The organism is Enterobacter sp. 04-C-12-SI-ECC, from assembly GCF_047530715.1.
Taxonomy (GTDB): Bacteria; Pseudomonadota; Gammaproteobacteria; order Enterobacterales; family Enterobacteriaceae; genus Enterobacter; species Enterobacter bugandensis.
On the sequence record NZ_JBLKDI010000020.1, the window covers coordinates 1 to 100066 of the forward strand.

General features: G+C 57.9%; 92 protein-coding genes, 1 tRNA gene and 3 pseudogenes. 50 read left to right on the forward strand and 46 right to left on the reverse strand.

The genetic code is table 11. The features are described 5' to 3' along the window. Nucleotides 1-131 precede the first annotated feature (131 nt). The 3 genes from nadS to betT all read right to left on the reverse strand — a co-directional run bounded on the left by nadS (nt 132) and on the right by betT (nt 2977). Nucleotides 132-416, reverse strand: a complete 285-nt coding sequence (gene nadS, locus ACMWL8_RS20420; RefSeq protein ID WP_041910964.1) for a NadS family protein — start codon at nt 414-416, stop codon at nt 132-134. Between the two features lie 2 nt (nt 417-418). Beyond that, on the reverse strand, nt 419-805 hold the full coding sequence (locus ACMWL8_RS20425; RefSeq protein ID WP_041912044.1) for a type II toxin-antitoxin system RelE/ParE family toxin: 387 nt from the start codon (nt 803-805) through the stop codon (nt 419-421). Between the two features lie 138 nt (nt 806-943). After that, entirely contained in the window at nt 944-2977 is a 2034-nt protein-coding gene (gene betT, locus ACMWL8_RS20430; RefSeq protein WP_045260749.1) for a choline BCCT transporter BetT, read from the reverse strand. A 128-nt stretch (nt 2978-3105) separates the two neighbouring features. On the opposite strand from betT, the gene betI reads away from it, so the two are divergent. The 8 genes from betI (at nt 3106) to ACMWL8_RS20470 (ending at nt 11551) form a co-directional block, all read left to right on the forward strand. Further along, nucleotides 3106-3693, forward strand: a complete 588-nt coding sequence (betI, locus tag ACMWL8_RS20435) for a transcriptional regulator BetI (protein ID WP_023334836.1) — start codon at nt 3106-3108, stop codon at nt 3691-3693. 13 nt (nt 3694-3706) lie between these two features. After that, on the forward strand, nt 3707-5179 hold the full coding sequence (gene betB, locus ACMWL8_RS20440; protein ID WP_045260748.1) for a betaine-aldehyde dehydrogenase: 1473 nt from the start codon (nt 3707-3709) through the stop codon (nt 5177-5179). A gap of 13 nt (nt 5180-5192) precedes the next feature. Further along, the gene (betA, locus tag ACMWL8_RS20445) at nt 5193-6857 is read left to right on the forward strand and encodes a choline dehydrogenase (protein WP_028012277.1); all 1665 of its coding nucleotides are present in this window, start codon (nt 5193-5195) and stop codon (nt 6855-6857) included. Nucleotides 6858-7005: 148 nt separating this feature from the next. Beyond that, on the forward strand, nt 7006-7569 hold the full coding sequence (locus tag ACMWL8_RS20450; protein WP_045260747.1) for a fasciclin domain-containing protein: 564 nt from the start codon (nt 7006-7008) through the stop codon (nt 7567-7569). A 43-nt stretch (nt 7570-7612) separates the two neighbouring features. Next, the gene (locus tag ACMWL8_RS20455; RefSeq protein ID WP_045260746.1) at nt 7613-8167 is read left to right on the forward strand and encodes an RNA polymerase sigma factor; all 555 of its coding nucleotides are present in this window, start codon (nt 7613-7615) and stop codon (nt 8165-8167) included. Further along, nucleotides 8164-8811, forward strand: a complete 648-nt coding sequence (locus ACMWL8_RS20460; RefSeq protein ID WP_028012274.1) for an anti-sigma factor domain-containing protein — start codon at nt 8164-8166, stop codon at nt 8809-8811. The genes ACMWL8_RS20455 and ACMWL8_RS20460 overlap by 4 nt, the downstream gene beginning before the upstream one ends. Before the next feature lie 271 nt (nt 8812-9082). Further along, nucleotides 9083-9823: an SDR family oxidoreductase gene (locus ACMWL8_RS20465; protein WP_028012273.1), complete on the forward strand. Its 741-nt coding sequence runs from the start codon at nt 9083-9085 to the stop codon at nt 9821-9823. Nucleotides 9824-9856: 33 nt separating this feature from the next. Continuing rightward, complete coding sequence (locus tag ACMWL8_RS20470; RefSeq protein WP_045260745.1) at nt 9857-11551, forward strand: thiamine pyrophosphate-binding protein; 1695 nt, start codon at nt 9857-9859, stop codon at nt 11549-11551. A 32-nt stretch (nt 11552-11583) separates the two neighbouring features. Here the strand turns inward: ACMWL8_RS20470 and ACMWL8_RS20475 are convergent, their stop codons facing one another. Next, nucleotides 11584-12282 carry a GNAT family N-acetyltransferase gene (locus ACMWL8_RS20475; RefSeq protein WP_045260744.1) on the reverse strand — a complete coding sequence of 233 codons (699 nt, stop codon included), beginning with the start codon at nt 12280-12282 and terminating at the stop codon, nt 11584-11586. A gap of 200 nt (nt 12283-12482) precedes the next feature. On the opposite strand from ACMWL8_RS20475, the gene ACMWL8_RS20480 reads away from it, so the two are divergent. The 5 genes from ACMWL8_RS20480 to ACMWL8_RS20500 all read left to right on the forward strand — a co-directional run bounded on the left by ACMWL8_RS20480 (nt 12483) and on the right by ACMWL8_RS20500 (nt 17515). Next, on the forward strand, nt 12483-14051 hold the full coding sequence (locus ACMWL8_RS20480; RefSeq protein WP_045260743.1) for an ABC transporter substrate-binding protein: 1569 nt from the start codon (nt 12483-12485) through the stop codon (nt 14049-14051). 97 nt (nt 14052-14148) lie between these two features. Beyond that, entirely contained in the window at nt 14149-15162 is a 1014-nt protein-coding gene (locus tag ACMWL8_RS20485) for an ABC transporter permease (protein WP_028012269.1), read from the forward strand. Then, on the forward strand, nt 15162-15995 hold the full coding sequence (locus tag ACMWL8_RS20490) for an ABC transporter permease (RefSeq protein ID WP_045260742.1): 834 nt from the start codon (nt 15162-15164) through the stop codon (nt 15993-15995). Before ACMWL8_RS20485 ends, ACMWL8_RS20490 begins: the two co-directional genes overlap by 1 nt. Next, on the forward strand, nt 15988-16824 hold the full coding sequence (locus ACMWL8_RS20495; protein WP_045260741.1) for an ABC transporter ATP-binding protein: 837 nt from the start codon (nt 15988-15990) through the stop codon (nt 16822-16824). The genes ACMWL8_RS20490 and ACMWL8_RS20495 overlap by 8 nt, the downstream gene beginning before the upstream one ends. After that, nucleotides 16811-17515: an ABC transporter ATP-binding protein gene (locus ACMWL8_RS20500; protein ID WP_045260740.1), complete on the forward strand. Its 705-nt coding sequence runs from the start codon at nt 16811-16813 to the stop codon at nt 17513-17515. Before ACMWL8_RS20495 ends, ACMWL8_RS20500 begins: the two co-directional genes overlap by 14 nt. Nucleotides 17516-17558: 43 nt before the next feature. Here the strand turns inward: ACMWL8_RS20500 and ACMWL8_RS20505 are convergent, their stop codons facing one another. From ACMWL8_RS20505 to budA, 4 genes are all read right to left on the reverse strand, one after another. Continuing rightward, nucleotides 17559-18032, reverse strand: a complete 474-nt coding sequence (locus ACMWL8_RS20505; protein ID WP_045260739.1) for a cold-shock protein — start codon at nt 18030-18032, stop codon at nt 17559-17561. Nucleotides 18033-18163: 131 nt separating this feature from the next. Continuing rightward, on the reverse strand, nt 18164-18934 hold the full coding sequence (locus ACMWL8_RS20510) for a (S)-acetoin forming diacetyl reductase (protein ID WP_045260738.1): 771 nt from the start codon (nt 18932-18934) through the stop codon (nt 18164-18166). 20 nt (nt 18935-18954) lie between these two features. Then, a complete protein-coding gene (alsS, locus tag ACMWL8_RS20515) occupies nt 18955-20634 on the reverse strand; it encodes an acetolactate synthase AlsS (RefSeq protein WP_045260737.1) in 1680 nt (559 codons plus the stop codon). Between the two features lie 13 nt (nt 20635-20647). Continuing rightward, a complete protein-coding gene (gene budA, locus ACMWL8_RS20520) occupies nt 20648-21427 on the reverse strand; it encodes an acetolactate decarboxylase (protein ID WP_028012263.1) in 780 nt (259 codons plus the stop codon). 105 nt (nt 21428-21532) lie between these two features. Between budA and ACMWL8_RS20525 the strand changes: the two genes are divergently transcribed. Together ACMWL8_RS20525 and ACMWL8_RS20530 are read left to right on the forward strand one after the other, a co-directional pair. Then, complete coding sequence (locus ACMWL8_RS20525) at nt 21533-22414, forward strand: LysR family transcriptional regulator (RefSeq protein WP_045260736.1); 882 nt, start codon at nt 21533-21535, stop codon at nt 22412-22414. A 282-nt stretch (nt 22415-22696) separates the two neighbouring features. Then, nucleotides 22697-23152, forward strand: a complete 456-nt coding sequence (locus ACMWL8_RS20530) for a hypothetical protein (RefSeq protein WP_028012261.1) — start codon at nt 22697-22699, stop codon at nt 23150-23152. 179 nt (nt 23153-23331) lie between these two features. On the opposite strand, the gene ACMWL8_RS20535 is transcribed toward ACMWL8_RS20530, so the two are convergent. Continuing rightward, nucleotides 23332-23904, reverse strand: a complete 573-nt coding sequence (locus tag ACMWL8_RS20535) for a flavin reductase family protein (protein WP_045260735.1) — start codon at nt 23902-23904, stop codon at nt 23332-23334. 128 nt (nt 23905-24032) lie between these two features. Here ACMWL8_RS20535 and ACMWL8_RS20540 point away from each other — a divergent pair, with 128 nt between their 5' ends. Next, nucleotides 24033-24932, forward strand: a complete 900-nt coding sequence (locus ACMWL8_RS20540) for a LysR family transcriptional regulator (RefSeq protein WP_045260750.1) — start codon at nt 24033-24035, stop codon at nt 24930-24932. Between the two features lie 170 nt (nt 24933-25102). Here ACMWL8_RS20540 and ACMWL8_RS20545 read toward each other — a convergent pair. Continuing rightward, nucleotides 25103-25255, reverse strand: a pseudogene (locus ACMWL8_RS20545) (ketopantoate reductase C-terminal domain-containing protein); the annotation flags it as partial. A 447-nt stretch (nt 25256-25702) separates the two neighbouring features. On the opposite strand from ACMWL8_RS20545, the gene ACMWL8_RS20550 reads away from it, so the two are divergent. From ACMWL8_RS20550 to ACMWL8_RS20560, 3 genes are read left to right on the forward strand one after another with little or no spacing between them, the layout of a single operon-like run. After that, entirely contained in the window at nt 25703-26194 is a 492-nt protein-coding gene (locus tag ACMWL8_RS20550) for an Hcp family type VI secretion system effector (RefSeq protein ID WP_045260733.1), read from the forward strand. A gap of 10 nt (nt 26195-26204) precedes the next feature. Next, a complete protein-coding gene (locus ACMWL8_RS20555; RefSeq protein ID WP_045260732.1) occupies nt 26205-26561 on the forward strand; it encodes a tlde1 domain-containing protein in 357 nt (118 codons plus the stop codon). Then, nucleotides 26558-26992 (forward strand): hypothetical protein, encoded by a 435-nt coding sequence (locus ACMWL8_RS20560; RefSeq protein ID WP_045260731.1) that lies wholly within the window; start codon nt 26558-26560, stop codon nt 26990-26992. Before ACMWL8_RS20555 ends, ACMWL8_RS20560 begins: the two co-directional genes overlap by 4 nt. A 53-nt stretch (nt 26993-27045) precedes the next feature. Here ACMWL8_RS20560 and ACMWL8_RS20565 read toward each other — a convergent pair whose 3' ends face one another. Next, nucleotides 27046-27936: an oxidoreductase gene (locus ACMWL8_RS20565; protein WP_045260730.1), complete on the reverse strand. Its 891-nt coding sequence runs from the start codon at nt 27934-27936 to the stop codon at nt 27046-27048. 104 nt (nt 27937-28040) lie between these two features. On the opposite strand from ACMWL8_RS20565, the gene ACMWL8_RS20570 reads away from it, so the two are divergent. Further along, nucleotides 28041-29162, forward strand: a complete 1122-nt coding sequence (locus ACMWL8_RS20570; RefSeq protein ID WP_045260729.1) for a YbdK family carboxylate-amine ligase — start codon at nt 28041-28043, stop codon at nt 29160-29162. Here ACMWL8_RS20570 and ACMWL8_RS20575 read toward each other — a convergent pair. The 3 genes from ACMWL8_RS20575 to ACMWL8_RS20585 all read right to left on the reverse strand — a co-directional run bounded on the left by ACMWL8_RS20575 (nt 29113) and on the right by ACMWL8_RS20585 (nt 36116). Beyond that, entirely contained in the window at nt 29113-32250 is a 3138-nt protein-coding gene (locus ACMWL8_RS20575) for an efflux RND transporter permease subunit (protein ID WP_241276707.1), read from the reverse strand. The two genes, ACMWL8_RS20570 and ACMWL8_RS20575, sit on opposite strands and share 50 nt — an antisense overlap. Nucleotides 32251-32259: 9 nt before the next feature. Beyond that, complete coding sequence (locus tag ACMWL8_RS20580) at nt 32260-33324, reverse strand: efflux RND transporter periplasmic adaptor subunit (RefSeq protein WP_045260727.1); 1065 nt, start codon at nt 33322-33324, stop codon at nt 32260-32262. An 83-nt stretch (nt 33325-33407) separates the two neighbouring features. Further along, nucleotides 33408-36116, reverse strand: coding sequence for a cation-transporting P-type ATPase (locus ACMWL8_RS20585; protein ID WP_045260726.1), 2709 nt, complete (start codon nt 36114-36116; stop codon nt 33408-33410). A gap of 488 nt (nt 36117-36604) precedes the next feature. Between ACMWL8_RS20585 and ACMWL8_RS20590 the strand changes: the two genes are divergently transcribed. Beyond that, the gene (locus ACMWL8_RS20590) at nt 36605-36853 is read left to right on the forward strand and encodes a DUF1158 domain-containing protein (protein WP_041910998.1); all 249 of its coding nucleotides are present in this window, start codon (nt 36605-36607) and stop codon (nt 36851-36853) included. Nucleotides 36854-36909: 56 nt separating this feature from the next. Here ACMWL8_RS20590 and ACMWL8_RS20595 read toward each other — a convergent pair whose 3' ends face one another. Both ACMWL8_RS20595 and ACMWL8_RS20600 read right to left on the reverse strand, forming a co-directional pair. Beyond that, nucleotides 36910-37251 (reverse strand): RamA family antibiotic efflux transcriptional regulator, encoded by a 342-nt coding sequence (locus ACMWL8_RS20595; protein ID WP_028012253.1) that lies wholly within the window; start codon nt 37249-37251, stop codon nt 36910-36912. 32 nt (nt 37252-37283) lie between these two features. Next, nucleotides 37284-38387: a RomA family MBL fold metallo-hydrolase gene (locus ACMWL8_RS20600; RefSeq protein WP_045260725.1), complete on the reverse strand. Its 1104-nt coding sequence runs from the start codon at nt 38385-38387 to the stop codon at nt 37284-37286. A gap of 190 nt (nt 38388-38577) precedes the next feature. Between ACMWL8_RS20600 and ACMWL8_RS20605 the strand changes: the two genes are divergently transcribed. The 3 genes from ACMWL8_RS20605 to nfsB all read left to right on the forward strand — a co-directional run bounded on the left by ACMWL8_RS20605 (nt 38578) and on the right by nfsB (nt 40300). After that, the gene (locus ACMWL8_RS20605; RefSeq protein WP_028012251.1) at nt 38578-39168 is read left to right on the forward strand and encodes a TetR/AcrR family transcriptional regulator; all 591 of its coding nucleotides are present in this window, start codon (nt 38578-38580) and stop codon (nt 39166-39168) included. Further along, on the forward strand, nt 39158-39526 hold the full coding sequence (locus ACMWL8_RS20610) for an MmcQ/YjbR family DNA-binding protein (RefSeq protein WP_045260724.1): 369 nt from the start codon (nt 39158-39160) through the stop codon (nt 39524-39526). Before ACMWL8_RS20605 ends, ACMWL8_RS20610 begins: the two co-directional genes overlap by 11 nt. A gap of 120 nt (nt 39527-39646) precedes the next feature. Beyond that, nucleotides 39647-40300, forward strand: a complete 654-nt coding sequence (gene nfsB / locus ACMWL8_RS20615; protein WP_045260723.1) for an oxygen-insensitive NAD(P)H nitroreductase — start codon at nt 39647-39649, stop codon at nt 40298-40300. A 27-nt stretch (nt 40301-40327) separates the two neighbouring features. Here the strand turns inward: nfsB and ACMWL8_RS20620 are convergent, their stop codons facing one another. The 4 genes from ACMWL8_RS20620 to ACMWL8_RS20635 form a co-directional block, all read right to left on the reverse strand. Beyond that, nucleotides 40328-40930 carry a hypothetical protein gene (locus ACMWL8_RS20620; RefSeq protein WP_045260722.1) on the reverse strand — a complete coding sequence of 201 codons (603 nt, stop codon included), beginning with the start codon at nt 40928-40930 and terminating at the stop codon, nt 40328-40330. 78 nt (nt 40931-41008) lie between these two features. Then, nucleotides 41009-41296 (reverse strand): helix-turn-helix domain-containing protein, encoded by a 288-nt coding sequence (locus ACMWL8_RS20625; protein WP_028012247.1) that lies wholly within the window; start codon nt 41294-41296, stop codon nt 41009-41011. Then, a complete protein-coding gene (locus ACMWL8_RS20630) occupies nt 41277-41606 on the reverse strand; it encodes a type II toxin-antitoxin system RelE/ParE family toxin (protein WP_028012246.1) in 330 nt (109 codons plus the stop codon). The genes ACMWL8_RS20625 and ACMWL8_RS20630 overlap by 20 nt, the downstream gene beginning before the upstream one ends. Before the next feature lie 139 nt (nt 41607-41745). Then, complete coding sequence (locus tag ACMWL8_RS20635) at nt 41746-42615, reverse strand: helix-turn-helix transcriptional regulator (protein WP_045260721.1); 870 nt, start codon at nt 42613-42615, stop codon at nt 41746-41748. 107 nt (nt 42616-42722) lie between these two features. Between ACMWL8_RS20635 and ACMWL8_RS20640 the strand changes: the two genes are divergently transcribed. Further along, nucleotides 42723-44159 carry an MFS transporter gene (locus ACMWL8_RS20640; RefSeq protein WP_045260720.1) on the forward strand — a complete coding sequence of 479 codons (1437 nt, stop codon included), beginning with the start codon at nt 42723-42725 and terminating at the stop codon, nt 44157-44159. 65 nt (nt 44160-44224) lie between these two features. Next, nucleotides 44225-45469: pseudogene (locus tag ACMWL8_RS20645) on the forward strand (mechanosensitive ion channel family protein). On the opposite strand, the gene ACMWL8_RS20650 reads toward ACMWL8_RS20645, so the two are convergent. The 8 genes from ACMWL8_RS20650 to ACMWL8_RS20685 all read right to left on the reverse strand — a co-directional run bounded on the left by ACMWL8_RS20650 (nt 45470) and on the right by ACMWL8_RS20685 (nt 56312). Then, complete coding sequence (locus ACMWL8_RS20650; RefSeq protein ID WP_045260719.1) at nt 45470-46441, reverse strand: LacI family DNA-binding transcriptional regulator; 972 nt, start codon at nt 46439-46441, stop codon at nt 45470-45472. A 75-nt stretch (nt 46442-46516) separates the two neighbouring features. Next, on the reverse strand, nt 46517-47659 hold the full coding sequence (locus ACMWL8_RS20655) for a Gfo/Idh/MocA family protein (protein ID WP_045260718.1): 1143 nt from the start codon (nt 47657-47659) through the stop codon (nt 46517-46519). Next, a complete protein-coding gene (locus ACMWL8_RS20660) occupies nt 47652-48677 on the reverse strand; it encodes a sugar phosphate isomerase/epimerase family protein (RefSeq protein WP_045260717.1) in 1026 nt (341 codons plus the stop codon). Before ACMWL8_RS20660 ends, ACMWL8_RS20655 begins: the two co-directional genes overlap by 8 nt. A 15-nt stretch (nt 48678-48692) precedes the next feature. After that, nucleotides 48693-49928, reverse strand: coding sequence for an MFS transporter (locus tag ACMWL8_RS20665; protein ID WP_045260716.1), 1236 nt, complete (start codon nt 49926-49928; stop codon nt 48693-48695). Nucleotides 49929-50171: 243 nt separating this feature from the next. Then, nucleotides 50172-51560, reverse strand: a complete 1389-nt coding sequence (gene pheP / locus ACMWL8_RS20670) for a phenylalanine transporter (RefSeq protein ID WP_045260715.1) — start codon at nt 51558-51560, stop codon at nt 50172-50174. Nucleotides 51561-51662: 102 nt separating this feature from the next. After that, nucleotides 51663-53636 (reverse strand): PhoX family protein, encoded by a 1974-nt coding sequence (locus ACMWL8_RS20675; RefSeq protein ID WP_045260714.1) that lies wholly within the window; start codon nt 53634-53636, stop codon nt 51663-51665. A gap of 127 nt (nt 53637-53763) precedes the next feature. Beyond that, complete coding sequence (locus ACMWL8_RS20680; RefSeq protein ID WP_045260713.1) at nt 53764-55947, reverse strand: TonB-dependent receptor; 2184 nt, start codon at nt 55945-55947, stop codon at nt 53764-53766. Nucleotides 55948-56235: 288 nt separating this feature from the next. Then, nucleotides 56236-56312, reverse strand: a tRNA-Arg gene (locus ACMWL8_RS20685). 278 nt (nt 56313-56590) lie between these two features. Here ACMWL8_RS20685 and ACMWL8_RS20690 point away from each other — a divergent pair. The 3 genes from ACMWL8_RS20690 (at nt 56591) to fimZ (ending at nt 59475) form a co-directional block, all read left to right on the forward strand. Next, nucleotides 56591-57289: an EAL domain-containing protein gene (locus tag ACMWL8_RS20690; protein ID WP_045260712.1), complete on the forward strand. Its 699-nt coding sequence runs from the start codon at nt 56591-56593 to the stop codon at nt 57287-57289. A gap of 24 nt (nt 57290-57313) precedes the next feature. Further along, nucleotides 57314-58030 (forward strand): helix-turn-helix transcriptional regulator, encoded by a 717-nt coding sequence (locus tag ACMWL8_RS20695; protein ID WP_028012233.1) that lies wholly within the window; start codon nt 57314-57316, stop codon nt 58028-58030. An 812-nt stretch (nt 58031-58842) separates the two neighbouring features. After that, a complete protein-coding gene (gene fimZ / locus ACMWL8_RS20700; protein WP_028012232.1) occupies nt 58843-59475 on the forward strand; it encodes a fimbria biosynthesis transcriptional regulator FimZ in 633 nt (210 codons plus the stop codon). Nucleotides 59476-59526: 51 nt separating this feature from the next. Here the strand turns inward: fimZ and sfmF are convergent, their stop codons facing one another. From sfmF to fimA, 6 genes are all read right to left on the reverse strand, one after another. Further along, complete coding sequence (sfmF, locus tag ACMWL8_RS20705) at nt 59527-60048, reverse strand: fimbria assembly protein (RefSeq protein ID WP_028012231.1); 522 nt, start codon at nt 60046-60048, stop codon at nt 59527-59529. 9 nt (nt 60049-60057) lie between these two features. After that, nucleotides 60058-61065, reverse strand: a complete 1008-nt coding sequence (gene fimH / locus ACMWL8_RS20710) for a type 1 fimbria D-mannose specific adhesin FimH (RefSeq protein ID WP_059355415.1) — start codon at nt 61063-61065, stop codon at nt 60058-60060. Then, entirely contained in the window at nt 61058-63619 is a 2562-nt protein-coding gene (locus ACMWL8_RS20715) for a fimbrial biogenesis usher protein (RefSeq protein ID WP_041911034.1), read from the reverse strand. Before ACMWL8_RS20715 ends, fimH begins: the two co-directional genes overlap by 8 nt. 14 nt (nt 63620-63633) lie before the next feature. Then, nucleotides 63634-64326, reverse strand: a complete 693-nt coding sequence (fimC, locus tag ACMWL8_RS20720; RefSeq protein WP_028012228.1) for a type 1 fimbria chaperone FimC — start codon at nt 64324-64326, stop codon at nt 63634-63636. 34 nt (nt 64327-64360) lie between these two features. Further along, a complete protein-coding gene (fimI, locus tag ACMWL8_RS20725; RefSeq protein WP_028012227.1) occupies nt 64361-64906 on the reverse strand; it encodes a type 1 fimbrial protein subunit FimI in 546 nt (181 codons plus the stop codon). 68 nt (nt 64907-64974) lie between these two features. Then, entirely contained in the window at nt 64975-65538 is a 564-nt protein-coding gene (fimA, locus tag ACMWL8_RS20730; protein ID WP_028012226.1) for a type 1 fimbrial major subunit FimA, read from the reverse strand. Between the two features lie 310 nt (nt 65539-65848). On the opposite strand from fimA, the gene folD reads away from it, so the two are divergent. From folD to ACMWL8_RS20755, 5 genes are all read left to right on the forward strand, one after another. Continuing rightward, the gene (gene folD / locus ACMWL8_RS20735; RefSeq protein WP_028012225.1) at nt 65849-66715 is read left to right on the forward strand and encodes a bifunctional methylenetetrahydrofolate dehydrogenase/methenyltetrahydrofolate cyclohydrolase FolD; all 867 of its coding nucleotides are present in this window, start codon (nt 65849-65851) and stop codon (nt 66713-66715) included. A gap of 1 nt (nt 66716) precedes the next feature. After that, a complete protein-coding gene (gene ybcJ, locus ACMWL8_RS20740) occupies nt 66717-66929 on the forward strand; it encodes a ribosome-associated protein YbcJ (protein WP_028012224.1) in 213 nt (70 codons plus the stop codon). Between the two features lie 282 nt (nt 66930-67211). Then, nucleotides 67212-68711, forward strand: coding sequence for a PTS transporter subunit EIIC (locus ACMWL8_RS20745; RefSeq protein WP_028012223.1), 1500 nt, complete (start codon nt 67212-67214; stop codon nt 68709-68711). Nucleotides 68712-68794: 83 nt separating this feature from the next. Further along, nucleotides 68795-69811 (forward strand): Mal regulon transcriptional regulator MalI, encoded by a 1017-nt coding sequence (gene malI, locus ACMWL8_RS20750; protein WP_045260710.1) that lies wholly within the window; start codon nt 68795-68797, stop codon nt 69809-69811. 73 nt (nt 69812-69884) lie between these two features. Further along, a complete protein-coding gene (locus tag ACMWL8_RS20755) occupies nt 69885-70406 on the forward strand; it encodes a metal-dependent hydrolase (protein WP_028012221.1) in 522 nt (173 codons plus the stop codon). A gap of 42 nt (nt 70407-70448) precedes the next feature. On the opposite strand, the gene cysS is transcribed toward ACMWL8_RS20755, so the two are convergent. Then, nucleotides 70449-71834 (reverse strand): cysteine--tRNA ligase, encoded by a 1386-nt coding sequence (gene cysS, locus ACMWL8_RS20760; RefSeq protein WP_045260709.1) that lies wholly within the window; start codon nt 71832-71834, stop codon nt 70449-70451. A gap of 175 nt (nt 71835-72009) precedes the next feature. Here cysS and ppiB point away from each other — a divergent pair, with 175 nt between their 5' ends. From ppiB to mnmH, 5 genes are all read left to right on the forward strand, one after another. Further along, a complete protein-coding gene (ppiB, locus tag ACMWL8_RS20765; protein WP_000256009.1) occupies nt 72010-72504 on the forward strand; it encodes a peptidylprolyl isomerase B in 495 nt (164 codons plus the stop codon). 3 nt (nt 72505-72507) lie between these two features. Continuing rightward, the gene (gene lpxH / locus ACMWL8_RS20770; RefSeq protein ID WP_045260708.1) at nt 72508-73230 is read left to right on the forward strand and encodes a UDP-2,3-diacylglucosamine diphosphatase; all 723 of its coding nucleotides are present in this window, start codon (nt 72508-72510) and stop codon (nt 73228-73230) included. A gap of 119 nt (nt 73231-73349) precedes the next feature. After that, nucleotides 73350-73859, forward strand: coding sequence for a 5-(carboxyamino)imidazole ribonucleotide mutase (purE, locus tag ACMWL8_RS20775; protein ID WP_006809824.1), 510 nt, complete (start codon nt 73350-73352; stop codon nt 73857-73859). Further along, nucleotides 73856-74923 (forward strand): 5-(carboxyamino)imidazole ribonucleotide synthase, encoded by a 1068-nt coding sequence (gene purK, locus ACMWL8_RS20780; RefSeq protein ID WP_028012218.1) that lies wholly within the window; start codon nt 73856-73858, stop codon nt 74921-74923. The genes purE and purK overlap by 4 nt, the downstream gene beginning before the upstream one ends. Before the next feature lie 84 nt (nt 74924-75007). Further along, nucleotides 75008-76078 carry a tRNA 2-selenouridine(34) synthase MnmH gene (mnmH, locus tag ACMWL8_RS20785; RefSeq protein ID WP_045260707.1) on the forward strand — a complete coding sequence of 357 codons (1071 nt, stop codon included), beginning with the start codon at nt 75008-75010 and terminating at the stop codon, nt 76076-76078. 122 nt (nt 76079-76200) lie between these two features. On the opposite strand, the pseudogene ACMWL8_RS20790 reads toward mnmH, so the two are convergent. The 3 genes and pseudogenes from ACMWL8_RS20790 to ybbA form a co-directional block, all read right to left on the reverse strand. Further along, nucleotides 76201-77342 (reverse strand): annotated as a pseudogene (locus ACMWL8_RS20790) (porin). 182 nt (nt 77343-77524) lie between these two features. Next, on the reverse strand, nt 77525-79939 hold the full coding sequence (ybbP, locus tag ACMWL8_RS20795; protein ID WP_045260706.1) for a putative ABC transporter permease subunit YbbP: 2415 nt from the start codon (nt 79937-79939) through the stop codon (nt 77525-77527). Then, nucleotides 79936-80622: a putative ABC transporter ATP-binding protein YbbA gene (gene ybbA / locus ACMWL8_RS20800; protein WP_041912055.1), complete on the reverse strand. Its 687-nt coding sequence runs from the start codon at nt 80620-80622 to the stop codon at nt 79936-79938. Before ybbA ends, ybbP begins: the two co-directional genes overlap by 4 nt. On the opposite strand from ybbA, the gene tesA reads away from it, so the two are divergent. From tesA to ACMWL8_RS20815, 3 genes are read left to right on the forward strand one after another with little or no spacing between them, the layout of a single operon-like run. After that, the gene (gene tesA, locus ACMWL8_RS20805; protein WP_028012213.1) at nt 80593-81216 is read left to right on the forward strand and encodes a multifunctional acyl-CoA thioesterase I/protease I/lysophospholipase L1; all 624 of its coding nucleotides are present in this window, start codon (nt 80593-80595) and stop codon (nt 81214-81216) included. The genes ybbA and tesA overlap by 30 nt on opposite strands. Further along, a complete protein-coding gene (locus tag ACMWL8_RS20810) occupies nt 81206-82015 on the forward strand; it encodes an SDR family oxidoreductase (protein ID WP_102863616.1) in 810 nt (269 codons plus the stop codon). Before tesA ends, ACMWL8_RS20810 begins: the two co-directional genes overlap by 11 nt. Before the next feature lie 58 nt (nt 82016-82073). Continuing rightward, nucleotides 82074-82928, forward strand: coding sequence for a co-chaperone YbbN (locus tag ACMWL8_RS20815; RefSeq protein WP_045260705.1), 855 nt, complete (start codon nt 82074-82076; stop codon nt 82926-82928). A 50-nt stretch (nt 82929-82978) separates the two neighbouring features. Here the strand turns inward: ACMWL8_RS20815 and fetB are convergent, their stop codons facing one another. Together fetB and fetA are read right to left on the reverse strand one after the other, a co-directional pair. Continuing rightward, nucleotides 82979-83761: an iron efflux ABC transporter permease subunit FetB gene (fetB, locus tag ACMWL8_RS20820; RefSeq protein ID WP_045260704.1), complete on the reverse strand. Its 783-nt coding sequence runs from the start codon at nt 83759-83761 to the stop codon at nt 82979-82981. Next, the gene (gene fetA / locus ACMWL8_RS20825) at nt 83754-84425 is read right to left on the reverse strand and encodes an iron efflux ABC transporter ATP-binding subunit FetA (protein ID WP_045260703.1); all 672 of its coding nucleotides are present in this window, start codon (nt 84423-84425) and stop codon (nt 83754-83756) included. Before fetA ends, fetB begins: the two co-directional genes overlap by 8 nt. A 246-nt stretch (nt 84426-84671) precedes the next feature. Here fetA and ACMWL8_RS20830 point away from each other — a divergent pair, with 246 nt between their 5' ends. The 3 genes from ACMWL8_RS20830 to ACMWL8_RS20840 all read left to right on the forward strand — a co-directional run bounded on the left by ACMWL8_RS20830 (nt 84672) and on the right by ACMWL8_RS20840 (nt 87003). After that, nucleotides 84672-85529, forward strand: coding sequence for a hypothetical protein (locus ACMWL8_RS20830; RefSeq protein ID WP_045260702.1), 858 nt, complete (start codon nt 84672-84674; stop codon nt 85527-85529). A gap of 110 nt (nt 85530-85639) precedes the next feature. Then, nucleotides 85640-86554: an SPFH domain-containing protein gene (locus ACMWL8_RS20835; RefSeq protein WP_008499312.1), complete on the forward strand. Its 915-nt coding sequence runs from the start codon at nt 85640-85642 to the stop codon at nt 86552-86554. Beyond that, nucleotides 86551-87003: an NfeD family protein gene (locus tag ACMWL8_RS20840; RefSeq protein ID WP_028012207.1), complete on the forward strand. Its 453-nt coding sequence runs from the start codon at nt 86551-86553 to the stop codon at nt 87001-87003. Before ACMWL8_RS20835 ends, ACMWL8_RS20840 begins: the two co-directional genes overlap by 4 nt. Here ACMWL8_RS20840 and cueR read toward each other — a convergent pair. Further along, on the reverse strand, nt 87000-87410 hold the full coding sequence (gene cueR / locus ACMWL8_RS20845; RefSeq protein WP_028012206.1) for a Cu(I)-responsive transcriptional regulator: 411 nt from the start codon (nt 87408-87410) through the stop codon (nt 87000-87002). The genes ACMWL8_RS20840 and cueR overlap by 4 nt on opposite strands. Before the next feature lie 108 nt (nt 87411-87518). Between cueR and copA the strand changes: the two genes are divergently transcribed. The 3 genes from copA (at nt 87519) to ybaK (ending at nt 91540) form a co-directional block, all read left to right on the forward strand. Continuing rightward, the gene (gene copA, locus ACMWL8_RS20850; RefSeq protein WP_045260701.1) at nt 87519-90017 is read left to right on the forward strand and encodes a copper-exporting P-type ATPase CopA; all 2499 of its coding nucleotides are present in this window, start codon (nt 87519-87521) and stop codon (nt 90015-90017) included. A gap of 50 nt (nt 90018-90067) precedes the next feature. Then, on the forward strand, nt 90068-90862 hold the full coding sequence (locus ACMWL8_RS20855; RefSeq protein ID WP_045260700.1) for a TraB/GumN family protein: 795 nt from the start codon (nt 90068-90070) through the stop codon (nt 90860-90862). Between the two features lie 198 nt (nt 90863-91060). After that, the gene (gene ybaK, locus ACMWL8_RS20860) at nt 91061-91540 is read left to right on the forward strand and encodes a Cys-tRNA(Pro)/Cys-tRNA(Cys) deacylase YbaK (protein WP_045260699.1); all 480 of its coding nucleotides are present in this window, start codon (nt 91061-91063) and stop codon (nt 91538-91540) included. Nucleotides 91541-91659: 119 nt separating this feature from the next. Here ybaK and ushA read toward each other — a convergent pair whose 3' ends face one another. Then, nucleotides 91660-93312 carry a bifunctional UDP-sugar hydrolase/5'-nucleotidase UshA gene (gene ushA, locus ACMWL8_RS20865; protein ID WP_045260698.1) on the reverse strand — a complete coding sequence of 551 codons (1653 nt, stop codon included), beginning with the start codon at nt 93310-93312 and terminating at the stop codon, nt 91660-91662. Nucleotides 93313-93476: 164 nt separating this feature from the next. On the opposite strand from ushA, the gene ACMWL8_RS20870 reads away from it, so the two are divergent. Together ACMWL8_RS20870 and ybaL are read left to right on the forward strand one after the other, a co-directional pair. Beyond that, a complete protein-coding gene (locus tag ACMWL8_RS20870) occupies nt 93477-94685 on the forward strand; it encodes an MFS transporter (RefSeq protein WP_028012201.1) in 1209 nt (402 codons plus the stop codon). 232 nt (nt 94686-94917) lie between these two features. Continuing rightward, nucleotides 94918-96594, forward strand: coding sequence for a YbaL family putative K(+) efflux transporter (ybaL, locus tag ACMWL8_RS20875; protein ID WP_045260697.1), 1677 nt, complete (start codon nt 94918-94920; stop codon nt 96592-96594). A gap of 93 nt (nt 96595-96687) precedes the next feature. Here the strand turns inward: ybaL and ACMWL8_RS20880 are convergent, their stop codons facing one another. From ACMWL8_RS20880 to ACMWL8_RS20895, 4 genes are all read right to left on the reverse strand, one after another. Beyond that, nucleotides 96688-97992 (reverse strand): inosine/guanosine kinase, encoded by a 1305-nt coding sequence (locus ACMWL8_RS20880; protein WP_045260696.1) that lies wholly within the window; start codon nt 97990-97992, stop codon nt 96688-96690. Between the two features lie 62 nt (nt 97993-98054). Further along, nucleotides 98055-99017, reverse strand: coding sequence for a ferrochelatase (gene hemH / locus ACMWL8_RS20885; protein ID WP_045260695.1), 963 nt, complete (start codon nt 99015-99017; stop codon nt 98055-98057). Between the two features lie 124 nt (nt 99018-99141). Continuing rightward, nucleotides 99142-99786: an adenylate kinase gene (adk, locus tag ACMWL8_RS20890; RefSeq protein ID WP_006809841.1), complete on the reverse strand. Its 645-nt coding sequence runs from the start codon at nt 99784-99786 to the stop codon at nt 99142-99144. A 213-nt stretch (nt 99787-99999) separates the two neighbouring features. Next, a partial coding sequence (locus ACMWL8_RS20895; protein WP_240516136.1) for a hypothetical protein occupies nt 100000-100066 on the reverse strand: 67 nt, incomplete at its 5' end.

A 100066-nucleotide genomic window follows, 5' to 3' on the forward strand; every position in this document is an offset into this window, starting at 1 on the left:
CAACACAGGCTCGTGGCCTAAGGCCGGGTACGGCATGTGGACTGCCTGACAGAAAGAACTGGCCGGTTCTTTCTGTACGGGAGGATAATACAAGGCCGGGTAAGCGCAGCGCCACCCGGCATAAGGGCGACTCACAGCCCGGCAAGTGCCTTGTAAAATGCAGGATTCTCCCTAATCACATTAAGTACCTTCGCCGCCAGCCCGGTTGGATTGCGGCGTTTGGACTCCCAGCTCTTTATCGTATCGACGCTCGTGCCAAGCGCCTTCGCCATTTCGCTTTGCGTGATATTGAGCTGCTCTCTGATGGCACGCACATCAGCAACTTCATAGCGGGTTACTCGGGAAGCGGCTTTTCTTCCGTTATGGATCTCAACGGCCTCTTCAAGCGAAGATTTTAATTCATTAAAAATACTCATTATCAGCCTCCACCTGCCTGATTGGGGTACATAGTACACCTCTCATTTACGGCACTGGAAGCAGTATTTTTCAGAATGGAAGTCAGCTTTTTAAGTTCTGCTTTCTCTGCCTCTGTCAGGCTGTCCTTTATGCATTTTGGATAGGCCATAATGAAATAGATCACCTCCTCCGTGGCCAGAAAGTAAATCACTCTGATACCCCCTCTCTTTCCCTTTGAGGCTGCCGCCATCCTTATTTTACGTAAACCACCCGTCTGCTGGATCAGGTCACCTTTATCAGGCCACGCAATAAGTTCCTTTTGCAGATCCTTTAATTCATCATCCGTAGCAATGCTTTTAATCTGTCGGGTAAAGAGTGATGTTTCGATAAACTCTATCGCATGACTCATCCATAGTTCCTTCCCTAAACGCAGCAAAAGCCCGAATGCTTCAACACCAGGCTCATGCTGCATGGTTACTCTTCCTTGAGTAATGCTGCGCCAAATAACTGTATTTATATACAGCCTAAAGGTATTTTAAGAATCCGTTTAGACATCCGGGAACATCACGCTATTCCCCGGCGCTTCCCTGTGCAGATGGATAAAGTTCAGGTGCCGTTCATACTGGTCCAGAATGTCCGTAATCACCTGTTCCTTGCTGTAGTCCATCAGGTCATTCCCCTGGCTACCTTCCAGCAGGAACGTCTCCAGCCGGTAGTAGGTTGATTTCCCGCTACGCGCCCGGTAGGTAAAGCCAGGCACCGAGTACTGCTGCGGCCAGATCTGATAGACAAAGTTCTGCTCGTCGCCCATGTGCACCAGCAGATCCAGGTGCCCCAGGGTTTCGCCCTCCTCCGGCGGCAGGTTTTTCAGCTCCACGTAGGCACCACGCAGCTTCAGCTCCTGCGCCACCTCTTCCATCGCCGGGAAGCAGACCGTCTCCATCATCTGTTTGGTGTAGCGCGTGCCCGGGTAGTTCATCAGGCGCGACAGGCGTTTCTTCCAGCTCAGCCTGTCCTGAGCGCCCATTGGCCGCGGCGCGGTGTCGCGGCTGGCGCTGACGCGGCGGTAGTCTTCCACCTTGAGCGATTTATACAGCCCGGCCATCACGAAGAAGATCACAAAGCTGAACGGCAGGCCCATGATCACCGTGGTGTTCTGCAGCGCCGAAATGCCGTTGGTCATCAGCATGCCGAGCGTCAGCAGGCCGATGGCGACCGACCAGAAGATGCGCAGCCAGTTCGGCGCGTCGCTGTTGATGTCCTTCAGCTTTGAGGTGAAGTTCCCCAGCACCAGCGCGCCGGAATCCGCCGAGGTGACGTAAAACAGCAGGCCGGTGATGGTCGCCACGGAGGCGCTAAAGGTGAACGCCGGATACTGCGCCAGCAGGCTGTAGAAGCCGCGCTCCGGGTGCGCCATCGCTTCCTGGGCAAAGGTTGCGTTGCCGTGGATGATCTCGTGCAGCGCGCTGTTGCCGAAAATCGACAGCCACAGCAGGGTAAAGGTGAACGGGATAATCAGCGTGCCCATCACAAACTGGCGGATGGTACGGCCACGCGAAATGCGCGCCAGGAACAGGCCGACAAACGGCGACCACGCAACCCACCACGCCCAGAAGAAGAGCGTCCAGCTGTTCATCCACTCTACCGGGCGGTCGAAGGCGAAACTGTTCAGCGTCATGCCCATAAAGCGGTTCACGTAGTCGCCCACGTTAAGCACCAGGGCGTTGAGCAGGAACGAGGTGTCGCCCATAAACAGCACGAACAGGATCAGGCCCAGCGCCAGCGCCACGTTCAGCTCGGAGAGCACGCGGATGCCCTTATCCACGCCGGAGGTCACCGAAATGGTGGCGATAATCACCGAGAGCGCAATCAGCGCCGCTTTCGCCGCCATCGAATCCGGAATATCAAACAGCACGCTTAGCCCGTAGTTGAGCTGGACCACGCCAATGCCGAGCGTCGTCGCGATGCCGAAGATGGTGCCAATTACCGCCGCGATATCGACGCTGTGGCCAATCGGGCCATTAATTCTTTTCCCGAAAATCGGGTACAGCGCGGAGCGGATGGTGAGGGGCAAATTATAACGATAGCTAAAGTATCCGAGCGCCATGCCCATCAGGGCATACATCGACCAGCCTGTCAGGCCGTAGTGGAACAGCGTCCAGACCATCGCCTGGCGCGCGGCCTCCATCGTCTGCCCTGCCCCTTCCGGCGGCTGCATATACTGCGTGACCGGTTCGGCTACCGAGAAGAACATCAGGTCGATGCCGATGCCCGCGGCAAACAGCATCGCCGCCCAGCTCAGCAGGCTGAACTCGGGCTTGGACTGCTCTGGCCCGAGCTTCACCGAGCCGAAGCGCGAGCAGGCAATGCAGACCACGAAGACGATATAGAGCGTCGCCGCCAGCAGGTAGTACCAGCCGAATGTCTTCGACACCCAGTTCAGGGTGCGGCCAATCCACTCGGCAGAAAAATCGTTAAAGAAAATGGTCGTCAGGGAAAACAACAAAATCAGCCCGGCGGACGTATAAAAAACGACCGGGTTGATTTTGTCTTTTTCTCTGTCTTGTGAAAGGTCTGTCATCCAGTATCCCCACTGTTTTTGTAACTATTGAAATCCAAAATCGCAACAATTAAGACACATTTTATATTGAACGTCCAATCAAAAACCGCTTTAATAGATTACCAACGCTGATGAATGGAGTGGCAAAAATGCCCAAAGTGGGGATGCAGCCGATCCGGCGCAGGCAGCTTATCGACGCCACGCTGGAAGCAATTAATGAAGTGGGCATGCATGACGCAACCATTGCGCAGATCGCCCGTCGGGCGGGCGTGTCCACGGGGATCATCAGCCACTATTTCAAAGATAAAAACGGCCTGCTGGAAGCGACCATGCGCGACATCACCGGCCAGCTGCGCGATGCGGTATTAAGCCGCTTACGCGCCCTGCCGAACGGCAGCGCGGAGCAGCGTTTGCAGGCGATTGTCGGCGGCAATTTTGATGAAACCCAGGTCAGCGGCGCGGCGATGAAGGCCTGGCTGGCCTTCTGGGCGAGCAGCATGCATCAGCCGATGCTCTACCGTTTGCAGCAGGTCAGCAGCCGCCGGTTGCTCTCAAATCTGGTGTACGAGTTCCGCCGCGAGCTGCCGCGTGAACAGGCTGAAGAGGCGGGCTACGGGCTGGCGGCGCTGATCGACGGGCTGTGGCTGCGCGCCGCACTCAGCGGCAAACCGCTGGACAAAACCCTCGCACAATCGCTCACCAGCCACTTTATCAGCCAGCATTTACCGACCGAATAACCGAGGAGGAAGCATGTCCCGAATGGCAGAACAGCAGCTTTATATCAATGGTGGTTATACATCGGCCACCAGCGGTCGCACCTTCGAGACCATCAACCCGGCCAACGGTGAAGTCCTGGCGACCGTGCAGGCCGCCGGGCGCGAAGACGTCGATCGCGCCGTAGAAAGCGCAACGCGCGGGCAAAAAATCTGGGCGGCGATGACCGCCATGGAGCGCTCCCGCATCCTGCGTCGCGCCGTCGACATCCTGCGCGAGCGCAACGACGAGCTGGCAAAGCTGGAAACCCTCGACACCGGCAAGGCGTTTTCTGAAACCTCGACCGTCGACATCGTCACCGGCGCGGACGTGCTGGAGTACTACGCGGGGCTGATCCCGGCGCTGGAAGGCAGCCAGATCCCGCTGCGCGACACCTCATTCGTCTACACCCGCCGCGAGCCGCTGGGCGTGGTGGCGGGCATCGGCGCGTGGAACTACCCGATCCAGATCGCCCTGTGGAAATCCGCCCCGGCGCTGGCGGCGGGCAACGCGATGATCTTCAAGCCGAGCGAGGTCACCCCGCTCACCGCCCTGAAGCTGGCGGAAATCTACACCGAGGCGGGCCTGCCGGACGGCGTGTTTAACGTCCTGCCGGGCGTGGGCGCGGAAACCGGCCAGTACCTGACCGAGCATCCGGACATTGCCAAAGTCTCCTTTACCGGCGGCGTCGCCAGCGGCAAAAAGGTGATGGCTAACTCCGCAGCCTCGTCCCTGAAAGAGGTGACGATGGAGCTGGGCGGCAAATCCCCGCTGATTGTATTTGACGATGCGGATCTGGATCTCGCCGCGGACATCGCCATGATGGCCAACTTCTTCAGCTCCGGCCAGGTGTGCACCAACGGCACCCGCGTGTTTGTTCCGGCTAAATTCAAGGCCGCGTTTGAGCAGAAAATCGTTGAGCGCGTGGGCCGCATCCGCGCGGGGGATCTGTTCGATGCAACCACCAACTTTGGTCCGATGGTCAGCTTCCCGCACCGCGACAGCGTGCTGCGCTACATCGCCAAAGGCAAAGAAGAAGGCGCGCGCGTGCTGTGCGGCGGCGACGTGCTGAAGGGCGACGGCTTTGACAACGGCGCGTGGGTGGCCCCGACCGTGTTCACCGACTGCACCGACGAGATGACCATCGTGCGCGAAGAGATCTTCGGCCCGGTGATGTCCATCCTCACCTATGAAAGCGATGAAGAAGCCATTCGCCGCGCCAACGACACCGAGTACGGTCTGGCAGCAGGCATCGTCACGGCCGATCTGAACCGCGCCCACGGCGCCATTCATCAGCTCGAAGCGGGCATCTGCTGGATCAACACCTGGGGTGAATCCGCCGCGGAGATGCCGGTTGGCGGCTACAAGCACTCCGGCATTGGCCGCGAGAACGGCGTGATGACGCTTCAGAGCTACACCCAGGTGAAGTCCATCCAGGTTGAGATGGGTAAATTCCAGTCCATATTTTAACCGGGAGGTTTATTTGCAATTTGACTACATCATTATCGGGGCCGGCTCTGCCGGCAACGTACTGGCTACACGACTGACTGAAGATCCGAACACCACCGTCCTGCTGCTTGAGGCGGGCGGGCCGGACTACCGCTTTGACTTCCGCACCCAGATGCCCGCCGCGCTGGCCTTCCCGCTGCAGGGCAAGCGCTACAACTGGGCGTACGAAACCGAGCCAGAGCCTTTCATGAACAACCGCCGCATGGAGTGCGGACGCGGAAAAGGGCTGGGCGGTTCGTCGCTGATCAACGGCATGTGCTACGTGCGCGGCAACGCGATGGATCTGGACAACTGGGCGAAAGAGCCGGGTCTGGAGCACTGGAGCTACCTCAACTGTCTGCCCTACTACCGCAAGGCAGAGACCCGCGACGTGGGGCCGAACGACTACCACGGCGGCGACGGTCCGGTGAGCGTCACCACCTCTAAGCCGGGCGTAAACCCGCTGTTTGAAGCAATGGTGGAAGCAGGCGTGCAGGCGGGCTATCCGCGCACCGACGATCTCAACGGCTACCAGCAGGAAGGCTTCGGCCCGATGGACCGCACGGTCACGCCGCAGGGCCGACGCGCCAGCACCGCGCGCGGCTATCTGGACCAGGCGAAACCACGTCCTAACCTGACCATCCGCACCCACGCCATGACCGATCGCATCCTCTTTGAGGGCAAGCGCGCGGTGGGCGTTGAGTGGCTGGAAGGCGAGAGCACCATTCCGTCAAAAGCGACGGCGAATAAAGAAGTCCTCCTGTGCGCAGGCGCCATTGCGTCACCGCAGATCCTCCAGCGTTCCGGCGTGGGCAATGCTGAATTGCTGAAGCAGTTCGATATCCCGCTGGTGCATGATTTACCCGGCGTGGGAGAAAACCTGCAGGATCACCTGGAGATGTACCTCCAGTACGAATGCAAAGAGCCGGTCTCCCTTTACCCTGCCCTGCAGTGGTGGAACCAGCCGAAGATTGGCGCCGAGTGGCTGTTTGGCGGCACAGGCGTGGGTGCGAGCAACCACTTCGAAGCGGGCGGATTTATCCGCAGCCGCGAGGAGTTTGAGTGGCCAAATATTCAGTACCACTTCCTGCCGGTGGCGATTAACTACAACGGCTCGAACGCGGTGAAAGAGCACGGCTTCCAGTGCCACGTCGGCTCCATGCGCTCCCCGAGCCGTGGACACGTGCGCATCCAGTCGCGCGATCCGCACCAGCATCCGGCGATCCTGTTCAACTATATGTCCCACGAGCAGGACTGGCAGGAGTTTCGCGACGCGATCCGCATCACCCGCGAGATCATGCACCAGCCCGCGCTGGACAAGTACCGCGGCCGCGAAATCAGTCCGGGTATTGACTGCCAGACCGATGAGCAGCTGGACGAATTCGTGCGCAACCACGCCGAAACCGCCTTCCACCCGTGCGGCACCTGCAAGATGGGCTATGACGAGATGGCGGTGGTCGACGGAGAAGGCCGCGTTCACGGGCTGGAAGGGCTGCGCGTGGTGGATGCGTCGATTATGCCGCAGATCATCACCGGCAACCTGAACGCCACCACCATTATGATCGGCGAGAAGATTGCCGACGCGATCCGCGGGCGCGAGCCGCTGGCGAAAAGCACGGCGGCGTATTATGTGGCCAACGGGGCGCCGGTCAGACGCTGAGGATATTTCCCCTCCCCCTGGCCCTCTTCCATACGGGAGGGGGCTTCCCACCCAAAATTTATTTTTATTTTCCTGCATCCAGTTCACCCCCTCCCCTCGTATATGTGTATGTGAGCAATCCCTTTGCTCCCTAAACCGAGGAAAGATGATGAAAAAGCTAACCCGTGTTGCACTCGTCACCAGCGCTTTACTCTTCTGTGCAGGCACATCAGCCGCCATGACGTCAGACTCCGTGATGGTAGGCGGAGCGGAAATGTTCCCGAGCAAAAATATCGTTGAAAACGCCGTGAACTCGAAAGATCACACCACGCTGGTGGCCGCCGTCAAAGCGGCTGGACTGGTGGATACGCTTCAGAGCAAAGGGCCATTCACCGTGTTTGCGCCGACCAATGCGGCGTTTGCGAAATTGCCTGCCGGCACGGTCGAGAACCTGGTCAAACCCGAAAACAAAGCCACGCTCACCAGCATCCTCACCTATCATGTGGTCGCCGGTAATTACGATATGAAGGCGCTGGAGCAGAAAATTAAACAGGGCGGCGGACACGCGGAGCTGAAGACCGTTAACGGTCAGCCGCTGTGGATCATGAGCAACGGCCCGCACAACATTCAGCTTAAGGACGGTAAAGGCAATGTGGCGAACATTAGCACCTATGACGTTCATCAAAAAAACGGCGTGATCGATGTAATTGATACCGTCCTGATGCCTAAGTAGTTGTCTATACTTCGGAAGTGTGACGTTACCTTCCGGGAAAAACATGGATAACGCGCTGGCAGAACAGCAGCAGAAATTAATGCAGGCGGTCGCAAACGGCGATCGCCGCGCATTTGAACAACTCTATCGACTCACTTCGCCACACCTGTTTGCCGTCGCGCTGCGCATGCTGCGCGACCGCGCGTGGGCAGAAGAGATCCTTCACGACTGTTTTATCACCGTCTGGAGTAAAGCCGAAACCTACAACGCTGCACTGAGCTCCCCGATGACCTGGCTTACGCATATTGTTCGCAATCGCTGTATTGACTGGCTGCGCAGCGGGCAAACCCGCGCTGCCGAACGCGAGTCACCGTATAGCGAAGTGCTTTTGCCCGGCGAGAACGATGAGCAGAATAACTGGCACGACGATGCGCAGGCAGAGCGGCTCAGGCATTGCCTCGAACATTTGAGCAGCGAGCAGCGCCAGAGCATTACGCTCGCCTACTATCAGGGAATGTCTCACAGCGACATTGCCGACTGGCTCCAGCAGCCTGTAGGCTCGGTGAAAAGCTGGATACGTCGGGCAATGGACCATCTTCGGGAGTGCGTGGGGCTATGAATGACGCAGAAAAACGCGACGACATGCTGGCAGCAGAGTATGCCCTCGGCACGCTGCGGGGAGGAGCACGGCTTCAGTTCCAGAAAAGGGTCCTCCGTGAACCGGCTCTGGCCGCCCGCGTGGCGTACTGGCAGGACATGTTCAGCACGCTGGATAGTCATCTTGTGCCCGTCCCTCCACCCGAGACGGTGTGGAAAAGAATCGCCCTCGACCTGCCGCCCAAAAAGCCTTTACGCCAAAGTCGGCCTTATCTCGGCTGGATGGTTGCGGCCTCACTCGCCGCCCTGACGGTCGTTGCCTGGTATGCCACCCGAGCCCCGGAACTCGCTCCGCTGATGGTACTCAACGATGCCCAACAGCACGGGCAGTGGGTCGTCAGCGCGGACGCCAGCCGCCAGCACCTGAGCATTGCCCCGCTTCGACCGACAGCTGTCGCCGCGCAACACAGCCTGCAGCTTTGGCTGATCCCAGGCGGGCAGGCGCCGGTATCCATGGGGCTGCTGCATAACGACATCCCCACACGCGTCACCCTCAGGAACGCAACGCTCCCTGCTGACGCCACGATAGCCATAAGCCTTGAACCAGAGGGCGGATCGCCCACCGGCCTCCCCACAGGCCCGGTGCTTTACAGTGGCAAACTGTAATCCTCAGGCCCTGTTTGCAGGGCCGTCATCGTCCCCTTTTTATTTATATAATATTCTCGGTTACCTATAAGAATTAAATATTAGGCCTGCAATTAATTTAATTATTAAAAAACGACATTGACAGACGCTTCCGTACTCCATTAAGTTTTAAACGAACATCATTTTATTCCCGATACAGAATATATCAAAAACCGCATTAATGAATTTGTCATTATTCATTAACGCTTCTCTGCCTTTTATTTTTTGCATCACTCAATAGCGAGATAAGATCATGAATATTAGTGCAAACAAGGTGGTTGTCATCACCGGTGCCAGCAGCGGTATTGGTCAGGCCATTGCCCTCCATTTAGCGAATAACGCGTTTTCGCTGGTGCTGGTGGCGCGCCGTCTGGACAGAATTAATGCCCTGGTGGATCAGATTATTCAACAGGGCGGCAAGGCGATTGCCGTAAAGGCTGACGTGACCCGTCAGGAAGAGGTGCAGCGCGCGATTGACGCTGCCGTTGCCGCATACCAGCGCGTGGATGTGGTGATCAATAACGCGGGCTTTATGGCCATCGCCCCCCTCAGCGAGCTGAAAACCGACGAATGGGACAAGATGATTGATACCAATCTGAAGGGCGTGCTGTACGGCATCGCTGCCGCGCTCCCGGTGTTCCAGCGTCAGGGCAGCGGGCATTTTATTAACGTTGCCTCCGTTGCGGGCATCAAGGTGCTGGCCCCTGGCGGCGTGGTGTATAGCGCCACGAAATTCGCCGTCCGCGCGCTGAGCGAAGGCTTACGTCAGGAGGCAGGTAAAACTATCCGCACGACGCTTATTTCGCCCGGTGCCGTCGAAAGCGAACTGCAATTCGGCAGCTCTGACGAAGAGAGTAAAAAATTTCTCCATGAGTTTTATAAGCAGGCTATTCCGGCTGACGCAATTGCCCGCGCGGTTTTATTTGCCATAGAACAGCCTGGCGACGTTGATATTAATGAAATTGTTGTGCGTCCAACGCAGGAAGAATTTTAGCCTGCGTTAAATAATGCTGAATGAGGTGTCATTATGATTAAATCATTAACGTCCTTATCAGATCTCAATATGCGAACGGGTGCCGATATTCTTCTTGAAGTGCTGGAGAGTGAAGGCGTGGAATATATTTTTGGCAACCCCGGCACCACCGAACTTCCGCTCATTGATGCCCTGCTTCGCCATGAAAATATTCACTATATTCTGGCGCTTCAGGAGAGCACCGTGGTGGCGATTGCCGACGGCTATGCGAAAGCCTCCGGCAAAACGGGCTTTATCAATTTGCATACCGCCAGCGGCCTTGGGCACGGTATGGGGAATCTCATTAATTCGCGGATTATGAAAACCCCGCTGGTGGTGACCGTTGGACAGCAGGATACGCGACACTACGTCCGCGACCCGCTTCTGTATGATGATATTGTTTCCATCGGCTCTCCGGTCATGAAGTGGGCGCAGGAGGTCACCAGCGCCGACCAGCTCCCGGTGCTGGTGCGCCGCGCGTTTCACGCTGCCAGCTATCCTCCTGGCGGCCCGGTGCTGCTCTCCCTGCCGATGAACGTGATGGAAGAGCTGAGCGACGCCGGGATACAGACGGCGTCGAGAGTAAACTACCACACCGTTGCGGGCTCGCTGGACGAGCTGGCGGAGGCGCTCAGCGAGATCGCGCCGGGCAGGATCATGATTGTGGCGGGCGATGAGGTGCACTCCAGCGGCTCGACGCAGGAAATTGTCCAGCTGGCGGAAGCCCTCGGCGCCCACGTCTACGGCTCCTCCTGGCCGCTGAATTTGCCATTTCCCACCCAGCACGCGCTCTGGCGGGGCAATATGCCCACCACCGCCAGCGAAATCGCCAGCGTCATCAATGCCTACGATGCCGTATTTATCATCGGCGGCAGAAGCCTGATCACCATTTTGTACAGCGAGGGCGAGGCCATTCCGGCAACCTGCGCGGTGTATCAGCTCTCGGCGGATATGCACGAGCTTGGCCGCACCTATGCCACTCGCCTTTCGGTGATGGGGGATATTAAACTGTCCCTGCACGAACTGCTGCCGAAGCTTGAGCAGCGCCTGATCGCCAATACGCTGGCCCACCAGCAGCTGCTGGTGGCGGCCCGCGACGAACGTGAGAAGGAGTGGCAGTTGCAGGAAGAACGTCTGGCCGCCGAGCGGCTTCGCCCGGCCCTTTCGCCGATGGTCGCAGCCTGGGAGGTCATCCGCTCCATTCCGGCGGGTACCACCATCGTTGATGAAGCGATAGCGACCGCCAGGCATGTCCGCCGGTTCATCTCTGACCAGCAGCATCAGCGCTACTACTTTATGCGCGGCGGCGGACTGGGCTGGGGGATGCCTGCCTCCGTGGGGCATTCGCTGGGACGCGGACGGGAGCCGGTGGTCTGCCTGATCGGCGACGGGGCCTCCCTGTACTCGCCGCAGGCACTATGGACGGCAGCACACGAAAATCTGCCGGTCACCTTTATCGTCATGAATAACAGGGAGTACAACATCCTGAAAAACTTTATGAAGAGCCAGGCCGACTACAGCTCAACGCGGCTGGGCCGTTTTATCGGGATGGACCTCGTGAACCCGCATATCGATTTTCAGTCGCTGGCCACCGCCATGGGCGTCCACTGCTGCCGGGTGACCGAGGCGGCGGATATCGCCGAAGCGGTAACGCGCGGCCTGCAGTCCGGAAAAACCAACCTGATTGAAATCGCGATTTCCGCGGATTAGCCGCGTGGTTGGGCTGTACCCTACATAAAAACTTATAACCGAAACGCCTCAAGCCGCTTTATTTGCCGTCCTTCCTCGTCAAAATTCGCCGCCGCCAGCCAGGCGCGCAGCTCCGCGTCTCTTTGCGGCCATTCGCCATCAATAATAGAAAGCATATCGCTGTCGCGGTTGCGGCCTTTCCGCACCAGCCGCTGGCGTAAGCGCCCTTCCCAGACGAATCCAAGCCGCTCCGCGGCGCTGCGCGATGCGGTATTCATCGAGTCGCACTTCCACTCCAGCCGTCGGTATTTGTGGTCAAAGGCGTTTTTCAGCAGCAGCCACACCGCCTCGGTGCCGATGCGGGTGCCTTTCATCCTGCGCGACCAGGTGACGTGGCCGATCTCCACCGAGCCCTGAAAGCGCTCGATCGCCATATAGCTCACCAGCCCGACCGCCTTTTCAGTGAGTAAATCCATCACGGCGAAGGGCACCAGATCATCATCCATCACCTTTCCGGACACCCAGTGTGCGGTGGCTTCCACGCTTTCAGGCCGGGTGCTGGCAAGCCACGTCCAGTCGCTGTCGTCGCCCAGCGCGTAGGCCTCAAAGAGATCCGCCGCGTGACGCCCGGCGTCCAGCGGCTCAAGACGGCAATACTGGCCGGTCAGCGCCGTGCGGGTTAATACCTGCGCGCACTTCCAGTCCGGGACGAGATCGTTAACGGTTTGACCATATTGATTGATTTCGGGCACGGGGGTGACTCCCTGAAAGGTAAGGATTTTGTTATAGCAGGTTAAAAGGGCGGCGAAAAGAGAGGCGTTTAATAACCAGGCCGCATGCGATATATCCGCATGGCATAAGCAAAGCAGAATTTCGACTTTGAAGAAATGTGGAGTCGACCTAACGTAGCGGAGCATAAAACAATCACAATATATTCTTCTCAGGGATCGCTATGACAAAAAAACTGTTGCCGTTACTGATGCTGGCTGCGCTCTCAGGCGCTACCCACGCCGCTACGCCGCCGACGACGCTGGTGGTTGCTCAGGGTCTTGATGACATCGTGAGCCTCGACCCGGCCGAAGCCAACGAGCTCTCCAGCATCCAGACCGTGCCGAGCCTGTACCAGCGTCTGGTGCAGCCGGACCGCGATAATCCGGAAAAAATCACGCCGGTTCTGGCAGAAAGCTGGGACGCGGATGCAGCAGCAAAAACCCTGACCATCAAGCTTAAACCCGATGCAAAATTCGCCTCCGGCAACCCGCTGCGTCCGGAAGACGTGATTTTCTCTTATACCCGCGCCGTGACGCTGAACAAATCCCCGGCCTTTATCCTCAACGTGCTGGGCTGGGACGCGAGCAACATCGCCAGCCAGCTGAAAAAGGTGGACGATCATACCCTCCAGCTTCACTGGACGGCGGACGTTAGCCCCTCGGTGGCGCTGAATATTCTCTCCACGCCGATAGCCTCTATCGTCGATGAAAAAGAGGTTGCCGCGAACGTGAAGGATAATGACTTCGGCAACGCGTGGCTGAAAATGCACTCGGCGGGCAGCGGCGCGTTCAAAATGCGCGTCTATCAGCCGCATCAGGCCATCGTGCTGGAAGCCAACGATTCCGCGCCCGGCGGCGCGCCGAAGCTCAAAAGCATCATCATTAAAAACGTCCCCGATCCGGCTTCACGCCGCCTGCTGATCCAGCAGGGGGATGCGGACGTGGCGCGCGATCTGGGTGCAGACCAGATTAGCGCCCTGGACGGCAAGCCGGGCGTGAAGGTGCTGAGCATGCCGTCCGCCGAGCAGAATTACCTGGTGTTTAACACCGGCAACAGCGCCAATCCGCTGCTGAACAACCCGGCCTTCTGGGAAGCCTCACGCTGGCTGGTCGACTATGACGGCATCACGAAGAACCTGCTGAAAGGCCAGTATTTTGTTCACCAGAGCTTCCTGCCGGTCGGCCTGCCGGGCGCGCTGGAAGACAATCCGTTTAAATTTGATCCGGCAAAAGCGAAGGCAATCCTCGCCAAAGCGGGCATTAAGGACGCGCACTTCACGCTGGACGTGGAGAACAAGCCGCCGTTTATCACTATTGCCCAGTCGATGCAGGCGAGCTTTGCTCAGGGTGGCGTGAAGGTGGATCTGCTGCCTGCCGCCGGGAGCCAGGTCTATGCCCGCGTGCGCGCTAAGCAGCATCAGGCGGCGATTCGTCTGTGGATCCCGGACTACTTCGATGCGCACTCAAACGCCAGCTCCTTCGCGTGGAACGACGGGAAGTCCAGCACCGTGGCCGGTCTGAACGGCTGGAAAATCCCGGAGCTGAACAAGGCCACGCTGGCGGCGGTTGCCGAACCGGATCCGGCGAAGCGTCTGGATCTGTACAAGAAGATGCAGGAACAGCTGCAGCAGAGCTCGCCGTACGTGTTCGTCGATCAGGGCAAAACCCAGATCGCGGTGCGCGATAACGTGAAGGGATATCAGCAGGGACTGAACGCGGATATGGTCTGGTACGATCGCGTCACGAAGTAGCCCTTGTTGCCGGGTGGCGCTGCGCTTACCCGGCCTGTGTTCTCGGTTTTTGTAGGCCGGGTAAGGCGAAGCCGCACCCGGCATGAAGAGATTTCCCATGCCACATCTTTCCACCCGCGTGCTTCAGGGTCTGCTGACCCTGCTGCTGACGCTCTTCGGGCTGCTGCTCGTCACGTTTGCGCTTTCGGCGTTTTCCCCGGTCGATCGCGTGCTGCAGATCGTCGGGGATCACGCCAGCCAGTCAACGTACTATCAGGTTCGCCACCAGCTCGGGCTGGATCGTCCCCTGCCCGTGCAGTTCTGGCACTATCTGCAAAATCTCGCCCACGGTGATTTAGGCACCGCCAGCGCCACCGGGCAGCCGGTGCTGCAGGATCTGCTGCACGCCTTCCCCGCTACGCTGGAGCTGGCGACGTTGGCGTTAATCATTGGGTCCGTGCTCGGCGTGACGGCGGGAGTGCTGTGCGCCCGCTACGCCGGTTCGCCGCTCGATGTCGCGATCAGAACGCTCACCCTTCTCGGCAACTCGGTGCCGATTTTCTGGCTTGGCCTGCTGATGCTGGCCCTGTTCTACGCGAAGCTGCAGTGGAGCGTGGGCCCCGGCAGGCTGGACGATATCTGGCAGTTCACCGTCGAGCCGCGCACCGGCTTTGCGCTGATAGACACCTGGCTTTCCGGCGATCGCGAGGCATTCCGCAACGCCATCAGCCACCTGGTGCTGCCGGTGCTGCTGCTGGCCTATTACTCGCTGGCAAGCATTACCCGTCTGACCCGCTCGGCCTGCCTCAGCGAAATGAACAAGGAGTACATCCTGCTTGCCCGCGCCAAGGGTGCCGGGGAGATGGCCATTCTGCTGCGCCACGTGCTGCCGAACATTCGCAGCACCCTACTGACGGTGATCGCCCTGGCCTATACCAGCATGCTGGAAGGGGCGGTATTAACCGAAACCGTGTTCTCGTGGCCGGGCATTGGACGATATCTCACCACCGCCCTGTTCGCCGGAGACACGACCGCGGTTATGGGCGGTACGCTGCTGATTGGCGTCTGCTTTGTGCTGATCAATAACCTTACCGACCTGCTTGTGCGGGCGACCGATCCCAGGGTGCGCTGATGCCGTTTTATCTCTTCTTACGCCGCCTGCGCCGCTCCCCTGCCGCCGTTTGCGGACTGACTGGCCTCGCGCTGCTGGTGTTTATTGCCCTGTTCGCGCCCTGGCTGGCGCCGGTTGATCCGAACTGGCAGGACGCTGCCGCGCGCCTGGAGGCGCCTGGCGCCCGGCACTGGCTGGGCACCGACAGCTACGGGCGCGATCTGCTCTCGCGCCTGATTTACGGCACCCGTCCGGCGCTCGGGCTGGTGGCCCTGGTGACGGTCATTACCCTGCCCGCCGGGCTGCTGGTGGGCATTTTGTCCGGCTACTACGGCGGCTGGGTGGAGCGTATCCTGATGCGCTTTACCGACGTGGTGATGTCGATGCCGCGCCTGATCCTCGCCTTCGCGTTTGTGGCGATGCTTGGCCCGGGGCTGGTCAACGGCGCGCTGGCGCTGGCCTTAACGACCTGGCCCGCCTACGCGCGTCAGGCGCGGAGCGAGATTCAGCGTCTGCGCCACAGCGATTATCTGTCCGCCGCGGAGATGATGGGGATCCGCGGCCTGCGCCTGCTGGTCGGCCATATTCTGCCCCTGTGCCTGCCGTCCGCGATTGTGCGGCTGGCGCTGGATCTGGCGGGGATTATTCTGGCCGCCGCCGGTCTCGGCTTCCTCGGCCTTGGCGCGCGTCCGCCCATGGCCGAATGGGGGGCGATGATTTCCGACGGCATGCAGGTGATTTTCGACCAGTGGTGGATTGCCGCCATTCCTGGCGGCGCCATCCTTTTTGCCAGCCTGGCGTTTAACCTGCTGGGCGATGGCCTGCGCGACGTACTGGAGCCACAGCATGACTGAACACCGCGTTATCGTCGATGCGCTGAATATCGACTACCCGGCCGCGCGCGTGGTCAACAACCTGAGCTTTCGGCTTGGCAACGAACGGCTGGCGCTGGTGGGGGAATCCGGCTCCGGTAAGTCGATGTCCGCCCGCGCCCTGATGGGTCTGGTGCGCAAACCCGGTATCGTGAGCGCGAACCGGCTCAACGTGCTTGGCAACGATCTACTGACCCTGAACGCCCGCCGCTGGCAGGCGCTGCGCGGCAACGGGATTGCGATGGTCCTGCAGGACCCGCGCTACGCCCTTAATCCCGCGAAAAGCGTCGCCGCCCAGCTTGATGAGGCCCTCACGCTGCATCAGCGCCTGACGCGCCCGGAGCGTGCGGCGCGCATTCACGACATCATCAGCGCCGTCGGGCTGAACGAGAACGTGCTGTCACGCTATCCCGGCGAGCTTTCCGGGGGCATGGGCCAGCGGGTGATGATTGCGATTGCGCTGATCAACAACCCGCAGGTGCTGATTGCCGACGAACCGACCTCCGCGCTGGACGCCCGCCTGCGCAACCAGATCCTCGAGCTGCTGGTGCAGCAGTGCGAAGAACGCCAGATGGCGATGCTGTTAATCAGCCACGATCTGCCGCTGGTGGCGGAGCACTGCGACCGCGTGCTGGTGATGTATCAGGGTGAAAAGGTCGATGAGATGGCGGCGAACCGGCTCCCGCAGGCGACGCATCCGTACACGCGCACCCTGTGGACCTGTCGTCCAGACGCCCATACTTATGGACAGATGCTGCCGACGCTCGATCGTTCGCAGCCGTGGAAGGAGGCCAGCGATGGCGCTCGTTGAGGTTAACCAGGTGCAGGTCACCTTCGGGGAAAAAACGGCGGTCTCTGCCGCCAGCTTTAGCATAGAGAGAGGCGAGACGTTCAGCCTGATTGGCGAATCCGGCTGCGGCAAATCGACCCTTCTGCGCGTGCTGGCAGGGCTACAGCGCGACTGGCGCGGCGGTATTGCGCTGCTGGGAGAAACGTTAACGCCAGGGCGCCGCTTTGAAGGCAAGCTTCGCCGCAACGTGCAGATGGTGTTTCAGGATCCGTGGGCGTCGCTGCATCCAAACCACACCATTGCGCGCACCCTGTCGGAGCCGCTAAGCCTCCACGGCGAAACGCAGGTTGTGGAAAAGGTGGCGGATGCGCTGCAGCAGGTGGGGCTTTCCGCCGACGCGGGCAGGCGCTACCCGCACCAGCTTTCCGGCGGCCAGCGCCAGCGCGTTGCCATTGCCCGGGCGCTGCTGCTGCGCCCGCAGCTTCTGCTGCTGGATGAACCGACCTCGGCGCTGGATATGTCGGTGCAGGCGGAAATCCTGAACCTGCTTAACCGCCTGAAGGCCGAGCATGAGATGACCTATCTGCTGGTGAGCCACGACGCGGACGTGATTGCCCATATGTCCGACCGGGCAGCGTTTATGGCGCACGGGGCGATTCAGAAGGTGTTTGACCGTGAGGCGATGTTACGGGGCGAGCACAGAATGGGTTAAGTTTTGCAGGCCGGGTAAGGCATCGCCGCCACCCGGCATAAAATTACTTCAGCAGCTTAACCGTCGCGTCGATGTCGATTTCATCTTCGGTAAAGATCATCGTCGTGTTCTGGAAGGTGGTGATCGCCAGCTTCTTCACCGTGCGCATTTCGCCCGGCTTCTTGTCGGATTTTGGTTTAATGCTGTTCATCAGCAGACCCACCGACAGCACCGCGTTCTCTTTGTCGATTTTGGTCTCAACGGGCTCTTCTTCGCTGAATACCACGAAGGATTTGATCGAGGTGAGCTTCACGCGCTCGCCTGCAATATAGAGGTGCTTACTTTCGGGGATCACCTTCACCGCATACGCGGAAAGGCCTTTGGTGTTGGTGGTTGGCTCGAAGGTCACCGCAGCGTCTTTTTTAATCAGATCGGGGTTCGCGACCTTAATCACATGAAAATAGCGGTTGTCGCCGTTTTCATCTTTGATAAATCCAAAGCCTTTATCTTTAAACCACGTTGTGATTGTACCGTTCATCGCTGTTACCACCTGTCAGATCGTAATGACTAAAGTTTTGCAGCGCGCAGTGTAATGCACAATGGCGGAGGAGACAAAAAAAAGCCCCTGCGCGGAGGCAGGGGAAAACTCATGTCAGAGCTTATTAGAATTTAGTTGAACACCATCCCACCATCGATGAGCAGAGACTGGCCGGTCATATAGTCAGAGTCTGGCCCGGCAAGATATGAAACGCAGGCGGCAACATCTTCCGGTTCGGACAGGCGGCCAAGCGTAATGCGTTTGGCGAAGGTCTCGGTCCCGTAGCCGAGCGGTTTACCCGCTGCCTCGGAAACCTGACGGTCGATCTCCGCCCACATCGGCGTTTTAACGATGCCCGGGCAGTAGGCGTTAACGGTGATCCCCAGCGGAGCAAGATCCCGTGCGGCGGTCTGGGTTAAGCCGCGCACCGCGAATTTACTGGAACTGTAGACGGCCAGCTCCGGGTTGCCGGTATGCCCCGCCTGGGAGCAGGCGTTGATGATTTTGCCGCCGTGTCCCTCTTTGCGGAACGCGTCAATCGCGGCCTGAATGCCCCAGATCACCCCTTTTACGTTGATGTTGTAGACCTTGTCGACAATCTCCGGCGTGATGGATTCGATCGGCGTGGACGGCGCGACCCCGGCGTTGTTGACGATAACGTTGAAGCCGCCCAGCTCGGTGCGGGCTTTCTCCACGGCCGCAAACACTTGGTCGCGGTCAGAGACGTCGACCTTCACGGCGACAGCCTTCCCGCCGCTGCGGGTGATTTCATCGGCAACCGCTTTCGCCGTCTCTTCGTTGTAATCGGCGATAGCGACGGCAAAACCATCCTTAACCAGACGAAGCGCGATCGCTTTGCCAATCCCCTGGCCTGAGCCGGTTACGAGAGCCACTTTTTGCATTTCTCTGTCCTTATGTTGATTCACAAAATCTGGCTGAGATGGAGCTGGCCCATCAGCAGCGGGTTATCGCTGTAGTCGACGGGAATGGCCACCACGGCCGGGCCATCGACATCCATTGCGGCACGCAGCGTCGGTTCGAGCGCGTCGGCACTCTCGACGGCAAAACCTTTTGCGCCGAACGCGTCGGCATAGGCTTTGAAATCGACCGGGCCGAACTCGACGCCGGAAAGACGCTGGTATTTTTTCTCTTCCTGAATGGCAACCATGTTGTAGGCGTTATCTACCCAGATGATGTGCAGCACGTTGGCGTTGAGGCGTACGGCGGTTTCCAGCTCCATGCTCGACTGTAAAAAGCCGCCGTCGCCGGAGACCGACACCACCTTGCGGCCCGGGTTGACCAGCCACGCGCCTATCGCCCACGGCAGCGCCACGCCCATGGTCTGCTGACCGTTGGAGATCATCACCTGACGCGCGCGGAAGCTGTAGAGGTAGCGGGCGATCCAGATGTGGAAGCTGCCCATATCGACGGTAAGCGTCACGTCGTTGTTCACGATGTCCTGCATGGCGCGCACGATGCGCAGCGGATGCAGGGCAAACTGGTTAAGCGATGCGCCGCGGCGGTCGAGGAGGTCCCGCTGATGCTGGCGATCGACCAGAATTTCCGAGGCGCGCTGGCTCAGTTCAATCTTGTGCTCAATGCGGCTGGCGAGCAGGTTCAGCGTGGCGGCGATATCCCCCACCAGCTCCAGATCGGGAACATACTTGCGCTCCTCATAGGCGGGCAGCACGTCAATGTGGACCAGCGTAGCGTCGCCGCTGTTCCACATAGAAGGCTCGTACTCCACCGGGCTGTAGCCGATGCAGATAATCAGATCCGCCAGATGCAGCAGCCGGTCGCCCGCCTGGTTGTTAAACAGGCCGACGCGTCCGGCAAAGCGGGTGAAGTGCTCCTGATTGACCGCCCCGGCGGCCTGGTAGGTGCTGGTGACCGGGATACGGCTTTTCTCCAGCAGCTTGCGCAGCGCGGCGCTGTTGGCGGGCTGGCTGGCCATCAGGCCGAGTAAGATGACCGGGTTTTTGGCCTTTTCAATAAGCTTCGCCACGTCGTTAATGGCGGATTCCGGTGCCGGCCCCATCAGCGCGGGACCGCTGGCGGGCAAAATCGCCCCCGTGGTGGGCTGGTCGACAATATCCTGCGGCAGGCTGACAAACGCCCCGCCCGGCCTGCCGTGCTCGGCGGCGCGAAACGCGTTGGACACCACCTCGGCAATCGCGTCCGGGGAGTTCACTTCTACGGCGTATTTTGTCACCGGGCTGAACATCGCGACGGTGTCCATGCTCTGATGCACCAGCTTCGCTTTATCCGCCCGCTTCACCGCCCCACCCAGCGCTACCACCGGGTCGCCTTCGCTGTTAGCGGTGGCAATACCGGTGATCAGGTTCGAACAGCCTGGTCCGGAGGTGACCAGCGCCACCCCGGCTTTGCCGGTCAGACGCCCCACTGCCGCCGCCATAAACGCCGCGTTGGCCTCGTGGCGTACGGGAATGATCTCAATGGAGGAGTCCAGCAGGGAATCAAAGACCTTGTCGATTTTTGCGCCCGGGATCCCGAACACCTGCTTCACGCCCTGCGCTTCCAGCTGACCGACAACCATATCGGCGCCGTGCGCCCACTGACGTGACTGTTTCTCACTGTTCACGGTAGTTCTCCTGTTAGTTTTCGACAGCGCGGATAGCCGCATCAAGGTTGCTGGGGTGCAGGTTGGCCTGTAAAAACGCGCTGTCGGCGGGCAGGTCGATCATCAGCTTGTGAATTTCACCGAAGGTGAGTACGCCGCTCTCCAGCTGGTAATCGAGCAGATGGCCGCCGCCCTGTCGGTCGTCGGTGATGAAGTGTTCGTGATAGCCCGCCACGTTGATGCCCTGCATATGCTGCGGGGTACGGAACCCCACCAGCACGCCCTCGCGCTGGTTAAAGCGGAACACCGGCTGGTCGTCCAGCACGTCGGTCATCGCCCGGTACGGCGGCGTCTGGCGCGGTACGGTGCGGGTGTGCGCATGGCGGAAATTGCCGTCGATGCGCAGCGCGCAGAACAGGTTGTCGGAGGGGATCTGCTGGTCGATCACGTCGTGGATCTGCTGACGGCTGACCGGCCCGTCGAAGGTTTTGCGGTACTGGGGCTGGAACCAGGTCATCACCGCGAACGGCGTTTTCTGCTCCGGCTTCGCGGCGCGGGCGCTGCCGTCGGCGCGCAGCTGGTACACCTGGCTGCTGAAGGCAATCATTTCGCCGTCCAGCTCGTTAAAGGTGCCGAGGCCAAAATCGCCGTGTGCCAGCAGGTCGGCGATGGTGGTCTCCCCTTCGTAGACGCCGCTTAGCAGGGCGCTCATTAGCGATGTCTGATAGATCACGCTGTCAGGATGTTGAGCCGAGAACCCGCGCAGGGTCTCGCATAAACTCGCCTCACAGTCGCATGCAGATGAATGCATCATCATGCTCGTCCTCTTCAACTTTATTTATAAAGGTTAAATAAATGTTGACCCGATTCAGCAGAGAGTTCCAATATAGAATCCATGCTGGTTTGAGACGTTTTTGATATGGAACTTCGTTATCTGCGCTATTTTGTCGCGGTAGCACGCGAGCGACACTTCACCAGGGCGGCCAACGCGCTGGGTATTTCACAACCTCCTCTGAGCCAGCAGATCAAACGGCTTGAGGAGGAAGTGGGCACGCCGCTGTTCAGGCGCCTGACGCGGGGCGTGGAGCTGACCGAGGCGGGAGAAGCCTTCTATGAGGACGCCTGTAAGATCCTGGCGCTGAGCGACGCCGCGCTGGAGAAAGCCCGGGGCATCGCGCGCGGGCTGAACGGCAGCCTGTCGATTGGCATTACCAGTTCGGATGCTTTTCATCCCAAAATCTTCGCCCTGATCCGCCAGTTTCAGGTGCAGAACATGGCAGTGCAGGTTCACCAGGTGGAAGCCAACATGTCGTCGCTGACCACGATGCTGGCGGAGGGTGAACTGGATATCGCCTTCGTGCGCCTGCCGTGCGAAAGCAGCAAGGTATTCGAATTAAAAATCCTCGACCGGGAGCCAATGGTGGTGGCGCTGCATCGCGATCATCCCCTGGCGACGTGCGGCGATCTGGCGCTGGAGGAACTTCGGGATACGCCGGTGGTGTTGTTCCCGCAGGAGGTCGCGCCGGGGCTGTATGACCGGGTTTACGGCTGCTGCGAGCGAGCCGGAATAAACGTGCAGCGCGCGCTGCAGTCGTCGCAGCTTTCCTCTTCCCTGAGCATGGTCTCCGCCGGCGGCGGGTTCGCGCTGGTGCCGAAATCCATGGCGGCCATTTCACCGCCGAATGTCACCTACCACGCGCTGCGCTCGCCGGAGCTTTATACCGATATCGCGCTCTGCTGGCGGCGCTTCGAACGTTCGCGGACGGTGAAGCGGTTTCTGGCGATGATGAGCGAAGGGTGACGGCAGCGCGGCGGTGCCCGGCGGCGCTTCGCTTGCGCGGGCCTACGGTTCGTGTCGCTGTTGGGGCTTTGGATTTTGTAGGCCGGGTCAGGCGTAGCCGCCGCCCGGCAATGCCGTTCTGGAAGCCGCCTCGCAAACCTGCAAGCAACCTTATGTAATTCAGGTTTATCACTTTTCATCCCTTCTCCGTGGTCGTAAAGTGCCTGCGTTGCGGCACATCCGTAACCGGGCGTAGGAACCCGTTAGCATAACGTGACATTTTTTAGACAAAGAGGATGCTAAATGGCGACTACCCCTGAATTTTCCTACGCGCTTTCTGAGGAAAGCGTTGTTCATCAGCTCATCAACCACCCAATTTCCGATTCTGCGGATCTCTTCGAACTGGCCGATGCCTGCGCCGCTTACGTAAGCGTACTGGTGGAAACTTACGACGCAGTGACATTTGCCACGCTATGCGAGCGACTGCTGGCTGCGCTGAAACGGCTGCGCGAGTGCTGTGACTCAGAACTTCCACCGTATCTGGTGGAACGGCTCATTGCGGGGGAAAAGATAACCTCCTGCGTGCCAGAATGCTGGCAAGAAACGGCGCTACAGGTGGATTATGCCGTGGCGTTAACGCTGGCAGTAATGGGCGGGACATTACCTGCGAGCGTGGCGAAAGAGCTCACCGGGCTGCTGCATGATATGGTCTGGCTGCTGGCGGAGTTTGTGAAAGAGCCTTATATCACGGCGCACTGAGGCGGGTGATGGAAGGCCGGGGTCCTGCTGGGTAAAAAGCAGGACTTTGGCCTTAATAAAAGAATAGCGTTGTTTGTTGAATGTCCGTTAAGAGCGAAAAGCGGACATCTTAATTGTTTTTTTTTGCTACTACCTCTATGTAGACATGTTATATGGCTACATTTATACAGAAGTAAGGATTAGTCTTTTCCCGGACCATAATTAAATTTTGTACCTTTGCCAATGGCATAAAACTGTCCACCAGCTACGTAATGGACAGTACGTAATTCATCAGGCGCATCATCAAAAATCCAGTGCCCATTTCTGAAAACGCGGTCATCACTCCATGCTCCGACAATTTCCCCCAAGAACAAGTTGTGCTGCTTTTCATTTTCTTCATTGGGTATGACCTTACATACTAACCAGCCAGCGCAACCTTCAACTAAAGGCAGATCAAACTCTTTCTGATAAAATAGTGGGATTTTACTATTTTTATCTGGTGTGTCGGAATAACTGTGGCCTCCAGCATATAAAACCATTTCCATCTGATTTACTACTGGGATCTGGACAGCGTAATATCCGCTTTTTTCTACAAGCCCGCGAGTAAATGCCTGTGGACCTATAAAAGCCATCACTTTGTTATTGCCTACTAATCCCACCCAGGCCGCTGCCATGACATTTTCAATGCCATCATTTTTAGCCGATATCATCGTGGTTGGCCCGACCTGTAATAAACGATAGGCTTTGTTTAACTCTATTGGTTGAATTGACATAATTTACTCTTTTGAGTTCTGATAAAAAGTAAGACAGGTTACTTATTTGATTGTTCGATTATATGGCTGGAATAGTTGCAAATTAATTGCTATTATCAAAATACATTATTGCAAATTTCACAATAATCATGAACAAACTTGATGCACTAAAATTTTTCATCATCGCCTCTGAGACCTTGAACTTCCGCGAAGCAGCCATCAAACTGTCGGTTTCACCATCAGTAGTAACCCGAACAGTCGCTGAGTTGGAGAAACAACTTGGTGAACCTTTATTCAAACGCAATACTCGTTCGATCTTTCTCACCAGTTTCGGCGAACTATTTTTACCCCAAGCGAAGCGACTGCTGGAAGATTCTGAAAAATTATTTCAGATGGCGAAAGATGATAATGAAATGAAAGGTATTGTTCGCATCACATTACTTCGATTTCCAAATCATGAACAAATCTTGTATGAACTCTTGACTGCACTACGCCCCTATCCTGAGTTATTTATCGACTGGCGTTTAGATATGATGAAACTTGATACTATTGAGCATCGTATCGATATAGGTATACGCGTAGGGCGAGAACCTAATCCAAACTTTATCATTAAAAACATCGGACAAGTTGAACATATTTTGGTTGCATCCCCTGAACTTATTGAGCGTCTGGGAGCACCTACTGATTTAGAAGATCTTCGACAGCGTTATCCATTCAGTGGTTTAATTAATCCTGAGACGGGAAAATCATTTGAGTTTATGAGTGACGCAGTGAACACTTTTGTCCCTCGTCATATTGAGTTTTATACTACAGACCCATACGCCGAAATTCAGGCTGCATTGGCCGGAAAAACGGTTGTACAATCCAGCGATTTTATCTGTAGGGAGTACTTAGCAAGCGGCCAACTAGTTCCCCCACTGCCAGAACTCCGACAGGAGAAATGGCAATTTTATTTATATCGACCTTACCAGCTGATTACTCCCAAAAGGGTGACGGTCGTTTTCTCGCTATTAGAAAAAATATTACGCAAATATTTCACATCAAAATAATATTCTCCTCAACGTCTGCTGCTGGCACAGAGCGGACATTCATATTCATCTCCCTTCCTCTCTATCGGCCCGCCTCCACTCTCAGGTATGAATGCGTTTATCATTTTGTTTAGAAAAGCGATGGGCAGCACGGCCGCCCATTACTTTGCCGAATGGAAAAACAGCGGCCGTTAGCCCGGCCCCTCGCTCCCCGCCGCCAGCAGCGGCACCACCACGTCGCAGATGGGCACCGCAATGCCGTGTTTGCGGCCGTAGCGCTGGATGACGCCGTTGCGGATATCCCACTCCATCGGGCGATCCGCCTGACGGTCAGCCAGGAATGACAGCATAAAAGATCTGCACTGGCAGCTAACCAGACGGCTATATAAGCATCGGAAGTAGGATTTTCTGCTTAACCTCTTTAACCGTTTCAGGCATGTCGCTAGGGATTTGCGGGTATTCTGACGAACCGTTATGAGCTTTTAACCAATCAATAAATCGTTAAATAGATATAAACCTAATAACAACCCAAATATTTATTAGACTTTCAATCAATATTTACTTAATTAATACTTAAGTAAAACCACGGCATTAAACATTAATAAATTTTCCAGTTTCTAACCGTAAGATCCCACATTTTCTTAATTTATATCAACGAAAATGCAGATCATTTCATATCCAAATCGTACAAAAATTGACGACCCACTTTATAAGCGCTAGCGTCACCATGGTTACCTAACCAACTTAACCAAAAGGCTTTTTCAGGATTTTTTAAATGGAGTTTTATACAAATGGCTATTCCCGCTTATTTATGGCTCAAAGACGACGGTGGTGCCGACATCAAAGGCTCTGTCGATATACATGGTCGTGAAGGAAGTATTGAGTTAATCGCACTGAACCACGGCGTAATGCAACCCACGGACAAGCATAACGGCAAAGCAACAAGTCTTCGCGTCCATTCCCCTTATTCTTTCGATAAAGAGATCGACGCCTCCAGCCCCTATTTGTACAAGGCTGTCAGCACAGGTCAGAAGCTAAAATCCGCAGAGGTAAAGTTTTACCGTATCAACGATGCCGGCCAGGAAGTGGAATATTTTTCCACCCTTATGGAAGGAGTTACGATCGTCAGCGTCTGTCCAATGATGCTTGACGTCAAAGATCCTGACTATGAGAAACATAACCATCTTGAGCTGGTAGAACTGCTGTATGAAAAAATTACCTGGCGCTATGTCGACGGTAACATCATGCATTCTGATAGCTGGAATGATCGCAAAACGGCATAAGGAGAACGTTATGGTATGGAAGTATGAGCAGTCTACCGGCAAGATGTATAAAGACGGCAAATTAATTGAAACTGGATATTCCGGTGCTCTTACGAATAAAAACAACCCGGACCGTCAGCATGTAAAGGGACTGGGGCCACTGCCTCGCGGGACACATAAAATCGCGGGTCATTCGAATTCAAAAGGACCAATTACAATCATCCTTGAGCAAACCTCCGGAGAGAGTTTTGGTCGCTCAGAATTCCGCATTCATGGTGACCACAAGTATGGTCCAGCCGGGTTTGCATCAGAGGGGTGCATCATTCTCTCACTGTCAACGCGACGTAAAATCCTTCGTGACGGCGGTGACCTTGAGGTCGTGCGATGAAATACCCTATCGTACTCCTGCTATGTACGCTCGCCGTCCCAGCCATTGCAGCCAGCACTGACTGGTCATCAGCACTTAATGGAATCGCCTCTGGTGATGCACACTGGATTGAGCAAGCTCCTACCCTGTCTGCTACGGCTGACGTCAAGCAGGCGCAACAGCTGGAGGACGCCTTAGCCGCAGCGCTCATAACAAACACGAACGCAACGCTGAAAGCGCTCCGCGCCATTGACGCCGGAAAGTGGCCGCACATGGTAGGCAGCGATATTGTCTGCACGCCGCCTTTAGAGAAATCCCCCGAAGAAATCGACGCGTTCTATCAGCGTACCCGCCGGGCGCTGCTGGAAACGTTTGAGGGTGCTCAGTGCCTCTGGATCCTGGAGGCAACCATGGAAGAGTTGAAAGCAGAGAAAGCCCGTCAGGCTAAGTAGAGACGCTACCCGGCGCACAACGGCCGGGTCTTTCCTTCACTCCAGACCCAGGCTCACCCCGGCCCCTCGCTCCCCGCCGCCAGCAGCGGCACCACCACATCACTGATGGGCACCGCAATGCCGTGTTTGCGGCCGTAGCGCTGGATGACGCCGTTACGGATATCCCACTCCATCGGGCGATCCGCCTGACGGTCAGCGAGAATCGACGTACCCAAATCCACGGGCGCGCGTTGGAAGTTCGCCAGGATCTCCTGCGCCACGTCATCGTTCAGCTTCGCCCCTTCAGCGCGGGCGACGGTCAGCCCTTCGCGCAGGTAGGCCAGCGCCAGCTCGCTGACATCCTCGCGCCTGAACATCCCGGCGCGGCGGTTGGTCAGCACCATCAGCCCGGCGACCGCGTTTTGCAGCAGCTTGCGCCAGGCGACGGTGGGGAAATCAGCCGAGAGTTGAACTTCACAGCGCGTATCACGAAGCGCTTCGACCACCCGCTGCGCCTGGGGCGCGTCCGGTAGCGTCAGGCGCGGCTTCGCCCGGAGCCAGACGGAGGCATCCGGCTCGCGCTGCGCCGGGAACCAGACCACCGACGGCAGCACCGTTGCGCCACTGACCAATGGCTCAAGCTGCGCCTTCTGCTCTACGCCGTTTTGCAGCGCGCAGACCACGGTATTTTCATCGCACAGCGCGCGCAGCCACCCGGCGCTGTCGGCATTTTGCGTCGTTTTTACCGCCACAAAAACAAGATCTGCGGGGCGAGTAATGACGGACGGATCGGTTAATACCGGACCGGGCACCACCGTTTCCCCCTCATCGTGGCGCAGGCGTAATTCCGGATGCGCGGTGCGTCCGCAGAGCAGCGGCGTGCGGCCAGCGTCATGCAGCACCGCGGCAATGGTGGTCCCAATCGCACCGGGTCCGATCAGCGCAATGGTTGGATGGTCAGACATGAGTCACTCCCCTTTTGCTAAGCCTGCTATCAGTTATACCACCCTGAGACGAGCGCGCCACACCCGTTGTCTATACTCAACATTCACAGACAACGGAGTGCGCCATGCCTTTACCTGATTTCAAATCCTCTGAACCGTTCACCCTCGGCATCGAACTCGAACTGCAGGTGGTTAACCCGCCGGGCTACGATCTGAGCCAGGACTCCTCCGCGCTCATCGCCGCCGTCAAAGACGACATCAAAGGCGGCGAGGTCAAACACGACATCACCGAAAGCATGCTCGAAATCGCCACCGGCGTGTGCCAGAACATTGACCAGGCGGCGGCGCAGTTCTCGGTGATGCAGCAGAGCATCCTGCGCGCAGCGGCGGAGCAGCACATCCAGATCTGCGGCGGCGGAACGCACCCGTTCCAGAAATGGCAGCGCCAGGAGGTGTGCGACGACGAGCGCTATAACGTGACGCTGGAGCGCTTTGGCTATCTGATTTTGCAGGCGACGGTGTTCGGCCAGCACGTGCACGTCGGCTGCCGGACCGGGGATGACGCCATTTACCTCCTGCACGGCCTGTCGCGCTTTGTGCCGCACTTTATCGCCCTGGCGGCCGCCTCGCCGTACATGCAGGGCACCGACACGAAGTTCTCCTCGTCGCGGCTCAACATCTTCTCCGGGTTCCCGGATAACGGCCAGATGCCTTGGGTTAACAGCTGGCAGGAGTTCGAAGGGCTGTTCCGACGCCTGAGCGCTACCAGCATGATCGACAGCATTAAAGATCTGCACTGGGACATTCGCCCCAGCCCACACTTTGGCACCGTGGAGGTACGGGTGATGGATACCCCGCTGACGCTCGGCCACGCGATTAATATCGCAGGGCTGATCCAGGCGACGTCTCACTGGCTGCTGACCACGCGGCCGTATAAACATCAGGAACGAGATTTTCTGCTGTACCGCTTTAACCGTTTTCAGGCGTGTCGCTACGGGCTGGAGGGGGTTCTGACGGACGTGCATACCGGCGAGCACAAAACCGTGGCGGACGATATCGCCTGGCTGCTGGAGCAGGTTGCGCCGTCGGCCGAAAAGCTCGGCGCAACGAGCGCAATTAATGAAATTGCCCTGCTGTTAAAGCAGGGCAAGAGCGAGGCGCAGCGCATGCGGGACTTCATCGCCGACGGCGGCTCGCTTATTTCTCTGGTTCAGAAGCACTGCGAGCTGTGGGCGACGAGTCCGTAGTAAGGCCGTGGCCCCACTCGCGCAGGCGCTGAAACAGCACGAACAGCGCGGGGATAAACACAATCCCTACCACGGTTGCCACCAGCATGCCGCTGAACACCGTGGTGCCAATGATGCGGCGGCTCTGGGCACCCGCCCCGGTCGCCAGCATCATCGGCAGGACGCCGATAATGAACGACACGGCGGTCATCATCACCGCGCGGAAGCGGCGCGATGCCCCTTCCCGCGCGGCATCTACAATCGCCATCCCGTCCATCCGCCGCGCGCGGGCGAACTCCACGATAAGAATCGCGTTTTTCGCCGCTAACGCGATCAGCAAGACCAGACCGATCTGCACGTACACGTCGTTGGCGTAGCCCGCCAGCCACAGCCAGACCAGCGCCCCGCCGATGGCGAACAGCACCGAAAGCATCACGCTCGCCGGGAGCGTCCAGCTCTCGTACTGGGCGACGAGGAACAGCCACGCCATCACCACCGCCGCCAGCACAATCCATACCGCCTGGTTGCCGGTCTGCTGCTCCTGATACGACATGCCGCTCCAGGCGTAGTCGTACCCGGCAGGCAGGCTCTGCGCCAGAATTTCGCCCATCGCCGCCATCGCGGTGCTGCTGCTTACCCCTTCCGCTGCTGAGCCGCTTACCGATACCGACGGGAACTGGTTGTACTGCTGGATAAATGGCGCGCCGACGGTCGGCGTGATGGTGACGAGGTTGCTCAGACGCACCCGCTCGCCGCTGTTGCTACGCACGAACAGCTCGCTGATTTGCTCCGCGCGCTCGCGCCACTGCATCTCGTTCTGCATCACCACGTGGTAAACGCGGTTGTTGACGCTGAAATCCCCGGCGCGGGTGCCGCCGAAGGCGGTTTGCAGGCTGCTGAAGATGCGCGACACCGGCACGTCGAGCCGGGCCGCACGCTCGCGGTCAACGGTCAGCGTCAGCTGCGGCACGTTGCTGCTCCAGGTGGTGAACACGCGGCTCAGCTGCGGGTGCTGGTTGGCTTTCGCCAGCACCTCACGCGTGACGCGCTCCAGCTCCGCCGGGCTCTGCCCCGCCTGCGCCTGAATGCGCAGGTCGAAGCCAGAGGCGTTGCCCAGCCCCGGCAGCGTCGGCGGCGCGAAGGTCATGATGGTAGCTTCCGGCAGGGCCAGCAGCTGGCGCTGAAGGGTGCCCATCACCTCGTCCAGCGGCGGGCGCTCGCTCCAGTCTTTCAGCATGATGGAGATAAACCCGCCGTTCGACGCGCTGGTACCATTGAGGATGTTAAACCCGGAGACCTGAATGACGTCTTCCACCGCCGGGTTTTTAGCGATCAGCTCGCGCGCGGTAGCCATCACCGCTTCGGTGCGCTCCAGCGAGGCCGCCTCCGGCAGCTGGACGCTGGCGAAGAAGTAGCCCTGATCTTCCTGGGGCAGGAAGCCCTTTGGCATCGACATAAAGCTGAACGCCACTACTGCCGCCGCGCCTGCGGTGGCCAGCAGCGCTAGCCAAGGACGGAGGTTGAACACGCTCACGATCCGGGTGTAAAGCGTGCGCGTGGCTTCCAGCCCACGGTTGAACCCACGGAAAATGGCGGCAGGCTTCGCTGGACGCGGGCGCAGTAGCATCGCGCAGAGCGCGGGCGTCAGGGTCAGCGCCACCAGGCTTGAGAGCGTGACGGCAGTGGAGAGCGTCACCGCGAACTGGCGGTACAGCTCGCCCACAATTCCCGGCAGGAGCGCCACCGGCACAAACACCGCCAGCAGCACCAGCGTGGTAGCAATCACCGGTCCGGCAATCTGGCGCAGCGCCAGCGCGGTCGCCGCCGTGCGGCTCTGCCCTTCCGCCATCAGGGTTTCGACGCTCTCAACCACCACGATGGCATCATCCACCACCATGGTCAGCGCCAGAATAATGGCGAACAGGCTCAGCGTGTTGGCGGAGTAGCCGAGCGCGTAGAGCACCGCAAAGGTGCCCACCAGCGACACCGGAATGGCGAGGGCGACAATCAGCGTCGCGCGCCAGCTTTGCAGGAACAGGGAAACGACCACCACAACCGCCAGCATGGTCAGCGCCAGCGAGACGCCAATCTCTTTAATGGTGGCGGCAACGAAGGTGGTGGTGTCGAATTTTACCTCGTAGACCAGGTCGTCCGGGAAGCGCGTCGAGAGACGCTCCAGCTCCGCGCGCACCGCGTCGGCCACGCGCAGGGCGTTGGCGGACGGCGTTGGGTAGATGCCGAGATAGGCGGAGTCATGCCCGTTCAGCTGGGCGCCCGAGCTGTAGCTGCGCGAGCCGAGCTCGATGGTGGCGACGTCCTTCATGCGCACCAGCTGGCCCATCTCCCCTGCGCGAATAATGATGTCGGCAAAGTCTTCGGCCTGGCTTAAGCGCCCCAGCCCGTTGATGGTCAGCGTCTGCTGCTGGCCGTTGAATACTGGTGGCGTACCGATCTGGCCCGCCGCCCCCTGCACGTTCTGCTCGCGCAGCGCCTGCGCCACGTCATCGGTGGTCACGTTCAGGGCGTTCATGCGGTCCGGACGCAGCCAGATGCGCATGCTGTAGTCCCGCGCGCCAAACATCTGCACCTGTCCCACGCCCGGCAGACGCGACAGCGCCTCGCGCACCTGCGTGCTGGCGTAGTTGCTGACAAACAGCGGCGTGTGGGTGTTGTTCGGTGAGTAAAGGCTTACACCCATCATCAGGTTGGTGGCGCGCTTGCGCACCTGCACGCCGTTTTGCTGTGCCTCGGTCGGCAGCTGCGCCACGGCCTGCGCCACGCGGTTTTGCACGTCGATGGCAGCAAGGTCCGGATCGGTCCCCGCCGCAAAGGTGATGTTCAGGCTGTAGGTGCCTTCATCCGAGCTGGTGGACTCCATATAGAGCATGTGATCCACCCCGTTAAGCTGCGTCTCCAGCGGCGTGGCGATGGCCTCCGCCACGTCAGCCGAGCTGGCGCCCGGCCAGCTGGCAGAAACATTCACCACCGGCGGGGTGATCTGCGGATACTGCTCTACCGGAATAATCTTCAGCGCGATGGCCCCCAGCAGGGTGATGACCAGCGCAATCACCATCGCGAAGCGCGGGCGTTTGATAAAAAACGTCAGCATGATGGCTCCTTAATTGAGTATCTGGACGGCAGCGCCGGGCTGCACGCGCTGCGCGCCGTCGGTAATCGCTCGCTCACCGGGCTTCACGCCGGAGGCAATCTGAAACTGCTGGCCGATCTGGCCGGCCACGTTCAGCGGGCGCCTTTCGGCGTTGCCGTCGGCGTTAACCACCCAGGCGAAGAACCCGTCGCCGTTCTGCTGAACCGCAGCGGCAGGCAGCGTCAGCACCGGCTGCTCGCTCGCCGGACGCAGATAAACATTCACGTTGCCGCCGGGCAGCAGCTGATGGCGCGGGTTAGCAAACTCGGCGCGTAGCATCACGCTGGCGGTGCGCGGATCGATGCGGTTGTCCACGGAGGTGAGTTCCCCGCCGACGCGCTGGCCGTTGCTGTCGATCAGCGCCTGCCAGGCCTGCTTCATGGCGCTGATATCCGCGTGCTGTCCGGCTTTGGTGGCAAACGCCCCCTCCTCCAGCGCAAAGGCGATGCGGACGGGATCGAGCTGCACCACCTCCACCAGCACGCCGCTGGCAGGATTCACCAGGCTGCCCACGTGGAACTGGCTGTGGCCCACGCGACCGTCAATCGGCGAGGTGATGCGGGTGTAGTTCAGGGTGACGCTGCGGGTGTCGAGCCGGGCTTTGGCCTGCTCCAGCGCGGCGCTCGCCACATCGCGCTGCATGCGGGCATTGTCCACGTCGTGACGGCTGATGGCGTTGCTGCTGCCCAGGCTTTCGAAGCGGGAAAGCTGCTGCTGCGCCTGACGCAGCGTGGCTTCAGCGCTTCTCACTTCGGCCTGCGCCAGACGCAGGGCAGCACGCGGCTCGGCGTCGTCCAGCTCAAACAGCACGTCGCCTTTTTTCACGTACTGCCCGTCGCGGAAGTTGATTTTCGTTATCACGCCTTCCGTGCGCGCGCGCAGTTCAACGGTGTGAATGGCTTCGATGCGGCCCGGGATCTGGCGCTCGGCGGCATGGGCGGTCTGCTCCACGGTGGCGACGCGAACGGGGACCGCGGCGGCGAAGACGGGTTGCAGGGTACTGACAAGAAGGGCGAACAGGAGTGGAAGTTTCATGGGAGTACCTCAGCGTTGTTTCTCCCCTCTCCCCGGCCCTCTCCCCAAAGGGGCGAGGGTTAGGGTGAGGGGTAAGATTTTCGTTATGCAGCCTTACGGAACCTGCGGGTCAGTCGCTTCTCGATTTCGACGACGAAGAACATCACCCCAGCCACCGCCAGCGTCACGAACCAGTAGCGCAGCGGCAGCGCTTCGGTGCCGAACAGCATCTGCATAAACGGCAGGTAGATAATAGCCGCCTGGAGCAGGAACAGTACGCCCGTCACCAGCCAGATCCCTTTGTTCGCCAGCAGGCCGCGGTTGAGGGAGAACCCTTCGGTGTTGCGGCAGTTAATCATGTACACCCACTGGGCGCAGACCAGCATCTGCAGCAGCACGGTGCGGATGAACTCCGCGCTGTGGCCACGCGGGGCCAGCCAGGCTTCCAGCGCAAAGGCGGCGATGGCAATCATGGTGCCGACGAAAGCCACGCGCCACACGGCGTAGGCGTCCATCACGTGCTGCCCGGTCTGGCGCGGCGGGCGGCGCATGATGTTGCGCTCGGCGGCCTCAAAGGCCAGGCCGAAGGAGAGCGTGGCGGAGGTCGCCATGTTCATCCACAGAATCAGCACCGGCGTTAGCGGAATGATGTTCCCCGCCAGCAGCGCAATCACAATCAGCAGCCCCTGCGCCAGGTTGGTCGGCATGATGAACAGGATGGTTTTCTTCAGGTTGTCGTAAACGCGACGCCCCTCTTTCACCGCGCTGGCGATGGTGGCGAAGTTATCGTCCGTCAGGACCATGTCCGCTGCCTCTTTGGTGACTTCCGTGCCCTTAATGCCCATCGCGATGCCGACGTCCGCCTGGCGCAGCGCCGGGGCATCGTTTACGCCGTCGCCGGTCATGCCGACGATCTCGCCTTTATCCTGCAACGCTTTCACCAGGCGCAGCTTATGCTCCGGGCTGGTACGGGCGAAGATGTCATATTTCACCGCCGCTTCCGCCAGCTCGGCGTCGTCCATTTTCTCCAGCTGATAGCCGGTGACCGCCTGCTCGCTGTTGCTGATCCCCAGCATCTGGCCGATGCTCATCGCCGTCTGCGGGTGATCGCCGGTGATCATCTTGACGCGGATCCCCGCCTGCTGGCAGGCGTTAATTGCATCAATCGCTTCCGGGCGCGGCGGATCCATCATTCCGGCGATGCCGAGGAAGATCAGGCCGTGGCTCAGGTCGTCGTGCGTCAGCTCCTGCTCGCCGTTCGCCGGTTTGAACGCCGCGGCAACCATGCGCAGCCCCTGACGCGCATAGCGCTCCATCTCCGTTTCCCAGTACGCACGGTTGAACGCTTGCGCACCGTTACGCGTCTGCTGCTGGTTGCACAGGGCGAAAATGACGTCCGGCGCGCCGGTAATCAAAATCTGCTCCTCACCGCCAATCTGGTAGTGGGTGCTCATGTACTTGTACTGTGAGTCGAACGGAATCTTGTTAACCAGCGTGGTCACGACCGGCTCGAGGTGGGCCTTGGCCGCCAGCACCTTCAGCGCGCCCTCGGTTGGCCCGCCGGTGATGCCCCACAGGCCACGCTCGTCCTGAATCAGCTGGCTGTCGTTGCACAAGTCAACGGTGCGCAGGTACTGCTCCAGGACGGTGCCCGGCTGGACCTGCACCGGCTCATCGCTGCCTTCCAGGTAGATATTGCCTACCGGCTCGTAGCTGTTGCCGTCCACGCGGTAGCAGACGTCGGCGGTGATGATGGCTTTTACCGTCATCTCGTTCATGGTCAGGGTCCCGGTTTTATCCGAGCAGACCACGGTCATCGCGCCCAGGGTTTCAACCGTCGGCAGCTTGCGGATAATCGCCCGCTTGCGCGCCATCGCCTGTACGCCCAGGGAGAGGATGATGGAGATAATCGCCGGCAGACCTTCCGGTACGGAGGCGACCGCCAGGCTGATCAGGGAGAGCAGCAGCTCGCCCATCGGGATCTCGCGGAACATCAGGCTGAAGACGAACAGCGCGGCCATCATCGCCAGGATAATGGCGAAGATCGCTTTACCGAGCTTGTCCATCTGCACCAGCAGCGGGGTACGGTGCTTTTCAATGCCCGCCATCATCTGGTTGATGTGGCCGAGTTCCGTATCCTTACCGGTCGCGGTGACCACGCCGACGCCGCCGCCTGCGCTCACGGTCGTCCCGGAAAAAACCATATTGGTGCGGTCGCCCAGCGGTAATTCGCCGCTCAGCGAATTCGTGTGTTTATCCACCACGGTGGACTCACCGGTCAGAATCGCCTCCTCCACGCGTAAATTATGCGCTTCGATTAAACGCATATCCGCCGGAATACGATCCCCCGCGCGCAATACAATAATATCGCCCGGAACTATTTCCGTCGTCGGTATGGTTTCATGGTTGCCGTTACGAATAACGCGCGCCTCACTGGAAAGCATATTGCGAATACTCTTCAGCGATTTTTCTGCGTTGCTTTCCTGAATATGGCCAATTAGCGCATTGATGACCGCCACGCCCAAAATTACCAGCGTATCGACCCAGTGACCCATTACCGCCGTTAATACCGCGGCGGCCAGCAGAACGTAAATCAGCACATCGTTAAAATGGGCCAAAAAACGCAGCCAGGCGGGTTTACCTTTTTTCTCCGGCAGCGCGTTCGGCCCTGTTTTTTGCAGACGCGCCTGCGCCTCTGCACGATCCAGACCGCTGGCCTGGCTCTGCACGTGGGTAAGCACCTGCTCTGCGGTCTGCTGGTATGCCAGCCCGCCGGAAGGCGGCACGTTTGGGGAGTATTTTTTTTCAGTCATCATATTTTTCCTTCAATATCCGGTGAACAGAAGCCTGAATTCCTTTCTGGCTTAAATAAATTGATTTTAAAGTCTTGCGGGTAAAATTGATCTACCGCAATATATTTACCACTGGGTTATTCAAAATTGATTAAAATTATTTCGACGAGCTGATTTTTACAAAATATTTCTAAACCAATCCTAAACGAGGGGGAACCATGTTTGGTATTTATCGCGGACGGCGCCTGGCGTTATACATTGTCGCAGCCATTGTTATTGCGACGTTAATTGGATATAGCACCTATATGTTTGTAAAATTATTTTCGTGATGCAGACATTTATTTACATAGCGCGATATTAATTTAATCATCAGGATTAAATTATTCTCCTTCCGCGCATTATTCTTCGGGGGAAGGAATTATTTAATTAAAAAAGGGCCGACGGGTTGATATTGCTTTACGTTAAAGGATGCCGGACAATGACATTTTTAACTGACGATTAACATTACGATGAAACACCCGTTGGAATCGCTGCTGACTGCGGGGGGCATTTTATTGATGGCCCTGATCTCTTGCTTACTGCTACCCGCGCCGTCGCTGGGTCTGGTGCTGGCGCAGAAGCTGGTTCAAACCTTTCATATGGTCGACCTGAACCAGCTCTACACCATTTTGTTCTGCGTGTGGTTTTTACTGCTCGGCGCTATCGAATTCTTCATCCTGCGTTTCGTCTGGCGCCGCTGGTTTTCACTGGCGTCGTAGGCCAATAAAAAAGCCGGGTAGCAGCGATGCCTTACCCGGCCTTTGTTTCGTCAATTTCAATGCGCCCGACTATGGTTCTCTTTTCGGTAAGCCCCGGGCGGCTGATGGAAGGTGCGGGTAAAGATGCGTGTAAACGTCTGCTGCGATTCAAAGCCGTAGCGCAGGCAGATTTCGTATACGCGCTCGTCAGATTCACGCAGATCCCGCGCCGCCAGCAGCAGCTTGCGCTCGCGGATGTAGCGCCCCAGGCTTTCGCCTTTGTACTGCATAAACAGCCGCTGTAAATGCCACTTGGAGTAACCCGCGTGGCGGGCGATCTCTTCGATGCGTAGCGGCTGGTGTAGGTTGTCATCGATCCATTCGACAATCGTATCAATGACCTGAGCGGAAATCGTCATGCTGCTCTCCCCCTCTGTTTCTTGGTTCAACATTATTCCCACCACTCACGAAATTGTTGCGTGCTATCGCTCACCCGGACCGGCTCACCCAGCTCCGGCGTCAGCAGCCGATAATTTTTGTCCTTGCTGGCCCGCGCCAGCTGGATCAGCGGATCGTTCCAGGTGTGTTTCGCCAGCACGAAGCGTCCGTTATGCCCCGGCACCACCGCTTTCGCATTGAGGTCCGCCGAGGCCTGCGCCGTTTCATCCGGCAGCATGTGGATGTACTTCCAGTCCTGGTCGTACTGGCCGTTTTCCATGATGGCTAAATCCACTTCGCCAAACTGCTCGCCGATGGCCTTAAAGTGCGGGCCATAACCGGAATCGCCGCTGTAGTAGACCTTCTGCTCTGGCGTCACAAACATGAAGCTGCCCCACAGGGTCTGGTCACGCTTAATGCCGCGCCCCGAGAAGTGGCGCGCGGGCAGGACATGAACCGTCAGCGCATCGCTGATGTGCACCGACTGGTTCCAGTCCCGTTCGTCGATAATCTCAGGCTTCATTCCCCAGTAGCGCAGGTGGGATCCCACGCCGAGCGGCGTAACGACGCGCTTCACCTTCGGCTGCAGCGCCCGGATGGTGGCGTAGTCCAGATGGTCGTAGTGATCGTGCGAGATAATCAGCAGGTCGATTTCCGGCATGCTCTCCGCGCGCCACGGATACTCTCCCGCAAACGCTTTATTGAGGAACGAGAACGGCGCGGCGTAGTTGCCGAGGACCGGGTCGATCAGAATGCGTTTTCCCGCCAGCTGCATATACCACGAGGAGTGGCCGAGCCACACCAGCGTATCCTGCTCCAGAGGCAGGCTCGCCAGATCGGTTTTCACCAGCGGCAGCGGCTGCGCCGGACGAGCGTTTTCGGTTTTACGGGTCAGGAACTGCCACCACGCCACCAGCATGTTTTGCTGCCCGGTAAAGCCAGGCGTTGGGAGCGCGTTGTGGAACTTCCCGTCGCGATAGTGCGGAGAAGCCTCCACTTCGGTGAGCTGCGCACCCTGCGGCGGCTGGCCAAATCCGGCATTCAGAACAAACGGTAAACTCGCAGCTGAAGCAATAATCATGAGGAACACCACGCAGATGAAGAGAGGCTTTTTCATATCCTGACCCGAAAACGCGCGCCATCCGATGGTTTACGCGAGGGAAACTTGATTATGAGTGAGTAAGCACTCATTATAGATATGATGATAAAGTCGTCAAGACGTTTTCGATCTTTGACATTCCGCGTTGCAGCGTGTCAAAGCACGTGTTTCAATCAGGGTTTTTATAATTGAAAGGGGGAAAAATTTAGTGGCACGTCCGAAGAGTGAAGATAAAAAACAGGCCTTACTGGAAGCCGCGACGGTGGCATTTGCACAGTCAGGTATTGCCGCCTCAACGGCGTTAATTGCCCGTAATGCGGGCGTCGCTGAAGGCACGCTGTTTCGCTACTTTGCTACTAAAGACGATCTGCTGAATGCCCTTTACCTGCACCTCAAGCAGGATCTCTGCCAGACCATGCTGGCGAACCTCGATCGCACCCTCACGCTTCCTAAAGAGCATACCCGCAATATCTGGAACAGCTACGTGGACTGGGGGATTCGTAACCCCGTGGCGCATGCGGCGATCCGCCAGATTGGCGTGAGTGAAAAGCTGAGCGCTGAAACGGAACAGGCGGTGAAAGAGATGTTCCCGGAACTTCACGAGCTATGCCGCCGTTCGGTGCGCCCGGTGTTTATGTCCGATGAATTCAAAACGTTTGGCGATGCGCTTTTCTTATCGCTGGCGGAAACCACCATGGAGTTTGCCACCCGCGATCCGTCCCGCGCCACCGATTTTAAAGCGCTGGGTTTCGAAGCCATGTGGCGCGGGCTGGCTCAGGAGGATAACGATGGACAGTAAATCCCTGCAGGCGCACGCAAAACGCGTCGCGCTGGAGATGCCTTTCACCGAACACTGCTGGCCGTTTGGCCCCGAGTACGACGTGTTTAAGGTGGGCGGGAAAATTTTTATGCTGATGGCCACCGCGCACGGACGCCCCCACGTTAGCCTGAAATCCGACCCGGAAAAATCCCTGTTAAATCAGCAGATTTACCGTGGCGTTGAGCCGGGTTACCACCTAAATAAAAAACACTGGATTTCGCTCTACGGCACCGAGGACATCACGCCAGAACTGGTCGCCGACCTGATCGCGGATTCGTGGAACCTGGTCGTCGATAAGCTGCCGAAAAAAGACCAGAAATGGATACGCCCTGCCTGATTGTTCGTCTGTGCCGAACAGTATAACCGCTCGAATCGCACTTATCTTTTGCCGCTTCGCGCGGTAATCTGCTCTCCTTTCGCGCCCGCGCACGGGCGAATTTCATTACCAGGAGTAGTTATGGATATCATTTCTGTCGCCCTGAAACGCCACTCTACTAAGGCGTTCGACCTAACCAAAAAACTGACCGCTGAAGAAGCAGAGAAAATCAAAACCCTTCTGCAGTACAGCCCGTCCAGCACCAACTCCCAGCCGTGGCACTTTATTGTGGCCAGCACCGAGGAAGGAAAAGCCCGCGTGGCAAAATCCGCCGCGGGCACTTACGTGTTCAACGAACGCAAAATGCTGGACGCCTCTCACGTGGTGGTGTTCTGCGCGAAAACCGCGATGGACGACGCCTGGCTGGAACGCGTTGTCGACCAGGAAGAGGCCGATGGCCGTTTCAACACGCCGGAAGCTAAAGCCGCGAACCATAAGGGCCGCACCTACTTCGCCGACATGCACCGCGTGGATCTGAAAGATGACGACCAGTGGATGGCGAAACAGGTTTACCTGAACGTCGGTAACTTCCTGCTGGGCGTGGCCGCAATGGGCCTGGACGCGGTGCCGATTGAAGGCTTTGACGCGGCGATTCTGGATGAAGAGTTTGGTCTGAAAGAGAAAGGCTTCACCAGCCTGGTGGTGGTGCCGGTTGGGCATCACAGCGTGGAAGATTTTAACGCCACGCTGCCGAAGTCTCGTCTGCCGCTGAGCACGATTGTGACCGAGTGCTGATTCAAACGGGCCGCTGCACGCGGCCCGTTACGTTTTACTGATGACCAGCCTGCGGTGTGGATGCACATCGCGATCGCTTCCCCAGGCAAAGGCAATCCAGCGCTCTTCCAGCTCAGCGTAAGAGTTTACGGGCGTTAACGTCCATTCTTCTCCCACTGTACCGTCTGCCACGCTAATGCGATAGTTCATGGTGAACGCCCAGTCGATCATGCGCAGCCAGAACCGTTGCCCGTCCCCCGTTTGCTCGCTGTCGGAGACTACGATGTCGTATTCGCTGAGCACCCACTGGAAAAATAATTGCGGTAATCCGCTTATTACGCGCTGGTGGACGGCGCGCGGGGTGCGCCATACCATCACCTGCGTGGCGGCACCGTGGGGAAAGGTAATTTCTTTGTGAAATGTAAGCTTCACGGCATACGCCGTATAAGGCTTACCGTCATCGGTAGTCACGAGACGATATTCATCACCATAACGCGATTTTAAAAGCCGGTATCCGACAGGCAGCAAGAACCCCGGCAGATGAAAATCCGCAGTACCCCGCGCCAGAAATGCTTCGGTATGTTCGACGTTTCGGGAGATAAGCCCGAGTTTTTGGCTGAACTCTGCGGAATCAATCATTAGTGGCGACATTAGTTGTTTCTCATCGCATAAGTATAGTCAACTTAACTTCCAATAGAAATCGCGTGAATTCAGTAAGTTGATTAAGCGTCAATAGAGCGTAATCTGCGGATGCTTTATCCCGCACACCAGCGCATAACGCGTTAATGTATCGAGACTCGCCCGGGTAATATTCGCTTCCATTCTTGATACCGTTGGTGCGCTGACGCCCATCCGCTCCGCCACCTGGGCGCGCGTCAGGCCAGCATGATTGCGCCATTGCGCCAGCATCTCCCGCAAACGCTCCTTGCGCTCTTCTGCATCAAAGGAAGCCTGAACCTCTGAATCGCTTAACAGTTCAGCCCTGAGTTCATCCCAGTCAATAATCTTCTTGCTCATCCAACATCTCCTGTTGTCGCTTCAGTGCCAGACGAAGTTCAGCAGAGGGCGTTTTTTGCGTCTTCTTAACAAACACGCGCAAAAGAAAAATCGTCTTTTCCCGCTGGTAAACATAGATACCTCGGGTATGGATCAGCCCAACGGTCCTTATTTCAAACAGGCCATGCGGCAATGGTTTGCTGTCAGGTTCCCGAAGAGCCGTCGGGTTTAAACGCAATTTATCAAGCTGGCGAATCAGCTTCGCCTTCACCCCAGCAGGTAGTAAGAGAATCTCTTCCCTTACCGCCTCATGAACGATAAGTCTGAACACGATATTTCATCCCTGATGATATTAGCATATAAGGCAATTTGCATTAAAGGCTAATTTAGCTTTTCGTGTCCCACCTTACCCATTTTTAACAGGAAGAACCGGAGCCGCTTTGATTACCTGAAAGCGCCTCGCAAAAAACTTACTTCCCCTGCGCCGCCAGCCATTCTATCGCCCTTTCCCCCGCCTCATCCAACGGGAGATACACCAGCAGCCGCGATCCGTTTCGCGGCGCGGAGTACCAGTACATCTGCTGCAGCGTAAAATCTCCCAGTTCTGGATGGGTAAACAGCTTGAGCTGGTTCTCCACGCCGCGCACGTCGTTGCGCTGGTGCCACAGGGTTTTGAACTCCTCGGAAACCGCAAAAAAACGCGCCAGTTTGGCTTCCCAGAGCGGGTCGCCCCGGTGCTCGGCCATCGCCGCGCGGAAATAGGAAACGAAAATCGGCAGCACGTCGTCGCGTCTGCCGAGACGCGCGCGCCACGCCGGATGGGTAAGGAACAGGTAAATACAGTTGCGGTCTTCCGGCGGGATGGCGTTGAAATCGACGCCCATCAGGTGCCCGAAGCTGTCATTCCACGCGACGATGTCGAAGTTGGGCTTCTGAATGCTGGCGGGTTTAGGCATCAGGGTATCGAGCAGGCGGCGCGTGCCTTCGCTGATGCCCTCGCAGCAGACCGCCTGCGGCGCTTCACCCGGCGGCAAGCCGGCGAGCACGAAAAGATGCCGGGCCTCGGTCGGGGTGCACTGCAGCGCTTTTGCGATGGCGGCCATCACTGCGCTGGAGGGGTTGACGTCTCTGCCCTGCTCAAGCCAGGTGTACCAGGTCACGCCCACGTCAGCGAGCATCGCCACCTCTTCCCGGCGCAGGCCCGGCGTGCGCCGCCGACCGCTGCGCGGCAGGCCGAGACGCTGGGGATCGAGGCTTTCCCGCCGGGCACGTAAAAATGCCCCCAGCTGTTTTCGGGTGTCATCCTGAAGTGAGGTGACGGGTTCAGACATCAAGGCCATAAATCCCCCTGCATGGTAGTGTCAGTACTAGTATAAGCAAGAACTGGTACCCGTTTATCAGATGGTTGATGCTACGACCATCTGATGAATGACGCAATGGAGTTACCATGAATACGTCAGTTGTTTCACCGGGTCGCGCAGGCCTGATATTGCTGTTAACCGGCCAGATGCTGCCGATGATTGATACCTCAATCACCAACGTGGCGCTGGACGCCATCACCCACTCGCTGCATGCCACCGCCACCGAGCTGGAGCTCATTGTCGCTCTCTACGGCGTGGCCTTTGCCGTCTGCCTTGCGCTCGGCAGCAAGCTGGGGGATAACCTTGGCCGCCGTCGCCTGTTTATGTGGGGCGTGGCCGTTTTTGGGCTGGCCTCGCTGCTGTGCGGGATGGCGGGAAATATTGAACAACTGCTGGCCGCACGCATCGTTCAGGGCGCGGGGGCAGCGCTCATCATGCCGCAGATCCTCGCCACGCTGCACGTCACGCTAAAAGGTAGCGCCCACGCGAAAGCCATTAGCCTGTTTGGCGGCATTGGCGGGATTGCGTTTATCGTCGGGCAGATGGGCGGCGGCTGGCTGGTGTCGGCGGATATCGCCGGGCTGGGCTGGCGTAACGCCTTCTTTATCAACGTGCCGATTTGTCTGGTGGTGCTGGCGTTAAGCCGCCGCTACGTGCCGGAAACCCGTCGTGAAACGCCGTCGCGCATCGACTGGACAGGCACCGTGCTGCTGGCCCTCATTCTTTGCTGCCTGCTGTTCCCGATGGCGCTCGGTCCCCAGTGGCACTGGCCGTGGTCGCTGAAGGTTATGCTTCTTGCCATTATTCCGCTGGCCTGGCTGATGGCGCGAAACGCGCGCAAAAAGGAGCGAGAGAATGCCCATCCGCTGATCCCGCCACGCCTGCTTCAGCTTCGCAGCGTTCGCTTTGGCATCGTGATTGCGCTGCTCTTTTTCAGCGTCTGGTCCGGGTTTATGTTCTGTATGGCGCTGACCATGCAGACCGGTCTGGGGATGGCGCCGTGGCAGTCCGGGAACAGCTTTATCGCCCTGGGCGTGACCTATTTTATCTCTGCCTGGTTCGCGCCGCGGTTGATTGCCCGCTACAGTACCAGCACGATTCTGCTGACGGGTCTGGCAATTCAGATAATCGGCCTGCTGGCACTCATCGCGACGTTCCGGCTCTGGGGCGTGAACAACACCGCGCTGACGCTGGCCCCTGCCACCGGGCTGGTCGGCTACGGCCAGGCGCTGATTGTAAACAGCTTCTACCGCATCGGGATGCGCGACATCCAGCCTGACGACGCAGGGGCCGCAAGCGCCATTCTCAGCACGCTGCAGCAGGCCGCGCTGGGTCTGGGCCCGGCCATTTTCGGGGCGATTTTGCTGCACGGGCTGCAGAATTACCACGGGGATTACGCGCAGGCGATTAACCTTTTCCTGGCGGTGGAAACCGGCCTGATGGTTATCCTGACTCTGGCGACGCTGCGCATGCGTCATCGTCTCTGCCTGCCGGTAGTGAAGGTCTGTGAGGCCGCCAAATAACCCTGTGAATTTGCATAATAGATCCGCAGCCGCCATTATGGGGCTGCATCAATACAGGAGACGTTATGCAGGAATTAATTGCTCAGGTTGAAGAGTTAGGGATTGAAATTAATCACACCACCTCTTTAGTGATTATCTTTGGTATTATTTTTCTCACCGCCATCATTGTTCATTTTATTTTGCACAAACTGGTGCTGCGCGCATTCGAGAAACGCGCGCAGGCCAGTAGCCATTTATGGCTGCAAATTATTACCCAGAATAAATTATTTCACCGTCTGGCCTTTACCCTGCAGGGGATAATCGTCAACGTTTAGGCGGTACTGTGGCTGCAAAAAGGCAGCGAAGCGGCGGAAATACTCACCACTTGCGCGAAGCTGTGGGTGATGGTGTATGCCCTGCTCTCCTTCTTCTCGCTGCTGGACGTGATATTTAATCTGTCGCAAAAGATGGCGACCGCCTCGCAGCTGCCGCTGAAGGGGATCTTCCAGGGCATCAAGCTGGTGAGCGCTATCCTGGTGGGGATATTGATTATCTCCCTGCTGATCGGCCAGTCCCCGGCGATTCTGATCAGCGGTCTGGGTGCGATGGCCGCCGTCCTGATGCTGGTGTTTAAAGACCCGATACTCGGCCTTGTGGCGGGTATTCAGCTTTCCGCCAACGACATGCTCAAGCTCGGCGACTGGCTGGAGATGCCGAAGTACGGCGCTAATGGTACGGTGACGGACATCGGCCTGACGACCGTTAAAGTACGCAACTTCGATAACACCATCACCACCATTCCGACGTGGGCGCTGGTCTCCGACGCCTTTATCAACTGGAGTGGGATGTCCGCCTCCGGCGGGCGACGCATCAAGCGCAGCCTGAATATCGATACCACCAGCATTCATTTTCTCGACGAGCAGGAGCAGCAGAAGCTGATTCAGGCGAAACTGCTGAAGCCTTATCTGGCCGCGCGGCATGAGGAAATTAGCCTGTGGAATCAGCAGAACGGCGAAGGGGAATCGGTATTAAACCTGCGCAAGATGACCAATATCGGCACCTTCCGCGCCTACCTGAATGAATATCTGCGTAATCATCCGCGTATTCGTAAAGATATGACGCTGATGGTGCGCCAGCTGGCGCCGGATGCCAACGGGCTGCCGATTGAAATATATGCCTTTACCAATACGGTAATCTGGGCGGAATACGAAGATATTCAGGCCGATATCTTCGACCATATTTTCGCGGTAGTGGATGAGTTTGGCCTGCGTATTCACCAGTCGCCGACCGGGAACGATATTCGCTCCCTGGCAGGCGTTATTGCCAGATAATCAGGTGCTGGCGCGGGAAATAAAGCGCCAGTCCATCATCACCCTTTCCGTGGGCGCATCCGGGTTGTCGATTTTGTTTAAGAGAAGATTGACCGCCTTGCGCCCTATATCCCGCGACGGCTGTTCGATGGTGGTAAGTGAAATCATGTCCGCCAGCTCCGTACCGTCAAAGCCGACCACGGCAATATCCTCTGGCACCCGCAGACCTGCCTGCTGAATGGCGCGCAGCGCGCCCGCCGCCAGCGTATCGGAAACGGCAAATACCGCATCCGGCGGATTATCTTTTAACAGGTTTTGCATCGCCGCCATGCCCGCCCCGGAGCTGAGATCGCTGGCATACTCCACTGCCTGATAGTCCAGATCCCGCAGGTGGATCACGCTCTTGTAGCCGCGTTCGCGCAGGCGGGCATATTTGTAGCTGAGATCGTGGTTGATCATCGCGATACGCTTGCGGCCGTCGTCGGCCAGCTGGCTGACGGCATGCTGTGAAGCGTCCACATCATTGATGCCGACGCAGGAGACCGCGCCCGCATCGGCGTATTCGGCGCACTGCACCCACGGTGCAGAACCAATCAGCGCGGCAAGTTCCGGCAGCTTCGAGAAGGCGTCCATGGTGATAATGCCGTCGACGATTTTGCCGGAGAGCAGGCTCAAGCCCGAGCGGGAGCGCTCGATGTCCGAGCCGGAGTTGCACAGCAGAATGCGGTAGCCGTTTTTCTCCGCCTCGGCTTCGATGCCCTTCACCACTTCGGCGCAGAACGGGTTGGCGATGTTGGACACCATCACCAGGATCATATAGCTGCGGGCGGTGCGCAGCTGACGGGCGAGCAGGTTTGGCTGGTAGTTGCTCTCCTGAATCGCCTGCAGAACGCGCTCGCGATTTTTCGCCTTCACGGTGTCGCTGTTATTCAGCACGCGGGAGACCGTTGCCACGGAAACCCCGGCCAGCTGAGCGATTTTCTGAATTGACATAGCGACGATACATCCTGCGGTTAGCGTTTTGTGCAGGCTACCATAAATTTGTTGCCCGGCGAACCGGGCAATGCGTCAGCATTCCACGCGCACCCAGCGCTGCTGCTGATGGCTTTTCACAATGGCATCAATGATATACATCACGTTTGCGCCATCGTGAAACATCGCAAACTGCGGCGTCTCCGGCATTGCGCCCGCCTGCACGGCGCGGTAGAACTGCGCCATCATATTTTTGAAGGCATCCGGCCAGCCTTCAATATGCCCGCCAGGGAAATGGGCGCTGTCGGCAACGTCAGGGTTCATCAGCCCCGGATCGTCGGTGAGCGTCTGGTTTGCCTGCGCACGATGGCCGATCCACAGCTGCTGCGGCACCTCCTGGTCCCACGCCAGCGAGAGCTCGCTGCCGTTGATCTCAAACGTCAGGCGGTTTTTACGCCCGGCGCTCACCTGCGAGACGCTAAAGCAGCCCTTGCTGCCGTCGTCAAAGCGGAACAGCACCGAGCCGAAGTCTTCGGTCGTGACTGGTTTGTCTTCATACTCCGCCTGTTCGTCATGGGAGAAGGTTTGATTCCCGCCCTTGCTGGCCCTGCGCGTCGGCCAGACGATGGATAAATCAGCCATCACCTCGGTAATGCGCCGCCCGGTGACGAACTGCACCGTGTCGCACCAGTGGGAGCCGATATCCGCCACCGCGCGCGATGCGCCGCCGAGCGCGGCATCCACCCGCCAGTTGTAGTCGGTTTCCAGCAGCATCCAGTCCTGTAGGTAGCTGCCGTGTGAGGCAAAAATCCGCCCGAGGCTGCTTGCGCGCAGCATGCTCGCCGCCTGACGCACCATCGCAAACTGGCGATAGACGAAGCTCACGCCGTGCACCACGCCCGCCTGCTCCGCCAGCGCCACCAGCTCGCGCGCCTCCTCAGGCGTCATGCACAACGGCTTTTCGGAAAACACGTGTTTGCCCGCGCGCAGGATCTGGCGGTTAATCTGTGCGTGCAGGTGGTTCGGCGTGCAGTTGTGCACCACGTGCAAATCAGGGTGCGCGAGCAGCTCCTCAACGCTGCCGTACGCGTGCGGTACGTTTAGCAGGCGCGCCTTTTCCTGCGCCTTAACGAGCGAGCCGTCGCACAGCGCGACCACCTGAACAAACCCGAGGCGCCTGAGCGCCTCGATATGTGCCGGGCCAATAAACCCGCTGCCGACGATCCCGACGTTAATCATGACTGCCCCCTGCGGCGAAATCGTCAAACGCCCGTCCGGAAACGGGAATGATATGGCGGCGGATAAATTCGCTGCCTTCGCGCGCGCCGGTATCGCCGTCCTTCAGGCAGCACTCCCACTCCAGCACCGCCCAGCCGTCGTAGTCGTACTGGGTCAGCTTGCTGAAAATGCCCTTAAAGTCGATCTGCCCGTCGCCGGGCGAACGGAAGCGACCGGCGCGGTTGATCCACGGCTGGTAGCCGCCGTACACGCCGCTGCGCCCGCTGGGGCGGAACTCGGCATCCTTCACGTGGAACGCCTTGATGCGCGCATGGAAGATGTCGATAAAGGCCAGATAGTCCATCTGCTGGAGCAGCATATGGCTCGGATCAAAGAGGATGTTGCAGCGCGGATGGTTATCCACCAGCGCCAGAAAACGCTCGAAGGTCACGCCGTCGTGCAGATCTTCCCCGGGATGCAGCTCAAAGCAGACGTCCACCCCCTGCTCGCCAAAGGTATCCAGTATTGGCCGCCAGCGGGTTGCCAGCTCCTCGAACGCTTCCTGAAAACGCTGCTCGTTATGCGGCGGCCACGGATAGAAAAACGGCCACGCCAGCGAGCCGGAGAAGGTGGCGTGCGCTTTCAGACCTAATCTTGCCGAGGCGACCGCCGCCTGCTTCAGCTTCTCCGTGGCCCACGCCCGACGCGCAGCATCGTTACCGCGCACTGATGCGGGCGCGAAGTGGTCAAACGCGTCGCTGTAGGCGGGGTTCACCGCCACGAGCTGCCCTTCCAGATGGGTAGACAGCTCGCTGATAACCAGCCCGTGCGCGGCCAGCGTAGCGGCGATGTCATCGCAGTAGGCCTGGCTCTCCGCCGCTTTCTCGACGTCAAAGATGTGCGGATGGTTGCAGGGGATCTGCACCGCCTTATAACCTTTACCTGCCGCCCATTCAGCCAGCCCGTCGAGCGAATTAAACGGCGCTTCTGCGCCAATAAACTGCGACAGAAAAATGCCGGGTCCTTTCATCGTCCTCATACCACCTCCTGAACGTTACGCCTTGTCATCGTCATACTTAAACGTGAGAAGGAAAATCAGCGCGATCGCCGCGGCCGCTACCGCCGGGATCCACCAGAATGTCACCCACGCCTGCGGCACGGCCTGCCCTGCCACCAGGCGGTTATAGAGCGCGCCGGAAATCTGCGAGCCGAGGAGCATGCCGATGCCGTAGGTGAACATCACGATCATGCTCTGCGCCTGGCCTTTCACCTTTTCGCCTGCCACCCGGTCGGTGTAGATAAAGCCGACGACAAAGAAGAAATCGTAGCAGACGCCGTGGAGCAGAATGCCGAGATACAGCAGAATGCGCCCTTCCTCGCTGACGCCCAGCGCGAACATGGCGTAGCGCACAAACCACGCCAGCATGCCGATCAGCAGCATGACCTTCACGCCCAGACGGCGGAACAGCAGCGGAATGACCAGCATGAAGAAGATCTCGGACATCTGCCCGAAGGACATGGCGGTGCTGACGTCGGCAATTCCTGCATCCGCCAGATACGAGGCGGTGTAGGCGTAATAGGTGCCGAGCGGGACGGAGATCAGCATCGCGCAGACGGAGAAGACGAAAAAGTGGCGGGTTTTGAGCAGCGCGAACGCATCCGCGCAGAAGAGATCCCGCACCTTCACCGGCAGGCCTTTCGCGGGCGCAGGCGTGTGCGGCAGCGTCAGGCTGTAAAGCGCCAGCAGCACGGAACTGGCCGCCGCTACCTTAAAGATGGTAACGCTGGACGCCACGCAGGTGACGCCGATGAAAATGCCCGCCACGATCCAGCCGATGGTGCCGAACACGCGCACCACCGGGAAGGTTTTATCCACGTTCGCCAGGCTATGGAACGCGATGTTGTTGGTCAGCGCCAGCGTCGGCATGTAGCAGAGCGTGTAGCCAAACAGCAGGCCAATCAGCAGCGCGCCGTTCTCGGCAATCAGCGCCCCCGGCACGAACCAGAGGATCGCCGCGCCCGCGAGGTGCATCACCGCCATCACCTTCTGCGAGGCGAAGAAGCGGTCCACCAGCATCCCGAGCACGAACGGCGAGAGAATCGAGGCGATTGGCCCGGCGGAGAACGCATCGCCAATCAGCAGAGACATGTTGTGCTGGGTCATCACCAGGCCGAGCGTGACCGACCAGCTACCCCAGATAAAAAATTGCAGAAACATCATCAGCGACAGCCGCGGTACCAGCAGCCGGTGCTGCGCTATCGCCTTTTCACTACTTTCAGTTGACACCATGATAAGCCTCACCCGGAAAAAGTAATCGATTACAAAACAACTCAAATGAAAAGTAATCGATTACAAAATAAAGATCCTGTGGATCGTAGAAGATTTGGGAGGGGGGTCACGATAAAGATGAAGCAGTGTTTTGTAGGCCCGTAAGCGCAGCGCCACCGGGCGTGAAGGCAGGTGCGGTCTGGTTTGGTGCGGTCTGTTGCCCTCACCCCGGCCCTCTCCCACAGGGAGAGGGAGAAAAACGGGTTACTTTTTGCGTGAGAGCTTAAACGCGATAAACAGGAACACCACCCATACCGGCAGCAGCATTGCTGAAAGCCGCATCTCATCCATGGTGCACATCAGCACCAGAATCAACGCCAGGAACGCGATACAGAGGTAGTTCCCCGCCGGATAGAGCAGCGCTTTGAACTGCGTCTCGCGCCCCTTGCGGCGCATCGCCGCGCGGAAACGCAGGTGCGCCAGGCAGATCATGATCCAGTTCAGCAGCAGCGTGGCGACAACCAGCGCCATCAGCAGGCCAAAGGCCTGTTTCGGCAGCAGGTAGTTGATTAGCACTACCAGAGACGTAATCGCGCCGGAAAGGAACAGCGAATTGACCGGCACGCCGCGGCGGCTGACGCGGGTGAGGAACTTCGGCGCGTTGCCCTGTACGGAGAGGCCAAACAGCATACGGCTGTTGGAGTAGACCCCGCTGTTGTACACCGACAAAGAGGCCACCAGAATGACGAAGTTCAGTGCCGAAGCGACCACGTTGCTGTTGAGATCGTGGAAAATCATCACGAACGGGCTGCTGTCGGACTTCACTTCCACCCACGGATAGAGCGCCAGCAGCACCACCAGCGAGCCGATATAGAACAGCAGAATACGGTACACCACCTGGTTGACCGCTTTCGGAATGCTTTTGTGCGGGTCGCGCGCTTCGGCCGCGGTAATGCCAATCAGCTCCAGACCGCCGAAGGAGAACATAATCACCGCCAGCGAGAGGATGAGCCCTTTCCAGCCGGTCGCCAGGAAGCCGCCGTGCAGCCACAGGTTGTCGATAGTGGCACGCTCGCCGCCGTGGCCGGAGAACAGCAGCCACAGGCCAAAGCCGATCATGCCGATAATCGCCAGCACCTTAATCAGCGCAAACCAGAACTCGGTTTCACCATACAGGCGCACGTTGACGAGGTTAACGGCGTTAATGATGATGAAGAAGGCCGCCGCCCAGATCCACGTGGGCACGTCCGGCAGCCAGTACTGCATGTAGATGCCTGCGGCGGTCAGCTCCGCCATCCCCACCAGCACGAACATCACCCAGTAGTTCCAGCCGGAGAGGAAGCCTGCGAACGGGCCCCAGTATTTATAGGCAAAGTGCGCGAAGGAGCCTGACACCGGCTCTTCAACGACCATCTCGCCGAGCTGGCGCATGATCAGGAAGGCGATAATCCCGGCGATAGCGTAACCCAGCAGAACAGCCGGGCCAGCCATCTGAATGGCGGGGCCGATGCCGAGAAACAGCCCGGTACCGATTGCGCCACCGAGGGCAATTAACTGAATATGTCGATTTTGCAAACCACGTTGCAGCGTCGGATTCTGATCCGACGAGGCTTCAGCGCGACCATGGCCTGAAGCGGATGACGCGTCTTTCACGCCCTACCCCTGTCTCTTTTTTAGAAGGGGCACGTTTTAACACTTCATGCTGGTGGTAGCAAGCTTAACGCCGGGCCAGCGCGTGCGCCCGGCGGATAAACGTCACGACCCGATAATTCCGCCGTCCGCTTTCACGATCACCACCGTGGACGATCGCGGGCGTCCGTTCGGGCTGGCGTCCGGCCAGTTAGAGACGGCGCGCGGATTGGCCGGGTCGGTAATATCATCCCCGCCCTCCCCTGGGTGCTGAATGTTGATAAACAGCGTGCGGTTGTCCGGCGTAAACGCAATGCCGGTGATCTCACACCCGCGCGGCCCGGTCAGGAAACGGCGATACTCGTTGGTGCCCGGAATGGTCGCCACCATCTGGTTATTGCCCATCCCCTCATACGCTTTCTTATTGATGGTGCTGGAGGAGACGTCGGTCTGGATCCACAGGACGCCCTGATGATCGAAAGAGAGTCCGTCCGGACTGCCGAATGCCGCGCCCTGCATGGAGCCTTTGGCCTTCGGATCGTCGCCGTCGGTGCGTCCGGCCATGACCAGAATATCCCACTTAAAGCGCGCGGCAGCAGGATCGGCCCCGTTTTCGTGCCAGTGCATGATATGCCCAAACACGTTGTTGGCGCGCGGGTTGGCGGCATCCACCGGCGCTTTCCCCTCTTTCCCGCGATCGCTGTTGTTGGTGAGCGTACAGTAGACGCTGCCGCTGGCGTGCGGATCGACGGCTATCCATTCGGGGCGATCCATTTTGGTCGCCCCCACCGCGTCGGCCGCCAGGCGAGTTTTAATCAGCAGATCCCCCTGGCTTTCAAACCCTTTACTCTTATCCAGGCCATTTTGCCCGAAGATCAGCGGCAGCCAGTCGCCGCTCCCGTCCTCGTTGAACCTGGCGACGTACAGCGTGCCGGAGGTCAGCAGCTGCATATTGGCTTCACGGTTCGCGGGATCGTATTTTTTGTCCGAGACAAACTTATAGATGTACTCAAACTTTTGATCGTCCCCCATGTAGACCACCACGCGGTTATCGGCGGCGAGCGTGACGGCTGCCCCCTCATGCTTGAAGCGGCCCAGGGCGGTGTGCTTGCGCGGTGTGGAGGTGGGGTTGTAGGGATCGATCTCCACGACCCAGCCGAAACGGTTGGGTTCGTTAGGAGTTTTATCGACGCTGAACCGCTCGTCCACCTCGTTCCAGCGGTAGGATTCATCGCTGTCGCTGATGCCGTAGCGTTTTTCCAGCGGATTGAGATCGGCTTTTTTGACAAAAATATCCGACCAGTTTTCCTCGCAGGTGAGATAGGTGCCCCACGGCGTGTGGCCGTTAGCGCAGTTTTGCATGGTGCCCAGCACGCGCTCCCCCTGCGGGTCGGCGGCGGTTTTCATTAAGTCCTGATGCCGCGCCGGGCCGGTAAGCTGCATCGGCGTGTTGACGGTGATGCGGCGGGCATATGAAGACGGGCGTACCACCTGCCAGTCGCTGCCCGCTTTTTTCACTTCCACCACCGAGACGCCCATTGCGTTCTGCCCCTTGCGGGCCTTGACGAGGCTCCAGTTCGCCGTACCGTCGGTAAACAGCATCCCGTTGTCGATGTATTCATGGTTCATCGCCAGCAGGCCATGCTCCGGGTTTTGCTCCCCCTGCGGCAGGCTAAACCACGCCATGCCGTCGTGGTGCATGCCCGCCTGCACGGCCTGTTCGTCCGTGGTGTTGCTGGCGTCCGGCTTAAAGGCCGGCATGTTGTTTTTGATCCCCGTCGGGTCACCCCAGCGATAGAACGGGCGGGCAATATAGCCTTCCGGCACCCTGACCGTATCTTCGGTGGAGACGTCGATGCTGGTAAAGCCCAGGGAAACCGCTTTTGCCAGCGCGGAAGGCTTCGATACCGCGGCAATGGCGATCTCAGGTTTGATCAGAAACGGGAATGATACGGCGGCCCCCGCAACGGCCCCCATCTGGAGAAAACGGCGGCGGGAGAGGAACACCTCTGCCACCTCGGAGAATACCGGGTTTGCGCTGCGGTTAGCGATGTCGTCGCGATGTTCTTTTTTAAAAACGGATTTGAGGGGTCTGCCCATAGCGGCTTCCTGTCATTGGCCAAGAGGTAAAGAATTGTCGACCAGTGTAAGAAGCTTTTATTACAATTTTATAACACGATGACGGAAGGATGGGGGCATCCGTGCCCCGGATAACGAGGTGGAACGCTTAGAACTCGTAGCCAACCGAGACCTTAAAGGTACGCGGTTCGCCCTGAGTGATGTAGGTACCGGAATCGTCCACGCTGGCCCAGTAGTTCTCATTGGTCACGTTGTCGATGCCCGCGCGCACGGTCATCTGGTTTGCGTTGTGGTTCACCGCGAAGCGATAGCGCATGCCCAGATCCAGCGTGGTGTAGCTATCCAGCTTTTTGCTGTTCGCGAGGTCGGCATACTGCGTGCCGGAGTGGTTCACGCGAGCGGTCGCTGTCAGGCCGTCAACCGGCTTGATGTCGTACTCCGCGCCCAGCACGGCGTAGAAGTTCGGAATACCAATTGCATCGTTGCCCTGGTTCACGCCGTTTTTGGTTTTGGTTAGCTCCGCCTGCAGCCAGGTGGCGCTGGCGTTCAGACGCATCCCGAGCATCGGCTCGCCGAAGACGTTCAGCTCCACGCCACGGTTACGCTGCTCCGCATCCAGGCCGTAGTGATTGTTAGCATCGAGGATCGCCGAGGGCATTTTAATCTCAAACAGCGCCAGAGAGCCGCCCACGCGCCCGAAGTCCGCCTTCACGCCCACTTCGTTCTGCTTAGAGTGAACGATGCCGGTGCTCTGGCCGTAGTTGGTGGCGGTGTTAGGTGCGGTTTTGCCCGGCTGCAGCGCTTCGGTGTGGTTGGCGTAGAGGGAAATTTCTTCCCACGGTTTGTAAACCACGCCGTAGGTTGGCATCCAGCGGCTGCCGTCGAAGCCGTCCGCGTCGTTCTCTGCGCCGGTAATTTTGTTATACCCGCGAACGACCACTTTCTGATGGCGCGCGCCTGCGGTGAACAGCAGCTTGTCATCCAGCACGCCCAGGGTATCGCTCAGCAGCCAGCCCTGGGTACGGGTGCGCCCGCTGGTCAGCGGATCGCTGTATTTACCACCGGAGCCGTTTAAGTTGGTGCTGTCCGGCATCGCGACGCCGGTGTTGTGATAAATGTTGGTGGTCGGGTTATCCGCCGTCGCCGACATTTTCCAGGCGATTTTTTCGTTTTTGGTCATCGCGGAGTACCCCACGTTGACCTTGTGCGATACGAAGCCGGTAGTGAAGTTACCGCGAATGCCCGCCATCCCGCTGACGGAATCGCTGATACGGTTGGTATCAAGACGACTGACTACCGCATTACCGCTTTTATCCATCAGTTTCGGCGCGCTGTAGATCCCCTCTTCGTGCGCGTGCTGCGCGCCGAGGCCGGTATAGGCGGTCCAGCTGTCGGTGATGTCGTACTCGCTGCGCCACATCCCGAACTCGTTTTCGATATCGCTGTAGGCCCACTTCTGCGAGAAGTTACGATCGTTTTTCGGCGGTTCTGGCACGAAGTCCACCGCTGAGATGTTGACGCTGGTCGGGCTGCCGTGGAAGGTTTTTTTCTGATAGCCCAGATCCAGCGAGGTACGGAAGCGGTCGCCTTTGTAGTCCAGGCCGGTGGAGAGCAGCGTGGTGCGGCGGCGATCGTTCGGTACGCCGGTTTCGCCTTCACGATGCACGAGGTTCACGCGCGCGCCGAACTGGTCGTTATCGCCAAAGCGACGCCCCGCATCCAGCGTGGTGCCAATCTGGGAATCCGAGGTGTAGTCCACGCCCACTTTCGCCTGCGGCGTTTCCCCGGCATGCTTTGGCTCAAGGTTAATCATCCCGCCCACGCCCGAGCTTGCCGCGCCGTTCATCAGGGAGTTTGCCCCTTTGAAGATCTCAATGCGGTCAACCATCTGGGCATCCACCACCTGACGCGGCAGCACGCCGGAGAGGCCACCGAAGGTCATGTCGTCGCCGTCAAACTTCAGGCCGCGAATGCGGAAGGTTTCTGCGCTGTTGCCGTAACCCTGCACAAACTGCACGCCCGCGTCGTTCGCGACCACGTCAGCAATGGTTTTCGCCTGCTGATCTTCCACCAGCTTTGAGGTGTAGCTGATGATATTGAACGGCACGTCCATGGCGTTCTGCTGACCGAGCATCCCCATACGTCCGCCGTTGGCCACCTGCCCGTCAAGGAAGGCCGGCACCAGCTGGTCTCCACCGGGTTTAAAGTCGCCGGCAGGTGCAGACTGCACAACGATGGTGTCTTCTTTTTTATCCTCTGCCGCCCAGGCGGAATGTGTAACCGCGCCAATGGCGAGCGCCAGCAGCGTTTTGTGCATTTTGGTGTTGTTCATCGTTAACTCGTTTGAAAGTGCGCGCAAAAATAGCCCGTGGACGGGCCTTAGAATATATTGGTTGCAATGCAAATGAGAACTATACGCATTATCTATGCTTTGGCAAGCGCAAATCTCTGCAGGATCCTGCTCAAGTTAATGCGTGATACAAGGGGATGCTCACCTTGCGCTGAACCCTTTGAGCTCACACGCACGGAAAATTGAGTCCATTTTGGCAACCATGACGCAAATACGACAGAAGGAGAAAATCAGGCTGGTTTGAAACTGGCGTAAGTGCCTGTTTCTAAATGGCACGCCCTGTAGGATTCGAACCTACGACCTACGGCTTAGAAGGCCGTTGCTCTATCCAACTGAGCTAAGGGCGCACTGAGAAGAGTGAACTTCGCGGTGGTGAAACGCGAAGAATTATACGGTCAATGTCAGGTGAGTCAATGCCTTTTCCGTTTTCGGGGGCAATTACCGCTAGCCGATTGTAAATACGGCTATTTTCTCAACATTTCTCGCTGTTTCACCGTAAAATTTAGCGCTGCGAAAAGGCTTAGTTGTATTTAAGTAACGCCTGCTGTTTTCCTGCTCGTCGGCTCGTCACACTAGAGCGAGGTTTCCCGGCCGCCTGGAGGCTGACAGACAACAGGACAATGGAGTGACAGCGCAAAACCCGTTCGATACGCCCCCCCGATTACAGTTTATTTCTCAGGACATCGTCGGCATCAAACTGGAGCCTGTCGTCGCCCTCACCTCTCAGCGTCAGGTTGGCGTGGAGGTGCTTAGCATTCTGTCCGAAACGCAGCACAGCGAGGATTTTTTCCGCCATCAGTCGGCAGGCTGGTCAATGACGCTGCTTGAAGCGCAGCTTGCTGCACTAAAAAAGACGCCGCACGGTAAAAATCTTTTTATTAATCTGCCGATAACCGTTCTGACAGAGCCAGCGTCCTTTCAGCGGCTCATCAATCTGAAAAACACGCCGCTGAATATCGAGATTGTTGATCTCTCTGCCTTTCTGGCTTTCTCTGCCGCACAGAAGCAGCGCGTCATTCAAAACCTGTCGAAACTCCGGGAACAGGGGCACAGTATATGGCTGGATGACATCGACGAAACGGTCATTCAGCCGTTTTTATTTTGTCGATTACCGTTGAACGGCATCAAAATTGATAAGGGCGCATTCTGGCGTTTACGCGCCACACCCGCGCTGAGGCAGCTGGTTTCACGTTGCTTTCAGCTGGCCGGGAGCGTGCTCATCGAAGGTATTGAGACTGAACGCGATCGCACCTGGGCACTGCAGGCAGGCGCAGATCTCGGCCAGGGATATTACTGGCCGTCCTGGACATGGCCGGAGGATTAAAGAGCCATTTCCAGGAGGGAGACCATGCGAATGACAGTGCGCCGTTACCGGCGGCGGCGTACAGGAAGTGATGCACTGGGATTTACGCGCTCACCTTTTGCTCCCCCCTTTTTCGACCGGCTCGAGTTTTTGAGCCAGTCCATCAGCCAGCCCCGAAAAACCGACGCTCCGTTTATCATTCTGGTCACGGAGGATCATTTTCTGCGCACCGGTTTTCTCAATGGGCAGTTTCCCCTGAGCAGCTGTTGCGACTATATCTCACTGGATGATGCGCTCGGCGCTCAGGCACAATGGCCTTCAGCGCGTCTGGTGGTGGATGTAGAAAGCCGTTCCACCGGGCTGATTGATCAACTGGATCAGTTAAGAAGGCATAGCCTGTATCCCCCCTTCCTGACGCCGTGGCTACTGGTCCGGGCAGATAATTATGATACCCGCCTCTTCTGCAAAGCGGCGGGGCCTTTTCACGTGCTGGAACGTCAGATGAACGCGGCAGGGCTTCAACACAGCCTGATGGATGCCCGCCCACCGCAGGGGTCCGATAAAGACTGGTTTTCCCGCAATGAATGGCCGATTTTGCAGGAGCTTGCCCGCGGTAAGACGCTGCGTCAGATTGCCCTTCTGCAGAATCGCCCCTATAGCCGCATTATCTATCGTCTTAGCTGCATCCTGCTTAAGCTGGGGCTGAGCCATCGCCAGGAATTGTTACACCTTCTTAATAACCTCTCTGACTGCACGTTTTAACTTACGCACTAACTTCTTATTTCCTAAAGCGCTTTAGGAATTTACTTACCACGCATGTTATGAAATGGTTAAATTTTAACAAAGTATTCGATTTTATAACTATTCCTAATTTATGGTTCGGAACCATGTGAAATGTCACAGAATGAACCAAAGGCAGCACTTTCCTCCATCCGTTAAGTGAATGCAGAAGGCGTTAATAAGATGATAATGATGTAAAAACAAGCAGCTTCGCTTCACTCTCCAGGAGCGGAAAGCAAAGTGGATAGCATGTTCTCCTGCGCGATGATGGCGTGACGTTGATGCGCCTTAAGCACTTTCAGATGAAGGTTTGACACCTTGCGAGGGCACTTTTTCGCCTCTTTGACCCTGGGTCGCCCGCCGAATCGGCGGTCTTTTTTATTAACAATTACGCAACATAAAGAGACATCTGTTATTTTTTGTTATTACATAAAGATGAAAAGATGCGGTAAATGGGATAACAGGATATTTCCGCTAAATTTAAAAACATAGCCATTAAGATCCAGAAGATAATACAAACCAATAAGCGGAGACTAATTTACAGGGTTTTCGGAAAAAACTTACTCTGTATAATAAGATGCGTACCAAATCTGAATAAGAAAAATCTTTTTGCCAACACCAGCCAAATGAGATGACCGCGCTGAGGCACTGTTCTTTTCATTACGTAAACAAGGATGCTTTCGCTCTTTCCAGGGAAATACTACGGTATAGGGATCTGCACTTTATATCCTTCCGGCATTTCGAGAGTTTTACAAAACTCTGCATAACGCTTTTAACAATCTGAGGCATTAAAAATGAAACCGGCATCCGTTATCATTATGGACGAACATCCTATCGTCAGAATGTCGATAGAGGTCCTGCTACAGAAAAATAAAAATATCACAGTCAAGCTTAAGTCTGGCGATAGCCATGAAGTTCTTGACTGTATTCGTAATCATCCTATCGATTTGGTGATCCTTGACATCGAACTTACGGGCACAGACGCCTTCGCTTTACTGAAGAGAATCAGAAACTTAAACAAAGACATTAAGATTCTGTTCCTCTCCTCTAAATCAGAGTTATTTTACGCGGGTCGTGCGATTCGCGCCGGGGCCAACGGCTTCGTCAGTAAACGAAAAGATTTGGGTGAGATCTACAACGCCGTAGAGATGATTCTGATGGGTTATTCTTTTTTCCCGTCGGAAACGCTGAATTTTATAAACCATATGGGTTCGGGAAAAGGGATGGCAGCGGATATGCCATTATCGAATCGCGAGGTCACGGTATTACGTTATCTGGCGAATGGATTATCCAATAAGGAGATTGCTGAACAGTTACTGTTAAGCAATAAGACCATCAGTGCGCACAAATCCAATATTTATTCCAAGCTTGGCGTACAAAGCATCGTGGAATTAATAGATTACGCCAAAGCACACGAGCTGCTATAACCTGAATTCACTCCCTGCAGTTTATCCGAGCTGCAGGGAGTGCGGTCAGTGCTAATTATAATTAATCATGAAGGTAGCATCCGCATCAGCCCGTCCGGGCTGAGGGTTATCGGCCGTGGCAATATAATTGGCATAAAATGATAGGGTCGCATTCCCCTGTGCATCAACCGTCACCGGCTGGCTGGCCTGCTGAAGCGCCAGACGCGTTTTATCCGCATCCCTGATCTCGACGGCGACGTGGCTCGCTGTACTGGCATCATTCAGCGCCAGTAACCCGCTATTGCTCCCGTCAGCCTTACCCGAGAACGTAATGGACGCCGCCCCGGGCGGACAGCCGGTCAGCTTCAGCGTGAAGGGCATAGGTTGCGTGCGGCTCCCCGTGGTGTTGAGTTGCTTCGTGGGCCAGGTGCCCAGCGTGACCGTTTTGTCGCTATCGTTACCCTCAGCCACGCAGGTGAAATCGACAATATTGCCGTAGAGCCGAATATTAATTTCGCCCAATGCGGTTTCCGCCTGAGCCTGGGTGCAAAGCGCAAAGAGCGCCACGGTGATAAAACGGATCCCGTTTCGCATGTCTGCTCCTTAGTCGTAATCCACACGCAAATATCCGCGCGAGGTAAAGCGCCCTTCCGCTGGCTTGTTGCCCGTCACGCTCACCGGCCAGACCCGGATCCCCACCTGCGCCTGCGCGCTGTCGTCCAGGCGGAACGGAATTTTGCTCGTCAGGTTGTTAGGCGTGAGCGGCGCACCGCTCTCGTTGGCAATGATAAACCCCACATCCGGGTTATCCGACACCACCACATTATTGGAGACCTTTTCAGCCTCGACGCGCATCGTCAGCATGGCGTTTGCCTCCACGTTGGTGCATTTAATCGCGATGGTTTTGCTTTGCGATGAGACGCCCTCCGGCTTGTTACCCACGCCCGCCTTGCTGAACAGGGAGGCGCCAATGTCGCCGAAATCAAATTCAACCACATTGCCGGCGTTGATGGCGCAGCTCTGCGGCACCTGAATGGTTCCGCTGTAGCTGATGGTGTAGACCGGCGTGGTCAACGGATCGGAGGAGGTGGTGGTGACGTAAACGCGGAACATGGTGGCACGCGGGATCACCACCATATTAATAAAGCGTCGGGTCACCTTAAGACGGAAAATAAGGCTGGAATCCTGCACGCCAAACGGTTTGTTTTTTGAAACGTTCGGATGGCTCCCCATCTGGATATAGCTTTTGGGTGGATAAAACGCGCCAGCATAGCTGTCCGTGATCTTCATCGCCCCGTCCAGATAGTCGTTAAGCTTCAGATACTGATAGCCATCGCTGGTCCCGGTGATCGGGTAATCAGTCACGTAGCTGCGCTTGGTGGTATTCCCGACGGTGCCCTTCGGGCAGACGGCGTTTACCCCCACCCACTGCGATTTCTCGCTGAGGGTGACAACCTGCCCAACCTGGTTATTCGAGCTGTTGAATTTATCCGTCAAGTCGTAATGCACCTCCGTCGGCACGCCCTTTTCATTGACGCACACGGTGGCTAACGCGTTTGTCGCGGGCAGGAGTGCCAGAAGCGACAAGGCAAAGATATGGATTTTAATCACAGCGGATCCCCTTAAGTGTGATCGCCTGTTGCAGGCTCTTTTCAGGCAAGCTGTAAGGCGCACGGCACTGGGACTGCGCCCCGTTACCCCACTGGACCAGCAGTTCGCCTTCCAGCGGCAGCCCACTCAGGTAAATTTGACCGTCATCCCCCACCATGCTGGTCACGCCGCTCTGGGTTTCACGCACCACGGCGCCGAACGGCACCGGCTGGTTGCCGCGCGTTACCGTCAGCAGGGCGCGCACGCCAATGCGGGTATCAAAGCTGGCGCGGACCAGCGCGCCTTTGGTCGGCACCACGCTGCTCACGTTGTTTTCGATGTCGGTGTTGTTGCTCATGGTATTGGTATCCAGCGCCACGCGGTTGTAGCGGTAGACGGTGGCATACGGCATGACCGCGTAGCCTCGCCAGTCGGTCTTCACGCCGGTCTGGTTTTCCACGCTGACGCCTGATGCCCCCGGCGCCTTAATCAGCACGTTGGTATCGCCCAGCGGCTGGCTGAAGGTCACGCCGTCTGAATGGCCAACCACCCCGCCGGAGAGTTGCCAGTTGAGATCGTGCTGATCGCGGGAATAGTTGTACCCCACGCCCAGCGTGCCGTAGGTTGCCTGCCAGTTGGCGCTGGCGCTTCCGCTTGAGCCGTTGGTGCTGGCGTGTCCCTGGGTCACGCTGTAGTTCAGGTTGCGGTCCTCAAGCAGCGTGCCGCTGACGCCGGTTTGCCAGCTCGTGTCGCCATCGCTGTTTCGGCTGGCGGATGCGGTGGCATAGGCGCGATCGATCGCGCTGTCCCGGCGATAGCCCTGGCGGGTAAAGAGGCTAAACGGTACGGAGACGTTAAACGACGCGATCCGGTCGGTGCCGTCGATCCCGACGGATTTGTTCCACGACCATGACAGGGAGTAGTTGATCCCCTTCACGCCCCCCGCGTAGCCCAGCTGATACCAGAGGTTTGTTTCGTCCGTCCCCCAGTAGGTTTGCTCGCTCCCGGAGATATAGACCGAGCCGTAATCCCCCAGCGACTGGGAAATATTGAGCTGGAAGCGGCCTTTTTTATTCCACGTCAGGTTGTGATAGCTCTGCACGTCCGGCACATCGTTATCGTCCTGGCTATCGGCATACTGGTAGCCCTCCATTGAGCGCCAGGCCACGTCGTCCAGGGTGTAAAACCCCTTCGTTGAGTAGCGGTAGCCCAGCAGCTGGAAGTTGGTGCCGAACCCGTTCAGCGATTTTGCATACAGAAAACGCAGCGATTGCCCTTCATGTTTGCTGTCGTCCGCGAGCTGGCTGCGGGCGTGGGTGATATCGACGGAGACTGCGCCCCAGTCACCGAGGTTTTTCCCGGCACCGACGGCCACTGCGGTATAGCGTGACGCCAGCTGGGTGCCGCCATAGAGCGTAAAGCCGTTGGCAAGGCCGGTAATCAGGGTGCCCTGGGCGAAGAACGGTGTATCCTGGTCGCTGTTACCGCTGCGGTAATCCCCCGCCACGAGGTCATATTTCCAGCGCCCTTCACGCTGCAGGAGCGGCACGGTGGAGTACGGCACGGTGTAGCGCTGCTGGCTGCCGTCTTTCTCTTCCACCGTGACGTCAAGGTCACCGCTGGAGGAGGTTGGGTTAAGATCGGTGATGGCGAACGCGCCGGGCTGGACGTAGCTTTGATAGATAACGTAGCCGTTCTGGCGAACCACCACTTTGGCAGGCGTACGGGCAATACCGCGTACGGTCGGCGCGTAACCCTGCAGGCTGTCGGGGTACATGCTGTCAGACGAATAGAGCCGCCCGCCGCGAAAACCGACGCTGTCGAAAACGTCATTCCCGGTGTTGCTGTCGCCCAGCACCAGCTCACTTTTCAGTGGGATAACGGTGCGCTGCGCCCAGGTGCCAATATTCTGCCACTCGCTGCGCCGCTTCCCGTTATTTTGCGTGTAGCGCCATGCGCCGTTGTTGCGTAAACGCCAGGCACCATAGTTCAGCCCGCTCTGCAGGTTCAGGTAATAGCTGTCGTCTTCGCTTCCCCGGTTGCCCGTAAAGCTGTAGTTCACCAGCGCGGCGGGAATGCCTTCATCCCACTGTTCAGGCGGAATATAGCCGCGCGCGCTGTTTTGCATTGCCACCTGCGGCAGGCTGACGTTCAGGCGCTGTGAAGCAAAGTTAAATACCGTTTCGCTGCCGGGAATGGCCGTGGTCAATGGAACGCACGTTTCACCCTGCACCTTCGCCAGCTCGGGAAATGCGGCAACGTTGACGCCAAAGCGATCGAGCATCGCGCGCGTAATGCACGGCGACAGGCCGCCCGCCACCGGCGGCGTGTTCTCGGCCTGTTCAAAACGCACGTCCTGGGTGCCGATAAACTCATCGTTACGCCAGATATCCACGCGATAGATGCCGGGTGCCTGCTGGTGCCCCTGTTCAAAACGCGACAAATCCGCCACGCTGGCGGTGTCGTCGGATAAGAAGGCCGGGTTGAAGTAGCTTTCGCTCCAGCCAGCCTGCGGCCAGAGCGCGGCCATCAACGCCAGTGCAACCGGGCAGTAACGTCCCTGGTGGTTTTTCATCGCCCTGACTCTGCTCACAGGTTGACGCTGCGCGCCGGTGTAATGGCGCCGTAGTCATTCACGCTCTGCCAGGAGAGCGTACCGCCGGCCCCGGCGGGCAGCACCTGCTGAGCCGAGTTTTTCGGCGCGACCATCAGGTTTTCCAGCGTCTGACCGCCCAGCTTCAGGTTGACCAGAGTGATGTAATACGGCGAGGCGTTGCTGACTTTAAGATGGTTCCCCACGCGCTCAAAGCGCAGCTGGGAAAGCGCCTCATCCGGCTGCATCGCCAGGTTATTCGGGCGCACAAACAGCTTGATGCGCGAAAGGATCGCCAGCTGCAGCACGTTATTGTTTTCCGTTTTCGCTTTGTTCACTGACGGGATCGCCTTCACGTTCATGTAAAAGAGCGATTCGCGATCGGCGGGCAGCGCGGGCCCGGCGTAAATAATACGCAGCGTGTTTTCGCTGTCCGGCTCGCTAACGAACAGCGGCGGCGTGACGGCAAAGGTTTTTTCCTTTTGCCCGCTGGCATTTTCGATCCACGCGTTAATTAAGTAGCGTTCTTGTTTATTGCTGTTGGTGATCGCCAGCGACGTTTGCTTCGCATCCGCCGGATAAATAACGCGCGTGGCCCCCAGCGCAATACCGCCGGAAGCATTCGCGCAAGCAGAAACCATCATTAAAATAAACGATAAAAGCAGTCCTGGTTTAATTAGCATATTCATCAAAACCGTACCTTTAATAATGTGTTCGCAGGTGTTATGGATAAATCAACGTAAACCAGACATCCGACTGAATATTGCCTGGCACGAGGTGTTCGGAAATAGCGCGATAGCGGGCGCTAAAATGAAATGCGAGCTCGCTGGTATTCACGGGCAACCAGCTGACGGCCGTCGCATTCGGGATAATCTGACGCTGCTGCTCATCAAAGAGCGCCAGCCCTACACCGCTGCTGACAGGCGTTTCACCTGGCCGCGATGTCGCCAGAAAAACCTGCGGATCTTCCGCGGGCGTCACGCCCTGAAACTGGATCCCCACGATGCGAGAGACATCCACGCTGCAGTCCAGCAGCCGCACGGTGAACGGCACATTAACCGTTGAAAAGCTGCCCACACCGGAAAATGAATTGGTTCGGTACTGCCCCATGTCGATGCGCATATTCTGGCTGTCGGGTGCCACGGCGCAGCCGCCGTTTACCAGCTCCCCACGAAGATGCACCTTGCCGCCTTCGATCACCACGGTATGCGCCGATGCCGGGCAGGCCATCGCAAGGGTTAACAGCAGTAGTGTTCCAGTCCTTGTCATCCTTCGTTCCTGGCAGTAGCGTATGACGGGCCTCGTCCCTGAGGCCTGAACATCCCTGTGCGAGGGTATTATTCGTATTTCATTACGAAGGTGGCGTCAGCGTTCGCCTGGCCTGGCTCGGTGGTTGCAGCCGTTGATTTGTAGCGCGCGGTGAATTGCAGGGTGTTAGTCCCTTTAATCAGGTCTTTCGCGGCAGAGAAGGTGGCACCGTCCGGGGTCAGCACGCTGGATTTGCTGTCGAGGATCTCGATACCCACGCCTTTCGCGGTGTTGTCGTTGTTACCGGACGTCACGGCCAGCAGGGTTTTGTCGGTCGCGTCGATCTGGCCGGTGAAAGCAACGGCAGCGGTTTTCGCAACCAGCGGATCGCAGTCATTCAGTTCAATGTTGAACGGAATATTAGAGGTGGTGTCGCCCACTTTGGTGAATTTCGCGGTACGATACTGACCGAGATTAACCGTCTGCTCGGAAGAATCGGTATTTACTGAACAAGCAGCATTAACCAGTTCACCTTTAAAATGCACGGTACCGCCATTTACGGTAACCGGCGTAACGGGATCGGCTGCATTAGCGGCACCCGCGACCAGGGCCAGTGTTGCAATAACAGAAGAAGCAATGTTGCTGAGTTTCATGTCTATTCCTTTAAAATGTAAATAACCCTTCCCGCGAAAAATCGGGAATAAGAAATACGTTCAATTGCATAATTGAAAACTTATTTCGGAGGAGACAAAGTAGCTCAGGATGTAATTTTTAAATATGTCAAAACACTGCCATTTCGCCAGGTCACATCCTAATCCCGTCTAAGAAATTGACCATCACTTAAGAAGGGTTTTTGCGCCTCACGGATGAAAACTCGTAAAGGGTGACTGACAGCGGCGCTCGCTTCTGACAAAATACAGGCAATCCCCCCTTTCAAACGTTACAGACGGAATCTTCTCTCTGATGGCAGCAAAGATTATTGACGGTAAAACGATTGCGCAGCAGGTGCGCTCTGAGGTCGCGGAAAAAGTGAAGGCGCGTAAAGCCGCCGGAAAACGCGCTCCCGGGCTGGCCGTTGTGCTGGTTGGCAGCAACCCGGCATCACAGATTTATGTCGGCAGCAAACGCAAAGCGTGTGAAGAGGTGGGGTTCGTCTCCCGCTCTTACGATTTGCCGGAAACCACCAGCGAAGCGGAACTGCTGGAACTTATTGACACCCTGAATGCCGATAAAGAGATCGACGGCATTCTGGTTCAGCTGCCGCTGCCTGCGGGCATCGACAACGTGAAGGTGCTGGAGCGTATCGCGCCAGATAAAGACGTCGACGGTTTCCATCCGTACAACGTGGGCCGCCTGTGCCAGCGCGCGCCGCGTCTGCGCCCGTGCACCCCGCGCGGCATCGTGACGCTGCTGGAGCGTTATAACATCGACACCTACGGTCTGAACGCCGTGGTCATCGGCGCGTCCAATATCGTGGGCCGTCCGATGAGCATGGAGCTGCTGCTGGCCGGCTGCACCACCACCGTGACCCACCGCTTTACCAAAAACCTTCGTCACCACGTTGAAAACGCCGATCTGCTGATCGTCGCGGTCGGCAAGCCGGGCTTTATTCCGGGCGAGTGGATCAAAGAGGGCGCGATTGTCGTGGACGTCGGGATTAACCGTCTGGAAAACGGCAAAGTGGTCGGCGACGTGGTGTATGAAGATGCCGCGGCTCGCGCCTCTTACATTACGCCAGTGCCGGGCGGCGTTGGCCCGATGACTGTAGCAACGCTGATTCAGAATACTTTGCAGGCATGCGAAGAGTACCACGATGTAGAGGAAGCATAAGATGGCCACATTTTCATTAGGCAAACACCCGCACGTTGAGCTGTGCGATCTGCTCAAGCTGGAAGGCTGGAGCGAAAGCGGCGCGCAGGCGAAAATCGTTATCGCCGACGGGCAGGTGAAAGTAGACGGCGTGGTGGAAACCCGCAAGCGCTGCAAAATTGTCGCCGGCCAGACCGTGAGCTTTGAAGGGCAGAGCGTGACCGTGACGGCGTAAGCCGTTTGATGCCCGGTGGCGCTGCGCTTACCGGGCCTACGTACTGTCTCCGTTTGTAGGCCGGGTAAGGCGAAGCCGCCACCCGGCAATTTCTATCTCTATCCCCTCACACCCATCACGGTTAATTATCGATCAACTTCAAATAATCACTATTTCATCTGTTGAAAGGTGAGATTTCAGTTGCGCGTTTTTCACTCTTTCCCCACGATAAGTAGAACGTTCTACTAAAACGTTCTACTTACAATAACAGCGCTTAAAAAGCGCTACTCGGGGGAAATCAGCATGAGTCTGATATCAGGGTTTGTTAAATCGCTGTCTAAGTTATCGATGATTGGTCGCGCCTTAATGCTGCCAATTTCACTGCTTCCCGCTGCGGGCCTCCTGCTGGCCTTCGGCGATAAGTTCCACCTGCCGCTGATGATGAACGCCGGCGGGGTTATCTTTGATAACCTGCCGATGCTGTTTGCCATCGGCTCTGCTGTCGGTCTGGCCTCGGAATCCGGCATTGCAGCACTCTCGGCGGCGGTGTCGGTGTTTGTCACTAACATCACCATCAGTACCGTATTAAGCATCACGCCGGAAATGGCCTCACAGGGCGGAAAATATGCCATGGTGGTCGGCATCCCGACGCTGCAGATGGGCGTCTTCGGCGGGCTTATCTGCGGCATTCTCGCAGCCTGGTGCTACAACCGCTTCCACACCATGCAGCTGCCGGAGTTCCTCGGCTTCTTCTCCGGGAAGCGCTTTGTGGCGATCGCCACGGCGTTCCTCTCTTTCCTGATGGGGCTGCTGCTACCGTACGTCTGGCAGCATATTCAGGCCGGTATCGACGCGCTCTCCGTGATCGTAAACGGTGATAACCAGGCGGCATCGACCTTTATCTTCGGGCTGGTGGAGCGCGCGCTGATCCCGCTCGGCCTGCACCACATCTGGTATCCGTCCTTCTGGTATTCGTTCGGGGATTACACCACCCAGGCGGGCCAGGTGATCCACGGCGACCAGACCATCTGGTTCAAGATGCTCGAAGAGGGGGTGAAATCCTTCAGCAGCGACACCTACCAGAACGCCGGTAAGTTCATGCAGGGCGAGTTCCCGCTGATGCTGTTCGCGCTGCCTGCTGCATGCCTGGCGATGTACCACGAAGCGCATACGAAGAATAAGAAAATCGCGGCCGGTATTCTCTTCTCCGCTGCCCTCACCTGCTTCCTGACGGGGATCACCGAGCCGGTAGAGTTCACCTTTATCTTCGTGGCGCCGATTCTGTACGTCTTCAACGCCATCATGGCGGGCCTGGCGTACATGACCATGTACCTGCTGCACGCGCATATCGCCAAATCGTTCTCGGCGGGCTTTATCGACTACCTGTCGTTCGGGATCCTGCCGTCGTTTAACGGCTATCAGACCAACTTCCTGAGTGCCATTATCATCGGCATTCCGATGGCGCTGATTTACTACTTCACGTTCCGCTTCGTGATCCGTCGCTTCGACGTGAAAACGCCGGGCCGTACGGAGGTGACCGCCAGCGCGAATGACAAGTCCGATTCCGAACTTGCCACCGAAATCATCGGCCTGCTGGGCGGCGCGCAGAACATTGACTCCGTCGGCTCCTGCATCACCCGCCTGCGTCTGGAAGTGGCGAAGAGCGATGCGGTGGACAGGGACGGACTGAACGGGCTTGGCGCGCGCGGCGTGGTCTTCGTCGGCGACAACGGGATCCAGGTGATTTTCGGTGCCAGAGCACAGTTTATCGCCCAGACCATGTCCACCATGATCGGCAAATAATAAGATGCCTGAACGACACGTCTCCTGTACGCTGGGAGACGTGTCTTATCCGGCTGATAATCGGTAAATTTCAGGGAGCGGTTTTGAAGAAAGTCAGCATCATTGATGTCGCAAAGCACGCGGGCGTCTCGGTCTCTACCGTGTCGCTGGTGCTACGTCAGAAAGGGAAAATCTCAGAGGCGACGATCGAGAAGGTCAATGCCGCCATCACGACGCTGGGCTATGTTCATAACGTTGCCGCTGCCAACCTCCGCGCCAACACCTCCAATCTTATCGGCCTGATCCTGCGCGACTTCAGCGACAGCTTTTCCATCAAGGTGATGGCGAGCATCGTTCAGGAGCTGGAGAAGCAGGGTTATATGGTGTTTCTCGGCCAGCCGCTGAACGACCAGGAATATCTGGAACGGACCCTGCTGTCGTTTAAGCAGCAGGGCGTCGCGGGCGTTATTTATCTGGCGTCTGACACCCGTAACGCCGCTTTACCGGAGCAGATCCGCCAGTGCCCGCTGCCGCTGGTGGTGGTCTCGCAGTCTCTGCTGGACGAAAAATGCAATCTGGTCATGCGCGATAATCGCCAGGCGGCGAACCTGGCCGCACGCTATCTTATCGAACGCGGACACCGCACGATCGCCTACATTGGCGGGCGCGAGGGCTGTCTTATCCGCGAGCAGCGCCTGCTCGGCTTTCGCAGCGTGATGACGCAAAACGGGCTGCTCTGGCGCGATGATTATTCACCGGCCTGCAGCGACGACACCCAGGCCGCCGCGATGGCAACGCGCCAGCTGCTGGAGAAAAACAGCTCCATCACCGCCCTGCTTTGCCACTCCCCGGATGCGATGATCGGCTCCATTTCCGGCATTCACCAGGTGGGCCGCACCGTGGGGAAAGACGTGTTCCTGACCCAGCAGGTGGCGCTGATCGGTTTTGAAGATATGCTCCACGTCAACCTCACCTCCCCTTCCTTCACCTACGTCTCTTCGGCCAGCGATGAAACCGGACGACAGGCGGCGGGGCTGATTATCCGCAAGCTGAAGGAGCCGGATCTGCAAACCCAGCGCATAACGCTGTCCGGGCAGCTTATCGCCCGCGAGTCGGCGTAAAATCAGAATTTGACACAGGTTTGCTGCAGCGAATTCGCTGCTATATTGCTGTGATTTGCCATGGATAATTGCAATGCCTACCGTTATCACTCACGCTGCTGTTCCCCTTTGCCTGGGCTTAGGTCTGGGAACGAAAGTCATCCCTCCCCGCCTGCTGTTTGCCGGGATCGTGCTCGCCATGCTGCCGGACGCCGACGTGCTGGCGTTCAAATTCGGCGTCGCCTACGGGAATATTTTCGGCCACCGCGGCTTTACCCATTCGCTGCTGTTTGCCTTTGCGGTACCGATACTCTGCGTGCTGATTGGCCGACGATGGTTCCGGGCCAGCCTGACGCGCTGCTGGCTGTTCTTAACCGTTTCACTGCTGTCGCACAGCCTGCTGGATTCCGTTACCACCGGCGGAAAAGGCGTCGGCTGGCTGTGGCCGTGGTCAGACGAGCGCTTCTTTGCGCCGTGGCAGGTGATTAAGGTCGCGCCGTTTGCGCTGTCGCGCTACGCCACGCCGTACGGGCATGAGGTCATTATCTCGGAACTGCTGTGGGTGTGGCTGCCGGGGGTGGTGCTGATGGGGATGTTGTGGTGGAAAAGAAGGTAAAAGTAGGCCCGGTAAGCGTTAGCGCCACCGGGCGTTACAAACTTACTTACGACGCCAGGTCGTCCCCTGCGGGCCGTCTTCCAGAATGATGCCCATCTCGGTCAGACGGTTACGCGCCGCATCCGCCGCCGCCCAGTCTTTGGCCTGACGCGCTTCCAGACGCGCTTTAATCAGCGCTTCAATTTCCGCTACTTCACCGTCGTCCGCCTGCGCACCGCTCTGCAGGAACGCGTCCGGCTCCTGCTCCAGCAGGCCAAGCACGGAAGAGAGCTTGCGCAGATGGGACGCCAGCGCATTCGCCGCCGCCATATCTTCTGACTTCAGGCGGTTGACCTCACGCGCCATGTCGAACAGCACGGAGTAGGCTTCCGGCGTGTTGAAGTCGTCGTTCATCACCTCAACGAAGCGCGCTTCGAATGCCTCGCCGCCCGCCGCAGGCACAGATTTGTCGGTGCCGCGCAGCGCGGTGTACAGACGCTCCAGCGCCGAGCGCGCCTGCTTCAGGTTCTCTTCGCTATAGTTCAGCTGGCTACGATAGTGGCCAGACATCAGGAAGTAGCGCACGGTTTCCGCATCGTAATACTTCAGCACGTCGCGCACGGTGAAGAAATTGCCCAGCGATTTCGACATCTTCTCGCGGTCAACCATCACCATCCCGGAGTGCATCCAGTAGTTAACGTACTCGCCGCCGTGGGCGCAGGTGGACTGCGCAATTTCGTTTTCGTGGTGCGGGAACATCAGATCCGAACCGCCGCCGTGAATGTCGAAGTGATTGCCCAGCTGCTTGCAGTTCATCGCGGAACATTCAATGTGCCAGCCCGGACGGCCTTCGCCCCACGGGGATGGCCAGCTCGGCTCGCCCTCTTTGGACATCTTCCACAGCACGAAGTCCATCGGGTTACGCTTCACGTCAACCACGTCCACGCGCGCGCCGGCCTGCAGCTGGTCCAGGTCCTGACGGGAAAGCGCGCCGTAGGTTGGGTCCGTCGGGACGGAGAACATCACGTCGCCGTTGTCCGCCACATAGGCGTGACCGCGTTCGATCAGCTTTTCGGTGATCTCGATAATTTCGTGGATATGGTGGGTCGCACGCGGCTCGCTGTCCGGACGCAGAATATTGAGGGCGTCAAAATCTTTGTGCATCTCAACAATCATGCGATCCACCAGCGCAACAAAGCTTTCGCCGTTTTCATTAGCGCGCTTGATGATTTTGTCGTCGATGTCGGTAATGTTACGCACGTACTTCAGGTTATAGCCCAGGAAGCGCAGGTAGCGAGAGACCACGTCGAACGCAACAAAGGTACGGCCATGGCCGATATGACAGAGATCGTAAACCGTAATACCACACACGTACATGCCGACTTCCCCGGCATGGATAGGTTTAAATTCCTCTTTCTGGCGCGTCATTGTATTAAAGATTTTTAACATCGAAGATTCCATGTAAACACGTGTGTGAGTTGTTTGTTCCATATAATACCCATAATTCGGAATAGGATCAGCACACAATGCAAGGTGATCGCGTCCTGTGGTTATGCTATAACAAGCCCCTATATATGACCCGAAGGCGGGTCGACGTACCACAATAACGGAACAGGATGCAAAAATGGTTACTTTCCACACTAATCATGGCGATATCGTAATCAAGACCTTTGATGACAAAGCGCCTGAAACAGTTAAAAACTTCCTGGACTACTGCCGCGAAGGTTTCTACAACAACACTATTTTCCACCGCGTGATCAACGGCTTTATGATCCAGGGCGGCGGTTTCGAGCCTGGCATGCGCCAGAAAGAGACCAAAGAGGCGATCAAAAACGAAGCGAACAACGGCCTGAAAAATACCCGCGGTACGCTGGCAATGGCCCGTACTCAGGCACCACACTCTGCCACCGCGCAGTTCTTCATCAACGTAGCGGACAACGACTTCCTGAACTTCTCCGGCGAAAGCCTGCAGGGCTGGGGCTACTGCGTGTTCGCAGAAGTGGTTGAAGGTATGGACGTGGTCGACAAGATCAAAGCCGTTTCTACCGGCCGCAGCGGCATGCACCAGGACGTTCCTAAAGAAGACGTTGTAATTACAAGCGTGACCGTCAGCGAGTAATTCGTGGCGACACTCTTTATTGCGGATCTGCATCTGCAAACAGAAGAACCGGCGATAACCGCCGGTTTTCTGCGTTTTTTACGCGGTGAAGCGAAAAGCGCCGACGCGCTGTACATCCTGGGCGATCTGTTTGAAGCCTGGATTGGCGACGACGATCCTAACCCGCTGCATCGTGAAATGGCTGCCGCCATTAAAACGCTGGTAGATTCCGGCGTCCCCTGCTACTTCATTCACGGCAACCGTGATTTCCTGCTCGGCAAGCGCTATGCCCGCGAAAGCGGTATGACGCTGCTGCCGGAAGAACAGGTGCTCGATCTCTACGGCCGCAAGGTGCTGATCATGCACGGCGACACGCTCTGCACCGACGATACCGGCTACCTGGCGTTTCGCGCTAAGGTCCACACCCCGTGGATCCAGAAGGTGTTCCTTGCCCTGCCGCTGTTTATCCGCAACCGCATCGCCGCCAGAATGCGTGCGGGCAGCAAAGCCGCCAACAGCAGCAAATCCCTGACCATCATGGACGTCAACCCGCAAGCTGTGGTGAGCGTGATGGAAAAGCATGGGGTTCAGTGGCTGATCCACGGTCATACCCATCGCCCTGACGTGCATTCTCTGAGCGCCAACGGTGAACCGGCCCATCGCGTGGTATTGGGCGCATGGCATACTGAGGGTTCGATGGTCAAAGTCACCCCGGAAGGTGTCGAACTGATCGCTTTTCCGTTTTAACGTTTTCTCGTCGTTTCGCTTGTTTCTCAGCCACGCAACCGTTTTCCTTGCCCGTATAACATGCTATTCTCTGTGCCCTCGAAAGCAGTGTGTTTCGCACCACAGGAGTTTTAAGACGCATGTCTTCCCGCAATAATCCGGCGCGTGTCGCCATCGTGATGGGGTCCAAAAGCGACTGGGCTACCATGCAGTTCGCCGCCGAAATCTTTGAAATCCTGAATGTTCCGCACCACGTTGAAGTGGTTTCCGCACACCGTACGCCGGACAAACTGTTCAGCTTCGCCGAAAGCGCCGAAGAGAACGGGTATGAGGTGATTATTGCCGGTGCGGGCGGCGCAGCACATCTGCCGGGCATGATTGCCGCCAAAACCCTGGTGCCGGTTCTGGGCGTCCCGGTACAAAGCGCCGCGTTAAGCGGTGTCGATAGCCTCTACTCCATCGTCCAGATGCCGCGTGGTATTCCTGTCGGCACGCTGGCAATTGGCAAAGCGGGCGCGGCGAACGCCGCCCTGCTGGCCGCGCAAATTCTTGCAACGCACGACAAAGATTTACACCAGCGCCTGGCGGAGTGGCGTAAAGCCCAGACCGACGAGGTGCTGGATAACCCGGACCCGCGGGGTGCGGCATGAAGCAGGTTTGCGTCCTCGGCAACGGCCAGCTGGGCCGCATGCTGCGTCAGGCTGGCGAACCGTTGGGGATTGCCGTCTGGCCCGTCGGGCTGGACGCCGAGCCGGAAGCGGTGCCGTTCCATCAGAGCGTGATCACCGCCGAAATTGAACGCTGGCCGGAAACCGCCCTGACCCGCGAGCTGGCGCGCCATAACGCCTTCGTGAACCGCGACGTGTTCCCGATCATTGCCGACCGTCTGACGCAGAAGCAGCTGTTCGACAAGCTGGGCCTCGCAACCGCCCCGTGGCAGCTGTTGTCTGATAAAAGCGAGTGGAATGACGTCTTCGCCATGCTGGGCGAACTGGCGATCGTGAAGCGCCGCGTGGGTGGCTACGACGGCCGCGGCCAGTGGCGCCTGCGCGCCGGCGACACCGCCGAGCTGCCGGACGACTGCTACGGCGAGTGCATCGTTGAGCAGGGCATCAACTTCAGCGGCGAAGTGTCGCTGGTTGGCGCACGCGGGCACGATGGCCGCACGGTGTTTTACCCGCTGACACATAACCTGCATCAGGACGGCATTCTGCGCACCAGCGTCGCCTTCCCGCACGCCAATGCCGACCAGCAGGCGCAGGCGGAAGAGATGCTTTCTGCCATCATGCACGAGCTGGGCTACGTAGGCGTGATGGCGATGGAGTGCTTCGTCACGCCGTCGGGCCTGCTGATCAACGAGCTGGCGCCGCGCGTGCACAACAGCGGCCACTGGACGCAAAACGGCGCCTCTATCAGCCAGTTCGAACTGCACCTGCGCGCCATCACCGACCTGCCGCTGCCACAGCCCGTCGTTAACAGCCCGTCGGTGATGATCAACCTGATCGGGACCGATCTGAACTACGACTGGCTGAAGCTGCCGCTGGTGCATCTGCACTGGTATGACAAAGAGGTTCGCGCGGGTCGTAAAGTGGGTCATCTCAACCTGAACGACAGCGATACCGACCGCCTGAGCGCCACCCTGGAGGCGATCGTTCCTCTCCTGCCGCCAGAATACGCGAGCGGAATTGTCTGGGCACAGTCAAAGCTCAAGTAAGACATCTGCGCCGGGGAGTTGACCTTCCCCTTCCCCGGCGTACAATCCCCGCCCATTGCTGCTGAGTTTTCTTCTGGAATCACCATGAACGATGGAACGGACTATCGCGCGATCCTCGCGTCTGATACCCCTTTAATCGACGTTCGCGCGCCGATCGAATTTGCCCAGGGTGCGATGCCCGCCGCACTCAACCTGCCCTTAATGAACGACGACGAGCGTGCCGCCGTCGGTACCTGCTATAAGCGCCAGGGACCCGACGCCGCGCTGGCGCTCGGCCATAGCCTGGTGAGCGGCGAGACGCGGGAGGCGCGCATTAACGCCTGGCGCGAAGCCAGCCTTGCGCACCCCGAAGGCTATCTCTGCTGCGCGCGCGGCGGTCAGCGTTCACATATCTCTCAGGCCTGGCTGAAAGAGGCTGGCATCGACTACCCGCTGATCCGCGGCGGCTATAAGGCTCTGCGCCAGACGGCGATTCAGGTCACCATTGAGCAGTCGCAAAAGCCGATGGTGCTTATTGGCGGCTGTACCGGCAACGGTAAAACGCTGCTGGTGAAGCAGCACGCGCAGGGCATCGATCTGGAAGGGCTGGCGCACCATCGCGGCTCGTCGTTTGGCCGCACGCTTACGCCGCAGCTTTCCCAGGCGAGCTTCGAGAATCACCTTGCGGTTGAGCTCTTGAAAAAAGATGCCGCGCGCTGGGTGCTGGAGGACGAGGGCCGGATGATTGGCTCCAACCACCTGCCGGAGTGCCTGCGCGACCGCATGGTTGACGCCCCTATCGTTGTCGTCGAAGACCCGTTTGAAACCCGACTTGAGCGCCTGCGCGAAGAGTATTTTGACCACATGTGGGCGGATTTTTCTGCCGCGTACGGTGAGGAGGCGGGCTGGAAGGAGTACAGCGAGTACCTGCACCACGGCCTGTTTGCCATTCGCCGCCGGCTTGGGCTACAGCGTTTTGCGGAATTTACGGCGCTGCTGGACGCGGCCCTTGCCGAACAACAGCGAACGGGCAGCACCGACGCGCACTTCAGCTGGCTTGTACCGCTGCTGAAGGACTATTACGACCCGATGTACGGCTATCAGCTGGAGAAGAAAGCGGAGAAGATTGTGTATCGCGGGACGTTCGCAGAAATTGCCGAGTGGCTTAATCGCTAAAAAAAGCCGGGTGGCGAGGTAAAAGCAAAACGGCAACCTGGGTTGCCGTTTTTAATGTTTTTTCCCTCTCCCCGTGGGAGAGGGTCAGGGTGAGGGCATCAGGCCGCACCCTACATGACACCTTAGAAGTCGTAACGCAGACGCACCAGGTTCATGTCGCCCAGGTTGTCGGTGCTGGAGGTGAACACGTGTTCGTAATCCACGCGGAAACCGTAATCCAGCTGGAAGCTGATACCCACGCCGTTGTCGATGCGCTGGTAGTTACGGCCGTTCACGTACTCGATGCGGTCACCCATGAAGTAAGGCTGGATGGATTTCACCGCGTACTGACCGATTGGGAATTTGTACCCTGCGAAGTATTCAATACCCCACGCGTCGCCCGCAAAGTAGTCGTTAACAGACACTTTTTTGGTGGTCAGGAAGTTCTGGTACCAGCCGCCGCCAGCGGAGAAGGTCCAGTTGTCCGGCGTCCAGCTCAGCGCAGTACCGACAATATTCTGGTCGTAGGATTTGCTGTCGCCGTTGTCCGGGTTACGCATGTCCGCGCGGGTGTAGTTCCACGCAGCGCCCCAGGTCAGATCGGTGGTCAGGTGGTAATCGATACCCAGTGAGCCGCCGCCTTTACGCTTGTAGCGCAGGCCGTTGCCCGGCAGGTATTCGCTGTCTTCAAACAGGTAGGATGCATAGATGTCCGCATCGCCCACGGTTTTCTTATATTTCAGCATCTGGCGTGAACGGTAAGAGCCGTCGTAGTCGCCGTTGATCCCGTTACCCGGCGCCTGGCCGATCATGTCGTAGTCCCAGATATCGGTTTTCGCGCCCACCACATCATAGTAAACGCTGTTCTGCTGGCCGAAGGTCAGCGTACCCCAGGTATCGCTCTTCAGGCCGGTGTAGAGCATGCGGCGTGAGGTGTCGTGCGCGCCGTCGGCGTAGTGGTTATCCCAGTTAAACTGCGCCGGAATGTTCACCCCCAGCTCGTAGTAGCTGATCCAGCTGATGTCATCGAACAGGTAGTAGTCTGCCGCGAAACGGAAGCGGGTACCGCCGTCAAAGCCGTTACGCTTGTAGCCGTTTTTGCCGTCATCGCCGGTCTCTGGAACTGAGGACGAATACTGCCGCCAACGGTGAAGTTCAGGCGGCTCAGCGGGTTACCCGCCTGAGGATCCTGCTTAAGTACGGTGATTTCTGCCTGAGATGCAAAAGTAGTCAATGCCACTGCCGCGCCGATCGTTGCCGCCAGCGCTGATTTTTTTATAGTCATTATTTTTCCTTAATAGACACGCTGCTAAATATTTAGCCGGTGAATATTAACCGGAAATTTTCGGGCTGTGTGGGCGGGTTTTTAATGTTTTGTGCTACTAAATGCGTTGGCATTATCACTTTGTGCTATTTAAGCATTACGCACCGGCATAAAAACCGGTGCGTAATTATTACCATGCCAAATCAATTCACAAACTGCCGGAACAGAGCCTTGCCCTTTAACAATCGCGCCCCGAGCCAGCCCCCGCAGAGGGAGAGCAGCACCGCGCCGCAAAGAGGGAGTACTAGCCAGAGACGCCAGTCAGGCTCCCACGGGAAGTCGAAGACCTTTGTCTGCAGCACCGCCAGCGCCGTCTCCGCGCCAATCGCCGCGACCAGACCCGCCACCAGCCCAAGCAGCGCAAACTCGCTCCAGAGCGTCGCCCGCAGCAGCCGCTTACCCGCACCGAGCGTGCGGTAGACTATCAGTTCCTGATGACGCTGGCGCATGCCCACCTGCACCTGCGCCAGCAGCAGCAATATGCCGCAGATTGTCACCAGCACCACCATCACCTCCAGCGCGCGGCTCACCTGCTCCAGCACCTGCCCGACCTGTTTGAGGATCGCGCCAATATCCAGCAGGCTCACCGTCGGGAACTCCCGGTTAAGCTGCGTCAGCATGCCGTTGCCGTTTTCCCAGCGGAAGCTGGTCAGCCAGCTCTGCGGCTGCCCGTCCAGCGCGCCCGGCGGGAAGATGAAGAAGAAGTTTGGCCGCAGGCTTTCCCAGTCCACTTTACGGAGGCTGGTGACGTTGGCGGTAAAATCCTGGGTATCACCGGTGAAGGTCACGCTGTCCCCGAGCTTCACGTTCAGGCGCGTCGCCAGCCCCTCTTCCATCGACACCTCTCTTGCTTTCGGCGGCCAGCTACCGGCGGTAATCGGGTTATGGTCGGGACGTTTCTCCTGCCAGGTCAGATTGAGTTCGCGGTTAAGCGACTCGTCCTTGTTACCCTCGGTTGACTGGCCGTTGATCTGCGTCAGACGCGCACGGACGATGGGGTAGAACGACTCGGGGATAATGTGATGCTCCGACAGGAAGCCCTTCAGCGGCGTCACCTGTTCCGGTGCGATGTTGATCAGGAAATAGTTCGGGCTTTCCGGCGGAAGCTGCTGCTGCCAGCGATCCAGCAGATCCCCGCGAAGCACGAGAAGCAGCGCCAGCAGCATAAACGACAGCGAAAAGGCCGACAGCTGGCTGAGCGTTGACCAGGGCTGATGCAGCAGGCGGTTGACCGCCAGCCGCACCGGCAGGGATTTTACCGTCAGCCTCTTCAGGACGTTGAGCAGTATCCAGCCCAGCACGCCGCACAGCAGCGCCAGTACCACCGCGCCGGCCAGCACGGCCCACAGCAGGGTGCTGCCGCCCATCAGCCAGGCCAGCAGCCCGACCGCAACAGCAATAATCGCCGGAAGATAGAACTTCAGCGGCCAGACGTTCGCCACCACATCATTGCGCAGCACCCGCAGCGGCTGCGTCGCGAGTAGCATGCGGTACGGGCGCAGCCCCACCAGCATCGAGATCACCGTCATCGCGCCCATCGCCCACAGCCACGGCCAGAGGCTTGCCGGGGGCAAAGCGGCCGGCAGCACCGGTTTCAGCATCACCATCAGCAGTTTTTCAAACAGCAGGCCTATTATTCCGCCGGTAAGCGCAGAGAGGGCCAGCAGCATCAGCCACTGGCCGACGATCAGCTTGCGCAGCTGTGCCCGCCCCGCGCCGAGGGTTTTAAGGATCGCCACCAGGTCGTAGCGGCTGCGGCAGTAGTGCCCCATCGCCACGGCAACCGCCGCCACCGCCAGCAGCAGGGTTAACAGCGCCGACAGCAGCAGGAACTGTTGGGAACGTTCGAGGGATTTGCCGAGCGCCCCTTCGTCCTGCTCCAGCCCGTACCAGCGGTGTTCCGGCTTGAGCTGCGGCAGAAGCCATTTTTCATACGCCTCCAGCTGCGCGGGCGTGCCGCCAAACTTGTAGCGCCAGGTGACGCGGCTTCCCGGCTGTACGGCGTTGGTTTTCGCGACATCAGCGGTGTTCATCAGCAGGCGCGGCGCGAGCTGGAACGGGTTAAAGCCGGAGTCGGGCTCCTGCACCACTTCCCCGGCGATTTTCAGCGTGGCATCGCCAACGTCAATGCTGTCGCCGGGCTTCAGGTTGAGAAGCGCCATCAGTCGCGATGCCAGCAGCACCGTGCCGGGCGTCGGCTTTAGCCCCGGCGGGCTGGTTTGTAGTTCCCCGTACATCGGGTAGATGTCGTCCACGGCCTTCACGCTGGCGAGCTGCGGGGTGTCCCCCGCGAAGGTCATGGTCTGGAAGGTGAGCTGCTCCCCCACCTTTAGCCCTTCCTTGCGCGCTTCCTCAATCCAGCCAGGCGGCACAGGACGCGAGCTTTGCAGCGCCCGGTCCCCGGCCATAAATTCGCGGCTCTGCTGGCTGAGCCCTTTTTCCATGCGGTCGCTGACGCTGCCGAGCGCCAGCACGCAGGCCACCGCCAGGCTTAACGCCAGCCAGACAATCAGCAGCGAGGGCGAGCGCCATTCGCGCCAGAACCAGCGGGCGATCATGCTTCCTCCTGAAGAATACCGTTCACCAGCCGCAGGCGGCGGTCGCAGCGGGCGGCCAGCTGCGGATCGTGGGTCACGAGGATCAGCGTGGTGCCATGTTCGCGGTTAAGCGAAAACAGCAGATCAGCAATTTTATCCCCGGTTTTACGGTCAAGGTTGCCGGTGGGTTCATCGGCAAACAGCACTTCCGGGCGGCCGTTAAACGCCCGCGCCAGCGCCACGCGCTGCTGCTCGCCACCGGAAAGCTGTGCGGGAAGATGGTCGAGGCGCTTGCCCAGGCCGAGCTGTTCCAGCAGCGCCTTCGCATGCGTGCGGCTTTCGCGACTCTTTTCGCCGCGCAGCAGCGCCGGGAGCTCGACGTTTTCCAGCGCGTTCAGGGTCGGGATCAGCATAAAGGACTGAAAGACAAAACCGATATGCCGCGCGCGCAGCGCGGCTCGCGCCTCTTCATCAAGCTGGTGCAGCGGTTGCCCGACCAGGTGGACTTCGCCGCTGCTGCCGTCGTCCAGACCGGCCAGAATCGCCAGCAGCGTAGACTTGCCGGAACCGGATTCGCCAATCAGCGCGATGGTTTCGGCGCGTTTGACAACGAGTTCAACTCCGGTAAGGATTGAAAGCTCCTGCTCCCCCTGACCGACGGACTTCTTAAGACGATGAACTTCAACACTGTTTTCCGCTGGCATTTGCCCTTCCTGTTTTTGATGCTGATGACCTTCCGCGCGGCGGCAGCGGACACGTTACTGATTCTTGGCGACAGCCTGAGCGCGGGCTACCGCATGGCGGCCAGCGCGGCCTGGCCGGCTCTGCTCAATGACAAATGGCAAAGCAAGACGACCGTTATCAACGGCAGCATCAGCGGCGATACCTCGCAGCAGGGTCTGTCGCGCCTGCCTGCGCTGCTCAAGCAGCATCAGCCGCGCTGGGTGCTGGTTGAGCTTGGCGGTAATGACGGCCTGCGTGGCTTCCAGCCGCAGCAAACCGAGCAAACGCTGCGCACCATTTTGCGGGACATCAAGGCGGCAAACGCCCAGCCGCTGCTGATGCAAATTCGCCTGCCCGCCAACTACGGTCGTCGGTATAATGAAGCCTTTAGCGCGATCTACCCTAAGCTTGCCAAAGAGTTTGATATTCCGCTCCTGCCATTTTTCATGGAAGAGGTCTATCTCAAACCCCAGTGGATGCAGGACGACGGTATCCACCCCAATCGCGATGCGCAGCCGTTTATTGCCGACTGGATGGCAACGCGGCTGGCTCCTTTAGTTAAACATGACTCGTAATTCAGCGGAGTTCCTGACAGGTAAAGTTATGCAAAAATCGGTCTTAATTACAGGATGTTCCAGCGGAATCGGCCTTGAAAGCGCGCTTGAACTAAAGCGCCAGGGATTTAGGGTGCTGGCAGCGTGCCGCAAGCCTGACGATGTCGAGCGCATGAACGGGCTGGGCTTTACCGGCATACAGCTGGATATGGACTCGCCGGAGAGCGTTGAACGCGCCGCCGACGAGGTGATAGCCCTGACCGAAGGCCGTCTGTACGGTCTCTTTAATAATGCCGGTTACGGCGTGTATGGCCCGCTGGATACGCTCTCGCGCGAAACGCTGGAGAAGCAGTTTTCAACCAATTTCTTCGGCGTCCATCAGCTCACCATGCGTCTGCTCCCGGCCATGCTGCCGCACGGCGAAGGGCGCATCGTGATGACATCTTCAGTGATGGGGCTGATTTCCACCCCGGGCCGCGGCGCCTACGCCGCCAGTAAATATGCGCTGGAAGCCTGGTCCGACGCCCTGCGCATGGAGCTGCGCCACAGCGGCATCAAGGTCAGCCTGATTGAACCCGGCCCGATCCGCACCCGCTTTACCGAAAACGTGAACCAGACGCAGGCGGACAAGCCGGTCGAAAACCCCGGCATCGCCGCACGTTTTACCCTCGGGCCAGAGGCGGTGGTTGCCAAAGTGCGCCATGCTTTTGAGAGCGAGCATCCCAAAATGCGCTATCCGGTGACGCTGGTCACCCATGCCGTCGGCTGGTTAAAGCGCCTGCTGCCGGGCAGGATAATGGACAAAATTTTGCACGGCTGAGTTGAAGCGACGACGCTCATCCCCATGTAAAGAGTAAACCGACAAAAGAGAAAGCCGCATGTCCGTACAGAATATCGTCAATATTACAGAAGCAAACCTGCAACAGGTCCTCGAACAGTCGATGGCTAAACCGGTGCTGTTCTACTTCTGGTCTGAGCGCAGCCAGCACTGTCTGCAGCTGACGCCGGTGCTGGAAAGCCTTGCCGCGCAGTACAACGGTCAGTTCATTCTGGCGAAACTGGATTGTGACGCCGAACCGATGGTGGCGTCGCAGTTTGGTCTGCGCGCCATTCCAACCGTTTATCTGTTCCAGAACGGCCAGCCTGTCGATGGCTTCCAGGGCCCCCAGCCGGAAGAGGCGATTCGCGCCCTGCTGGATAAAGTGCTGCCGCGCGAAGAAGAGCTGAAAGCGCAGGAAGCGATGGCGCTGATGCAGGAAGGCAAATACGACGAGGCGCTGCCGCTGCTGAAAGAGGCGTGGCAGCTGTCGAACCAGAACAGCCAGATCGGCCTGCTGCTGGCGGAAACGCAGATCGCCCTGCACCGTTCAGAAGACGCGGAAGCCATGCTCAAGACGGTACCAATGCAGGATCAGGACACCCGCTATCAGGGGCTGGTCGCGCAGATTGAGCTGCTGAAGCAGGCGGCTGACACCCCGGAAATTCAGCAGCTGCAGCTGCAGGTGGCCGACAACCCGGCGGATGCCGCGCTGGCAAGCCAGCTGGCGCTCCAGCTGCATCAGGTGGGACGTAACGAAGAGGCGCTGGAGCTGCTGTTTAGCCACCTGCAGAAAGATCTGGCTGCCGCAGACGGTCAGGCGCGCAAGATGTTCCAGGAGATCCTGGCCGCGCTGGGCACCGGAGACGCGCTGGCGTCGAAGTATCGTCGTCAGTTGTACGCGCTGCTCTACTAACAAAAAATGCCCGGTGGCGCTAACGCTTACCGGGCCTACAAAAACGGATATTACCCCGTCTTTTTCAACTGCGTCACCACCAGCTGGTGGCGCGGGTTGTAGAACTTCCGATAGGTCAGGTAGCAGGCAATGATGGTGGACAGGCTCGCCGTGGAAAGCAGCATAAACGTCACCATGATCTGATACTTAATCGCTTTTACCGGATCGATACCGGCAAAGATCAGCCCCGACATCATGCCCGGCAGGCTCACCAGCCCCACCGTTTTGGCAGAATCCACGGTCGGGATCAGCGATGAGCGAATGCTCTCACGAATCAGCCGCGCTGAAGCCACTTTTGGCGTCGCCCCCAGGCTTAACTTCTCCTGCAGCTGCTGCTGTTCACTGCTGAAACGCTGGCCGAGGTTGTTGTAGCACAGGCCAACGGCCACCATGGCGTTTCCCGCAATCATCCCGGAAATAGGGATCACCTGCATCGGCGTAAACTCAATCGAGCCAGAGAGCACCAGCACCGCCAGGGTGAGCGCCGTCCCGGTCGTAATCGCGATAAATGACGAGATAAACGCCTTATCAATATATTTACTGCGTTTCTGCGCGTTCCACGCCGCGTTAAAGCAGATGAAGAGCACCATCAGCAGCGTCAGCACCGCGTGGTTGACGTTGAAAATATACTTCAGCACATAGCCGACGATGATGAGCTGAACCACCGCGCGGCAGATACTCCAGACAATATCTTTTTCCAGGCCCAGCTTTTCCCGGTAGCTGACGACGATAGCAATCAGCACCAGCACCATCGAAAACGCCAGAGATTCATTGGTAATGTTATGCTCACCCACGGTTGGCCTCCTGCATTTTCCCGCCGTGCGACTGGAGCGTAATCACGTCATCCGCATGGGTAATTTCGTTTGAGTCGTGCGTCACCCACAGCACGGCAATATTCTGCTCGCGGGCGTAACGATGAATAATCTCGTTGACGTTGCGTTTGTTGGCATCATCGAGCGCGCTGGTGATCTCATCCAGCAGCAATACCTTCGGTAAGAACTGCAGATTACGGATCAGCGAGACGCGCTGCTTTTCACCGCCCGAGAGCTCACTGATGGATTTGGTCAGCGTCTCCTTCGCCAGGCCAAAACGGGCCAGATCGTCGATGAATTTTTCCGGCTCCGGCGTTTTATTGCGGATTTGCCACGGAAAAATCAGGTTATCAAAAACCGTGTCGCCAAAAAGCACGGGCGTTTGGACGCAATAAGAGACCTGCTGGCGATAGCTTTCCGGGGAAAGTGACGCAATATCCTGCCCTTCAAACAGAATGGTTCCCTCCGTTGGGCTCAGCAGTGAGGCCACAATCTTCAGTAAGGTGCTTTTACCGCAGCCTGACGGCCCCGTTATCAGCTTGAACTCACCGGGAAAAAGGGTAAACCCGACGTGCTGAAGGATCGTGTTATTTGCGACACGAAAGCCGACGTCCTTTATCTGCAAAACTGCATTTTCGTTGTTCATATTTTTTCCAGTAACTCCTGAGCGTTATTAGCATAATCCGTGCCGCACGTTCGTCACAACGCGTTTTAACGCCCCCTTTCGCTGCCAAGACTTCCGATTGTGTTTACCGTGCATTCATTAGACATGCTTTACACTTTCGCTTTACAGTTTACGCCGTGACCTTAGCGACACTTCCGTATCCCTGGTTTAGAACATTCGTTAAAGTGGTGTTAAGCTCTGCCCGCAACACAATAAGGAAGTACAAGAATGTCTAATATTCACACTTTTTATGAGTTTTCTGAACTTGAACCCGGCGTGAAAACCATCGATCAGCTTCTTGCCGCCATTGCTTCAGAATCCGTTACGGCTTATGTGTTCGGGGGAGAGCTTGTCCGGTTCGTTAAGGGCCTGCTGAAGATGAAGCCGGTCATTCAGCTGAAGAATTGCCGCTTTGCGTTTGATAACGGCACTCGCTTCGTTGAAATTGACGGCAGAGGAAATGTCAAAGAGTTCGAGCCGGGCAAGGTTCCGGCCTGGTTCCAGTCTCCCGGTGAGTTTGCCCGCGGCCAGTGGCTGGTCAACCATGATTTTGCGGACCTGATGACGCCGGAATTTATCCGCGCGTTTATCGAACGCTTCCCGGACGTAAGCAAACGACGCGAACACGCGAACCTGCTGTTCGATCTGCAGCTCAATAAGCTGGCGTCCGCGCAGCCCGCGGCGAAAAAGACAGGTAACGTTCAGGGCAAAACGACCAAACCCAAAGTCACCGATCTGCAGTCTTTCGAACTCTTCAGCCAGTTTTATGCGCGTATGAAAACGGCAGTCTGTGCAGACCAGTTCCCGACGCTGCAAATTCTGACGGGACACGACGCCGTCAACGACGCGCCCACCTCTCTGAAGGGCGCGGTTCGCACCTGGTTCAAAGGGATCACCGGTCAGCTTCCGCCGAACAACAAGCGCGTGGGCGCGGGCAATGCGGAGCTGTTCTGCGCGCCGATCCGCGAGCAGCTGCGCCAGGTCGAAGAGATTGGGCTGGAGACCTTCTATCACGGCCTGTCGAAAGCCATCGCCGATGCGGGTGACGATGCGCTGATCGCTGACTTTACCTACAGCTACCACTAACGCTCTGCCCCGCCCGTCGGACGGGGCGAATTTTAGCCCATTAGCCGATATACTTACGAATAGCAAACACGCGCTTTTTCTCATCAAAGCATGCAAAACAGGAGGTTTTTATGCTCATCGTTGTTCCCGTCCTTATATTCGTTGCGCTGGTTATCGTGGGCGCAGGTGTCAAAATTGTCCCTCAGGGTTACCAGTGGACCGTCGAGCGCTTCGGCCGCTATACCAACACGCTGCAGCCCGGCCTGAGCCTGATTGTTCCGTTCATGGACCGGATTGGCCGCAAGATCAACATGATGGAGCAGGTGCTGGATATCCCCTCTCAGGAAGTGATCTCCAAAGATAACGCCAACGTTACCATTGATGCCGTCTGCTTTATTCAGGTGATTGATGCGCCGAAAGCGGCCTATGAGGTGAGCAACCTGGAGCTGGCGATCGTCAACCTGACGATGACCAACATCCGTACCGTGCTCGGCTCGATGGAGCTGGACGAAATGCTCTCCCAGCGCGACAGCATCAATACCCGCCTGCTGCACATTGTTGACGAGGCAACGAACCCGTGGGGGATCAAAGTCACCCGTATTGAGATCCGCGACGTGCGCCCACCAGCAGAGCTGATCGCCTCCATGAACGCGCAGATGAAGGCCGAGCGTACCAAGCGTGCCTATATTCTGGAAGCCGAAGGGGTCCGTCAGGCGGAGATCCTCAAAGCGGAAGGGGAAAAACAGTCGCAGATCCTGAAAGCCGAAGGCGACCGTCAGTCCGCGTTCTTACAGGCGGAAGCGCGTGAACGTTCCGCAGAAGCGGAAGCCCGTGCGACACAGATGGTCTCCGAGGCGATTGCCGCCGGAGATATCCAGGCCGTGAACTACTTCGTGGCGCAAAAATATACCGATGCGCTGAAAGAGATCGGCTCCGCGAACAACAGCAAAGTGGTGATGATGCCCCTGGACGCCAGCAGCCTGATGGGCTCTATCGCGGGGATCGCCGAACTGATCAAAGACAGCGGAAACGAGCGTAAAAAATGATTGAGCTCATCGTTGCACATCCTCATGCCTTCTGGCTAAGCCTCGGTGGCTTATTGCTGGCGGCGGAGATGCTTGGCGGCAACGGCTACCTGCTCTGGAGCGGTGTTGCCGCTGTCATTACGGGCCTGCTGGTCTGGATCCTTCCTCTGGGCTGGGCGTGGCAGGGCGCGCTGTTTGCCGTGCTGACGCTGGTTGCCGCCTGGCTGTGGTGGCGCTGGCTTAACCGTCAGGTCAAAGAGCAGAAACCGCTGGACGCGCATCTTAACCAGCGCGGACAGCAAATTGTCGGCAAGCGCTTTACGCTCGACGCCGCGCTGGTGAACGGGCGCGGGCACATGCGCGTGGGCGACAGCTCGTGGCCGGTGGTGGCCGACGACGACCTCAGTGCCGGAACGCAGGTTGAGGTCATTGCGGTGGAAGGGATTACGCTGCGGGTAAAAGCCTGCTAGACGTGGGTTTTGCGATGGCAGCAGCCGGCAAGATTATCAATAATCGGGCAGTCGGCGCTGTCATCACCCGGGCAGGATTCCGCCAGCTGCAGCAGCTGTTCGCGCATCGCCTGTAGCTCGATAATGTGGCGCTCGATCTCCGCCACTTTTTCCAGCGTGCGTTTTTTCACGTCCGCGCTGTGGCGCTTCGGATCGTTAAACAGGTTAACCAGCTCGCCGCACTCTTCCAGGTTAAACCCCACCTGTCTTGCCTGGCGCAGCAGCGTCAGTTCATCGAGATGCAGCTGCGTGTAGCTGCGGTAGCCGTTTTCACTGCGCAGCGGTGGCGTTACCAGCCCCTTCTCTTCATAAAAGCGGATCGCCTTGCTGGTTAAGCCGGTTTTTTTTGCCACGTCACTGATATTCACATTTCCCCCTTGACCTTCCCCTTGATGGAAGGTTTAACCTTCATAACAGTTAGCGAAAAGCGTTACTCCGGTCAACAACTGACCAATATATTATACGGGAGTTTTGTTATGTCTCACACTATCGACCTGACGCTGGACGGCCTCTCCTGCGGCCACTGCGTCAAACGCGTTAAAGAAAGCCTGGAACAGCGTCCTGACGTTGAAAGCGCTGAAGTGACTATCGACCATGCCGCCGTGACCGGCAGCGCCAGCGCGGACGCGCTGATTGATACCATTAAACAGGCCGGTTATGGGGCGGAGTTAAGCCACCCAAAGGCTAACCCGCTGGCAGAGTCATCATCCCCGTCGGAAGCACTGACAGCGGCCACTCCTGAGCTTCCGGCAGCGGATGATATTGATGACAGCCAACAGCTGCTGATCAACGGCATGAGCTGCGCCAGCTGCGTCTCCCGCGTGCAGAACGCCCTGCAGGCGGTACCGGGCGTCGCACAGGCACGGGTCAACCTTGCGGAGCGTACTGCGCTGGTGATGGGCAGTGCCTCCGCCGCAGATTTAGTGCAGGCCGTGGAAAAAGCGGGCTACGGGGCGGAGGCTATCGAAGATGATGCCGAGCGCCGCGAACGCCAGCAGGAAACGGCTATTGCCACCATGAAGCGCTTCCGCTGGCAGGCGATCGTCGCCCTGCTGGTCGGTATTCCGGTGATGGTGTGGGGCATGATGGGTGACAACATGATGGTCACCGCAGACAACCGCACGCTGTGGCTGGTGATTGGTTTAATTACCCTTGCGGTCATGGTCTTTGCAGGTGGGCATTTTTATACCAGCGCCTGGAAGAGCCTGAAAAACCGCACGGCGACGATGGATACGCTGGTTGCGCTCGGTACCGGCGCGGCGTGGCTTTACTCCATGAGCGTGAACGTCTGGCCCCAGTGGTTCCCGATGGAAGCCCGCCATCTCTATTATGAAGCCAGCGCCATGATTATCGGCCTGATTAACCTGGGCCACATGCTGGAAGCGCGCGCCCGTCAGCGCTCCTCGAAAGCGCTGGAACGCTTGCTCGATTTAACCCCGCCGACGGCCCGCGTGGTCACGGACGATGGGGAAAAAAGCGTCCCGCTGGCGGAGGTACAGCCGGGCATGACGCTGCGCCTGACCACCGGCGACCGGGTGCCCGTCGACGGTGAAATCACCCAGGGCGACGCCTGGCTGGATGAAGCGATGTTGACCGGGGAGCCGATCCCCCAACAAAAATCACAGGGCGATGCGGTTCATGCCGGTACGGTAGTGCAGGACGGCAGCGTGCTGTTCCGCGCCAGTGCCGTCGGTAGCCACACCACGCTGTCGCGTATTATCCGCATGGTCCGCCAGGCCCAGAGCAGCAAGCCGGAGATTGGCCAGCTTGCTGACAAAATCTCGGCCATTTTTGTGCCGGTAGTGGTCGGCATTGCTCTGCTGAGCGCGGCAATCTGGTATTTCTTCGGCCCGGCACCGCAGATTGTCTACACCCTGGTCATCGCCACTACGGTGCTGATCATCGCCTGTCCGTGCGCTCTTGGCCTGGCGACGCCGATGTCAATTATCTCCGGCGTGGGCCGTGCCGCCGAGTTTGGCGTGCTGGTCCGTGATGCGGATGCCCTGCAGCGGGCAAGCACCCTGGATACGATTGTCTTTGATAAAACCGGCACGCTGACCGAGGGCAAACCGCAGGTAGTGGCCGTGAGCACCGCTGGCATTGCGCAAGAGGACGCGCTGCGCCTTGCCGCCGCGCTGGAGCAGGGTTCCAGCCACCCGCTGGCCCGCGCCATTCTCGATAAGGCGAATGCTTCTGCCCTGCCGCAGGTCAGCAATTTCCGTACCCTGCGCGGGCTTGGCGTCAGCGGTGAAGCCGACGGCCACGCGCTGCTGCTGGGTAACCAGGCATTGCTGAATGAAAACGGTGTTGATACGTCCGCGCTGGAAGAAGAGCTGAAAGCACAGGCGTCTCGGGGCGCCACCCCGGTTCTGCTGGCGGTGGATGGCAAAGCCGCCGCGCTGCTGGCCGTGCGCGATCCGCTTCGCCAGGACAGCGTGGATGCCTTACAGCGCCTGCACCGCGCGGGCTATCGCCTGGTGATGCTGACCGGGGATAACCCGGCCACCGCCAACGCCATCGCGAAAGAGGCCGGTATTGATGAGGTGATTGCGGGCGTGTTGCCGGACGGCAAAGCGGACGCCATCAAGAACCTGCAAAGTCAGGGTCGCCAGGTGGCGATGGTGGGCGACGGCATCAACGACGCCCCGGCGCTGGCCCAGGCGGACGTAGGGATAGCCATGGGGGGCGGGAGCGATGTCGCCATCGAAACCGCGGCCATCACGCTGATGCGCCACAGCCTGATGGGCGTTGCCGACGCCCTGGCCATTTCGAAAGCTACGTTGCGCAACATGAAGCAGAACCTGCTGGGAGCGTTCGTCTATAACTCGCTCGGTATTCCGGTTGCTGCCGGCATTTTATGGCCGCTGACCGGCACCCTACTGAACCCGGTGGTTGCGGGTGCGGCGATGGCACTCTCCTCCATTACCGTGGTGAGCAACGCCAACCGTCTGCTGCGGTTTAAACCGAAGGATTGAACCTTGTTCTCGTACGCGCTAGCATGACCCTTTCCGGTCATGGAGCGCGTATGAGTCTGTTTAATCGTATAAAAGCATCGTTTCGCGCCCTCTTTCCCCGCCGCTATGCCTGGCCCGGCCTGGATATCTCGCTTCCCGGCGGGCAACACCTGCACCTGGTCGGCAGCATCCATATGGGCACGCAGGGAATGTCTCCTCTGCCATCCGGTCTGATAAAACGCCTGAAGCGCGCCGACGCGCTGGTCGTCGAGGCGGACATTTCCGGCCACGAGTCGCCGTTTGCCGGGCTTGAAAGCGATCTCCCGCTGGCGGAGCGCCTGAACGACGACCAGCTCGCGGAGCTGAGGCGCGTGGCGGCAGAAACCGGCGTGTCGCTCTCCATGATTGACAACCTGCCGCTGTGGCAAATTGCGATGGTGCTGCAGGCCACGCAGGCGCAGCGTCTGGGCCTGCGCGGTGACTACGGCATTGATTACCAGCTGCTGAACGTGGCGCGGGCGCGCCGTATGCCCATCATCGAGCTGGAAGGGACGGACAGCCAGATTGCGCTCCTGCGCCAGCTTCCTGACGACGGTCTGATGCTGCTGGATGATACCCTGACCCACTGGCACACCAACGCGCGTCTGCTGCAAACCATGATTGGCTGGTGGCTGGATGCGCCGCCCGCGGACGGTAAGCTGGCGCTACCGTCGACGTTCAGTGAATCGCTTTATGATGTGCTGATGAATGCGCGCAACAAAGCCTGGCGAGAGACGCTGCATGCTTTACCTGCGGGGCAGTACGTGGTCGCGGTCGGGGCGCTGCATTTATACGGCGAAGGGAATTTGCCGTCGCTGTTGAAATAAAAAAATGGCCAATATCTCTATTGGCCCGTCAAAGAGGAATTTCATCGTTTTTATTATACCGAAGTGACCTTCGGCTGAGCCGATTGTCGCTCAAAGTGACCATCACTGCCAACACTATTGCGCAAGATGGTGCTATTTTTTAGACAAACGTCAGGCGTATGCTGGCTGCATGAATTGTCTGTCGTAAGAAGGATAGCTATGACTCCCGCCGTTAAATTACTCGAAAAAAACAATATTTCTTTCCGGATCCATACCTACGATCACGATCCGAACGAAACCAACTTTGGTGATGAAGTGGTGCGCAAGCTGGGGCTGAACGCTGACCAGGTCTATAAAACGCTGCTGGTGGCGGTGAATGGCGATATGAAGCATCTCGCCGTGGCGGTAACGCCCGTTGCCGGACAGCTCGATCTCAAAAAGGTAGCGAAAGCGCTGGGGGCGAAAAAGGTGGATATGGCGGACCCGATGGTTGCGCAACGCACCACGGGCTATCTGGTGGGCGGGATCAGCCCGCTCGGACAGAAAAAACGGCTGCCGACGCTGATCGATGCGCCTTCGCAGGAATTTGAGACGATCTATATTTCGGGCGGTAAACGCGGGCTGGATATTGAACTGGCCGCGTGCGATCTGGCGAAAATGCTGGACGCGAAGTTTGCGGATATTGCCCGCCGGGAGTAAAAAAAGCCGGGTGGCGGCTACGAGGTAAAAGCAAAACGGTAACAGGCGTTACCGTTTTTTGTGTTCACGCCCTCTCCCGGTGGGAGAGGGTTGGAGTGAGGGCATCAGGCCGCACAACACTACTGCCAGCTCACCTCACCTTTCGGCTCATAGGCATTCACGTCAATCGGCGAGTTCTGCTCGATGTACTGCTTCAGCACTTCCGCATCAATAAAACCGGTGTTTACGTAGCCCGGTTTATTATCGATGTGCGGATAGCCGTCGCCGCCGGTGGCGTTAAAGCTTAACGTCGCCAGACGGTAGGTTTTCGCAGGGTCTACCGGCTCGCCTTTGATTTTCAGATCGTTGAGCTTGCCGTCCTTCGCCACAAAGCTGACGTTGGCAAACTGCGGATAGGCACCCGAGTCCGGCTTCATCTGCGCCACGGCGGTCAGGTAGTCAACGACCTCTTTCCCGCTCATATCCGCATACACCACCACGTTGCCGAACGGCTGCACCTTCAGCACGTCTTTATAGGTGATGTTTCCGCCTTCGATGGAGTCACGAATGCCGCCGCCGCTCATCACGCCGAAGTCCGCATTCGTGCGCGCCATCTGCGCCGCCAGCACCAGATGGCCCATGTTGGTCTGCACGAAGCGGACTTTACTGCGGTCCCCTTCCAGACGACCGTTCAGCGTGCCGATTTTCACGTCCAGCTGCGCCTTGCCTTTGTTCTGGAACGGCGTCAGCAGGGAGAGCATCTGCTGGTTTTCAGCAATCTCTGGCGTGTAAAGTACGCGCTCGCTTTTCCCGTCCGGGTAGGTGACTTTCTTCTTCAGGTTCACCGGGATAAGCTGATAGCGCACCAGCTTCATCTCACCGTTACGAAACTCAAAGTCCGCCCGACCCACGTATTTACCCCACTCGTGGGCCTGCACAATCCAGATCCCGTTCTGACGATCTGGCGCACACGGCGTGCCCGGCACGTAGTCCACCTGCTTTTTGTTCTCCGACGCCATGCACACCGGATCCTGCGAGTGACCGCCCACAATCATCGCCAGCGAGCCCGCTGGCAGGCTGCGCGCCATCTCCACGTCGCCGGGCGCATTGGAGCCGTGCTCGCCGTTATCGTAGTGTCCCATGTGGGTAGTGGCGATAATCACGTCCGGCTTTTCGTTCTGCTGCAGTTCCTGAATCACCAGCTTCGCTTCGTCCGCCGGTTTACGGAATTCGATATCGGTAAAGAACTCGGGGTTGCCGATTTTCGCCGTATCGTCGGTGGTTAAGCCGATGACCGCGATCTTCAGATCCTGACGCTTAAACAGCGCCCAGGGCTTAAACAGGCGCTCGCCGGTGCTTTTCTGGTAAATATTGGCGGAGAGAAATGGGAATTTGGCCCATTTCTCCTGCTGGCGCAGCACGCTCAGCGGATTGTCAAACTCGTGGTTGCCGACGGCCATCGCGTCGTAACCGATTAAATTCATGCCGCGGAAATCGGGTTCAGCATCCTGTAAATCCGATTCCGGCACGCCGGTATTAATATCCCCGCCCGACAGCAGCAACACGCTGCCGCCCTGGGCCGCCACCTCTTTGCGAATGCCGTCCACCAGCGTTTTTTGCGCCGACAGACCATACTCGCCGTATTCACTGCGCCAGAAATGACCGTGATGATCGTTGGTATGCAGGATGGTGATTTTATAGGTTTTATCTTTTTCATACGCCTGCGCGGGCAGGCTTGCCAGGCCCCATGCGGCAATAAGCGCCAGCGCGACGCCCCGCTTCATTAACTTCATCTTCTCTCTCCCTGACCAATAGACAAAGGCAAAAATTACAGTGACTAACAAGAATAGACAAATAAGTTTTCAGAATTGCGACTTTCTTCAAATGTCACGGACGAGTATGTTAGTCGGATAATAATTACTCCCTGCATCTCTAATAACAAATTGACGTGGTATTTATGGCAATCAGTGAATCAACCCAGCCCGCTCCGGGCGCGCCGGCGTCGCGCACCTCTTTTAAAGTTTTAGGCGCAATCAGCCTCTCGCACCTGCTCAACGACATGATCCAGTCGTTGATTCTGGCGATATACCCGCTGCTGCAGTCCGAATTTTCGTTAACCTTCGTACAGATCGGGATGATCACCCTGACCTTCCAGCTGGCCTCGTCGCTGCTGCAGCCGGTGGTGGGCTACTGGACGGATAAATACCCGATGCCGTGGTCGCTGCCGATAGGCATGTGCTTTACCTTAAGCGGGCTGGTGCTGCTGGCCATGGCAGGCAGTTTTGAAGCGGTTCTGCTCGCCGCCGCGCTGGTGGGAACCGGCTCGTCCGTCTTCCATCCGGAGTCCTCACGCGTGGCGCGTATGGCCTCCGGTGGCCGTCACGGGCTGGCGCAGTCACTCTTCCAGGTAGGGGGCAACTTCGGTAGCTCCCTCGGCCCGCTGCTGGCGGCGGTGATTATCGCCCCGTATGGCAAAGGCAATGTGGCCTGGTTTGTGCTGGCCGCCCTGCTCGCCATTGTCGTGCTGGCACAGATCAGCCGCTGGTACGCCGCCCAGCATCGCGTGAACAAAGGAAAACCTAAAGCGAAGGTTATCAATCCCCTGCCTCGTAATAAGGTCATTCTTGCGGTCTCCGTGCTGCTGGTGCTGATTTTCTCGAAATACTTCTATATGGCGAGCATCAGCAGCTATTACACCTTTTATCTGATGCAAAAATTCGGATTATCGGTACAAAACGCGCAGTTTCACCTGTTTGCTTTCCTCTTCGCGGTGGCCGCAGGAACGGTCATTGGCGGGCCGGTGGGGGATAAAATTGGCCGTAAATATGTCATTTGGGGCTCTATCCTCGGGGTGGCGCCGTTTACCCTTATTTTGCCGTACGCAAGCCTGGAATGGACCGGGATTTTAACCGTGATAATCGGTTTTATCCTCGCCTCCGCGTTTTCCGCCATCCTGGTCTATGCTCAGGAGCTGCTGCCGGGTCGTATTGGTATGGTTTCCGGGCTCTTTTTCGGTTTCGCCTTTGGGATGGGCGGCCTTGGCGCAGCCGTATTAGGGATGGTTGCGGATCACACCAGCATCTTCCTGGTTTACAAAATCTGCGCTTTCCTGCCGCTTCTTGGGATGTTGACCATATTCCTGCCTGATAACCGCCACAAAGCGTAAATTACGGGCAGCCAAAGTTTGACTTTGGCTGCCTGACAGCCTGATGCCATAAGGGTTTCTTCTTTCTCCTCTTGCGTAATTTATCAAAATGCGCTTTTTTACGCGCGTATTGCTGTTTTATTCAAACTTCAACAATTATTCATAAACATAAGGGTAAAAATTGTCATAAACTATTACCTGGCTTTTTGGTATTCACGCCAAAAATGGAACACTCACCACGAAAGGAGACGGAATGCACCACGCCACACCGCTTATTACCACCATTGTTGGTGGACTTGTGCTCGCTTTTATCCTTGGCATGATTGCCAATAAGCTGCGTATTTCTCCTCTTGTCGGCTATCTGCTGGCAGGTGTGCTGGCGGGACCGTTTACGCCAGGTTTTGTTGCGGATACCAAACTGGCTCCTGAACTGGCGGAATTGGGCGTGATTCTGCTGATGTTTGGCGTCGGTCTGCATTTTTCGCTGAAGGACCTGATGGCGGTAAAGTCGATCGCCATACCCGGAGCGATCGCCCAGATAGGGGTGGCGACGCTGCTGGGCATGGCGCTTTCGGCAGTGCTGGGCTGGTCGCTGATGACCGGCATCGTCTTTGGGCTGTGCCTCTCCACCGCCAGTACCGTGGTGCTGCTGCGCGCGCTTGAAGAGAGGCAGTTGATAGACAGCCAGCGCGGGCAAATCGCGATTGGCTGGCTGATTGTAGAAGATCTGGTCATGGTCCTGACGCTGGTACTGCTGCCCGCCGTCGCCGGGATGATGGAAAAAGACAACGTCGGCTTCGCCTCACTGGCGCTGGATATGAGCATCACCATCGGTAAGGTGGTGGCCTTTATCGCCATCATGATGCTGGTGGGCCGCCGTCTGGTGCCGTGGATCATGTCCCGCAGCGCGGCGACCGGCTCCCGGGAGCTGTTTACCCTCTCCGTCCTTGCGCTGGCGCTGGGCATCGCCTTCGGTGCCGTTGAGCTGTTTGATGTCTCCTTTGCCCTGGGGGCGTTCTTCGCCGGGATGGTGCTGAACGAATCCGAGCTGAGCCACCGTGCGGCGCACGACACGCTGCCGCTGCGCGATGCGTTTGCCGTGCTGTTCTTCGTCTCCGTCGGGATGCTGTTCGACCCGCTGGTGCTGATCCAGCAGCCGCTGGCCGTGCTGGGCACGCTGGCGATCATTATTTTTGGTAAGTCGCTCGCGGCTTTCTTCCTGGTGCGAATGTTCGGCCACTCCCCGCGCACGGCGCTGACCATTGCCGCCAGCCTGGCGCAGATCGGTGAGTTCGCCTTTATTCTGGCCGGTCTGGGCATGGCCCTGAACCTGCTGCCGCAGGCGGGGCAAAATCTGGTGCTGGCAGGGGCAATCCTCTCCATCATGCTAAACCCGGTATTGTTTGCCTTGCTGGAAAAATACCTCGAGAAGACCGAAACCCTCGAAGAGCAGACGCTGGAAGAGGCAACGGAAGAAGAGAAGCAGATCCCGGTGGATATTTGTAATCACGCCCTGCTGGTGGGCTTTGGCCGCGTCGGCAGCCTGCTCGGCGAGAAGCTGATGGCGCAGGGCATTCCGCTGGTGGTGATTGAGACGTCACGCACCCGCGTGGATGAGCTTCGCGAGCGCGGGATTCGTGCGGTGCTGGGCAATGCGGCGAACGAAGAGATCATGGAGCTGGCGCATCTGGACTGTGCCCGCTGGCTGCTGCTGACCATTCCAAACGGTTATGAAGCGGGTGAGATTGTGGCCTCCGCGCGTGAGAAGTGCCCCGGTATTGAGATCATTGCCCGAGCGCACTATGACGACGAGGTAGAGTACATCACCGAGCGCGGTGCGAATCAGGTGGTGATGGGGGAGCGTGAGATTGCGAACACCATGCTGACGCTGCTGACGAAGCCGCCAGTTGAAGAGGCGGTTACGGGGTAGGTTTGCTGCGGCCTGATGCCCTCACCCTGGCCCTCTCCCACAGGGAGAGGGAACAAATACTAAAAACGGCAACCGCAGGTTGCCGTTTTGCTTTTACCTGTCCCAGTACGCCTCTTCGAGGCTGTCTTCTCGTTCCGGCAGACCGCGCGTTAAGCGCGGCGAATGCTGGTTCAGCACCTGATAGCTCACGCGGTTCGCGTACTTGCACACCTGCGCCAGCGACGAATAGGTCAGCCAGCTGAACTTGTGCTTGCTGGAGTTCGGCACGTTAGTTTTGTGATAGGCGTTCGCGGTAATGTCATGCAGCAGCGCGGCCAGCGCGCCGTCGCCCGCGCCGTTAGTGTTCATGATCTTCTCCGGCCCGCCCATATACGGCGCAATGTGGGAGTAGATACGCAGCGGATTCACGCAGTCTTTGTGGCGCATGCCGCGGCTGAACTCGTACTGGTTGAACTCCGCAATCGCCCCCGGCAGCAGCGGGTGCTGGGTTTTGCGCTTGCTCTCTTCTTCCGTGAACCCCGCCATATACAGCCCAACCGGACCCGCGGTGCAGAGCACCAGATCCACCCAGTCCAGCGCTTTGTCGGACGCCAGCAGCGGATCGCTTTCACCGGTCAGCGCCTCGGCCTCTTCTTCGTTCATCGCCAGAATCGAGACGTGCTCTTTCAGGAAGGTCTGCCACCACTCCGGGTTATCGGCAATCACGAATTTGGTGCCCAGCGTCAGAACGACGGGCACGTCGTACTTTTTCGCGTACTCAATCGCCTTCATGGTCGCTTCCGGCATCGGCTCGCCCGGCTTGCAGCGCACCAGGTAGGAGGTCAGCACCAGCGCAGACGCGCCCGCGATCACCTCTTCGGGAATGCTTTCCGCGCGCAGCTTGTTCATGTGGCCCGGGCTGATGGCAAAGGTACGCTCGCCGGATTCGCCGATCAGCGTAAAGCAGCGGCCAATCGGCCCGTCTACGCCCTGGAGATAGTTAAGATCGGTGCGGCTGGAGGTGTTGCACAGGTAGCGGTAGGCGTAGCCACCGATTTCGATATTGCTGCACATCACGCCGAGCAGCACCGAGCGGTCATCTGCCAGCACCGAGTAGTTGTGCATGGTGTTGCCGATGGTGCCGCCAGCGAACTGATGGGTAATCAGATTTTCGCGCACCAGCTCCTGATACAGCGCTTCGGCAACGTCGTCCTCAATCACCAGCGAGTGACCGGCGCTCAGACCGTAACGGGCGACAAACTCATCATCCACTTTCGCTTCAATGTCCACCAGCGTCTGGTCGATACCGACAACCCAGGCCGCGCTGGTTTCATTTTCAGGCTGGATTTGCTGCAGGAGCGGATCGCGGGCATCGACGGGAAAGTAGTGTTTGGATTTGCGTTTACCGGGAAATTTCATGGTCTGAACTGTACGAAGAATATGGGCCGGGAATGGTAGCACAAACCCGGCCCGGAGTGCGATCAGCGGCTGTTCGTCACCAGCGAGACCATCATGTCGATATGCTCAGGTGAGTCGTTAAGCGCCGGAATGTACTCATACTTTTCGCCGCCGGCCTCAAGGAAAAATTCCCGGTTTTGCACCGCGATCTCCTCCAGCGTTTCAAGGCAGTCCGCCGAGAAGCCCGGCGACATCACCTGAATGTGCTTCACGCCCTTCTCGCCGAGCATTTTGAGGGTTTCATCGGTGTACGGCGTCAGCCACGGCTCGCGGCCAAAGCGCGACTGGAAGGTCATCATCACCTTCTCCGGCGGCAGGCCAAGGGCGGAGACCAGCTCGCGGGTGGTATCGCGGCAGCGCTGGGGGTAATCATCCCCTTCATTGGCGAAACGCTGCGGAATACCGTGATAGGAGAGCAGCAGCAGATCCGGTTCGCCGTGCTTTTCAAACGATGCTCGGGCGCTGTTGGCAAGCGCCTTAATGTAGAGATCGTTATCCGCATAATCGCGAATAAAGGTCACGCCCGGAATGCGGCGGCGGGTTGCCAGAATGCGGGCAAGCTCGTCCCAGACGGCGGCCACCGTCGAGCAGGAGTACTGCGGATACAAGGCCAGCACGACGATATGATCCACGCCCTGTGCCAGCAGCGCATCGACGGCGCTTTCCAGCGAAGGTTTACCGTAGCTCATGCCGAGTGCGACGGGCATATCCGGCAGACGGGCGGCCAGCGCTTTTTCCTGACGACGGCTGTACACCATCAGCGGCGAGCCCTCTTCCATCCAGACGGACTGATAAAGTTTGGCGACGCGCGGAGAGCGAATCGGCAGAATGACGCCACGCAGCAGCGGCCACCACAGCAGTCTCGGAAAATCCACGACGCGCGTGTCGCTTAAAAATTGTCGCAGGTAGCGTTTTACCGCCGCTGGAGTGGGTGCTTCTGGGGTGCCCAGATTGGCAAGCAGGATGCCGGTTTTCGCCTGACTCATTCACGCCTCTTAACCATTTGATAGGTTGTCAATTGTAGCGGAAATGCGTTTAAACGAAACCCATTGCTGTAATAGGTAAGATGAGAATATTTCTCACCCGGGAGCCCGGGTGAGAGGCGCGCGATTAGCCGAGGATTTTTTCCAGCTCTGCACGTACGTCAGCCACGGCTTTGGTGCCGTCAACTTTGGCGTATTTGGTGTTACCCGCCTGCGCTTCTTTGGTGTAGTAGCCAATCAGCGGCGCGGTCATCTGATGGTATTCCACCAGGCGTTTACGCACGGTCTCTTCCTGATCGTCTTTACGGGTGGTCAGCTCTTCGCCGGTCACGTCGTCTTTGCCTTCAACCTTAGGCGGGTTGAATTTGATGTGGTAAACGCGGCCAGAGGCAGCGTGTACGCGACGGCCAACGATACGGTCAACGATCAGCTCGTCCGGTACGTCGAACTCCAGCACGTAGTCCACGTTGATGCCCGCTTCTTTCATGGCGTCAGCCTGAGGAATAGTGCGCGGGAAGCCGTCCAGCAGGAAACCGTTACGGCAGTCTTCCTGCGCAATGCGCTCTTTAACCAGCGCGATAACCAGCTCGTCGGTTACCAGCTTGCCTGCGTCCATGATGTCTTTCGCTTGTTTACCCAGCTCGGAGCCAGATTTTACAGCGGCGCGCAGCATGTCACCGGTGGAGATTTGCGGAATACCGTATTTCTCCATGATGAACTGAGCCTGAGTTCCTTTACCCGCGCCCGGAGCGCCAAGCAGAATAATACGCATTGCGAAAATCCCCTCAAATGTCGTTTCAATTTTTCAAAAGCGCTAAACAATACCACCAGAACGGGCGTGGCTCAAGGAAGGCGGGAAGGCTGAAACGGTTAATGGGGGGAGATAATTTGGGAGAGTGCGGTCTGGTGCCCTCACCCCGGCCCTCTCCCACTGTACAGTCCGGGGACATGGTAGACAGGTGTTCGGGGACATGGTGAACACTTTTTAACATCCTTTACCCATGGTGATCGACTTTTTCTTCAGGTCGATCACCCCCACTTTCGTGCTGTAC

Bases quoted from the DNA above. Each gene is read 5' to 3' on its own strand.
- nadS (WP_041910964.1), bottom strand. From the start codon at position 416: ATGAGTATTTTTAATGAATTAAAATCTTCGCTTGAAGAGGCCGTTGAG.
- ACMWL8_RS20425 (WP_041912044.1), bottom strand. From the start codon at position 805: ATGAGTCATGCGATAGAGTTTATCGAAACATCACTCTTTACCCGACAG.
- betT (WP_045260749.1), bottom strand. From the start codon at position 2,977: ATGACAGACCTTTCACAAGACAGAGAAAAAGACAAAATCAACCCGGTC.
- betI (WP_023334836.1), top strand. From the start codon at position 3,106: ATGCCCAAAGTGGGGATGCAGCCGATCCGGCGCAGGCAGCTTATCGAC.
- betB (WP_045260748.1), top strand. From the start codon at position 3,707: ATGTCCCGAATGGCAGAACAGCAGCTTTATATCAATGGTGGTTATACA.
- ACMWL8_RS20450 (WP_045260747.1), top strand. From the start codon at position 7,006: ATGAAAAAGCTAACCCGTGTTGCACTCGTCACCAGCGCTTTACTCTTC.
- ACMWL8_RS20455 (WP_045260746.1), top strand. From the start codon at position 7,613: ATGGATAACGCGCTGGCAGAACAGCAGCAGAAATTAATGCAGGCGGTC.
- ACMWL8_RS20460 (WP_028012274.1), top strand. From the start codon at position 8,164: ATGAATGACGCAGAAAAACGCGACGACATGCTGGCAGCAGAGTATGCC.
- ACMWL8_RS20465 (WP_028012273.1), top strand. From the start codon at position 9,083: ATGAATATTAGTGCAAACAAGGTGGTTGTCATCACCGGTGCCAGCAGC.
- ACMWL8_RS20470 (WP_045260745.1), top strand. From the start codon at position 9,857: ATGATTAAATCATTAACGTCCTTATCAGATCTCAATATGCGAACGGGT.
- ACMWL8_RS20480 (WP_045260743.1), top strand. From the start codon at position 12,483: ATGACAAAAAAACTGTTGCCGTTACTGATGCTGGCTGCGCTCTCAGGC.
- ACMWL8_RS20485 (WP_028012269.1), top strand. From the start codon at position 14,149: ATGCCACATCTTTCCACCCGCGTGCTTCAGGGTCTGCTGACCCTGCTG.
- ACMWL8_RS20490 (WP_045260742.1), top strand. From the start codon at position 15,162: ATGCCGTTTTATCTCTTCTTACGCCGCCTGCGCCGCTCCCCTGCCGCC.
- ACMWL8_RS20495 (WP_045260741.1), top strand. From the start codon at position 15,988: ATGACTGAACACCGCGTTATCGTCGATGCGCTGAATATCGACTACCCG.
- ACMWL8_RS20500 (WP_045260740.1), top strand. From the start codon at position 16,811: ATGGCGCTCGTTGAGGTTAACCAGGTGCAGGTCACCTTCGGGGAAAAA.
- ACMWL8_RS20505 (WP_045260739.1), bottom strand. From the start codon at position 18,032: ATGAACGGTACAATCACAACGTGGTTTAAAGATAAAGGCTTTGGATTT.
- ACMWL8_RS20510 (WP_045260738.1), bottom strand. From the start codon at position 18,934: ATGCAAAAAGTGGCTCTCGTAACCGGCTCAGGCCAGGGGATTGGCAAA.
- budA (WP_028012263.1), bottom strand. From the start codon at position 21,427: ATGATGCATTCATCTGCATGCGACTGTGAGGCGAGTTTATGCGAGACC.
- ACMWL8_RS20525 (WP_045260736.1), top strand. From the start codon at position 21,533: ATGGAACTTCGTTATCTGCGCTATTTTGTCGCGGTAGCACGCGAGCGA.
- ACMWL8_RS20530 (WP_028012261.1), top strand. From the start codon at position 22,697: ATGGCGACTACCCCTGAATTTTCCTACGCGCTTTCTGAGGAAAGCGTT.
- ACMWL8_RS20535 (WP_045260735.1), bottom strand. From the start codon at position 23,904: ATGTCAATTCAACCAATAGAGTTAAACAAAGCCTATCGTTTATTACAG.
- ACMWL8_RS20540 (WP_045260750.1), top strand. From the start codon at position 24,033: ATGAACAAACTTGATGCACTAAAATTTTTCATCATCGCCTCTGAGACC.
- ACMWL8_RS20550 (WP_045260733.1), top strand. From the start codon at position 25,703: ATGGCTATTCCCGCTTATTTATGGCTCAAAGACGACGGTGGTGCCGAC.
- ACMWL8_RS20555 (WP_045260732.1), top strand. From the start codon at position 26,205: ATGGTATGGAAGTATGAGCAGTCTACCGGCAAGATGTATAAAGACGGC.
- ACMWL8_RS20560 (WP_045260731.1), top strand. From the start codon at position 26,558: ATGAAATACCCTATCGTACTCCTGCTATGTACGCTCGCCGTCCCAGCC.
- ACMWL8_RS20565 (WP_045260730.1), bottom strand. From the start codon at position 27,936: ATGTCTGACCATCCAACCATTGCGCTGATCGGACCCGGTGCGATTGGG.
- ACMWL8_RS20570 (WP_045260729.1), top strand. From the start codon at position 28,041: ATGCCTTTACCTGATTTCAAATCCTCTGAACCGTTCACCCTCGGCATC.
- ACMWL8_RS20575 (WP_241276707.1), bottom strand. From the start codon at position 32,250: ATGCTGACGTTTTTTATCAAACGCCCGCGCTTCGCGATGGTGATTGCG.
- ACMWL8_RS20580 (WP_045260727.1), bottom strand. From the start codon at position 33,324: ATGAAACTTCCACTCCTGTTCGCCCTTCTTGTCAGTACCCTGCAACCC.
- ACMWL8_RS20585 (WP_045260726.1), bottom strand. From the start codon at position 36,116: ATGACTGAAAAAAAATACTCCCCAAACGTGCCGCCTTCCGGCGGGCTG.
- ACMWL8_RS20590 (WP_041910998.1), top strand. From the start codon at position 36,605: ATGAAACACCCGTTGGAATCGCTGCTGACTGCGGGGGGCATTTTATTG.
- ACMWL8_RS20595 (WP_028012253.1), bottom strand. From the start codon at position 37,251: ATGACGATTTCCGCTCAGGTCATTGATACGATTGTCGAATGGATCGAT.
- ACMWL8_RS20600 (WP_045260725.1), bottom strand. From the start codon at position 38,387: ATGAAAAAGCCTCTCTTCATCTGCGTGGTGTTCCTCATGATTATTGCT.
- ACMWL8_RS20610 (WP_045260724.1), top strand. From the start codon at position 39,158: ATGGACAGTAAATCCCTGCAGGCGCACGCAAAACGCGTCGCGCTGGAG.
- nfsB (WP_045260723.1), top strand. From the start codon at position 39,647: ATGGATATCATTTCTGTCGCCCTGAAACGCCACTCTACTAAGGCGTTC.
- ACMWL8_RS20620 (WP_045260722.1), bottom strand. From the start codon at position 40,930: ATGTCGCCACTAATGATTGATTCCGCAGAGTTCAGCCAAAAACTCGGG.
- ACMWL8_RS20625 (WP_028012247.1), bottom strand. From the start codon at position 41,296: ATGAGCAAGAAGATTATTGACTGGGATGAACTCAGGGCTGAACTGTTA.
- ACMWL8_RS20635 (WP_045260721.1), bottom strand. From the start codon at position 42,615: ATGGCCTTGATGTCTGAACCCGTCACCTCACTTCAGGATGACACCCGA.
- ACMWL8_RS20640 (WP_045260720.1), top strand. From the start codon at position 42,723: ATGAATACGTCAGTTGTTTCACCGGGTCGCGCAGGCCTGATATTGCTG.
- ACMWL8_RS20650 (WP_045260719.1), bottom strand. From the start codon at position 46,441: ATGTCAATTCAGAAAATCGCTCAGCTGGCCGGGGTTTCCGTGGCAACG.
- ACMWL8_RS20655 (WP_045260718.1), bottom strand. From the start codon at position 47,659: ATGATTAACGTCGGGATCGTCGGCAGCGGGTTTATTGGCCCGGCACAT.
- ACMWL8_RS20660 (WP_045260717.1), bottom strand. From the start codon at position 48,677: ATGAGGACGATGAAAGGACCCGGCATTTTTCTGTCGCAGTTTATTGGC.
- ACMWL8_RS20665 (WP_045260716.1), bottom strand. From the start codon at position 49,928: ATGGTGTCAACTGAAAGTAGTGAAAAGGCGATAGCGCAGCACCGGCTG.
- ACMWL8_RS20675 (WP_045260714.1), bottom strand. From the start codon at position 53,636: ATGGGCAGACCCCTCAAATCCGTTTTTAAAAAAGAACATCGCGACGAC.
- ACMWL8_RS20680 (WP_045260713.1), bottom strand. From the start codon at position 55,947: ATGAACAACACCAAAATGCACAAAACGCTGCTGGCGCTCGCCATTGGC.
- ACMWL8_RS20695 (WP_028012233.1), top strand. From the start codon at position 57,314: ATGCGAATGACAGTGCGCCGTTACCGGCGGCGGCGTACAGGAAGTGAT.
- fimZ (WP_028012232.1), top strand. From the start codon at position 58,843: ATGAAACCGGCATCCGTTATCATTATGGACGAACATCCTATCGTCAGA.
- sfmF (WP_028012231.1), bottom strand. From the start codon at position 60,048: ATGCGAAACGGGATCCGTTTTATCACCGTGGCGCTCTTTGCGCTTTGC.
- ACMWL8_RS20715 (WP_041911034.1), bottom strand. From the start codon at position 63,619: ATGAAAAACCACCAGGGACGTTACTGCCCGGTTGCACTGGCGTTGATG.
- fimC (WP_028012228.1), bottom strand. From the start codon at position 64,326: ATGAATATGCTAATTAAACCAGGACTGCTTTTATCGTTTATTTTAATG.
- fimI (WP_028012227.1), bottom strand. From the start codon at position 64,906: ATGACAAGGACTGGAACACTACTGCTGTTAACCCTTGCGATGGCCTGC.
- fimA (WP_028012226.1), bottom strand. From the start codon at position 65,538: ATGAAACTCAGCAACATTGCTTCTTCTGTTATTGCAACACTGGCCCTG.
- folD (WP_028012225.1), top strand. From the start codon at position 65,849: ATGGCAGCAAAGATTATTGACGGTAAAACGATTGCGCAGCAGGTGCGC.
- ybcJ (WP_028012224.1), top strand. From the start codon at position 66,717: ATGGCCACATTTTCATTAGGCAAACACCCGCACGTTGAGCTGTGCGAT.
- ACMWL8_RS20745 (WP_028012223.1), top strand. From the start codon at position 67,212: ATGAGTCTGATATCAGGGTTTGTTAAATCGCTGTCTAAGTTATCGATG.
- ACMWL8_RS20755 (WP_028012221.1), top strand. From the start codon at position 69,885: ATGCCTACCGTTATCACTCACGCTGCTGTTCCCCTTTGCCTGGGCTTA.
- cysS (WP_045260709.1), bottom strand. From the start codon at position 71,834: ATGTTAAAAATCTTTAATACAATGACGCGCCAGAAAGAGGAATTTAAA.
- ppiB (WP_000256009.1), top strand. From the start codon at position 72,010: ATGGTTACTTTCCACACTAATCATGGCGATATCGTAATCAAGACCTTT.
- purE (WP_006809824.1), top strand. From the start codon at position 73,350: ATGTCTTCCCGCAATAATCCGGCGCGTGTCGCCATCGTGATGGGGTCC.
- purK (WP_028012218.1), top strand. From the start codon at position 73,856: ATGAAGCAGGTTTGCGTCCTCGGCAACGGCCAGCTGGGCCGCATGCTG.
- mnmH (WP_045260707.1), top strand. From the start codon at position 75,008: ATGAACGATGGAACGGACTATCGCGCGATCCTCGCGTCTGATACCCCT.
- ybbP (WP_045260706.1), bottom strand. From the start codon at position 79,939: ATGATCGCCCGCTGGTTCTGGCGCGAATGGCGCTCGCCCTCGCTGCTG.
- tesA (WP_028012213.1), top strand. From the start codon at position 80,593: ATGAACTTCAACACTGTTTTCCGCTGGCATTTGCCCTTCCTGTTTTTG.
- ybbA (WP_041912055.1), bottom strand. From the start codon at position 80,622: ATGCCAGCGGAAAACAGTGTTGAAGTTCATCGTCTTAAGAAGTCCGTC.
- ACMWL8_RS20810 (WP_102863616.1), top strand. From the start codon at position 81,206: ATGACTCGTAATTCAGCGGAGTTCCTGACAGGTAAAGTTATGCAAAAA.
- ACMWL8_RS20815 (WP_045260705.1), top strand. From the start codon at position 82,074: ATGTCCGTACAGAATATCGTCAATATTACAGAAGCAAACCTGCAACAG.
- fetA (WP_045260703.1), bottom strand. From the start codon at position 84,425: ATGAACAACGAAAATGCAGTTTTGCAGATAAAGGACGTCGGCTTTCGT.
- ACMWL8_RS20830 (WP_045260702.1), top strand. From the start codon at position 84,672: ATGTCTAATATTCACACTTTTTATGAGTTTTCTGAACTTGAACCCGGC.
- ACMWL8_RS20835 (WP_008499312.1), top strand. From the start codon at position 85,640: ATGCTCATCGTTGTTCCCGTCCTTATATTCGTTGCGCTGGTTATCGTG.
- ACMWL8_RS20840 (WP_028012207.1), top strand. From the start codon at position 86,551: ATGATTGAGCTCATCGTTGCACATCCTCATGCCTTCTGGCTAAGCCTC.
- copA (WP_045260701.1), top strand. From the start codon at position 87,519: ATGTCTCACACTATCGACCTGACGCTGGACGGCCTCTCCTGCGGCCAC.
- ACMWL8_RS20855 (WP_045260700.1), top strand. From the start codon at position 90,068: ATGAGTCTGTTTAATCGTATAAAAGCATCGTTTCGCGCCCTCTTTCCC.
- ybaK (WP_045260699.1), top strand. From the start codon at position 91,061: ATGACTCCCGCCGTTAAATTACTCGAAAAAAACAATATTTCTTTCCGG.
- ushA (WP_045260698.1), bottom strand. From the start codon at position 93,312: ATGAAGTTAATGAAGCGGGGCGTCGCGCTGGCGCTTATTGCCGCATGG.
- ACMWL8_RS20870 (WP_028012201.1), top strand. From the start codon at position 93,477: ATGGCAATCAGTGAATCAACCCAGCCCGCTCCGGGCGCGCCGGCGTCG.
- ybaL (WP_045260697.1), top strand. From the start codon at position 94,918: ATGCACCACGCCACACCGCTTATTACCACCATTGTTGGTGGACTTGTG.
- ACMWL8_RS20880 (WP_045260696.1), bottom strand. From the start codon at position 97,992: ATGAAATTTCCCGGTAAACGCAAATCCAAACACTACTTTCCCGTCGAT.
- hemH (WP_045260695.1), bottom strand. From the start codon at position 99,017: ATGAGTCAGGCGAAAACCGGCATCCTGCTTGCCAATCTGGGCACCCCA.
- adk (WP_006809841.1), bottom strand. From the start codon at position 99,786: ATGCGTATTATTCTGCTTGGCGCTCCGGGCGCGGGTAAAGGAACTCAG.